Source organism: Cupriavidus sp. 96C5-1, from assembly GCF_057798855.1.
The window spans coordinates 56,690-170,850 of record NZ_JBYOJU010000002.1; the positions used below are offsets into that span (position 1 = coordinate 56,690).

Genomic DNA, 114,161 nt, shown 5'->3' on the forward strand with positions numbered 1-114,161 from the left:
CCGTGGCCGCTGCTGGCAATACTGCGCCGGGCGCGCCGGCCCCGGTGGCCCGGAGCGCCGCAGCCGCCCGTGCGCAATAAGGCCGCGGAACGACGGCCGCCACCGTTCCGGCTCACGCCTTCGGGCGCACCGGTGCCAGCGCAACGGATCCCCACGCGCGGCGCAGCCTGGAGGCTGCGCGGGCACGGCGGCGCGTCAGCAGCAGCAGGCCCGCAGCCACGCTCTCGATCGAGAGGCAGATCACAAAATAGAGCAGCGCGACCGCGAGGAAAACCTCCGCCGCGTAGCCCACGCTGCGCCCGTTGACCTGTGTGGCCACGGTAGAGAGTTCCACCACGCCGACGATATAGGCCAGCGACGTATCCTTGGCCAGCGACACCCAGATATTGCCCAGCGAGGGCAGCATCGCGCGCAGGCTTTGCGGCAGCACCACCTGCCACAAAGCCTGCATGGGCGTCATGCCTAGCGCCAGCGCCGCGTTGCGCTGCCCGCGCCCGATCGCGTCGAAGCCGGCCTCCATCACCTGGGCGATGTAGGCCGCGCCGATCAGCGCCAGCGCCAGCATCACGGTCCGCACCTCGCCCACGTGGACGCCGGCCAGCATCGGCAGGAGGAAGTAGGTCCAGAAGACCAGCATCAGCACGGGAACGGCGCGCAGGCAGGCCAGCAGCGCGCGCGCCGCACGCGCCAGCGGCACGGGCGCCTGGTCAAGCAGTACGGCCAGGCCGATGCCGAGCACGGTGGCGCCGGCACAGGACAGCACCGCCATCCACAAGGTCAGCGCCGCGCCCGCCAGCGGGCCATCCGGAAAGGTGCCGGCCAGCAGGTAGGGCAACTGCCGGAGCACCATGGCCCATCCGGCGCTGTCGGGATCAGGCACGCGCGGCCTCCAGCCAGCCCAGCCGGCGCAGCAGCGCCGGCGCTGAACCCTGCAGGAGCAGGATCAGCGCCACATAAAGCAGGGTGGCAAGGCCGAAGGCCTGGAAGGTCATCAGGCTATCGGTCTCCACCTGGCGCGCGGCGTAGGACATCTCGGCAAAGCCGATCGCCATCGCCAGGGAAGTGTTCTTGATGGTCTGGCAGAACTGGCCCACCATGGGGCGCGCGGCAACGCGCAGCGCCTGCGGCAGCACCACGCGCCAGAATGCAGCCGCCGGCGTAAAGCCCAGCGCCAGCGCCGCCGCGTTTTGTCCCGCCGGCACATTGGCCAGCCCCGCCTCCAGTTCGCGTGCATAGAACGTGCTGGCATAAAGACCGATGCCGGCCAGGCTGGCAAGCGCTTCCAGCGACGGCGCGGGCAGGTGCAGCGGTCCGATCTGCAGGCCCTGCCAGCCGTAGAGCGCGCCGATCGCGCTCTCGCCCAGCAGTTGCGCCGCGCCGAAATACCAGAAGAACAATTGCACCAGCAACGGCGTGCGGCGCAGGAAGCCTGCCGCCGCGCCCGCGGCCACGCGCAGCGGCCAGAGCGGGCTGCGCATGAGCGCCAGCCAGAACGCGGCCAGCACGCAGCCGAGCGCGAACACCGCGATCGACAAGGCTATCGTCAGGCCGAAGCCCGTGACGATCCAGCCGGCATATTTCAGCGGTAGCGGCTGCAGCAGGATGGCTTGCATTGCGACGGCGGCGGCGGCCTTACTTCACCGCGCTGCCGATGGTGAAATCGCGCGCCAGCGGCGCGGCGCTCGTCGGCCCGAACCACTTGTCATAGATACGCGCGGCGGTACCGTTCTTTTCCAGGTCCGCCAGGATGCGGTCGACCTCGGCGGTCAGGCGGTCCTCGCCTTTCGGAATCCCGACGCCCATGTACTCGCGCGTCAGCGTGAACGATGAAATCTCGAACTGGTCCTTGTTCGGCAGCGTCGCCAGCAGCGCGCCCAGCTTGGCACCGTCCTGCGCGAACGCCTGGATGGCGCCGCTGCGCAGCGCGGTCAGCGCCAGCGGGGAATCGTCATAGGCAATCACGCGCGCCTCCGGGTACTTCTGCCGCAGCGTAGTCTCCTGCGTCGTGCCCTTGTCCACACCCAGACGCCATGTCTTCAGGTCGTCCGGCTGCTTGAGCGCGCCCTTCTTCGCGATGAACTGCAGGCCGCTGGCGAAATACGGCGTGGAGAACGCGACCTGCTGGCGGCGCTCGTCGGTGATGGTGAAGTTGGCGGCAACGATGTCCACCTTCTGCGACGCCAGCAGCGGCACGCGATTGGCCGGATTGGTGGCGCGGAACTCAGGCTTGACGCCCAGCCGCCTGGCAATCTCCGCCGCGTAGTCCACGTCCAGCCCCACAGGCGTGGTAGTGCCGGCCTGAACGAAGCCGAACGGAGGATTCGCATCGAACACGCCCACGCGCAGCACGCCGGCCTTCCTGATGTCATCCAGGCGATCCGCCATGGCGGGAGCAGAAGCCAGCACCGTCAGGCCGGCGAGCAGGGTCAGGGCGGCCTTGAACAATGGAGAAGGGATACGCATCGGAAGTCTCGCAAAGGTTGGATGGCGAGACGATAGCGGTGGAAGAACAGGCGGGGAACGAATGGTTTCGCAGATGGATATGCCGCCGCCGTGGACCTTTTGAGCCGCATCCAAAGCCAACCCTCGTTGCCTGCCTTCCCGGCGGGACGCTAAAGCGTACCGGCTCCGCAAAAGGGAGCTGAAACGCCTTTGACGTTGACCTTAGGGTGCCGATGTTGAATTTAAGCGACAGAAAACAATGAAAACCAGGAAGTTAGGAAAAGAAGTTCAAAAATCCCGCTCCCTGCCCCGTCGATTTCCGTGCAAAAATACCCGCTATAACGCACCGCAGCAAAAACCAGAAACACTGCCGCGGCGGCGAGCCCCCTGCAATCGCCCACCAGCGACCCAACCAGGAGAACCGAATTCATGTATCGCGGAGAACGCTTCAACGGCTACAGCCACCTTGCAGGCGCCATTCTCGCCGCCGCCGGCACGGCCGTCCTCGTCACCTCGTCGGCCCTCTACCACGACGCCTGGAAGATAGTCAGCTCCGTGGTCTACGGCACCACGCTGGTCTTCCTCTACACCATCTCCACGCTCTATCACAGCCTGCGCGGCCGGCCCAAGGACATCCTGCGGCGCCTCGATTACTGCGCCATCTACCTGCTGATCGCGGGCAGCTATACGCCCTTCGCGCTGGTGACGCTGCGCGGGCCGTGGGGCTGGACGCTGTTCGGGGTGAACTGGGGGCTGGCGGTCATCGGCATTGCGCAGGAACTGGTGATCGGCAAGCGCACGCGCATATTCTCGCTGCTGATCTATGTGCTGATGGGCTGGCTGGTGCTGTTCGCCTTCGGCCCGCTGGTGGCGGCGCTGCCGGCCGCCGGCCTGTACTGGCTGGTCGCCGGGGGCGCGCTCTATACGGCCGGCATCGGTTTCTTCCTGTTCGACGAGAAGGTGCGGCACTTCCACGGCATCTGGCACCTGTTCGTGCTCGCTGGCAGCGCCTGCCAGTTCGTCAGTATTCTCTGGTACGTGGGCTAGGGAGCGCCGCCGGCGGCGCCTCCCCCCGCGGCCGGGCCCCGCCCGTGTCCATGGGGCCGTCGCATACGGGCATCAAGAAGCTCAAGGCATGGTTGAAGAACCTGCGGTACCGGCCGGCGGTGCCCGAGTTCGACGGCATTTCCTTCTGATTGCAGCCGTCGCGCCCGTTCGGGCCCGGCTCGCTGCCGGTGCGTTGAACCTGGCGCTTACTGACTACGCGCCGGTGGAGAGCTGCCGGGGGATAGCATCTCGTGCAGCCCGGAGATTTCCGCGCCGTAGGCGCCGTCATCGTCCACTTCGACCAGTTGCCAGTGCGTGCGCCGGCCCTCCGGCAGCGGCAGGCATGAGATCTCCGGCCCTTGGTCCAGCAGTGCTGCCACATTGGCGACCACCTGCGCCTGGATGGCGCGTATCAGCGGCGTCAGGCGGCCGATGTCCACTTTGCACTGCTGCAGATATTCCACCGCCTGCGCCGCCTGGGCAAGCAGCGTTTCGTCCTCGACATTGATGTCGCCGGACAAGATGCGCCGCGCCCAGGCATGATCGTCCGGCATGCCCACCTCGCTGCGCAGGGCATAGGCAAACAAATTGGAAGCGAGCACGGATTCGCCATCCAGGTCGGCCTTTGCAGTCCCGTAGCCATCGCCCGCGCCGATGGCGGCATAGTATTCGGCAAGCGGCACGATTTCAGGATATCGCTCCCGCAGGAAGTCGGCATAAGTCTTTTTCGTCATTTCGCCCCTGGATTCCGCGCCATCCCGATCCGTGCAAACCGCCAGTTGTGGAGATCCGGCCGATCAACCGCGCCGGCGTACCCGCACCACCGGCAAACGTTCTCGATGCGCTTGCTGTTTCATGCACTGATTGCCGCTGCCGTGAGTGCCCTGCCCGTGCCAGGCTTGAGCACAAGCCCTGGGAAAAGCTATGCGCCAGCGTCATCGCCGACGATCAGCCGCATCGGCACGTAGGCGATGCCCTTCGTCTCGGCCCGCGGGCCCACGGCCTCGAAGCCGAAGCGCTCATACACCGCGGTGGCGAACGGACTGGAATTGACGGTGAATTCGCGCACCTTGCCCGCACCCTGCGCGGCGGCACGGGCCGCCTGCCAGAGCTGCTTGGCCACCCCGGCCCGATGATACCGCGGCGCCACGAACAGATGAAAGACATGGGCGTGGTCGCGCACGGCGACCACGCCCGCCAGCTGTTCGCCACGATAAGCGGCCAGGTACTGGTAGCGCGGGCTCGATACATAGCCGGCAATGGAATCCGGCGACAGACTGGCGAGGAACGACTCCGCACCTTCGCCATCGGGCGAGATCGTGAAGTAATGTGCCACGCTGGTGGCGAGCGCGCTGATGCCGGCGGCATCTTCGATGCCCGCGCGGCGAATGACCAAGGTTTCCATGACGGCTCAATCTCAGGATGGACGAAATCGACCCGCACCGGGGTCGATGGCTCTCTCTTATTGCGGCACCAGCTCCACCCGCTCACGGCTTTCCTTCTCCACCGCCTTGCGTGTGTAAAGCAGCGGGAAATACTCCCCCTTCGCCCACAGCGGTGCCAGATCGCGATAGTGCGGGCTGGCCGGGTTGCCCGACTGCCCCGGCGCATTCACCACACGCGAGGCATCCCAGTTGCCTACGTCCAGCACCATGCGCAACGATGCGCCCGCGGTGAGCTGGAAGTCGTTGTTGCGATAGCTGGTGTTCATCGGCGTGAAGGACGAGCCGCCGATCGGCCCGGCGTTCACGTCGTAGCGCTGCCGCCCCGCACCGTCCAGGATCGGATCGAGCGGATGAGCGAACACCGCGGTGTGCAGCCGGCCCCATTGCCAAGTCTTCGGGTCGGGCCCGAGCTTACGCTCCACTTCGGCCATGGCGCTCTTGAGCGAGGCGACCACGATCTCGTTGCGGCGCTCCACCGGCATCCACGGGTCCGGCCGCTCCAGCACCGCCAGCACGCGGCTGGCGTCGCCATATCCCGCCAGGCGGCCGCCTTCGGGCGACAGCGCCGCGCGCACCACGGCCGGGCGCAGGTATTTGCTGAACCACACCTCGAACAGCGCTGCCTGCGCGCTGTCGGCGCGCTCGTTGCCGTCCCAGCCGCGCAGCAGTTCCAGTCCGCGCCGCGCCTGCGGGTCGTCGCTGCGCACATTGGCCAGCAGCGCCACCACGCGCAGCGCGGGCAGCGAGGTCGTGTCGTTTTGCCAGGCCATGCTGTCGGCCAGCGTCGAATGCGGGTTGGCCGCCACCAGGCTCTTGAGGCGGCGCGCACGCGCCGTGTCGCTCCACTCATAGCCCACGCCCATCCTGGCGGCAGGATGATTGGGCGGGATGGTGTTCTCGTTGGCGGTCACCACGTAGCCGGCGGCCGGATTGAAGGCCCACGGCAGTTCGTCCATATTGCGGTAGCCGGCCCACTCGTAGCGGCCATCGCCCGGCACCGGCGTGAGGCCGTCCCAGTTCGGGCGGATCGGGGTGAGCCCGCCGGGAATCCAGCCGATATTGCCGTCGCGGTCGGCATAGACCTGATTCTCGCCGGGCGCGCCCCAGCGGTTCATGGCGGCGCGGAACTGGTCCCAGTTCTGGGCCCGCATATAGTCCATCGAGCCGAAATACGGCGCCATGCCCAGGTCCAGCCAGGCGGCGCGCAGCGCAAAGGCGCGATTGGCCTTGGCATCGGCATAGAGCACCGGGCCATGCCGCGTGAATTCGATGGTGGTCTTGCGCGGCGCGGCTTCGCCCTTGACAGCGATGTCCTCGGTCACGGTTTCCATCGGTTCCCAGCGCCCGCGGTATTTGTACTCGTGCGGCTGCGCCGGATTGGTCTCGTAGACGTACAGGTCCTCCTGGTCGACGTAGAAACGGGTCAGGCCAAAGCCCACGGTTTCGTTGTGGCCGATGGAGATGCCGGGCAGGAAGGGCTCGCCGGCACCGATCACCGACAGGCCCGGTGCATTCAGGTGGCTGATATAACGCAGCCCGGGCGCGCCGTGCGCGCGGTGCGGGTCGTTGGCCAGGATCGGGCGGCCGGTGGCGGTACGGGAGCCGGAGATCACCCAGTTGTTGGAGCCGAGGCTGCGCGCGGTGTCGCTGTTGGTGTCGAGTACCGCATAGAGCGCTTCATGCGGAACCCCATCCGCCTGCGCCGAGGTCCACCATTCCTTGGGAAAGCGCGGCGCTGCCGTAGCCAGCTCGTAGGCACGGCGCAGTTCGGCGGTGGGAATCGAGCACGGGTCCAGCCCCTCCGGCAACCTGGGCTGGACGGGAGGGTCCAGTTCGCGCTGCACCCAGTCCGCGCGTACCGCGTCGGGCTTGACATGGCAGTAGACCTGCGCGCGATTGATCTCGCCGCTGACGTTGAGCGTGAGCCCGTGGTGGCGGATGCGCACGATGTCTTCCGCCCGCCAGCGCGCCGGCTTGTAGTTCAGCAGGCGAAACTCGGGCGGCAACAGCTCGGGCTTGATTTCCGTCTGCGCCACGTAGGCGTTCACCCCTGCCACGAAGGCCTCGGCCACGCGCTTGGCGTCCGAGCCATAGGCCAGCCATTCCCGATACATATCGCCGCGGAACAGCACGGCGCGCGCCATGCGGTCGCCTTCCACATAGGCTGGCCCGAAGTCCCTTGCCATCTCGCCCAGGCCGCGCTTGCGCCACAGGTCGATCTGCCACAGACGGTCGCGCGCGGCCATGAAGCCCTGCACATAGAAGGCGTCGTACAGCGTATTGGCGTAGATATGCGGCACGCCCCAGCGGTCGATCAGGATGCTGGCGGGCTTTTCCAGGCCGGCCACCTGGAAGCGCTCGGTGGAGGCCACCGGTGGCACGGCCTGGCCGGCGGGCGTGACGGCATGCGCGGCGGTAACAGCGCTCAGGACGCTCACGACGAGAGCGGCCGCAAGGCGGCGGGCTCGGCAAACCATGGGGACTCCTTTGGACACGGGGATCGCATTTGTTCAGGCCGCGCGCAGGCTGGCACGGCGGATCGCCGCCAAGGATAGCGGAAGTCGCTGCGGCCGGCGTGGTCGGCAGGCCGGTTTGCGCCATATTTCGGGATAGTCCGGGCTCCGCCAGAGGGGGGCAGGCGCCCGCCTGGCGTGCCCGGCCTGGAATTTCATCAGGCAAAACTTTGATGCACCGCAGAATGACGAGCCTTACTCATAGGTCTATAACCTCGACAACGGTTTCACTCTCCGAAACCTGCCCACCCCGGAGTGCGCGCGAGTGACGGTCCCGACTACCTCCCTCCAGAAGGCCTGCAGGCTGCTGCGCGCGCTCTCGGACGCGCGCAATACGCGCCTGACCGACCTGGCCGGCGCGGCCGGCGTGGACAAGGCGTCGGCGCTGCGCCTGCTGGACACGCTGGCAACGGAGGGCTTTATCGAGCGCGATCCCGATACCAAGGCCTTCACGCTGGGCCCCGAATGGCTGGCGCTGCGCGCGGCCAGCGTGCGCCGCATCGACCCGCGCGCCATCGTGCGTCCCGCGCTGATCCGGCTTGCCCATGCCTTCGAGGACACCGCCATCCTGTCGGTGCCGAGCGGCTGGGAATCGGTCTGCCTGGAACTGCGCCCCGGCACGTTCCCGATCCGCGCCAATTATCTCGACGTCGGCAGCCGGCGGCCGCTGGGCGTGGGCGCGGGCAGCCTGGCGCTGCTGGCGGCGCTGCCCGATGCCGAGGTGGAAGCCACATTGCGCTGCATCGCGCCCGCGCTCAAGCGCTATCCGCGCATCGACCACGCCCTGCTGCTGCGCGAAGTGGAGGCCACCCGCGCGCGCGGCTATGCGGTGCTGCTCGATGTGGTGGTGGAGCGCATGGGCGGCATCGCCGTGGCGCTGCCGGACCCGGACGGTTATCCGCTCGGCGCCATCAGCATCGCCGCGCTCAACGAACGGATCACCGAACGCGAGCCCGCCCTGGCGCGCGCGCTGCGGCGCGAAGCCGAGACCATCTGTGCGGCATGGACACCGCCGGCGGCGCATGCCGCTGCGGCCCGGCGCCGCCATGGCGCGCAGCCCTCGATGCCGGCAACGGCGCCGACGACGGCAGCAACGCGGAAGACCTCCGCCGCCACCCCCAACCCATCACCGGAGGCATAGAACATGCGCTGGAAGCAACGACCGCAGGGTTCCAACTGGGGCGATTTCGGCCCCGACGACCAGCTTGGCCGCGTCAACCTGATCGGCGCGGAGCAAGTCCTCAGGGGCGCGCGCGAGATCCAGGCCGGGCTGTCGTTCTGCCTGTCGCTGCCGCTCGACTACCCCGGCGGCAACAAGCTGAACCCGCGCCGGCATCCGCCGGTGCTGCGGCCCACCTTCCGCGACGACATCCCCTATGTGAACTTCCCGCTGGCCAAGGTCGATCCTGCCGCCACCGACGTGATCAGCGACGACCAGGTGCTGCTCTCGCTGCAATACTCCACGCAATGGGACTCGCTGGCCCACGTCGGCGCGCTGTTCGACGCCGACGGCGATGGCCGCCCCGAGCGCGTCTACTACAACGGCTATCGCGCCAACGAGCATATCGTCGGCCCGGTGGACTATGCGGAAGACGACCACTTCGCTGCCCATGCCTGCGGCCACGACCACAGCGAGGCGCGCGCGCTCGGCATCGAGAATTTTGCGGTGAAGGGCATGCAGGGGCGCGGCGTGCTGGTCGACCTGGCGCATGCCTTCGGCCAGGACTTCCGCAATGTGGGTTATGACGACCTGATGCGCGTGCTGGAAGCCGACCGCATCGAGGTGGAGCCCGGCGACATGCTGTTGCTGCGTACCGGTTTTGCCGAAGTGGTGCTGTCGATGCAGCGCGAGCCGGACGAGACGGTGCTGCATCACACCTGCTGCGCGCTGGACGGCCGCGACGACAAGCTCCTGAACTGGATCACCGATGCCGGCATCGCCGCGCTGATCGCCGACAATTACGCGGTGGAGCGCTATCCCGCGCGGCCAGCGCCCGCCGGCCACAACCATCCGCTGCTGCCGCTGCATCACCACTGCCTGTTCAAGCTCGGCCTGCCGCTGGGCGAGCTGTGGTACCTGAAGGAACTGGCGCAGTGGCTGCGTGCCAACCAGCGCTCGCGCTTCATGCTGACGGCGCCGCCGCTGCGGCTGCCGGGCGCGGTGGGATCGCCCACCACGCCGATCGCCACCGTTTAGCGAAGCGGCACCGCGCCGTTCCCGCTGTTTCGCCCCGCTGTTCCGCCCAAGTACCACAAAGAGAGCAGGCCCGAGAGGCCACGCTGGAGGAGACCACGATGAACCGAACCCATTCGCTGCTGCGCCGCCCGCTGGGTGCGCTGGCCCTGGCTGCCGCGCTGCTGTGCGGTGCCGGCCTGGCCAACGCCCAGGCGGCCAAGCCAGGCGGCATTTCCGACGACGAGGTCAAGATCGGCCTGATCCTCGACATGAGCGGCCTGTACGCCGACGTGACCGGGCGCGGCAGCGCCACCGCCGCGCAGATGGCCATCGACGACTTCGGCGGCAAGGTGCTGGGCAAGAAGATCGAGCTGGTGGTGGCCGATCACCAGAACAAGGCCGACATCGCCGCCAGCAAGGCACGCGAATGGTTCGATACCGGCCATGTGGACGCCATCCTCGACGTGGCCGCGTCGGCGCCCGCGCTGGCGGTGCTGGAAGTCGCCAAGCAGAAGAACCGCATCGTGGTGTTCTCCGGCCCCGGCACGGAGCGCATCACCAACGACCTGTGCACGCCGGTTTCCGTCCACTATGCGTACGACACCTACGCGCTGGCCAACTCCACCGCGCGCGCGGTGGTGCAGCGCGGCGGCAAGACCTGGTTCTTCCTGACCGCGGACTACGCCTTCGGCCACACGCTGCAGGAATCGGCCACCACGGTGATCAACGAGACCGGCGGCAAGGTGCTGGGCGCGGCGCGCCACCCCATCGGCGCCAGCGATTTCGCCTCCTACCTGCTGCAGGCGCAGGCCAGCAAGGCACAGGTGGTGGGCCTGGCCAACGCCGGCGGCGATGCCGTCAACGCCATCAAGGCGGCCAGCGAATTCGGCCTGACCAGGAACGGCAGCCAGCGCATGGCGGGCTTGCTGCTGTATATCAACGACATCCACGCCATCGGCCTGAAGACCGCGTCCGGGCTGCTGCTGACCGAGGGCTTCTACTGGGACATGAACGACGCCACCCGCGCCTGGTCGCGCCGCTACTTCGAGAAGCTCAAGAAGATGCCCAACATGAGCCAGGCCGGCACCTACTCCTCGGTGATGCATTACCTGAAGGCGATCCAGGCGGCGGGCACCGACGAGACCGGGGCCGTCATGAAGCAGATGAAGGCAATGCCGATCAACGACTTCTTCGCGAAAAACGGCCGCATCCGCGAAGACGGCCGCATGATCCACGACATGTACCTGTTCGAGGTCAAGACGCCGGCCGAATCGAAGTATCCGTGGGACTACTACAAGCTGCTGGCCACCATCCCCGGCGACCAGGCCTTCATGCCGGTGTCGAAGTCGCAGTGCCCGCTGCTGAAACGCTGACAAGCCGGCGTGCTGATAGGGGCCATATGCAGAACGCAGCTTACCTGCGCGGCGCGGGCAATACGCGCTTCGGCCGCATCGAGGGCAGCACGCCGCTGACCCTGATGGCGGCCGCCACCGACGCGGCGCTGGCCGACGCGGGCCTGGCCCGCGCCGACATCGACGGCGTGCTGTGCGGCTACGCCACCACGCTGCCCCACCTGATGCTGGCCACGCGCTTCTGCGAGTACGCCTCGCTCGATCCCGCCTATGCGCACGGCGTGGCGTCGGGCGGCGCCACCGGCGGCGTGATGGCCATGCTGGCGCGCGAACTGGTGCGCGCAGGCCGTTGCCGCAACGTGCTGGTGGTGGCTGGCGAAAACCGCCTCTCCGGGCAGAGCCGCGACCAGTCCATCCAGACGCTGGCCCAGGTCGGCGAGCCGGACATGGAAGTGCCCAACGGTGCGTCGGTGCCGGCGTATTACGCGCTGCTGGCATCGCGCTACCTGGCCGAGACCGGCATGCACGCCGACGCGCTCAGCGGCTTCGCGGTGCTGATGCGCGAGCACGCGGCAGGGCACCCCGATGCGCATCTGCGCGAGCCCATGACGCTGGACGCGGCACGCGCCGCCAAGCCCATCGCCACGCCACTAAGGCTATCGGATTGCTGCCCGATCTCCGATGGCGCGGTGGCGGTGGTGATTTCCGCCGAGCCCGGCAGCGGCACGCCGGTGCGCATCACGGGCGCGGGCCAGGCGCATCGCCACCAGCACCTGTGCACGCTGGACAGCGTGCTGGCCACGGGCGCCGCCGATGCTGCGAGGCGCGCGCTGGCGGAGGCCGGCAACACGGTGGCGCAGATCGACTACCTTGCCATCTACGACTCCTTCACCATCACGCTGGCGATGCTGCTCGAGGAGCTTGGCCTGGCCGGGCGCGGCGCTTCGCCGGCGCGGCTCGCGGCCGGGGACTTCGGGCGCGATGGCGCGCTGCCGCTCAATACGCATGGCGGCCTGCTCGCTTTCGGCCACTCGGGGGTGGCGGGCGGGCTGATGCATCTGGCGGAGGCCGCCCGGCAGCTCGCAGGGAGAGCGGGCACGCGCCAGCTGCCTGCGCGCAGGCGTGCGCTATTTCATGCGGATGGGGGGGTGCTCTCCTCACACGTAAGCCTGGTGCTGGAGGCGGCATGAGACGATCCACACCGGCCACCGCCTTGCTCCCCTGCCCAGGAACCTCTTCCAAGTCGTTGGATTCATCAGTTTCAAGGCATTGCTGTAGCAATAGTGACCCGAGGGCGCCTCGGTTCCTGGCGTGCAAGCCGGCGCGTCCTGCGCGCCGGGGACTCCCGCAAGCGGAAGAGGGGAGCACGCCAGCGCTACGCATTGCGCCTTCGCCGAGGACACTGCCATGAGTACCGCACATCCCTACCAGGCAGGCCTCGACGCCGGCGTGGTGCGTTACCAGTCTTGCGAGGATTGCCATGCCTGGCAGCCGCTGCAGCGCCATGCGTGCCGCGCGTGCGGCAGTACGCGGCTGGCCTGGCGCGACGCCGGCGGCCGCGCCATCATCCATGCCGTCACCGAAGTCGCGCGCGCGCCAACCGAGGCGTTCCGCGCGCTGGCGCCGTACACGCTGGTGCTCGCCACGCTGGATGAAGGCCCGCGCGTGATGGCGCATGCCGAGCCCGGCGTGACGATCGGCGAACGTGTGCGCGCGGGCTTCCTGCGCCACGGCGAGCGCACGCTGCTGCGTTTCCAGCGCGAGTAGCCGGATCGCTCCACTCGCGTCAGACAACGGGGCAACCCGTGCCCCCGACCCTGCTTCCGGATCGCACTCATCATGAACCAGACCCTGCAAGCCTTGCTGGCGCCGCGCTCGATCGCGGTGATCGGCGCCTCCGACCATATCCACAAGATCGGCGGCCGGCCCATCCACTACATGCGCGAGCACGGCTACGCCGGCAAGCTCTATCCGGTGAACCCTCAGCGCAGCACCATCCAGGGCCTGCCCGCCTACGCCTCGCTCGACGCGCTGCCCGAGGTGCCGGAGCTTGCCATCGTCGTGGTGAGCGGCGAGGCGGCGGTGTCGGCGGTGCGCGACTGCGCGCGCCTTGGCGTGGCCGCCGCCATCGTGATCGCCTCGGGCTTCGGCGAAGCGGGCGAAGAGGGGCGCCGCCAGCAGGACGAGATGGTGCGCGCCGCGGCCGGCGCCGGGCTACGCCTGGTCGGGCCCAACAGCCAGGGCCTGGCCAACTTCGGCACCGGCACCATTGCCAGCTTCTCCACCATGTTTATCGAAGTGCCGCCGCAGGATGGCCCGGTGGCCGTGGTGAGCCAGAGCGGCGGCGTCAGCGCCATGGTCTACGGCCTGCTGCGCGGACAGGGCATCGGCGTGCGGCACATGCATGCGACCGGTAACGAGGCCGACATCACGGTCAGCGAACTGGCGCTGGCCGTGGCGCATGATCCCGACGTGCAGCTGATCCTGCTCTATCTCGAAAGCCTGACCGACCCCGCGGTGCTGGCCGAAGCCGCCGCGGTGGCACGCCGGCGCGGCGTGCCGATGGTGGCGGTAAAGGCGGGCCGCTCCAGCGCCGGGCAACGCGCGGCGGCCTCGCATACCGGCGCCATCGCCAACGAAGACCGCGCGGTGGGCGCCTTCCTGGCGCGCCATGGCATCTGGCGCGTGGACGATGCCCATGCGCTGGCGCGTTGCGCGCCGCTCTACCTGCGTGGCTGGCAGGCCAGCGGGCAGCGGCTGGTGGTGGTCAGCAATTCCGGCGCCAGCTGCGTCATGGCCGCTGACGCCGCCGAACCGCTCGGCCTGGCGCTGGCGCCGCTGGCGCAGGCCACGCAGGCAGCGCTGGCCGAACGCCTGCCCGGCTTTGCCGCCACCGCGAATCCGGTCGACGTCACCGCCGCGCTGCTGACCAACAGCGGCCTGTTCGGCGAGGTGCTGCCCGTGGTGGCGGCGGACCCCGCCGCCGACCTGCTGCTGCTGGATATCCCGGTGGCCGGCATGGGCTACGACCTGCCGCGTTTCGCCCGCGACGCCGCCGGCTTTGCCGACAGCGCCGGCAAACCGATCGCGGTAGCGGCCTGGCAGCCTCCGGTGGCGGCGGCTTTCCGCGCCGCCGGGGTGCCCACCTACGCGAGCGCGGCCGATGCGCTGGCCGCCTTCGCCCAACTGGCCGCGCACCAGCAACTGCTGCGCGACGTGGCAGCCGAAGACACGCTGGTGGCGGCACACCGGCCACCGGCGCGCAACGCCGCGCACGCGGCAGCGAACACGGCCGGCCACACGCTGAGCGAGGCCGCGAGCCTGGCACGCCTGGCCTCGGCCGGCATGCCGGTGGTGCCGCACAAGCTGTGCCATACCGTGGACGAGGCGGTAGCGGCATGGCGCGAGTTGAAGGGACCGGTCGCGGTCAAGGCCAGCTCGCCGCAGGTGCCCCACAAGAGCGAGCATGGCCTGGTGGCGCTGAACTGCAACGACGAGCATGCGGTGGCACAAGCCTTCCTGCAGCAGACCGGTATCCTGGAAAAGCTCGGCGCCACCTGCGAAGGCGTAGTGGTGGCGCGCATGGAGCGCGGCCAGCGCGAATGCATGGTGGGCGCGCACTGGGACCCGGTGTTCGGGCCGGTGGTGCTGGTGGGCGACGGCGGCAAGTACGTGGAAGTGCTGCGCGACACGGCCATGCTGCTGGCGCCGTGCAGCGAGGCCGCGGTGGCGCGCGCCATTGCGGGCCTGCGCATTGCGCCGCTGCTGGCAGGCGTGCGCGGCGAGCCGGCCGTGGATGTGGCGGCGCTGTGCCGGATCGCGGTGCGCGTGGGCGCGCTGATGCACGAGGCCGGCGGCGCACTGCGCTCGATCGACCTCAACCCGGTGATGGTGAGCGCGGGCGGCGCGATGGTGGTGGATGCGCTGATGGAGATGGCGGCAGCCGCGCCACCGGCCTGAAGCGGGCGTTGGCCATGCATGGGGCAGCGCGGCACCGCTGCCTCATGCATCATGCATCAATAGACATCGCGCCGGTACCTGCCCTGCTCGCCCAGCCGCAGCAGCGCCTCTTCGCCCAGCACCTCGGACAGCGCCGCGTTGACGCCGGCAGCCATGCCCTGCAGGCTGCCGCAGACATAGATGGCCGCGCCGGCCGCGACCCACTCGCGCAAGGCACCGGCCGACGCATGCACGGCGTCCTGCACATAGCGCAGCGCGCCGCCATCGCGCGAGAAGACCAGATCCAGCCTCTGCAGCACGCCCTGCGCCTGCCACGCCGCGAGCTCGTCGCCGTGGAAGGCATCGTGCTGCGCGGTGCGCTCGCCGAACAGCAGCCAGTTGCGATAGCGGCCGGCCGCCGCGCGCGCCTTGAGATGCGCGCGCAGCCCAGCCAGCCCGGTGCCGTTGCCGATCAGGATCAGCGGGCGATCGTCGGCAGGCGGATGGAAGGCGCGATTGGCGCGGATGCGCAGGGCGATGGCCGCGCCCGGCTCCGCGTGCGCGGTCAGCCAGCCGGATGCCAGGCCGAGGCGGCCGTCGCCGTGGCGCGCCTGGCGCACCAGCAATTCCAGCCGCCCGTCTTCCGGCAACGAGGCGATCGAATACTCGCGATGCGGCAGCGGCGGCAAGGTGTCCGCCAGGCGCTGCGGCGCCACGCCGGCCAGCGCGGCGAGATGCGCGTCGGGCAGGACGATGCGGGTGGCGAGCGCTTGCGCCAGCGTGGTGGCCACCCCATCGCAGCGCACCGGCGTGCCGCCATCGAGCGAAAGCATGGCCAGCATGCGCTCCACCTCGGCCGGTGCGTGGCGCGGGCCGATCTCGGCAATGTCTCCGGCCTGCCATGCCGGCACGCTCCCGGCGGCCGGCACCAGCGCCAGGTGGAAAGCCGGCGAGCCCGGGCTGCCGGGGTTGAGCAGGCGGCGCTCGTGCAGCAGCCAGTCGGCATAGCGCGGCTTTTCCCAGTCGGCGATCTCGGCGCCGCCGCTGAGCGCGCTGAGGTGGTTCTGCCAGTGGCGCAGCGCGCCGGCGTCGCCGTTGTCGACCTCCACCATATCGAAGAGCGGCTGCGCGTGCTGGCGCTGCAGCCATGCCGACAGCGTGTGGCCGAAGGCGCAGAAGTTGGCGTAGCTGCGGTCGCCGACCGCAAGCATGCCGTAGCGCAGCGCGCGCAGGCCCCCCGGGCCCGCCGCTGCCGTCAACCGGCGCGCAAAGCCCGATGCGCTATCGGGCGCGTCGCCCTCGCCGGTGGTGCTGACGACGAACAGCGCCTGGCGGCAGTGGCCAAGACAGCCGGCTTCCAGATCGGCGAAGGACAACAACTGCGTGGGCTCGCCGGCATCCCGCAGCGCCTGCGCGGTCTGCAGTGCGAGCTGCTCGGCAAACCCGCTCTGGCTGGCATAGGCCACCAGCGTAGCGCCCGCCGTGGCCTGCGCCAGCGAGCCTGCGCGGGCATGGCGCCGGCGATGCCGGCCGATCACCGCCGTGCAGAACCCGGCGTAGGCGATCGCCACGCCGGCGGCCATGCCGCCGCGACTCGGGGCCAGGAAAGCCAGCGCCACCCCGGCCAGGCCCGCCAGCGCGCCGAGCGCGATCACCGCGTCGATCACGCGGATGCGCTTGCCGGCGTGGCTTGCGTGAGGCTGCGCACGCGCGCCGGCCGTGCCGCTGCCGGCGTCGGGCGCGTCCAGCGAAAGGGAGGAGGCCGTATCTGGCGGGTTCATGAGAGCATGGCCTCGAAGGCGGGTGACAGGCGTTCCTCGAAGCCGTTGCTATGGCGGATCAGGAAACGCGCCGCCAGCGCGTGCCGGCGGGCGAACACCATGCCGGCTTCCGGCCCCAGCACGGTCAGCGCGGTGGAATACGCATCGGCCAGCATGCATTGCGGGTGCAGCACCGTGACCGAGGCCAGCGCGTGGCTGGCAGGATAACCGGTGCGCGGGTCCAGGGTATGGGCATAGCGGCGGCCGCCGCTATCGAAATAGCGCCGGTAGTCGCCGGAGGTGGCCACCGACAGGCCGTGCAGTGCGACCAGCGTGTCCTGCATGGCCGGGCTCGTGCCGGGCGGGCTTTCCAGCGCCACCCACCAGGGCAGGCCATCGGGCTTCACACCGTGGCCGCGCAGCTCGCCGCCGACCTCGACAAGGTGGCTGGCGATGCCCTGCCCGCTCAGGTAGCGCGACACCGCGTCCACCCCGAAGCCCTTGGCGATGGCGCAGAAATCCAGCCGGACGCCGCCGGGCTGCCGCGCGCGGCCCGCGGCTTCGTCGAGCACGATGCGCTGCCACCCGCACAGGGCGCGGGCATGTTCGATCTCGGCCAGCGCCGGCGCCGCATCGCGGCGCGGCGCCGGGCCAAAGCCCCATAGGTCGACCAGCGGCCCGGCGCTGGGATCGTAGGCCCCGCCGCTGTCGCGCGCCACTTGCAATGCGGCCTGCAACACCGCGAAGCAGTCCGGCGGCAACACCTGCCAGCTGTCCGGCGCGGCGCGGTTGAAGCGGCTGAGGTCGGAGCTTTCGTCCCAGTTGCTCATCTGCGCGATCACGCCGGCCAGCACGGCGCGGATGCCGGCATCGAGCGCGTCTTCGCCGGTCCCTCCTGGCGGCATGACCCAGGCCGCCGACCACGTCGTGCCCATGGTCTCGCCATGCCGCCGGCACAGCTGCGCCCCCGCGGCAGGCACGGGCGGGGCAGAGCCAAGCGAGAGAGGAATGAGGACACGCTGCATGCGGGTGAACCTGGTAAAGCGACTAAAACGATAGCGGCGAAAACACAAAAAGCCCGCTTGGGGCCTTGATGCCTGCACCGGCCGCCGGACTTGCGCCCGGCGGCCGGCCTGCGATGAAGCGTGCTTACTGCGGCAGCACTTCCACCGTGGCGGCGTAGCTCGCGCGGCGCGTCTTGGCTTCCTTGATCGCGACCTTGTCGTCGCGCACCTCGGCTTCCATCCAGTACATGCCCGGGGCCGGCCACTTGACGCTGAACTTGCCATCAGCGTCGGTGGTGAACGACAGCTCCTGCAACTGGTCGCGGTAGCGGATGCCGCCCGGCACCACGGCAACCTTGACGTTGCCGGCGGGCTTGCCGTCGAGCAGCAGGCGGAAGCTGGCGGCGTCGCCGGCAACCAGGTCGTTCGGGTGCGTGACCGGCGCCAGCTCCAGCCCGCGGCCGGTGGTCTGCAGCACCTTGGCGGTCGGCTTGCCGGCCGTGACGAAGGCTTCCAGGCGGCTGTCGGCCTGCGTCACCTGCAGGTCCTGCGCGCCGGCCGGCACTTCCTTGGCGAAGGCTTCGGGAGAACCGCGCCAGCGCTTGGCCTGGCCGTTTTCCTTGTAGCTGGCGAACAATCCATGATTGACCACGGCCACCTTATAGGTGCCGGGCTGGGTCAGGTGCACGTCGAAGGTGCTGCGATAGCGGCCGGTGCTCGCGTTCTCTACCTTGGCCGCGGCGCCGTCCGGCGCGGTCACGGCGAGGTTGTCCAGCCGCAACGGCACGTGCTCGAAGTAGAACAGGTCGTTCGACACGGCGGCGTCGACGGTCACCCACGGGTCGCTGCCCGACAGCACGGTGGCCGACGGCAGCAGCCACTGGCGGTGCGCGTGGGCAGCCAGCGGCACCAGCGCGGCCAGGGCCAGCGCGGCGGCCTGGATGGAGAGTTTGGTGGCGAAAGTCTTCATCGTCATGCTCCTAAGGAATGCGGGGCCGGACCGGGGACGGCGCGGGGCCGTCCAGGAGTTCGATCCGTCAAAGGCTCTGGGTTCTCTCTGGGTTCTGGCTATTGGGGCTTGGCTGTCGGGCCGGGCTCAGGGCTTCAGGTCGACCGTCACGCCGCCCAGCTCGTGCTCGCCTCTTGCCTTGGCCGAAGCCGCTGCCTTCGGCGGCCACGCGAAGGGCACGCGCAGCAGTTCGCGCCCGCCAACCTCGCGGGCGGCTTCCACCACCAGCTGGTAGTCGCCCGCGGGCAGCTTGCCCAGCTGCGTCCTGGCATCGGTGAAAGTGAGCGTGTGCTCTCCGGGTGCGCGCGTGGCGCCGGAAACGCCGTCGGCGGGCATCTGCATATCGCGCCCGGCCTTGCGCCACCACTGGCGCATGTCCTTGAGCCACTTGGTGCCTTCGCCGTCCTTGTGCTTGACGTCATACCAGACCGCCAGCGTGCCGGCCGGACTCTGGTCCGCGCGCTCGACCCACATCGAGACATAGGGGCGGTGGTATTCGGCGACGCTCAGCCGGGGAATCTCGACCTTGACGTTCATTTCGGCCGCCACCGCCGGGCTGGCGAAGGGAACGGCAGCCATGCCGGTAAGAGTGACGGTAAGCAATCGGCGCATAGCAAGACCTCGTTTGTAAGCTGCTAACTGTGGACTGGAAACCGGGTGTGACCGGCAAATGTGTTCGCGGGCGCTGCAAGGCACGCCCAAGGCGGCCGGCACCGGTGGCGCTTCAATGAATGAACAGCAGCGCCAGCAGCAGGGGCGCCACCAGTCCCAGCCCGACCAGCGGCCAGGTCGCCATGCGGCCACCGGCGTGCAGCTTGAGCAGGAACAGCCCGGTGATGCTGAAGATCAGGCAGGCGACCGCGAACACATCGAGAAACAGGCTCCAGGCGCGGCCGGTATTGCGGCCCTTGTGCAGGTCGTTCAGGTACGAGACCCAGCCGCGCGTGGTCTTCTCGTACTGCACTTCGCCGCTGTCCAGCGCCAGGCTGACCCAGGCGTCGCCACCCGGGCGCGGCAGCGAGACATAGATCTCGTCGCCCGACCACTCGGCTTCGCGGCCGGCGGCATCGATATCGAGTTCCCGCGCGAGCCAGTCGGCCAGGGCAACCGGCACCGGGCCTTTCTCCCCGTGCGCGGCCTGCCGCAACGCGGCCGTCAGGCTGGCCGGCGCGGTGGCGGTGCGCGTGGCCACTTGCGGGCGAGCCTCGATCTGGCCGGCGTGGTTAAGCGTGAATCCGGTGACGGCAAACAGCAGCATGCCAATCAGGCAAAGCGCCGAACTGATCCAGTGCCATTGGTGCAGGTGCTTGAGCCAGAAGGCCCGGCGTTGTTGGCCGGCCCCCAGCGATATTTCGGTCATGGTGGTTATTCCGGCGCCCGCTCGCCTGGCCTGGCGGGGCCTGTGGCTCCCGGCAGCCCGCTATCCGGTCGCCTCACTCGTCGGCTTGCCTGGTCTGCGCTGTCGCTGCGCCACCTGTACCAGGCGAGCGGTTCGGCAAATAAAGCGAAAGGATAATGGTTCTCATTTGAAATCGCAATGCCGGCTGCCACGGTGGCTGTTACTTCGCATTACAAACGGACACCGCGAGCAGCACCCGTCAGATCGGCAAATGTATTGTGCGGTACCGCGCACGCACGGGCCCGTTGCCCTGCAACCCTTGCCGAACCTGAGGAAATCCCCTAGCGCCGCACCGTCAAGTTTGTCTTATCCGCCGCCGTTATCGCATCAGAAGCGCCTTGAATCGATACCTAGAAAACCGGGGGAGAAAGAATGCTGGAGCGTCTGAGCCTGAGGAAGAAATTGTTGTTGCCACTGCTCCTGAGCTGGGTCTGCCTGCTCGGACTGACGATGTGGGATGCCTGGCAGATGCGCGAGCTGAGGCTGGAGGAGCGCAAGCTGGACCTCGCCCACGTCACCGAGACCGCGCTGTCGGTCGCGAAGGATTACGAGGCGCTGGGCCGCAGCGGCAAGCTGCCGATGGACGAAGCCAGGCAGCAGGCGCTGGAGCGCGTGCGCGCCATGCGCTTCGGCGACGACGGTTATTTCACGCTGATGCGTTCGGATGCCGTGGTAGTGATGCACCCCTTCAAGCCGGAGATGAACGGCAAGAACATGGAAACCATGAAGGACCCCAACGGCACCTTTCTGTTCCGCGATATCGCCGCCATCGGCAAGGGCGTGGGACAAGGCTATGTGCATTACATGTGGGCCAAGCCCGGTTCCGAGGTGCCGCAGCCCAAGCTGAGCTACGTGGCGAACTTCAAGCCCTGGGACTGGAATTTCATCGCAGGCGTCTACCTGGACGATATCGACGCAGCCTTCCGCCAGGCGCTGTTCAAGTCCCTGGCCCTGCTGCTGGGCATCGGCACAGTGATGACCGTGGTGGTACTGCGCATTGCCAACGGGCTGCACAAACAGCTTGGCGGTGAGCCGGCGCTGACTTCGCGGATCGCCGCGCGCATTGCCGAAGGCGACCTCGCCAGCCAGGTGGACACCGCCCCCGGAGACCGCCACAGCGTGCTGTTCGCCATGCAACAGATGCAGAACCGGCTGACCGGCGCGATTGGCAGCATTCGCGGCTCGGCCGATTCGATCGCCAACGCGGCAAGGGAGATTGCCGCCGGGAATTCCGACCTGTCGCGCCGCAGCGAGGAGCAGGCCGCGTCGCTGGAGCAGACCGCGGCCAGCATGGAGCAGCTCACCGGCACCGTGCGCCAGAGTGCCGATAACGCCCGCCAGGCCAGCCGCCTGGCCGAAGGCGCCTCGGAAATCGCGGTGCGAGGCGGCGCCATTGTCGGCAAAGTGGTCAACACCATGGGCGAGATCAAAGCGGCCTCGAGCAAGGTGGTGGACATCATCGGCGTGATCGAAGGCATCGCCTTCCAGACCAATATCCTGGCGCTCAACGCCGCGGTGGAAGCAGCGCGCGCCGGCGACCAGGGCCGCGGCTTCGCCGTGGTGGCCGGCGAGGTGCGCAGCCTGGCCCAGCGCAGCGCCACCGCCGCCAAGGAGATCAAGGAGCTGATCGGCAATTCCGCGCAGCGCGTGGACGACGGCGCGGCACTGGTGGAAACCGCGGGCCAGGCCATGGATGAGATCGTGGAAGCCGTCAAACGCGTCACCGACCTGATGGGCGAGATGCGGGCCGCCACCGAGGAACAGACCGGCGGCATCGAGCAGGTCAACCAGGCCGTCACGCAGATGGACCAGATGGCGCAGCAGAACGCCGCGCTGGTGGAACAGGCAGCAGCGGCCGCGGCTTCGCTCGAGGACCAGGCAGACGCGCTGCACCGCGCGGTCGGCACGTTCCGGCTGGCAGGCGCCTGAGGCCGGCACGGTGCAGTGAAGAGCCGTAGTTGGCGCAGGCCTGGGCTCTTCGCGCTAACATTGGCCACCTCCCCAGCACCGGCCAGGATGAACCATGCCTTCCAATCATCGAATTGCGTCCGGCCGCGCCACGCTGGCCGCGGAAGTCGTCGGCAGTGGCGATCCTGTCGTCTTTCTGCACGCCAGCGTCTGCGATAGCCGCATGTGGCGCGCGCAACTGGATGGCGTCGGCGCTAACCATAAGGCCATCGCCTACGATCGGCGGGGCTTTGGCAAGACCCGCGCGGAAAAGGAGGACTTTTCTGCCGTCGCCGACCTGATGGCGGTGATTGACGCCACGGCGAACGGCACGCCTGCGATCCTTGTTGGATGCTCGCAGGGTGGGCGAATCGCGCTCGACGCGGCGCTTTGGCATCCATCCTGTGTCCGTGCCCTGGTTCTCATTGCGCCCACCGTGAGCGGCGCGCCCGAGGCGATCTATCCGCCTGAAATCAAGGGCCTGCTGGCCCGGCTGAAGGAAGCCGAAGCGGCCGGCGATCTGGATCAGGTGAACGCGATTAAAGCTCGCCTTTGGCTAGACGGTCCACTGGAGCCGGAGGGTCGTGTCGTGGGTCAGGCTCGCCGGCTGTTCCTCGACATGAACGCCATTGCGCTCCGCTCGCCGCCGACCGGGTCGGACCTTGATGTCGCGCCCGCCTTCCATCGTTTGGGCGAGATATCGGTGCCATCGCTTGTGATTTGGGGTGACCTCGACTTTCCCCACATTCAAGAACGATCTCGTCATATTGCAACTGTGATGTCGAACGGGTCGGGCCATGCGTTGACCGGCGCCGCCCATCTGCCGAGCCTGGAGCAACCGGCGGACATCACGGGCCTGCTCGCGGGATTCATCGATCGCTGCCCTGGCCGCCAGGGATAGGCCGGTCGGGACTGGGGCGCTGACCTTCACGCCTCGCCAGGGTGACCGTCCGCGATGGGTCGCCCAGAAACTCTCGCACTCTCCCAAAACAAGATGCAAATTCTTCTTGTAATGAGATTAATTCCCATTTACCATAGCTTCACTGTCTGACGCGCGGCAAGCAGAACAAGCACGGCGCCAGACACCGGAACACGGCAATACCAGCAAGGCCAGCGGCAGGTCCGCGGCAACCAGGAATTTGCGGTGTCGCAATGCGGCATCCATCACCGTCTTTTGTGGGGACCGCTCCGTACCGCGGAGCGTTTGGCAGTAGCCAGTCACCGGAGGATCGGGAAAGCAACCAGACCCCGCTTTCCCGATCGCCTCTTCGGCCGACAAGCCAAGCCATTTTTTTATTCCGCGAGTCGTGCCAGCACGGCTTGCATCAGCGGGCGGCCTTCCGGCCTGGAAGCCGCCCGCTGCATTCCTGCGGCCCGGAAAGCAGACGTCCGCGCGAAGCGTGTGGGCGGCGCGGCCGGCCGGAGCACCGTCATTTCCGATCGATGCGCCCTGCCCGGGCGCCAAGCCGTAGCATGCTGATGCCTTCCGACAGTACCGATCCCATTGACCTCAAGCGCGCCGGACTCAAGGCAACCTCGCCACGCGTGCGCGTGCTGGAAGTCTTCCGTGCCAGCCAGCGGCGGCACCTGAGCGCCGAAGATGTCTACCGTGCCCTGCTGACGCAGGAAGTGGATGCCGGCCTGTCCACCATCTACCGCGTGCTCAACCAACTGGTGCAAGCCAACATCCTGCTGCGGCACAGCTTCGAATCGGACCATGCCGTGTTCGAGCTGAACGAGGGCGGCCACCACGACCACCTGATCTGCGTGTCCTGCGGTCGCGTGGAAGAATTCCGCGACGAAGCCATCGAGGCGCGCCAGCGCGAAGTGGCCACCGCCAACGCCTTCGTGCTGCGCGAACACATGCTTGTCCTGTACGGCCTTTGCCCGGCATGCCGGGCCGACAAGGCAATCAACTAAACCGGCCATCGGTTCCCCTGCCTGCTCTCCCGGAACCTCGGCCTTGCCCGGCCCCGCTCGCCGCGGATGCCGGTGCGCAACCGGAGTCCGTCATGCCGCGACAGATCAAACCCCTGCCTGAACTCAAGCGCCTGCTGAGCACCTGGCTGCGCGAGCAGCCCGGATGCCAGGATTGCCAGTTGCGGGCCGTGTGCGTGCACCGGCCCGACCATACCGGCTGCAACTGGAGCGCCGAGGTGGATTTTCCTGAGCGCAGCGAGGAGGAGGCGGTCGGGAGTTTGCCGCTGGCCCGCCGGGTGGTTGTGATGGTCAGGGAGCAGTTTAATGTGGAGGGGCTGGTTGCGGCGGGGCCGCTGGGGTGACAGTGACCGTGGGGGAGAAAACACACCCCCGGCGCGGGCAGTGCCACACCGGCCACATCCGGCTAAAATCCGCCCTTGCCCGCGCGCAGCGCGGCCCACAGACCGCCTCCGCGCCTACCTCATGCCCATCCCCTCCGTTCCACGCCGCGCGCTCCTGGCCGTCGCCCTCTGCCTCGGCGCCACAGCCGCATGGGCCGAGACCGATGTCCAGGCCACGGCCCCCGCCAGCAACTGGAAAATCTCCGCAGGCCCCGGCGTCTACGTCGCGCCGAACTTCCCCGGCTCCCGGAAGTCGCTGGTCTACCCGATCCCCTACCAGGACATCGACTACGGCGGCCGTTTCTTCTCGCGTGGCTTCGATTTCCTTGGGGTCTACGCCGTCAACAACGATATCTGGCAGGTCGGCGCGGATTTCCAGCTCGACCCGACCTGGCGCAGGAGCAAGGACGACCACCGGCTGACAGGCCTGGGCGATGTCAATATGACGGTGCGGGCGCGGGCGTTCGCGCAGGCGCAGGTGTCGTTCGTGACCTTCTCGGCGGATGTGGCGCAGGATATCGGCGGCCAGGGGCAGGGCCTGATCGCCAACGGCGATGTGCTGTTCAGCCTGCCCGCGGGCAAGTGGCTGTTCACATTGGGGCCGGGGATGACGTGGACCAACGGCAAGTACATGCAGACCTTCTTTGGCGTCACGGCGGACCAGAGCGCCCGCTCGGGCCTGCCGACGCATGCCGTGCAGGCTGGTCTGCGCGAATGGCACGCGAACGGCATCGTCACCTACGAGATCTCGCGCAACTGGTCGGCGCTGGCCTCGGTGACCTTTGCCCGCCTGCGGGGCGACGCTGCCAGCAGCCCGATCACCGAGCGGCGCCAGCAGTGGACCACCATGGGGGCGTTGACCTACCGCTTCCGCTAGGAGCGCGCCTGGCGCAAGCACAAGGCACCAGGCGCCGTACCCGTCCTCAGGGCCGGCCCGGCCTGGGCGCTGGCGCGGTCCCGGTTGGGGTCGGCGCGGCGGGCCGCAGCACCAGCCAGACCGCCATGCCGATCAGCGCCCCGCCGGCGGCATGCGCCCACGAAAGCTGCTCGCCGAGGAAGAGCGCGCCCCATACGATGCCGAACGGCGGAATCAGGAACGTCACGGTCAGCGAGCGCACCGGGCCCAGGTCCGCGATCAGCCGGTAGTACAGGATGTAAGCGATGGCCGTGCAAAGCATGCCCACCGCCAGCATCGCCATCCAGACACCGGGTCCGGCAGCCGGCAGCGTGTTCTCGCGCGCCAGTGCGACCGCGCAGAACGGCAGCAGGAACAGCGTGGCGCCAAACATGCTGCCGGCCGCCACCAGGCGGCTGTCCAGCCCGCCCTGCGCGGTAATCCAGCGCCGCGCCAGAAAGCCAGCGAGGCCATAGCAGGCCGTGGCCACCAGGCAGGCCCCGGCGCCGAGCAGCACCTGCGGCGAAAACGCCACCGGCCCGGTGCGGGTCAGCACCGCCACACCCGCGACGCCAAGCACCACGCCGCCAGCCTTGGCCAGCGTCAGCCGCTCGCCGAAGCACAGCGCGCCGATCAGCACGCCCATCAGTGGCGTCATCGCATTGAACACCGCGGAGTAGCCGGCCGGCAGCCACAACGCCGCAAACGAGTACATGGCAAAGGGGATGCCCGAGTTGATCACGCCCAGTGCCATGACCTGCCGCCATTTACCCCGCATATCCCAGCGCACGCGCATCAGCGCCAGGCAGCCGGCCAGCGTCGCGGCGCCGATCAGCACGCGCAGAAATGCCGTGGCAAACGGCCCAAGTACCGGCGCGCCGATCCGCAGGAACAGGAAGCTGGCGCCCCAGATGGCGGCAAGACTAAGCAAGCGGATCAGATCGGTGGGTCTCATGGCGGCGGGGGCGGAAAGGCACAAGATGCGGCAAGGGAGAGTGCCCGGATTAGACCCCGGCTCGGGAAGGGCCGCAAGCTGGTTTCGGACATATCCCTGGCCTGTGGCTATGCCTCAACGTACCCACCGGTCACTTGGCGTTGCGTGATGGCAATGTGCTCGCCCCACTTAAGGAGGGGGTGGTACATGAGGCGCGTGACAATCCGTATTGAATTATTTTAAAATCTGATCTGCGCCAGAGTTAATTGACCCCTCCGACGCATTCCCGACAAGCCGCCACTCACGTGGTGGCTTCTTTTTTTGCGGCGCGCAAAGCACAACTATAAAACAACGTCAACCGCAATGGGAGATGCCGCGTTTGCAGCGACATGAAACGACAGTTCCTTGGCTTGCTCGCCCGTATCTACGTCCTTCAATTCGCCGTCGAGGTGCCGGCCACGGTGGCCATGCTCGCCGAGATGTTGATGGAATACGGCTTCCAGGTGGATATTGGGTCCGTCCGCCCCTTGCTGCGCGCCTTGCAGATGGAAGGCTACATTGAAAGCGTGCTGCGCGACGGCATCGGCCGTGTCTACCTGATCACGGAACGCGGACGGGAAGAACTGCGCAACAGCCGCAGCCACGTCGACGACTTGTATCGCCGGCTGCACTCGCGCAACGATTCTTCCGAAACCTCCCACGGCTGATCGCCCGCGGCGCGGCCGACACGCCGGCCGCCATCGCTCATGCCCCGGTGCACGCCCGCGCAGCCCGGCCGTGCACGCTGCCCCGCCAGCGCCATTCCCGCCACGCCATCCCCATGCAATGTGCCCCCCGGCACGGGCAGCCGAGCCGCAACACTTCATGCGGCGAATAGCGTACCCGTTTCTGCGTGGACCAACATGCTTCGCATCAATGGCAGGGCCCGGAGAGGCAGTGCGCTGTGACGCCACCTGCCCGAGCCTGCCGGCTGACGCGGGGCCAGCCTTGCTGGCTTACTTCTTCTCAGCCTTGCCTTCGTACCGCTTGCTCCACTCGGCCAGGATGCGGTCGCGATTGGTGCTGGCCCAGTTGAAATCGTTCTTGATCAGGCGCTTCTCGTAATCGGCCGGCAGCAGGGCATCCGGCTTGGCGATGCCCGGGATGGCCAGCACCGCGAAGTTCTTCTCGTACAGCGCCATGGCTTCGTGGGAGGCGGAGAAATCCGCCAGCCTGCGTGCCGCTTCCAGATTCCTGGTGCCCTTGACGATGGCAGTCGCCTCGATGTCCCAGCCCAGCCCTTCGGACGGCAGCACGATGTCGATCGGCGCGCCTTCCTTCTTGGACTTCATGGCACGGTACTCGAACGCGATGCCGATCGGGAATTCGCCCTGCGCCGCCATCTTGCAAGGCTTGGAGCCCGAGTGCGTATACAGGCCGATATTCTTGTGCAGGGCATCCATATAGGACCAGCCCTTCTGCTCGCCCATCATCTGCAGCCAGGCGCTTACGTCCAGGTAGCCGGTGCCGGACGAAGCCGGATGCGGCATGACGATCTTGCCGGCGTAGACCGGCTTGGTCAGGTCGGCCCAGGAGGCCGGCTTGGGCAAACCCTGCTTCTGTGCCTCGATGGTGTTGAAGCAGATCGCCGCGCCCCACACATCCATGCCGACCCAGGCCGGCGGGTTGGCGGCGCTGCGGTATTGCGCATCCACCGCGGCCAGGTTCTTCGGCGCGTACGGCTGCAGCATGCCTTCCTTGTCGAGAATCGCGAGGCTCGAGCCGGCCAGGCCCCACACCACGTCGGCGCGCGGCGCGGCCTTCTCCGCCAGCAGCTTGGCGGTCACGATGCCGGTGGAGTCGCGCACCCACTTGATCTCGATATCCGGGTTGGCCTTTTCGAAGGCGGCTTTGTAGGCGGCGATCTGGTCGGCTTCGAGCGCGGTGTAGACCGTCAGCACGGTGTTGGCATGGGCTGCGCCGGCCAGCAGCGCGAAGGCGGCCACGGCAGTGGCGGTACGGAACAGGTAAGGCATGGTTTCTCCTTGGGAAGCGTGTCTTGATGTCGGGCGAATATCGGGGCAGGTGTCAGCCTTGCGGGGCGCGCCAGGCTTGCGTGCGGCCCAGCCAGCCGCGCGCGGCGCCCAGCAGCAGCAGGCAGGCCAGCGCCGAGGTCAGCAGGATCAGCGTGGACATGGCCGCGGCAGGCGCGGTATCGCCGGCGTCGTCCATGTTCAGCACGGAGATCGCGGCCAGCACGGTGTCGGGGCTGTAGAGGAAAACCACCGCGGACACCGTGGTCATGGCCGAGACGAACAGGTAGCGGAAGATATCGATCAGTGCCGGCAGGCAGATGGGCACCGTCACGCGCCAGCAGGTGACCAGCGGCGCCACGCCCAGCGACAGCGCGGCGGCTTCGAATTCGGCATCGAGCTGGCGCAGCGCGGCGGCGGCGGTGAGATGGCCGGTGGTGTAGAAGTGCGCCACATTGCAGAGCACCAGCAAGGTCATGGTGCCGTACAAGGTGTGCAGCGGATTGGACGGCGCGTTGAAGAAGAATACGTAGCCCAGCCCGAGCACCAGCCCTGGTACCGCCATTGGCAGCACAAAACCTGCCCGCAGCACGCCGTGCAGCCAGGCCGGCCCGCGCGTGCGCTCGGTCAGCCAGGCGCCGAAAAAGATCGCCAGCGTGCCGGCCAGCGCGGTGAAGGCTGCCATGCGCAGGCTGTTGCGGTAGGCCAGCCAGCCGCCGCCGTCCATATTGTCGAAGTCGTAATGGGCCAGCGTGAGTTCCAGGTTGTACGGCCAGAGCCTGACCAGGGAAGCGCCCACCGCCGCGGCCAGCACGGTCAGCAAGGCGGCGCCGATCGCCAGCACCACCAGCGTGCAGAACGCATCGCGCAGCGGATCGCGGCCCGGCACGTACACCTGCGAGCGGCTCGACATCTGTGCGCGCTGGCGCCGCTGCATGGCGATATCCACGCCGAAGGTCAGCAAGGCCGGCAACAGCAGCAGCATGCCGATCAGGGCGCCGCGCGCGAACTGCTGCTGTCCGACCACCGCCTTGTAGGCCTCCAGTGCCAGCACCGGATAGCCGCCCCCCACCACCTTGGGCACACCGAAATCCGTCACCACCAGCGTGAGCACCAGGCAGGCCGCGCCGAACAGGCCGTGGCGGGCACCCGGCAGCGTCACCGTCAGGAAGGTGCGCCACGGCGAGGCACCCATCGCGCGCGCCGCCTCGTACAGGCGCGCGTCGGCCAGCGACAGCGCGGCCATCAGCACCATCAGCGCGTGCGGAAAGGTGTAGAAGGTCTCGCCCAGCACAATGCCCCAGAAGCCATAGATGCCGCCCGCGCCAAAAGCGCCCTTGAATATGCCCTGGTTGCCGAACAGGTAGACCAGCGCGATACCGGGCAGCAGCGAAGGCGCGAACAGCGGCAGCAGGGCAATGCCCCGCCATAGCGGCTTGAGCGCGATACGGGAGCGCTGCAGCGCATAGGCAAAGCCGAATGCCAGCGGCACGACCAGTGCGGCCACGGTCAGCGAGACCGCCAGGCTGCGCCCCAGCAAGGGTACGAAGTTGGGATTGGCGGCCAGCTCGGCCACGCGCGCAGGCAAGGCCCAGTGTCCGGCATCGTCGAACCAGGCTTGTCCGAACAATGCCAGCAGCGGCAGCACCAGCGCCACCGCCAGCCCGGCCAGCCAGAGCCATTTCATCGCGGCCGGCGTGCCATGGGCGATCCGCTCCGGCAGGCTGGCGCCGCCGCGCGCGAAGCGTCCCCCATCGGCGGCGCGGCCGGCCTGCGCCACTGCCGCCACCGCAGGCTGCAGGCGCCTCATGCGAACACCTGCAGGGCCTGGCTGGGCAGCGACACCCAGAACTTGTGGCTGCCCGGCGCCGGCAGCAGGTGGCGCTCCTCGCGCAGCACGTCGGCGAACAGCGTCTGCCCCGGCAGGCGGTCGGCCTCCAGCAAAAGCCGGTAGCGGCTGCCCAGGTAGGTCTGATCGACAATGCGCGCCAGCAGGCGGTTGGGCTCGCCTTCGGCCGGATGCAGCCTGACCGCCTCGGGACGGCAGCACAGCCTTGCCGCACCCCCGGCATTGCCGGCGGCCGTGCCGGCACGAGCGGGCGATACCGCCAGTTCCAGCTCGCCCACGGTAAAGGTCTCGCGTCCGCTCAGGCGGCCCGCCAGCCAGTTGGCCTGCCCGATGAATTCGGCGACGAAGGCCGAGGCCGGGCGTTCGTAGATCTCGCCGGGCGTGCCGGTCTGGGCAATGCGTCCGCCCTCCATCACCGCGATGCGGTCGGCCATCGCCATGGCTTCTTCCTGGTCGTGCGTGACCATCACCGTGGTGACATTCAGGCGACGCTGCAGCTGGCGCAGTTCCAGCCGCAGGTGCTCGCGCACCCGCGCATCGAGCGCCGACATGGGCTCGTCCAGCAGCAGCAGCGAAGGGGCCGGCGCCAGCGCGCGCGCCAGCGCCACGCGCTGCTGCTGCCCGCCGGAGAGCTGCCCGGGATACTTGCGCTCGCTGCCGGTGAGCCCGACCAGCGCCAGCATTTCGCCGATGCGCGCCTCGCGATGGGCGCGTCCCATGCCGCGGCCCTGCAGGCCGTAGGCCACGTTCTGTGCCACCGACAGGTTCGGGAACAGCGCGTACGACTGGAACAGGATGCCGTAGTCGCGCGATTGCGGCGGCAGGCCGGTCAGCTCGCGCCCACCGGCATGGATGCGCCCGCCATCCTCGCGCTCGAGCCCGGCGATAATGCGCAGCAAAGTGGTCTTGCCGCAACCCGAAGGGCCCAGCAGGCACAGCAGTTCGCCCTGCGCCACCGACAGCGACACGCCGTCCAGCGCCTGGAAGCCGCCGGCTCCCCCAAACCGCTTGCTGACCTGCTCCACCGCCAGGAACGGACGACCCGACGCGGCCTCGACTGCTTGCATGAACAACCCTTTATGCCACCATGACAGCCGGCAGCATAGAGACCGCGCATGCCAGCAGTGTGGCAGTTGGGCAAAGATTCCCGATGCAGGTATAGGCGGTTTTGGGAATAGCCGGGCGGGGCTTGGCCCGCGCTGCCCCGGCGGCTGGCGGCTAGCGGCCGGCTGCCAGCACCGGGGCCGCGGCGTGCATGATCGCCTCCCCGCCTGCCGCGCAGATCTCCATCAGCCCGCTCAGGGGCACCGCCTGGCAAAACAGGTAGCCCTGCACCGCGTCGCAGCCATGCTCGCGCAGGAAGGCGAACTGCCCCGGCGATTCCACGCCCTCGGCGACCACCTGCAGGTGCAACTGGTGCCCAAGGGTAATGATGGCGGCCGCCACCGCCTGGTCATGCTCATCGTGCGCCACATCATCGACAAAGGATTTGTCTATCTTCAGCTTGTCGATCGGCAGCCGCGTCAGGTAGCTCAGCCCGGAGTAGCCGGTGCCGAAATCGTCGATCGACAGGCCCACGCCCAGCGCGCGCACGCGCTCGAAGGTGTCGATGGTCTTGCTGCCGCCCTCGATCAGGATGCCTTCCGTGACCTCGATGGTCAGGCTCCCCGCCGGCAGGCCGGCCGCCGTCAGGCACTGCTTGACCATGGCGGGGAAGCCCGCCTGCCGCAACTGCAGCGGCGAGATATTGACCGCCACCTCCAGTTCGAGCCCAAGCTCGGCGCGCAATTGCTGGATCTCGCGGCAGGCCGTGGCCAGGATCCATTCGCCCAGCGGCATGATCAGCCCGCTCTGTTCGGCAATCGGGATGAACTCGGCCGGCGGGATCACGCCGCGCTCGGGCGTGTTCCAGTGAATCAACGCTTCCACGCCGACGATGCGCAAGCTGGCGGCATCGACGATCGGCTGGTAGCGCAGCTTGAATGCCTGTGCGGCAAGCGCGCGGCGCAACAGGCCCTCGATGGTGAAACGCGCCATCGACGCCTCGGCCATCTCGCTGGAAAAGCGGCTGAGCTGCGCGCCGCCGCGGCGCTTGGCCGCGTACATGGCCGCATCGGCGTTCTTGAGCAGGTCGGCAAGGTTGTCGCCGTCGTCGGGGCAGATCGCCATGCCGATCGACGGCGTCACGCGCAGTCGCTGGCTGCCCAGTTGCAGGTCTTCGGACAAGCGCTCCAGGATCTTGGCGGCGACCAGTTCGGCCTCGCTGTCCTGGCTCACCGCGTCGAGCACCACCACGAACTCGTCGCCGCCCATGCGGGCCACCATGTCGGCATGGCGCACGGCCGCCTTGAGGCGGTCCGCCACGATGCGCAGCACCTCATCGCCCATATGGTGGCCGAGCGATTCGTTGATGCGCTTGAACTGGTCGAGATCGAGCAGCAGCAGCGCGATGCGCTCACCCTTGCGCAGCGCACGCTGCAACACCAGCTCCGTGCGTGCGTGGAGCTGGGCGCGGTTGGGCAGGCCGGTGAGCGCATCGTGATGGGCCAGGTGCCGGATGTACTCGTCGGCGCGCTTGCGCTCGGTCAGGTCATGCGCGATGGCGAGATAGCCCCCCGCGTCGGAGGCCGGCATGCCATCGGCAACGGCAGCCCCCATGCCCGGCGCCGCTGCATCGGCGCCGGCTGCGGCACGCGCAGCGGGCAGCGCGGTCAGGGTCAGCTGCACCGGCAGGCCCGAGCCGCCCTTGCGGACGTAGGTCCACTCCTGCTCGTCAGCCAGCCCCAGGCGTGCCTTGCCGATCACTGCCTGCAGCCCCGGCGCGACCGGCTCGCCCAGCTCGCTGGTCAGCGCCACGGCGCGGGCCGCGACTTCCCTGGGGTCGAGGAAATCGAGATAGCGCATGCGCCCGGCCACCTCGCTGGCCTGGTACCAGAGCATGCGCTGGCCAGCGCGGTTGATATCGGTCACGATCCCGTCGCGGTCGAAAGTGATGACGCACAGCGCGGTATGGTCGAGCACGCGCGCGCTGCGCCCGGCCGCCTCTGTCGCGGCAAGCTCGGCGCGGCGGACGGCACTCAGGTCGGTCACCACCCACAGCACCCGGCCGGGGCCGGCGGCAGGCACTGGCGTCGCCACCACGCGCACGGGGAATACCGTGCCGTCGGCCTTGCAGGCACGGGTTTCGGCCCGCCGTTCCGGCCCCGTCGCGACCAGGGTGGCAGCGTCGGGCAGCAAGGTGGCGATGGCCGTGCCGGCGAACTGGTCGGGCGCCCTGCCGAACAGTGCCGAGGCGGCGGCACCGGCGATCTGGATCCCGCCATCGGCGCCGCATACCAGGAAGGCATCGCTGGCGCTGGCCAGGCCCGCGCGCTGCAAGGCACCATCGGTCTGCCGGGCATGCCGGACCCGTGCCGCGAGCCGCCAGGCCTGGCGCCGCTGGCGGGCCAGCACCAGCGCCAGCCACGCCAGCAGCCCCGTGCCCACCGCGCCGGCCAGCAGCGCCAGCGCGGCACGCCGCGGGCGATGGGCCGCTTCGAAGGACAGCGTGCTGGCGGCATGCAGCGTCCAGACACGGCCGCCGAACCACAGTTCTCTCTCCGCCCTCAGCAACGGCGCGCGCGCCGGGCCGGGCGCCGCATCCGCCGGCTCGGCATCACCGGCCAGCAAAGCACCGGGCCGCGCGTCGCGTCCGTCGTAGAGCGTCAGCGACGCGGCGCCAGCCGCCGGCAGGCTCACGCTGCGCAGCACGTCTTCCAGCCGCAGGGAGGTATAGACATAGCCGGTCACGGCCTGTTGGCGCTGGACCAGGGTATTCAGCGGCAAGCCGTTGGCGTAGACCGGCAGGTACAGCACGACGCCCTGCTGGGACGCCTGCGCTTCGCTCTCGCTGGTCAGCTGGAGGGCGCTGGTGACCCGCGCCTCGCCAGTGTCGCGGGCAGCCTCGGCCGCGGCCCGCCGGGCGGGGTCCGTGAGGATATCGAAGCCAGGCACGCGCGCGATGCGGCCGGCGAACGGCTCCACGTACACGATGGGGGCGTACAGCTCGCGCTGGCCGCGCGGGTAGACCTCGAAGGCCGGCAGGCCCTCGCGGTGCATCGATTCGACCAGCCGGTCGACGTCCCCGCGCGGAGTCAGGCGCACATAGCCGATGGCATTGGTGCCGGGCGGCAGGTCGTCCAGTTGCGTGGTGTACAGGTAGTTGCGCCACTGCGCGCGGGTAGCCCCGGGGTCGGCTGCGAACAGGCCGGAGGTCCCGCGCAGCAATTGTTCGTTGTCCTGCAGGCGGGATTGCAGCGCGGTAAAGACCGGCGAAAACAAGGCCTCGAACTCGTCGTGCGCCGCCTGCCGCTCCAGCCCGCGCAGGCTATGCCAGGCGCCGCCCGTGGCGAGAACGCCGGCGGCGGCGACCAGCAACGACAGCAAACCGGGCGAAAGTGAGGGCAGTTTCATGAATAAGGGGTGCGGATAGGAGCCCTCGATGGCCGCGCCCCGCCTCCGCAGGGCCAGAAGGCACTATACCGCGCCAGCAATGGCTCGCCCAGTCCCGATGCCGGTGCGTAACGTACGGCGCCACACGAAACCGCGCGCCGCCGCCGGACTCGCGCGGGGCACGCGGTTGTGGTAGGGTTGGCGCACCCGCAAGCCAGCCGGAGCCCGATTCCGGCTGCGACGCGGGTCGGCCGCCCAGATGGCGCGCGCCATCCCCGACACCGCCGGCCGCATGCCCCACGTTTCGCTTTCCCTGAAGGCGCGTCTTGCGCTGATTAGCACCCTGCTCGCCGCCGCCCTTGGTACCGGCATCGTGCTGGCGTCCCTGTATTGCGCTCACGACGACCTGCTCGCCGCGCTGCAGGACCAGCAGGATTCCATCGTCAAGCTCGCCGCCAGCCAGCTCGACACGGCGATGAACGACCGCATCACCCTGCTGTCCCATATCGCTCCGCAACTGGAGGGACAACTGGGGCGCCCCGCCGCCGATCTGCGCCGCCTGCTCGAGAGCCGGATCCCTGTACCCGGCAGCTTCAATGCGTTCATGCTGGCCGACGCCCATGGCCGGATGCTGGCGCCGGACGGCACGCCGGTGAATATCGCCGACCGCGACTATTTCCGCGAAGCCGCTCGCACCCTGGGGCCGGTGATCACGCCGCCCATCCGCGCCCGCACCAATGGCGCCATCGGCGTACTGGTCGTGGTGCCGATCGTCTCCGCACAGCGCGAATTCCTTGGCCTGCTGGGCGGCTGGCTCAACCTGACGAGCGCCAACTTCCTGGTGGAAATCACCCATAACCGGCTCGGCACCACGGGCTTCTACTGCCTGGTATCGGCGGGGCGCGCGCCGGTCTATGTGCGGCACCCCGATCCGGCCCGGGTAGACCAGCCAGCGCGCGCGCAGGGCGATACCTGCGGCGTCGAGGGTCATGGGGGGCTGTTCGAGTTCCTGGCGCCGGCCCGGCCGCTGATCTCGCGCTACCTGATGGAGAGCACCGGCTGGGAACTGGTGGCCGTGCTGCCAGCGCAGGAGGCTTTCGCGCCGTTGCGCGCCATGCAGCAGCGCTTCGTGCTGCTTGCGCTGCTGTCGCTGGCGGCAGTGGCCTTGCTGATCTGGCTGACCGTGCGAAGCCTGCTGGCGCCGCTGACGCGGCTGCACCAGGTGGTACGCGAAAGCGCGTGCGACCTTGCCGCCTATGAACGGCTGCCAGCGCAGCAGGACGACGAGATCGGCGACCTCGCGCGCGCCTTCGGGCAGTTGATGCGGGATGTGAACGAGCGGCGCGAACAGCTCGATCTCAGCGAGCGCCAGCTACGCGCGGTCACCGATACGCTGCCGGCGCTGCTCGCCTTTATCGGCCCCGACGAGCGCTACGCCTTCAACAACCTGGCCTACGAGCGCACCTTCGGCATTCCCGTCCGGGAGCTGCACGGCAAGACCGTGCGCGAGGTGATCGGCGAAACGCGCTACGCGCGCGTCCGGCCGTTCCTGCAGAAGGCCCTGGCGGGTACCGCCGTGACGTTCGAACTCGAGGAGAGCGATCCCGAATACCGCTGCATGGAGACCAATCTCCGCCCCGAATGGAGTGCCGACGGCAGCCACGTGGAGGGCGTGCACGTGCACGTGCAGGACGTGACCCAGCGCAAGCTGGAAACCCTGCGGCTGTCGCGCATCTCGCGGCTGGACCACCTGACCCAGCTGCTTAACCGCAGCGCCTTCGAATCGCTGCTGCAGACAGCCATGAAGCGCAGCCGCGACGACGATCGCCTGATGGCGCTGCTTTACCTGGACATGGACCGGTTCAAGGCCGTCAACGACTACCACGGCCACATCACGGGCGACCTGCTGCTGCAGGCCTTCGGACGACGGCTGCAACGCTGCGTGCGCGAACGCGACGCGGTAGCGCGGCTGGGCGGAGACGAATTCGCAGTGGTGCTGGAAGAGATCGGCAGCGCGGCCAATGCGCAGCGCATCGCGCAAGCCATCCTGGAATCGGTAAGCCGGCGCTTTTTCATCGACGGCGTGTTTGCCGATGTCGATGTGAGCATCGGCGTGGCGCTCTACCGGGGGGCGCCGATGCCGGACCAGGAGTTGATGCGGCAGGCCGATACCTTGCTGTATCGCGCCAAGGCGGCAGGGCGGGGGCGTTTTGAGATGGGGCCGCCGGAGTTGATGGAGGGGGTGGGGTGAGAGGGGGTGGGGTGAGAGGAGGTACCGCGGCTAGAGGTGGTGTGTTGTCGGGCTCATGGGCGCATGGAGGTATTTGGTTTTCAGTAGGACCTCATGCCGTTGTAGGGACCTGATTCAGGTCTGCAGGGCCTAAAGGCGGAGTGGTGTCAGGCCCTCGGGCACATGGAGGTGTCACTTTTCTTTACTCGTAAAGAAAAGTAACCAAAAGAAAGCGACCCCTTGCAGGGGGGCTGGCGTGTCGGGCTTGGGGACGTTGCGGATTCGTGGTGGGCGCGTCAGTCCTGCCTGACTGCTGGCGCTACCGGCGCGAACGGCATTGCCAATGCGGATGGCACTGGTTTCAGTATAGCGCCCCTGATGGCAATGGCCCGTGGTGGCTCACGCATCTGCCGTTACCGGCACGAATGGCCACTACCTCCCGATCCTTGCTGGTTTCGTCATGGGCGCGGTGGCCCCAGATTTTGGGTATTCGCCTCAAGCCGGGGCCACCGCGCCCACGACGAAACCAGTGCCGTTCGTGTTCGAGTGGCCATATAAAACTGGTAACGGCAGATGCCTGAATGGGCAAGCGAGATCGTCATTCAGGGGTCATACAATGAAACCACCGTCATTCGCAGCGGCAATGCCGTTCGTGCGGGTAGCGCCAGCAGTTCATTAGAACCGCCGCGCCCACCACGAATCCGCAACGTCCCCGATCCTGATAAGCCAGCCCCCCTGCAAGGGGTCGCTTTCTTTTGGTTACTTTTCTTTACGAGTAAAGAAAAGTGACACCTCCATGTGCCCAAGAGCCTGACACCACTCCGCCTTTAGGCCCTGCAGACCTGAATCAGGTCCCTACAAACGCAAAAGGACCCTCCAGGCGCCAAGAAAGCATCCATCAGGTCCCCCAAAAAAAACCACATCCACCAAATACTCAACCGCTAGCCAGACTAACACCCTGCGGCCCCGTCCTGGTCAGCCCATCCCGCCCATACAACGGCCCGCTGTCACCGCGCTGGCGCAGCACCTGAATCGCTTCCTTGGTGAATTCGAGATGCGCGTCCACCACCGCCGTATTGACGGCATTGGCGTCGCTGGCCAAGCGCACCGCGGATAGCAGCTTGCGCCAGGCCGACTCGAGCACGGGATCGATCTCGCGGCCGAAGAGTTGCCCGCCGGCACCCAGGCGAATGCCCAGCGCGCCCATCTGCGCCTCGCGCGTGCGGGTCAGGGCGCCCAGCAAGCCGGCCAGTTCAACCTTGCGTTCGAGCAGGCTGGCCAGGGCCTCGTAGTTGCCCGCCTTGATCATGGCTCTTTCCTCGCCGAGTACTGCGGCGAATTCTTTCGCCAGTTCGGTTTCGCGGTTCAGGTTCTGGATCAGGGGCTGGCTCATGGCGTGCCTATCGTGGGTGGAGGTTGGCTATGCGCTGGCGTTCTCAGGCGCTGCCGTTGAGCTCGCGCAGCGAGGCGAGCAGCCCGTCGGCGATCTTGCTCGGGTCGATCTTGATGCGGCCTTCGGAAATGGCCTGGCGGATTTCATCGACCTTGGCGGTATCGATGTCGTCGTCGCTGTCTTCAACCAGGCGCGAGCCGATCTCGCGCACCTGGGCTGCCAGGGGGCTTACTCGCACGCCGGTCGTATCCGGCGTCGGGGCCGGGGTCTGTGCGGGGGCGCTGGCCACGCTGCGCACGGCGCCGTCGCTGGCGTCGCCCGGCCTCGACGAGGTGGTCTGATTGATCTTCACGATGATTCCTTGCTGGGTTCCTCAGGCTTATCGGATGGTTCAGGCAAAACTTTAGGGCGAATTATGCCGCCGGGACGCTGTTTGGGGCGTCCTCCGAGGGGGGCTGCCCATTCGCCCAGGATGCGGCATTGTCTCATGAGACCGCCACGCAACCCGAGGGCGAGGGCGCGCCCGCGCGCCATCCTCCCCGCTTATTGCTGCAGCACCACCGTGTCGCCGCTGCGCACCAGCGCATTGACCACCTGACCGCTCTTGAGGCGTACCTGCACGTTGTTGCCCACCGCGGCCTCGGCCATGACCTTGCCTTCGCTGCTGATCTGGAACGAGTCGCCTTCCACCATCACGGTCACGTTTTGCCCTTGCCGAACGGCAATGGCCTTCTTCAGCAGATCCATCCGTATCGGCGAGCCGGCGGAGATGCGGTTGGACGCCACCGCGCCGCTGATCTGCGCCGGGTCCGTCACCACGGCACGGGGCAGCATGGCCAGGTCGCCCTGGCGTACTTCCATGTCGGCCGCTTCGATGGGCTCGCCGGGCATGAGGTTGCGGCCCGCCACATAGTAGTCGGCCACCACCGAGACGCGCGCCTGGACATAGCGCGTCCAGGGACGCTCGCCAGCGCAGCGCACGCCAACGGAAACGCGGCCCCAGGGCGATGCGCCCGGAGGCAGGAAGGGCTCGGGCAAGGGGCAATCCGGAGCCCGGCCGCCAGACGGCGGCACCACCTGGATGCTGGCCTTGCCGGGAAGGCCGGCGGTCTGGCGCTCGAGAAACTGCTCGACCGCGGTACGCACCGGGTCTTCGGGGAAGGGCGAGGGCGGTGCCGCCCCGGCGCTGCCGGCGAGCGTGCCGCCGGCGGCCAGCGCGCAAAGCAGGGCGCGCGTCGCGGCGGCGCGGAAACGAGGATTCATGTGGGCATCCAGCAAGGAGACGTCCTGGCGCGCGTCGTGAGGGCACGCTCCAGGTGCGTAGGAACGGGTCCCATTGTAGGCAGCCCCGCTGTCTTGCTCGGGCCGAAATACGCAGGTTTTTTCGTCCTATTCATGCGATTGGCATGACAGGGCTACCCCTAAGATGGCACACCTGAAGAAGGTCGACCTTCGTTGCTCTCCCCTTCAAGCGAGACACAGACATGATTGACAGACTCGATGCGGCATTACGCTTCCAGCAGGAAGCACTGAGCTTGCGGACCCAGCGGCAAGCGGTCATTGCCTCCAATATCGCGCATGCCGACACACCCGGCTACAAAGCGCGCGATTTCGATTTCTCCAGCACGCTGGCGCAGACCGTGGAGCGCGGCAAGCAGGCCGAAGGCGTCACGCTGACGACCACTTCGGCCCGGCACCTGCCGGGCCAGGCGCCGACCGCCGACGACAGGGACCTGGCCTATCGCATCCCGCTGCAATCGAGCATCGATGGCAATACGGTGGAAATGGACACCGAGCGCATCGCCTTTGCCGACAATGCGGTGCACTTCGAATCCGGCCTCACCGTCATGAGCGCCAAGATCAAGACCATGCTGTCGGCCATCCAGCAATGAGCACGAAATGCCAGCATTGAATATCTTCGAAGTTGCCGGTTCGGCCATGGCTGCGCAGTCGCAGCGCATGAACGTGACCGCGTCCAACCTGGCGAACGCGGACAGTGCCGTGACACCGAATGGCCAGCCATACCGCGCCAAGCAAGTGGTGTTCGGACTGGCGCCCACGCCGGGCCAGAGCGATGTCGGCGGGGTGCAGGTGGAAGGCGTGGTGGAGGACTCGTCCCCGCCGCGCATGGTCTACAACCCCACGCACCCGCTTGCCAACGCCAATGGCTACGTCACGATGCCCAACGTCAACCCGGTGGAGGAGATGGTCAACATGATCTCGGCCTCGCGCTCCTACCAGGCCAACGTGGAAGTGCTCAACACCGCCAAGAACATGATGCTCAAGACATTGACCATCGGTCAGTAAACCGGGATACGAAATGACCTCGACTTCCAACGTAAACGGCAGCAAATCCGCCGCCGACATCGCCAGTACCCTGCAAGGCAGCAGCGCCAGCGCGTCCGACCTGCAGAACAACTTCCTGACGATGCTGGTGACGCAGATGAACAACCAGGATCCGCTCAACCCGATGGACAACTCCCAACTGACCTCGCAGCTCGCGCAGATCAGCCAGGTGAGTGCCATGCAGACCATGAACACGACGCTGAGCTCGCTGCTGAGCCAGGTCAGCGCCGGGCGTGCAATGGGTTCGGCATCGCTGATCGGTCGCACCGTAATGGTGCCGGGCAGCAGCGTGTCGGTCGCCAGCGGCACCGCTACCAAGATCGGTGTCGACCTGCCGTCCGCCGCGGACTCCGTGACGGTAAGCGTGCTCGACAGCTCCGGAAAAACCGTGCGCACGATCAACCTGAACGGCAAGAGCGCCGGCGTTCAGGACGTCGTCTGGGACGGCAAGAACGATGCCGGTTCCACGGTGGCCGATGGTACCTACAGCTTCAAGGTTGCCGCCACCGCCAATGGCACCGACGTCAAGCCGGTGGCCCTGGTCTACGGCGCGGTACAGAGCATCAGCGGCGACTCGACGGGTGTGCTGGTGGGTCTCGCCAACGGCACCACCGCGAACGTCAACGACGTTCGCCGCATCCTTTAATCACCCGCCTGACGCTGCTGCGCGGGCTTTCCACGAATCACAGGTAACAAGGGGAAAATCATGGGTTTCGGTCAAGGGGTAAGCGGCATCAACGCCGCCGCCGCCAATCTGGATGTGATTGGCAACAATATCGCCAACGCCAACACGGTTGGCTACAAGCAGTCGACCGCGCAGTTTGCCGACGTCTATGCCGGGACCAAGATCGGCCTGGGCACGAGCGTGAACGCGGTGGTGCAGTCGTTCAGCGGGGGCAATATCGAGTCGAGCGGCAACTCCCTGGATGTGGCCATTACCAATGGCAACGGTTTCTACCGGCTGGTTGATTCCAGCGGCGCGATCTTCTACTCGCGCAACGGCCAGTTCCAGAAGCAGAACGACGGCACCATCACCAACGCGGCGGGACTGAAGCTGACCGGCTACCCGGCAGGCGTCGTCGCGGGCGGTGGCGTGCAGCCGCAGCCGCTGGTGATCTCCAATGCGCAGATGCAGCCCAAGGCGACCACCTCGGTCAGCGCCCAGTTCAACCTGAATTCGGGCAGCACCGTACCGGCCACCGCGTTCACGAGCGCGCCGGGCGCGTTGCCCACGTCGGGCATGTTCAACTACAGCACCGGCATCACGACGTATGATTCCCTGGGCAATGCGCAGCAGCTGACGGCGTACTTCAGCAAGCAGGCAGCCGGCCCCGGTACCACCGCCGGTGGTTCGGACTGGCAGATGAACCTGACGGATTCGGCTGGCAATCTGGTTGGCGGCGGCCCGTTCGCCATGCAATTCAGCAGCAGCGGCGTGCTGACCTCGCCGACCACCGCCACCGCGCCGACGTTCACGCTGCCCGCGGCCAATGGCGCGGCGGCGATGGCCGTCAAGCTCGACCTGACCGGCACCACGCAGTTCGGCGCGGGCAACGATACCAAGTCACTGACGCAGAACGGCTATACCTCGGGCAGCCTGCTTGGCTTCGCGGTTCAGCCCAACGGTTCTGTCCTCGGCAGCTATTCGAACCAGCAGACGCAAAGCCTGGGCCAGGTCGTGCTGGCCAACTTCGGCAACGTGCAAGGCCTGCAGTCGCAGGGCGGCAACGTATGGTCGGCAACCGGTTCGTCCGGCCAGGAACTGCTCTCGTCGCCTGGCGGCAGCGCCGGTACGCTCAAGTCCAATGCGACCGAAGCCTCCAATGTGGATCTGTCCGGCCAGCTGGTGAACCTGATCGTGGCGCAGCGCAACTACCAGGCCAACGCGCAGACCATCAAGGCGCAGGACCAGGTCATGCAGACCCTGGTCAACCTGTGATCCGCGCTCCCGGCACGATGAGCAGCAACTGAGGGCCCGCCATGGACCGCATGATCTACACCGCCCTGTCGGGCGCCAAGCAGACGCTCGACCAGCAGGCGGCGGTGTCAAACAACCTGGCCAATGCTTCGACACCGGCCTTCCGCGCGCAGATCAACCTGTTCCGCGCGGTGCCGGTGGTGGGGCCGGAGGCGCAAACGCGCGCGTTTGCACTGGCTTCCACGCCGGGCGCGGATTTCAAGGCGGGCCCGCTGAGCTACACCGGGCGGCCGCTCGACGTTGCCCTGCAGGGCAACGGCTGGCTGGCGGTGCAGGCACCGGACGGCAGCGAAGCCTACACCCGCGCCGGTGCGCTGCAGGTGGCGGCCGACGGCCAGCTGCAGACCGCAACCGGCTTGCCGGTGATGGGCGATGGCGGTCCGATCAGCGTGCCGCCGGGGTCCAGCGTGACCATCGGTACCGACGGCGCGATCACGGCGCGCGGGCCGGGCGAGGCGGCTGCCGGCCTGGCCCAGGTCGGCAAGCTGAAGCTGGTGAACCCGACGCCTGAATCCATCGCGCGCGGCGACGATGGCCTGTTCCATCTGCGAGCAGGTGCCCAGCCCCTGCAGGCCGACACCACCCTGCGCGTGGCTCCCGGTGCGCTCGAAGGCAGCAACGTCAACCCGGTGGAGGCGATGGTGGACATGATCGCCAATGCCCGCCGCTTCGAGATGCAGATGAAGATGATCCAGGGCGCCGACACCAATGACCAGCGCGCCAATGCGTTGCTGTCGACCAACTGAAACTGAATTGATGTGCCGCCGGCTTTACCGGCGGCCTTGTGAGGACAACCATGATCCGCTCACTCTGGATTGCCAAGACCGGCCTCGATGCGCAGCAGACGCAGATGGACGTGATCTCGAACAACCTGGCCAACGTTTCCACCAATGGCTTCAAGCGCAGCCGCGCCGTGTTCGAGGAGCTGATGTACCAGACCGTACGCCAGCCGGGCGCGCTGTCGTCGGACCAGACCACCCTGCCGTCGGGCATGCAACTCGGTACCGGCGTGCGCCCGGTGGCCACCGAGCGTATCCATCTCCAGGGCAACCTGCAGCAAACCGGCAACCCCAAGGATGTCGCCATCAACGGCCAGGGCTTCTTCCAGGTGACGATGCCTGACGGCACCACCGCCTACACGCGCGACGGCTCGTTCCAGACGGACCAGAACGGTCAGCTGGTGACCTCTAGCGGCTTTGTGATCCAGCCCGCCATCACCATTCCGGCCAACTCGACCTCGCTGACGGTGGGGCGCGACGGCACCGTGTCGGTGACCCAGCCGGGCGCCAGCAACAACGTCCAGGTCGGCCAGCTGCAACTGGCGACCTTCATGAATCCGGCCGGCCTGGAAAGCATGGGCGAGAACCTGTACGCCCAGACCGATGCATCGGGTGCGCCCAATACCACGGTGCCGGGATTGAACGGCTCCGGCACGCTGCAGCAGAACTACGTGGAGACGTCCAACGTGAACGTGGTGGAAGAGCTGGTCAGCATGATCCAGACGCAACGTGCCTACGAAATCAACAGCAAGGCGGTGCAGACGTCCGACCAGATGCTGCAACGCCTGACCCAGCTCGGCGGATGATCATGGTTGCCTCGCTGACTCGCCTGGGTGCGCTTGCCCTGTGCTGCCTCGCGACCGGTTGCGCGCTGGCGCCGCGCGAACCGCTGGTGCAATTGCCGACCACCGCGCGCGCGGAGCCGCGCGCCATGGGGCGGGCCAGCGGATCCATCTACCAGTCCTCGTACGCAGGCAATCCGCTGTTCGAGGATCGCCGCCCGCGCAACGTCGGCGATATCCTTACCATTGTGATCAGCGAGAACGTCAACGCCACCAAGGCCTCCGGCACCAACGCCACGCGCACGTCCAATAGCGCGCTGACGTTCGACGCCGTGCCCAGGGCACTGGGCGGCCTGTTCAGCAGCAGCCAGAATGCCTCCATGAGCGGCGCCAACGGCCTGAAGGCCAGTGGCGGCGCCACCGCGGCCAACACCTTCAACGGCACCATCACCGTGACCGTGCTGGAAGTGCTGCCCAACGGCAACCTGGTGGTGTCCGGCGAGAAGCAGCTGGCGATCAACCAGGGGGCTGAATATATCCGCTTCTCCGGCGTGGTCAACCCGCGCACGATCACCGGCGACAACGGCGTGTCGTCCACCCAGGTGGCCGATGCCCGTATCGAATACACCGCCAAGGGCTATATCGACGAGACGCAGAACATGGGTTGGCTGCAGCGTTTCTTCCTCAATGTCTCACCGTACTGATCGCGTCATGTTCCAGCTTTCGCTTACCGTCCCGCGCTGCCGCTTCGTCCGCGCCTTTCTGATTGCGCTGACGCTGGGCGTGCTGGCGGGGGCGGCGCATGCGGAGCGGCTGAAGAACCTCATCATCTTCCAGGGCGTGCGTGACAACCCCCTGGTGGGTTATGGCCTGGTGGTCGGGCTGGACAATACCGGCGACCAGACCATGCAGACGCCGTTCACCACGCAGAGCCTGACCAATATGCTGTCGCAGCTGGGCGTTACGCTGCCGGCCGGCAAGAACATGCAGCTCAAGAACGTGGCGGCGGTGATGGTCACCGCCACCTTGCCGCCGTTCGCCCAGCCCGGCAGCCCGCTCGATGTGGTGGTGTCGTCGATGGGCAATGCCAAGAGCCTGCGCGGCGGCACCTTGCTGATGACGCCGCTCAAGGGCGCCGACGGCCAGGTCTATGCGCTGGCGCAGGGCAATATGCTGGTGGGCGGCGCAGGTGCGTCGGCCAACGGCAGCAAGGTGCAGGTCAATCAACTGGCGGTGGGCCGCATTGCCAACGGCGCCATCGTCGAACGCGCGGTGCCGTCGTTCCAGCCTGAAGGCGGCCTGCTCAATATCGAACTGCGCGATACCGACTATGGCACGGCGGAGCGCGTGGTCGAGGCCATCAACCGCACCATGGGCGGCGGCGTGGCTACCGCGCTTGACGGCCGCGTGGTCCAGGTGCGCGCGCCTTCGGCACCGAGCGCGCGGGTGGGTTTCATGGCACGCCTCGAGAATATCGATGTGACACGCGCCAAGGCGGCCGCCAAGGTCATCCTCAATGCGCGCACCGGCTCCATCGTGATGAACCAGGCCGTCACCGTTGACGATTGCGCCATCGCACACGGCAATCTCTCCGTGGTGATCAACACCCAGCCGGTGATCAGCCAGCCGGCCCCGTTCAGCGGTGGCCAGACGGTGGTGGCGCCGGTGTCGCAGATCAACATGAAGCAGGAAGGCGGCGCGCTGCAGATGGTCAAGGCGGGCGCTTCCCTGGCTGCGGTGGTCAAGGGCCTGAACGCCCTGGGCGCCACCCCGGCCGACCTGCAGACCATCCTGGAAGCGATGCGGGCGGCCGGCGCCCTGCGCGCGGAACTCGAGATCATCTGATCATGTCCTCCAGCCAGATGGCCGCCCAGGCCGACCTGTCGCAACGCTTCGCACTCGATACCCAGGGCTTCGAGATGCTCAAGCAGAATGCGCGCACCGGTGCCAGCGACAATACGCTGCGTACCGCGGCACGTCAGTTCGAGGCCGTATTCACGCAAATGATGCTCAAGAGCATGCGCGACGCGACGCCGCAGGACGGCATGTTCGACAACGAGCAGACCAAGCTGTATATGTCGATGATGGACCAGCAGCTGGCACAGCAGATGTCCACGCGCGGGATCGGCCTGGCCGATGTGATGATGCGCCAGCTTGCACGCGCCAACGGCAGCGGGCTTCCGCCCGAGCTGGCCGCGGGCGCAGGTTCGGCCGCGGCCAAGGCCGCTTCCGGCCTGCAGGCGGGCATGGACGAGGCTGCTCCGGGTCTGGCGCGCGTGCTCGATATGCGCAACGGCGATGCGGATACGCCGCGGGTGGGCAGCGTGGTTGCCGGCCCCAGCTGGAATCCCACCGCCGGACTGCGCCAGTACCAGGCGCAGGATGCGGACGCGTGGCAGGGCGGCAGCGGCGTCTTGCCGGAAGATACGCCCGCTCATATCAGCGCCTTCGTCTCCCGCATGGCGGGCCCGGCGCAGTATGCGGCGCGCGCCACCGGCGTGCCGGCGAGACTGATCCTGGGGCAGGCGGCGCTGGAAAGCGGCTGGGGCCGGCGCGAGATCGCCAACCCGGACGGCAGCACCACGTTCAATGTCTTCGGCATCAAGGCCGGTTCCGGCTGGAAGGGCCCGGTCGCCGAGATCACCACCACCGAATACGTCGACGGACAGCCGCAGAAGGTGCGTGCGCGCTTCCGTGCCTACGGCTCGTACGAGGAAGCCTTCGCCGACTACGGCAAGCTGCTGAGCAACAATCCGCGTTATGCGCAGGTCCTTGCGGCGGCCACGCCCGACGAGGCCGCGCGTGGCTTGCAGCGCGCGGGCTATGCCACCGATCCTGCCTACGGCGAGAAGCTGGTGCGCATCATGCGGAAAGTGCCGGTCTGAGCGGATTGCCGTAGCGCGCCCGCGGGCGAGAGCGCGGGAGCATGGCACTCGCATGCCCGGGTCGCATGGCCACGGCGGCGCGCGACGCGGTCGCACAACAGACGGCGTGGGCAGGCAAACAGTAAGCGGGCGCGGCGCGGCATGCGCGCAGCGCCGTGGCAATACCGGCACGGCCAGCCGGGAAGACGTCGGCCAGTACGAAAATTGTCGGCAGCGCACTAAAGTCTCTTGGCGAATCTGCCGTTACCTACCTCATTCACCGCCGTCGAGCCCGGCCGCGGCGACCCGGTATCGGCGGCCCCGCGGCTTGCCGGATGTCCGGATCGCCAGGCCTGGCCTGCGGCAGCTAACAGTTGCGGGGTTCGAGCATGTCTCTCTTCTCTATCGGTCTTTCCGGTCTGAACACGGCGCAGAACGCGCTGACGACGGTTGGCCACAATATCAGCAACGCTGCCACCACAGGCTATTCCCGGCAGAACACCCTGATCGCCTCGGCGGGCGCCCAGCCCGGCGCTGGCGGCTACTACGGCCAGGGCTCGAACACCACTTCCGTAGTCCGCGTCTATAGCGATTTCCTGAATAGCCAGTTGCGCAATGCGCAGGGCGCCAGCGCCCAGCTGTCGACGTACTCCAACCAGATCAGTCAGATCGATAATCTGCTGGGCGACCAGAGCGGCGGCCTGGCCCCGGTGATGCAGAGCTTCTTCTCCGCGGTCCAGGGCGTATCGAACACCCCGGCAGACCCGTCCGCGCGTCAGGCCCTCCTCAATGCCGGGCAGTCCCTGGCCGGCCAGATGCGCTCGGTCAACAACTACTTCCAGCAACTGCAGCAAGGCGTCAACAGCCAGCTGCAAAGCTCGGTGACCCAGGTCAACGCCTACGCCCAGCAGCTCGCGCAGCTCAACACCCAGATCACCCAGGCAACCGCCGCAGCGGGCGGGCAGCCCCCCAATGACCTGCTCGACCAGCGCGACCAGGTGGCGTCCCAGCTGACCCAACTGATCGGCGCCAAGGTGGTGGTGCAGGACGGTGGCGTGTACAACATGACCTTCGGCAGCGGGCAGGCACTGGTGATGGGCAGCAACGCGTTCAGCCTGAAGGCGGTGGCATCGGCGGCGGACCCGTCCAGCACGACGATCGCCTACACCTTGCCCAACGGCAACTCGGTCGAGATGGACACCAGCACGATCACCGGTGGCTCCATCGGCGGCATGCTGCAGTACCGCTCGCAGACCCTCAACAGCGCCCAGAACGCGATCGGGCGCCTGTCGGTGACGCTGGGGCAGGCATACAATGCCCAGCAGGCCCTTGGGGTGGACCTGACGGGGCAGACCGGCGGGAACCTCTTCAAGATCGGCTCTCCCGTCGCGATCGGCAACACCAATAACACCGGCTCTGCCCAGGTGACGGCGACCATCAGCAACACGGCGAACCTGACCACCAGCGACTACACGCTGAGCTACGATGGCACCAACTACAACCTGGTGCGCGCGTCGGACAACAAGACCGTGGCGACCGCAGCGGGCGCCGGCGCCACCTTCCCGATGACGCTGTCCGCGGACGGCCTGAATATCCAGGTCAGCTCGGCGATGTCGGCCAATGACTCGTTCCAGATCCAGCCGACCCGCAATGTGGCAGGCCTGATGGACATGGCGATCACCGATCCGGCCAAGATCGCCGCTGCCGGTCCGCTGCGCACCACCGCGGCCGCTACCAACACCGGCAGCGGCACCGCTACTGTCACCAAAGTGACGAGCGGCTTCAGCATGCCCGCGTCGGCGATCACCGCGACCTACAACGGTGCCAGCTACGTCTTCACCGATGCCTCCGGCGCCACGGTGACGCCAACCTCCTCCGCCCCGAATGCCAGCGGTAACGGCACCGACTACACCTTCAACGGCATCACCGTTACGCTTGGCGGTACGCCCAAGGCCAAGGACTCCTTCACGCTGACGCCGAATCTGGCTGGCGTGTCGGACAACACCAATGCGCTGGCCATGGCGAAGCTGCAGACCGCCAAGACCATCGGCGGCATCTCCAACTTCAACGACGCCTTCGCGCAGCTGGTCAACGACATCGGCAGCAAGGCGAAGTCGATCAGTATCGCCTCGACATCTCAGGACAGCATCACCACCCAGGCGCAGAACGCGCAGCAAGCCGTATCCGGCGTGAACATGGACGAAGAAACCGTTTCGATGATGCGCTTCCAGCAGCTCTACCAGGCCAATGCCCGGGTGCTCCAGACGGCTTCCACGCTGTTCGACTCCATCCTCGGCATCAACTGAACGACCTGAAGAAACGGACCTCAAAGGAACAGATATGCGCGTTTCAAGCTCGATGCTGTATCAGCAAGGCCTGGCCTCGATGACCAACCAGCAAGGCTCGCTGCTGCACGTGCAGCAGCAGCTCGGTACCGGCCGGCGCATCCTGACCCCGTCCGACGACCCGGTCGCCGCCAGCCGCGCGCTGGAGGTGACGCAGGCCAGCGCGGTCAACGACCAATATGCCACCTCGCGCAAGCAGGCCAACATCAATCTGTCGATGGAGTCCAACACGCTGACGAGCGTGGTCACCACCATCCAGAACATCCAGACGCTGGTCGTGCAGGCAGGCAGCGGATCGCTGAGCGATGCCGACCGCGCTTCGGTCGCGACGGAGTTGCAGGACAACTACAACCAGCTGCTGGGCCTTGCCAACAGCAACGACGGCAACGGCGTATACATGTTCGCCGGCTACCAGTCCGCCACGCCGCCGTTCGCCACGAACGCCAGCGGCGCAGTCCAGTACAACGGCGATACGGGCCAGCAACTGCTGCAGGTCGACGTGGCGCGGCAGATGCCCGCCGGCGACGACGGCCGCTCGGTGTTCATGAGCGTGCAGGGTACGGCGACCTACGTGGCCTCGGCGCCCGCCGCGAATACGGGAACGGCGACATACAGCGCGGTCACGGTCACGGACCCGACCAATCCGCTATACGGGCACAGCCTCTCGCTCAATTTCGCCACCAGCGCCACCACTGGCAAGATGCAGTACCAGGTGATGGACCAGAGCGCCGTACCGCCCGCAGCCGTTGGCGCACCGGTAGACTATGTGAGCGGCACCGGCATCCAGGTCGCCGGGCTTTCGATTACCGTCAGCGGCACGCCGGCGAACGGCGACAGCGTCAGCCTTCAGCCCGCGCAACAGGCGGGCACGGATATCTTTGCCAACGTGCAGAACGTGATCAACGCGTTGAAGAAGCCCGTGGCGACCGACGCCGACCGGGCCGCATTGGCCAACGCCCTGGCTACCGCGAACCGCAAGATGAGCAACTCGCTGGACAATGTCAGCACGGTGCAATCCTCGGTCGGCTCGCGCATGCAGGAACTGGATGCGCTCAACACCATTGGCTCGAACCGCACCCTGAACTACACGCAGACGCTTTCGGGCTTGCAGGATCTGGACTATTACTCGGCTATCACCCAGTACTACCAGAAGCAGACCGCGCTGCAGGCTGCGCAGCAGTCATTCATGCAGATTCAGGGGATGAACCTGTTCAAGTATCTGCAGGGGTGAGTTGGGGCGTTGGGGGCACGCTTGGCAACGAAAAAAACATAACGGCGGAAGGCGCAAACAGATAAGCGCTTTGCACTGCTGAATCTGGCCGCAACCCTTGCTGGGCAAGGGTTGCGGCTATGTATTTGTCATTCGCTTTGTCGTGGTGAGCCCGCCCTAACCCCCTTCGGACTGGCAAATAGGATGGTCAGTATGCGCTCACATTTAGAGGCTCTCATCGCATCATTTGCCCCCCTCCGAGCTCACAATAAACCACTATCGGCTATCAAAATCGTAGTCTTTTCGTTTAGAAATTCATTTTATATACTGCCGGCTTACTAGGTTCGCAGAGCGACGCGTCTAAATCGATTTAGGCGGACCTCGCATATCGCTTCACAGCGGTCGGTCACTGGTCCACCTGGGTAACCTCATTGGTAAAACTGGTTCGCTATGCTATGCATGCAACCATTGTCCAATTACCTTGATGCCTCCGACCTCGCTGTCCTGCTGAAGGTCACCCCTGCCACGCCGGGCCAGGACCGAGCCCCAATCCCTGCCGCTCCTGGCCGCAGTTGGTCCCAATTTTGCGGCAGACCGGACGTCGTGCACTGGTCTCAGGAAGGCGGGATGGGCTGCTACTAGGGCGGGGAGGGTATCCTGGCCGGCCGGGTCGCTGAGTCGCTTGCGGCGAAAATGGGCATTGACCCGTCCACCGCATCGACCGTGGCTGCCGCCGCTACTCCGTATCTCGTGGCGTTCCTGAAGGAAAAGCTTGCCTGAGACCCCAGCAGCCCGCATGGTTGGGGGCTGGCCGGCCTCCCAACCTAACTTGGCGGGCCTCGGCGCCCCTGACGGAGGCAAGTGCAACGTGACAGGCCCAAGTCTCATTTGAGCGGGGCGACGACTACGCCTCGTACCCCGGCCCGTTCGACTGCGGCTTTGACCAGACCCTCGGACTTCGCGTCCTCGATGAACTTGCGTGCGTAGGCTAGGCCGGCGTCCCGCCCCTTCGGCATGGCCATCGCATGCGGGTCAATGCCAGGCCGACCGTCGAGAACTCGCGAGCCAGGCAATTGTTTGGACATCTCGAACAGGATTGGCTTGATGCTGCCCACGACGTCGGCTCTACCGGACTTCAGTGCTTCCAACGCGCCGAGATTGCTTGATGCACGGACCGGCACGGCGTCCTTCAGCGTGCGGGAGAAGAAGGCGTCTGGGCCGGACTTCTCCTGCAGGGCAATTCGAACCCCGGGCCGCTCCACATCGGCCATCTTTGAAATGGCAGAACCTGCCGGGACGAGATAGCCGAATTCGACCTCCAGATGTAGCCCGGTGAAATCCCACTCCTGCGCGCGTGCGGGACTGAACCCGACAAACGCGACGTCCCAAGCGCCAGACTTGCCGCTGTTGAGCAGGGCTCCAACCGATGGGTACAGAACGGGCTCGAACGGAACACCAAGGCGCCGGGCCAATTCGTTTCCGAGGTCGAGTCCCACCCCCGTCGTCTCTCCTGCCATGTCCTGCACGACGTTCAATGGATTAGCGCGTTGGAGCGCCACGCGCAGCTTGCCGGTTGGAGCCAGCGCCTGTCGCGCTTCCGGCGTCGGCGCGGTACCCGTCCCCGCACAGCCCATCACCAGTAGTCCAAGCATTGCAGCCATCAGCCAGTGAGCGGTTCGCATGGCTTCCTCCCTCCTTTCCTATAGCCCGCCACTGTCCATCAGGCGGAACCAACGAATGGGCGATACATCGAAGCCATCCTCTATCGCCGCGTTACCCGCTGGGGGTTGGTTAGAGAACACCTCGATGGTGCATTTGAATGAAAAAATTGCCGTCTTCTGGCCACCGGAGGCCCAAATTTTCAGCTGTTCCTACCGGGAGCCAGAAGACATTGTCCCCAGGGTTAAGGCAAGCGGAACCACCATCCTGTAGACATCGGCGAGCGCTCCGAATCGCGCAGGGGGTCACGCAGTTCTATGAAGCTTTTGTGACGGAATCTAAAGGTTGCGCAAGTACTGGCGTTAAAACCTAGATTGCCATCATTAGGTGTCCTGGCGGTCGTCACGGCGTTACGTCGATGCTATATGTCACGTCCTCCGAAACGCCTACGTTGAGCCCGCGTACATCTTGTCCCTGAATGTGGATTGTATGACGGCCCGGAGACATAGACTTGAGCATAAGCCAGTATCCGGCGCTGACCGCCATACCAGAGCCTGAGGGCGAGTTTAGGATATTTTGTCCAGGCACCAGGAAGCTGAAGAGTGGCGATATGGAACGATAGGCTTCTATTCCATCCTTTATCTGCATGTCGTCAATCGAGATGGTTAAGGAACTGAGGTTAATCCCATCAACGATAGTTGTGGCGCAACTTCGGCAGGATGTCGCATTCGTGCAATGAAAAGGGGAAGCATCTAGGGTTGAGCATTTGACCATAGCCAATGGAACGAAAACTGGCATTGCTGATGGAATCAGGCAGTTTCGCGTGACAGGCTGACCATTGGCCACCGTCCCCGTCAGAAACCACACGGGTCCAGACTGATTGGCGCCGCAGTACATACCCGTTGAATCATGCAGGGGGTTTTGGTCCGTGCCAGGCCCAGTCGGTATTGCCAACAGCCATTGCCACCACACTGCAGACCATATGCCGTACCACCACGCTGCAATCCCCGTTCCATACACGAGGTCGGAAATTGTGCTGCCCGGCGGAAGGACTCCTGAGTTCGCGCCTTGAGCGAACACCCTAGGAGCAGCGGCAACACTGAGAACGACACACGTAGCAGCGAGGACTCGAGCTGCCTTGGACAAGCCACGGCGAGGCGACAAGAGAGAGCGTGCAATCATTTCGGACCTCCCTATCCATTGGATATCGGACGTCATCACATAGCTGCGACCGGCCCAATAGCGCGCACAAATCGTCAGCACAGATGTCATCCAGGGAAGCCGGGTGACGATGTGGACTAGCGAGAGTCGTGCCACAGGCATATAGCCCTAACTACATAATGGAAGTGTGAGCGGTATGGAATCGAATGAGCTACTGAAACCCGAAAAGATTTCACCCACGATACGACGAAGACTGCATCAAAGGGAATGGAGCTGGGCCCGTAGAAGCCCTTTCGGCCTTTTGACCTCGCTGTCAACAAGCAAGGCCTGGCACGGAGCCAGGCCAATCCTGTCCATACCCAATGTAAGTTTTAGTCTTTGTCTTCGTAGTTCAGCGTCGCGGCGTCACTCTTTCTAAAGATTAAGAACCACGGTTTCTGAAGTGCGCCACCGGAGGAGTTGCCCGGGACGATGACGTCGCAATGCTTTGTTGTGGGGTTGCAACGCCGCACCTGACCTGCTGTCGTGGCATCGCCGCCAGTGATAGGGATATACAGATTGCCGCCCGGGCCGAAAATGATTGCCTGTGCATAAGCCCTGGGAGCCGGTGGCGTCCATAACATGAGCTTGTCGAGAAGGGCGCCAGTCCTGCCATCAAGTTTGAGAATTTTGTCGATATCGCTGGTATTTGCGCGGAAGCTCGTGACCCAGAGGTTGCCTGCGCTGTCGAAGACCAAGCCCTCTGGGCGGTGTAAATCCGGGACGGTACTGTTGGATGCAAACACGTCAACAAATGCCTTGGTACTAGCATTGAAGCGCAGGATGTATCCCGTAATGGGACTGAAGTGCGGGTCCGTCGGGTCGAGGCAACCTATGGCTGAGACATACAAGAGACCGTCCGGCCCGAAAACCATGCCTCGTGGATGGAACTCGGCAGTAAACCTGTGCTGGTCCAGATTGCCCAGAAAGGCGCCTGCCGCGTCATATTCCTTTATGTTGCCTTGATTGGCACACTGGCCATTCTTGATACCGACATCGGCCAAGTAGAAGCCTTGGTCGGGCCCTCCACGCACGATACCCTGCGGAAAAAAGGGCGCGTTTCTGTCGCTCGAAGCGACGAGTTTGCCAACAAAAGTGCCGGTCGTGCTGTCGAACTGCAGAATCTCGCCGGAAAGATTGGTGTCTATATTTTGGTTCACGACCACAAGTTTCCCACCCGTAAAAATCATCCCTATGGGCCCCTTCAGTCCGGCAGTCCCAGAAGGGACGAAGGCGCCAAGATACGTGCCGCCGGCGACATCGAAACCCTTGATAGAGTTATCCCCGAGGTCGCCAATGAACAATTCCTGCGCTGTCGAGGGTTGGCTAACCGACAACGCACTTAACCCCAACGCTGCGGACAGCAGGATGTGGCGCAATACATTACGATAATGGCTCGTCAGTTTCTCTTGGTTGGGATGGCGACGCGGCATGCATAGGGCCGCCAAAAGCACTAGGGAACAGTTTTTCTTCTTCACGGTAAAACTCCTTCAGAGAAGTCGGGACATGTCGAAATGGCACTGCGGCGCCCCATGGTGGATAGTTTCGGCGTTGTAGCAACGGGCTTCGCACGGCGTGCCGTGTAACGTCCATCTCCAGATGGACCAAAGGACGAGCAAACGCACAGGCGTGGTGCCTCTGGACTTAGGAAGCGGTAGAGGCAAGCACGTGCGTACGCCGGAGATGGTGCGCTGTAGGACGCTACTGACGGGGTATCGAGAGTGTGTGCTGGAAGCAAGTGTCCATAGGCGCCGCTTGTTCTTAGTTAACTACCTGCCGCCCCGGACACCAAGCAGGCCCACGACGAGGTGGGCAGTACTTCTATTTAATTCTTGCTACAAAATAGGCCAGCATTTGACGGATTGCAACCTTCTACTGCTGTGTCGTTCAAGTTACGAGGTCGTTACCTTGACCGGCACCAGTAGTGTGAATTGCGCCCGCGAAACGTCAGACGGAAGCGGGCATTTTTGGAGCGCGTCGAAGGCCGCATCGCGCCGACGCTCCGTTTCTTCGCTCGCCACACAATCGACGCGGTCCGTGCCAGGCTGCCGTAACCGGAAGGTCAGGAACAGCTCGAACTGCGGACCATTTGTCCGCCTGCCGAGGGATGTCTCATTCGGAACGCAGGTTCTGGAACTGCCCCAAGCCGGGGCACTCGGTATTTCCTATGGCCGAAGGGAACAATGGTCAAGCCCTGTCTCAAGTTTGAATCAGCTTTGGCGTCTTTTCCTGGCTGTCACAGGGCATCGCTCTACCTATGCCAAAGAATTCATACACTTGTCGCTCCTGGCATAGACAATGCTCTGGGCTATATCTGGTGTCCAAGCCTCATAAATATGCCGGCTGAGCAGCGGTGGGTACCTACAGGGTGCCGTCAAAGGCCTGTAGCCGACAAGCCAGGCTTCAGTCGTTTCAGCTTTGCGTCATCACAGCCGGGGACCAGCGAAAGAGAGGGCTATTATGAAGCAGCTGATTCGTGCTTACGCGGGCACCGTTTTTGTCGTGATGGTCGTTGCCGGCGCCATGCAGCTAAGCGTTCCAAAAGGCTGGGCGCAGGCACAGCAAAAGACTGCAATTTCATTTCAAGTTTCTGCCGAGAATACGAAGTACACGCAACAGCATGCCCTTGACGTAGGGGACATGCCTGGTCACCAGATTCGCATTTTCGAAATCCATCGCATCTATCCCAAAGACCCACCCCTGTTCGCCGGAGTACCCACCAAAGAATCTTGGGTTCGTGCGGTGACTGACAACCTGGGCGACGATGGCCACGTCGTCGGCTATGTGGTGTACGCCATGCAGAATGGGGACAAAATCTATGGGAGATATGAGGGGACTGCGCAAGGAACCGGTGAGCAGCCGTCTGGTCGGCGACACGTCTCGGGAAATACGATATTCACAGGAGGGACAGGAAAGTTTCGGGCTATTCGTGGTGTGTTGCACAACACAAATCTAGCCGAGCCAGCAACAGGCTTCAATGAGTCCAGGACCGAAGGTGTGTACTGGATGGAGAAGGAGTGAAAGGTTGCGGTCGTCCAGGTGATGCCATCTATCTAGCCCCGAATCTGGGGCGCAGGTCAGGCAAAGCTTGCCACCGGTAGAGCATTTAATTTCAGCAGCGCCATGCCCGGGAACAAGTTTCAAATGGGGTCATTTCTTGCAAGGGGCTGCGATGCTCAGGACCTTGTTGGCGCTGGTGTTCGCTCTGTTCTCTGCTGGTTCCGGGGGCGGCGGCAACGGTAGCAGCAGTGCGACCACGCAAACTCTGTCTGTGTCTCTTCTCACGGCCGTCGGGAATCTGGTCAATAACGGTATGACGGTCAACGTCGCAATCTCGGGTTGGACCGGCGATGCGAGCACTGCCGTAACAGGCTCTGGTACGTTTGCGGACGCCAAGGCTGTTTCCGCAACGTTGAACGGCATTGCTGTCCTCAAGACGACGGAAATCGTGACTGGGACGGTCACGGTGAACGGTAGTTCTTCCCCTCTTTCTCAGACAACAACCACCTACGAAAATCCAACTACCTACGCAGAAGTTGTCGACGACCAAGGCTACCCCTACATCGTCTTCGCTGATTTCACTCACCCAACGACTGTCCAGGCCGGGGATGCCGCCGCACTTGCAACTGCCACGATGTTTTCCGGCCGCCTGCAAGCGACGAAGACCGGTACTCTCTCGTTATCTTTTACTGTCACCGTTGATACGGCTACCGCTTTATTTTGGCCGCATGCTTGCCTGCCGCTCTCGATGTTCTTTTTCCCACATCCGAACGTTGGAACACATCTACGGCGAATTTTCAGACGGGCTCTTAAATGTCCGGCTCCAGCTAAGGAACAGTCGAAACCTTCCTAGGACAATGTGGAACGGATCAGGTGTAAGACGGTGATGCATCAACGGTCATCAAGCCTCTGGCAACTCTCCCAAGAGCCACTGTTTGAACAGTTCAAATGAATCGTGCTGCCGGATTCGCCTTGGGTAGACGAGGTGGTGCCCAACATATTGCACATCCTGCGTCTTACCGCGTAGCGGGCACACCAGCGTGCCTTTCGCCAGCTCGCGATCGGCAAGCAGCGTCGATTCCAGCACGACGCCAAGTCCATCCACTGCTGCTGAAATGGCCATCGAACTCCGATCGAAGCGCAAGCCATAGTGATGCGGCGGCACCAGCCGGTTAGCTTCGAACCATCCCTTCCACTGGAACATCTGCACGTCGCACTGGATCAGTGTTTGTCGGTACAGGTCCTCAGCAGTCTGAATCTGTTGCGCGATCTCCGGATTGCACAGCGGGGTCAGCTTCTCCATCGCCAATGGAATCTTCTCATAGGGCGATGGCCGCGGTTCGCCGTAGACGATATCGAAATCAAAGTCGTCATTCTCGAAGCGAGCGTACTCGGTGCTTGCCGAGATCCGCAAATCGATTTGCGGATGGTCTCTGACAAATCGCGCGAGCCGCGGCAGGAGCCACTGCGTGGCGAAGCTGGGAGCGGTATGCAAGCGCAGCGGTGCAGGCTCGTCTGATGTCACCAAAGCGAAGCCGCGCCGCATCTCCTCCAATCCTCGTTGCACATGTTCGAGCAGCAACTCGCCTTCACGGGTCAACTTGACCTCTCGCGTGGTGCGTTCGAACAGCCGCAAGGCAGTCGTCTCTTCCAGTTTGCGAATGGAGTGGCTGACAGCGCTGGGCGAAAGGCCAAGTTCATCCGCGGCTACGGCGAATGAGCACGTGCGTCCGGCTGCCTCAAACACCCGCATGAGGGGCAAGGGCACCTTGCGTAAGGACTGGATTCGTGAGTGAGATTCATCCATTGCTGCAAACGTTTCTTTTGTGCGGCCGAAAACTCGATGATAGCCTTCACGCAACCTTTTCTGTAGCCCACCATTAGTGAATTAGGTTCACGTTAACCCTAGGCGCGGACCGGTGGGAAGAAAGGTGTACCAACATAGGAACGGAGACAATGACAGCAATTCAGTCACCTCAGGCAACCGTCGCGTCGCATGACGCCGTAGCACGGCATGCATGGCGTATCCGCCGCTTCGCGCTGCGTATGGGCGAGGTACAGGGGCAAGGTTATGTCGGCCAGGCACTGGGCTATGCAGATGTCCTCGCAACGGCGTACTGCCATGCGATGCAACTGCGTCCCGCGGAACCTGAATGGGAGGGCCGCGATCGCTTCCTGTTGTCGCATGGCCACTATGCTATCGCCCTCTACGCGGCGCTCATCGAGGCCGGCATTATCGACGAGGCCGAACTGGATACCTACGGCTCCGACGACAGCCGCCTGCCGATGTCGGGAATGGCCACGTACACGCCCGGTATGGAAATCTCGGGTGGATCCCTTGGCCAGGGACTGGCCATCGGCGTAGGCATGGCGCTGGGATTGCGCATGAAGGGTAGTTCGGCCTTCGTCTACAACTCGATGTCCGACGGCGAACTGGATGAAGGGGCGACGTGGGAGGCCGCACTGTCCGCCGCGCACCACAAGCTGGGCAACCTTATTGCGCTGGTTGACATCAATCGACAGCAGGCGGACGGCGTGTCCCATGAGGTGCTGGGCTTCGAGCCGGCCCACGACAAGTGGCGCGCCTTTGGCTGGCATGTCCAGCGCGTCGACGGCAATGACCTGCCGGCCGTGATCGACGCGTTTGACCGGGCGCGTGCCGTGAAGGACCCGGTTCCACGCGTCATCCTCTTTGACACGCTGATGGGCAAGGGCGTGTCTTTCCTGGAAACGCGTGAGAAGAACCATTTCATTCGCGTAGAAGCCGACGAATGGCAAAAGGCCATCGCCGATCTGGATGCCAACTACGCTAAGGAAACCCAGCAATGAGCGCTGCCACCAATACCGCAAAGCCGCGCCTGACGACGTCGGCCATGATTGCTTCGATTGCTGCCGAAGGGCAGCGCACGCGCACGGCGCCGTTCGGCCACGCATTGGTGGCGGAAGCTGAGAAGCGCCCGGAAATTGTCGGCATGACGGCCGACCTCTCGAAGTACACCGACTTGCACATCTTCAGTCAGGCGTTCCCTGAGCGCCACCTCCAGATGGGAATGGCGGAACAGTTGTTGATGGCTGCAGCAGGCGGCATGGCGAAGGAAGGGTTCATGCCGTTCGCCACTACGTACGCGGTGTTCGCTACACGGCGTGCCTATGACTTCATCCACCAGGTCATCGCAGAGGAGAACCTCAACGTCAAGATTTGCGCGGCGCTGCCCGGCCTGACCACAGGCTACGGGCCGAGCCATCAGGCTACCGAAGATATCGCGCTGATGCGAGGCATCCCGGGCCTGACCATCGTCGACCCCTGCGACGCATTGGATACGGAGCAGGCAGTATCAGCCATCGCCGAGCACAAGGGCCCGGTCTACATGCGCTTGCTGCGCGGCAAGGTACCCCTGGTCCTCGATGAATACGACTACAAGTTCGAACTCGGGAAGGCCAAGCTGCTGCGCGACGGCAAAGATGTGCTGATCGTCTCCACCGGATTGATGACCATGCGTGCACTCGAGGTAGCCCAGGCCATGTCGGGCGGCGCCGCTGACGTGGGTGTGCTGCACGTGCCGACGATCAAACCGCTTGACGAAGAGACCATTATCGAGCAGTGCCGCCGTAGCGGGCGGCTGGTCATCGTCGCGGAGAACCACAGCCGCGTGGGCGGCCTGTCCGAGGCCGTCGCCATGACGCTGATGCAAGCGCGCCTGCAACCGGAATTCAAGGTCGTTGCTCTGCCGGACCAGTTCCTGGACGCCGGCGCCTTGCCGACACTACATGACCGCTATGGCATCTCGACCGCAATGATGGTTGAGAACATCAAGCAATGGCTGAAATAAAGGATGCATCCATGAAGGTCAATTTCATCGGACTAGGCGCGATCGGCCTGCCTATGGCCTTGCAAATCCATCGCGCCGGCCACACCGTCGCGGGCATGGACGTCATGACAGCCGCCTGCGAAAAGGCCGAAGCGCAAGGCATCAATGCCGTCAATCGCGTGACGGATCTCCCTGCGGGCGATGTTGTGGTTGTTATGGTCGCCACGCCGGACCAACTCGCGAAGCTCGTCGACGAGGCTATCGAGAAGGCACCAAGTGAATTAGCCAGCCAGCACTGGATCATTATGTCGACCGTCGGACCTGCCAGCGTTCGCGAACAAGGCGGAAAACTGCGCAATGCGGGAGCACGCGTCGTGGATGCGCCCGTTACCGGCGGGGTGGCGCGCGCACGCACCGGCGAGCTCATGATTTTCGCCGCTGGGGAAACCAACGACATCGAAGCGGTGCGGCCGGTGCTGGACGCTATGGGCGTTGTGCGCAACACAGGCACGACGCTTGGCGACGGCCAGGCTATCAAAGTCGTCAACCAACATTTGTGCTCGGTACACATCGTGGCGGCCGCAGAGGCGCTTAGTCTGGCGCGCTCGCTTGGCCTGGATCCCGCACAAGTACTGCCACTGATCGAGAAAGGCGCAGCCGGTTCATGGATGCTATCGGACCGTGGTCCGCGCATGTTGGCCGGCACGGACGTGGAGGTGACCAGCGCTATCAACATCTTCGTCAAGGATAGCGGCCTCGTCGCGGATGCTGCTCGCGGCTGCGACGCACAAGTGCCGCTCCTGGACATCGCTCATGCACGCTATTGCCAAGCGGCAGACGCGGGTCTAGGGGCTCGTGACGACAGCCGGGTAATTGAAACCTGGCAATAGCCGCGCAACGACCACGCAGCAACGTTTCGCGGCAGGAGCAGCGAAGTCTTCGCCGCTAACAATAAAGACATTGGAGACAACCCCATGACACAAGTGACATCCACAGGCGCGCCGAAGAGGGACGGTGCTGTCAAGGTATCCATCGCATCCATGATTGGCTCGGCGGTGGAAAGCTACGATTTCTTCATCTATGGCACGGCCGCGGCCGGCTGGTTCGGCAAGGTCTTTTTCCACACCACGGAGCCGATTGTCGGCATCCTGGCCGCCTTCGCCACACTGGCGGTCGGTTTTTTTATGCGCCCGCTCGGAGGTTACCTCGCAGGTCACTATGGCGACCGCATCGGGCGCAAGTCCGTGCTCTTTTGGTCGTTGTTGGCCATGGGTGGTGCTACCGTATTGATCGGAGTTTTGCCTACCTATGAACAGGCCGGCGTCATCGCGCCCGTCCTTCTGATCCTGCTGCGAATGATTCAAGGCATTGGTTTTGGTGCGGAATGGGGCGGCGCCGTTCTGATGGCGTGTGAACATGCGCCGCCGCGTCGCCGCGGCTTCTTCGGAGCCGTGCCGCAGATCGGCATTCCAATGGGGCTGCTGATGGCCAATGGCGCCTTCCTGCTATCCGTCGCCCTCTTTGAGGGCGATTGGGTATGGCGCATGCCTTTTCTGGTTTCGATTGTCATGGTGGTAATTGGCATCTTCATTCGTCTGAGCGTGAAGGAATCACCGGACTTTGAAGCGATGAAGGCACAGAACACGATCGTCAAGCAGCCGGCCATGGACGTCTTGCGCAATGACTGGCGCAAGGTGCTGCGCATCGTTGGCGTTCGACTGGCCGAGACTGGCGGCTACTACATTACGACGAGCTTCATGCTGTCGTATGTGGTGCTGGCCCAGGTCTCGACCAAGGAAAACGTGCTCTGGGGCACGATGATCGGTTCAGCAATCGGTCTCGTCAGCCATTTGATCTACGGCGCGTGGAGCGACCGCATTGGCCGCCGCCCGGTCTTCTTCATCGGAGCGCTGTTTACGATCGCCTTCGGCATCCCGATGTTCATGCTGATCAACACGGGCGCGGGCGTCATGGTGGTGACCGCGATTTCGCTGTCCTTGCTGCTGAGTCATGACCCGATATTTGCCGTGGAACCTAGCTGGTTTGCTGAACAGTTCCCGCCCAATGTGCGTTCGTCTGGTATCTCGCTCGGATACAACGGTGCTTCACTGGTGGCCGGCACGCTGCCGTTCCTCGCGACTGGCTTGTATGGCATTGTCGGCTGGATCGGTCCGGCGTTACTGTTCTCGCTGCTCGGGGTAACCTCGACGCTCTGCGCATTGACAATGCGCGAGACCGCGCCTGCGGTGGAGGAACGCGAACTGTCGCTTCGGCAAGCTCGGCGTCCGGTGGTGAACGGATAGCGCAGAACGATTGAATAGGGAATGGCCCGTCGCTTTGTGCGACGGGCCATATCAATTTGCACGTCCGGCCGTCGATAGGTTGCTGGCCATCTTCTGGCTGGTACAAGTCGAGCTCTGCGAAAAAGGGTGCGGATGGCCTTGACGAGCGCTCGCGGGCCAGCGCGTTACGACCGGCGGCGGCATGAGTGGCAAGTTGAGGACGCCTGGTGCAACCAGCTGTCAATTTCAAGCGTGAGCGAGGGAGCGAGCGTCCTCTGCAGCCTTCGCCGCGCTCCGAACGTGGTCAAAGCACAGTCGACGAGCGGTCTCCGCATCCCGCTTCTCAATTGCCGAGACAACTGCATCGAGCTCCTTGATGGATTCGGCAAGCCGTCCGGTGCGGCCGAGCGACAGACGGCGCAAGAGGGTAATGCGGTTGTTGAGCTGGGTCAGCATCTGCCCGGCAATCTCGTTCCCGCATCCCTCCATCAAGATTGCATAGAAGGTGTTCTTGCCCAGGAGCAAGGCATCTGTGTCTGCGGAAGCTTCGGGCGTGGCCAGGTACTGCAGTGCTTCCCTCAGGCGGGAAATCTGCACGTCCGTTGCGTTGCGCGCGAATCCTTCACCGATACACGCCTCGAGATAGGCGCGCACGGCATAGATTTGGCGCGACTCTTCTTCGGAAATGGTGGCTACCACCGGGCCCTTGTGAGGAATCAGGTGAATCAACCCCTCTGCCTGCAACTGCTGCAGCGCCTCGCGTAGAAGCGGTCGGCTCACCCCCAGGTTTTCGCAGAGCTCCCGTTCGACGAGTCGCGCACCCGGGACGAAACGGCCGGAAAGGATGGCTTGCCGCAACCTATCCGTCACTTGTTGACGAAGGGTTGTCATGTCTCGCTTGATGTAAAGGTCAGTTTCCATAGGTCGCCACGCTGGTTGCCAGGAATTATCCCAGATTTCCAACCAAACAGATTGTAAGACAATCTTATTGACTTACGAAAAGGTGCGCTCTACGATGGGACCCGTTAGCCAAAGGAGAGACACATGAATCAAGACCTGTTCGATAAAGGCCTCAAGACCCGTCGTGAAGTGCTGGGCAGCGAGTACGTCGATGCATCGCTGAAGAATGCCGACGACTTCAATCGCGATATGCAGGAACTGGTGACCCAGTACTGCTGGGGGGATGTTTGGAATCGCCCAGGCCTGGAGCGTCGCACGCGCAGTTTCCTGAACCTGGCGATGATTGCCGCGCTCAACCGGCCGCACGAGCTGAAGCTGCACGTGCGTGGCGCCATCAACAACGGGCTGACCAAGGATGAAATCAAAGAGGTCTTCCTGCAGGTGGCCATCTACTGCGGCGTGCCGGCGGCGATTGACTCGTTCCGCATCGCCCGGGAAGTGTTCAAGGAAATGGACATCTAAGGAGTCGGCCATGAAGCAGATTGGATTCGTCGGCCTTGGCATGATGGGTTTCCCCATGGCCGGCCGCCTGGTCGCAGCGGGGGTGAACGTTCTGGCCTATGACGTGGCCGCGCAGACGCGGGAGCGTTTCGCTGCCGAGCACAAGGCAGGCCGTGTAGCGGCGGACCTGCAAGAGTTCGGCGACTGCGATGTAGTCGTGACAATGCTGCCCAACTCTGAAATCGTCGACGAAGCCGTCCTCACGTTGACCAAGGTTCTGCAGCGAGGAGCCCTCGTGGTCGACATGAGTTCCGCCGACCCGGTGCGCACGCGAACGCTTTTGGAAGCGGTCAAGGCGGCAGGCTTGACGATGATTGATGCTCCCGTCTCTGGCGGGGTAAGCCGGGCGCGCGCAGGGACTCTGGCGATTATGGCCGGTGGGAATGCCGCCGATGTCGACAGGGTGCGGCCGCTCCTTGGACACTTGGGTTCCACGCTCACCCATGTGGGCGGCATTGGCGCAGGCCATGCAATGAAGGCGCTGAACAACTACGTGTCGGCCGCTGGTTTGATCGCGACCGCGGAAGCGTTGATTGCCGGCCAGCGCTTTGGCATCGACCCCGACGTCATGGTCGACGTCCTGAACAGCTCCACCGGGAAGAACAACACGACGGAAAACAAGGCAAAGCAGTTCATGCTTTCCGGTGCGTTCAATTCCGGGTTCTCGCTCGCCCTGATGGCAAAGGATGTCGGCATCGCGGCCGTTCTTGCCGAGGCAGTAGACGCCGCCATGCCGCTAGGCGTGCATGTCAACGCTCTATGCACGCAAGCATCCAAAGAGCTAGGGAAGGGCGCGGACCACACGGAAATGTACCGCTTCGTCGAGCACCCATAGTCGCGGGCCAACAAGCCGCTTCGACAAGGCTTCCGACCGGAAGCGGATAGGCTGGGAGGCTCCCGGATTCTTCGATGTATGGATTTGCCGCGCCGAAAGGCGCGGTGGGTCACGCTCGTCCCTACGACGGCCACAAGCCAAAAAAACAAGGCGAATCGACAGAAGTCGCCGTTCAGACTGGAGACATCATGAAACGAATTTTCGCAGCAGCCACAGGTATTGCCATAGCGCTGACTTCAGCAATCGCGACTGCTCAGTCGTATCCAACGAAGCCGATTCAGGTCATCATCCCGTATGCACCGGGAGGGTCTACTGACGTGATTGGGCGGGCATTGGGTGAAGCCATGGCTCGCAACCTCAAGGAACCGGTCGTCATTGAGAATTCCGGGGGCGCGGGTGGGACAATTGGGACGGCGCGGGTTGTGAACGCACAGGCGAACGGCTACACGCTGCTCTTCCACAACATGGGCATTGCCACCGCGCCGGCGTTGTACAAGAAGCTGAGCTTCGACTCGACCAAGGACCTGGAGCCGATTGGCCAAGCGGCTGACGTGCCGATGATTTTCGTAGGAACAAAGGGCTTCGCGCCTTCGAACCTGAAGGATGTCATTGCCTTCATCAAGCAGAAACAGGGCTCGGTGCGTTTCGGCCATGCGGGTAACGGCTCGACATCGCATCTCTGCGCGATGCTGCTGGCCAAGACGCTCGGCACGGAGGTGACCATGGTGCCGTATCGCGGTACCGGACCGGCGCTACAGGACCTGCTTGCTGGACAAGTCGACCTGCTATGTGACCAACCAGTGGCGACCGGCCCCTACATCAAGAGCGGAATGTTGAAGCCCTATGCCCTGGCGGCAGCCTCGCGTCTACCGAGCCTGCCAGATGTCCCCACGTTCGCCGAGGCGGGTTTGTCAAACTTCGAGCTCGAGGTTTGGCACGGTCTCTACGCGCCGAAGGGTACGCCGCCGGCAGTCATCGAAAGATTGAACCAAGCCTTGCGATTCGCGCTTGCTGACCAGGCCGTATTGCAGCGGTTTGCCCAGATGGGGGTCACCGTTCCGACCGCAGCGCGGCAAGATGCGCCGACGCTCGGGATACGCACCAAGGCAGAAATCGCACGTTGGACCCCGGTCATTAAGGCGGCAGGCGTCTACGCGGAGTAGCGCAGCTTGGACAGGACCGGAGGTTCCGGCCTATTCAGAGAGTGGGGCGTCCACAAGAACACCGGTCCTCAGTCGACGGATGCGCGGGTCGACAAAGTACCCTCCACCCTCTACGTAGCGCAAATACGCGCGTTGGCATACGTTGCACTCCGAGACGGTGCAGCGGTTGTACGGATAGTAGAGGGCGGCAATCGGTGCTGCGGCCGACCAGAGGGTTGTGTCCTGAGGGTGATACTCCTCAAAGGTCGCCTCGGTGTAGATATCGCGAACCAAGGTGCCAATGGCGCCAAGCTGTTGCTCTGGGAAGGAGACCGGCAAAGAAGTCCAACCATCAAGTTCAGGGGCGCTACACGCACAGTCGACAGTTACGGCATCAGTACGGCGGGCGAGAGCTTGCAGGGTGTCAAACTGCAGGTAGGTTTCGTTTTCCACGGGGGCGTTGCGTGATAGAGCAGGCTTCTCAAAGCCAACCGTCGCATCATACAGCAGCAGTGGGCAACCAGGGCTCTCTGCCCTGGTTGCCCACCGCGAAGCAGTTCAGGGGCGAAAAAATACGGTTGGATGAAGGCGTAGTGGCCATGTACGCGTGGGTTATTCCGGGGACAGCGTCCCAAGCCATTCTCGTTGTCGAGTCTTCTCTAGTCCACCTTTGCCCCGGAGATGCGAACTTGTTCTGCAGCGATGGGCATCTGCTTCTTGACGAAGGTCCAGTAATCATCCACACCCATCGGCTTGACAGGCAATGAGCCTTGCTCCGAGAACTGTCTATGAAGCTCAGGGTCTCGCAATGCTTGGTTCAGCGCGGCGTTCAGCTTCTCCAGCGCTGGCCTTGGCGTGTTCGCTGGCGCCACCAACCCATACCAAGAATCGGTATAGAACCCCTTCACGCCGGCTTCGTCGAAAGTTGGCACGTCGGGAAGCGCTGGCAGTCGCTGATGCGCGGCAACAGCAAGCGGACGAACCTTGCCAGAACGGATGAAGGGGAGCGCTCCCGTCGTGATGACGAAGTCGACTCGGCCGGCCATCAGGTCGGTCATTGCAGGGGCGGTGCCTTTGAACGGGATGTGTGCTATGTCCACGTTGGCCAGCTTCCTGAACACCGCGCCCGCGAGATGCTGGCTTGAGCCGACACCGCCTGAGCCGAAGTTCAGCTGACCAGGCTGAGCGCGCGCCTTTTTAATCAGGTCCTGGACAGAGCGATATGGAGAGTCTTTGGGAACGAGCATCACGCCTGGTGAGGTCGTAATCAGGCCAATTGGCGCAAAGTCCTTGATCGGGTCGTGGTTCAGCCGGCTGTAAAGCGCGGAATTCAGGCCGTGCGAGGCCACCGTGGCAAGCATGATGGTGCTGCCATCCGGTTTCGCGCGAGAGGCGACATCCGTGCCGATGTTGCCGCCTGCCCCTGCGCGGTTGTCGATGACGATGGATTGCCCCAGCGCCTTGGACATTTGCGCAGACACCAGACGGGCAACGGCGTCCGAGGGGCCGCCCGCAGGCCATCCGACGACCATGGTAATCGGACCGGGCAGCAACGCCGGCTGCGCCAACAGGAGCGTGGACCAGGCGAGTGTCGCGGAGCCAGCCGCAGTCCGGAGAAGCCGGCTTACTTTTCCTGCCATGGCATCTCCTTCCACAGTTGACGGAAGCCCGCCTCACCTCGCTCGAGTTCAGCGGCATATGCGGCAGGATCAAGGTAGCGCAGCGGCGCAAACATGGCATCGGCTTGCTGCTTGAATTGCGGGTCCGCGACAACCTTCGCCAGGGCGGCGACCAGCTTCTTCCTTACCGGTTCCGGCAGGCCCTTGGGCGCGGCGAGCCCGCGCAAGGATGCCAGCTCGATGTTGTAGCCCTGCTCGCGGAAGGTCGACACATTGGGCGCAAGTACCGCGCGTGCAGCTCCCATCTGTCCCAGGAACTTGAGTGGCGTGCCACCCTTCTGGTACGCCAATGCCTCGCCCACATTGATGGCGCCAATCGTAATCTGTTGACCGGTCAGGGCGCCACGGACTTCGCCGGCGCCCTTGTAGCCCACGTGCGTCATCTTTACGCCGGAGGCCTTTTCAAACAAGAGCATGGCGAGATGGTCGTCTGAGCCCACGCCCGTGGTGCCTACAGTGACCGCGCCCGGGTTCGCCTTGGCGTACTTCACGAGCGTGGCCAAGGAATCGATGTTGCTGGACTGGCTAACGGTGAATGCGCCCGGGTCGTCCACCAGGTTGCCGATGAGATCGTAGCTCTTCCAGGTGAACGTCGTCTTGCGCTCAATCGGAATAGTCAGCAGGTTCGGCGTGTTGATGAAGCCGACGGTGTAGCCGTCCGGTGCGGCGCGTGCCAGCTCGGCAAAGCCAATGGCGCCACCCGCGCCTGGCTTGTTCTGGACCACAATGGTTGCGCCTAGCTCCTTCTCGAGATGTCGTGCGAGCAAGCGGGCAACCAGGTCAGTGCCGCCGCCAGGAGCGTACGCGACAATCATCTCGATTGGGCGATTCGGCCATGGTGCGGCTTCGGCCCTGGCTGCGACTGGCGCCAAAGCGCCAACCATGCCGGCGAGCGAGCACGCAGCCAGGAGAACGGATAGACGCCGACGACGGAAGTCGGGAGTGGAATGCATGGTTTTGTCTCCTCGCCGGCCCTCATGAAGCCGGCGTATTGTTGTGGCTATTGCTTGGTCAGTCGGCGGCAGCGAGCAAGGCGGCGTCTATCCGTTGCCTCGCCCTGGGCCAGACTTCGGGATTCACAAGGCGCTCGGGCTTCTCGCCTGTTGCGAGCAGCTCCACAATTTGCGTGGCGGCCAACGTCGCGTTCCTGCGACGAGCGTCATGCGTTACTCCGGCCGTGTGGAAGGTGGCTACGACGTTCTCAAGGGTCAGGAGCGGATGGCTTGGCGGTGGCGGTTCCTGGTCCCAGACGTCCAGACCGGCTCCGGCAAGGTGGCCGGACGACAACGCGGCATATAGGGCCTCTTCGTCGTGGATGCCTCCACGCGCCGTACTGACGAATATGCTTCCGCGGCGCATTGTCGCGAAGGTGTCTGCATTCATCATCCCCAGGGTGCTGGCGTTTCGGGGGCAATGCAGCGAAACGACGTCAGCGGTGCGCAGCAACTCGCCGAAGGAGACAAACTCGGCGCCTCGCTTGGCCATCTCCGCACTATTGAGAAGGGGGTCATAGCCAATCACGCGCATGCCGAAAGCACGGCCAAGTGCTGCAGCACGACTTCCGGCATGTCCGACCCCGACCAGACCCAGCGTGCGCCCGCGTAGTTCGTGGCCCATCAGGTCTTCGCGGCTTCCGGTGCCATGCGCTTTCATGCGACGGTCGGATTCGGGGATGCGTCGCATGACGGACAACATCAATCCCACTGCCATTTCAGCTACGGAATCGGCGTTGCCGCCGGCCTGGTTCATCACGGCAACGCCCGCTGCCGTGCAGGCATCGATGTCAATCGTGTCGCAGCCAGACCCGCTTGATGACACCGCGATGAGATTCGGGCAACGCGCAAGCAGTTCCGCGGTAACGAACCAGCGCCGGGGCAGTTCGTCCTTGGCGGCCGTAATCTGGTACACGTGTGCCTGAGACAGGCGCGCCCAAGCCTCGTCGTCAGCGCCTTCGCGTTGGCATGTGTGCAGACTGATGCCGGGGCGCTCGCCCACAATCCGGTTAAAGGCGGGGTCGAGCCAGTAGTCAAAGCGCACTACCTGACGCTGCCCTTGAATGGTTGTGATGGACTGGCTCACAGTACCCCCTTGTCAGCCAGCGAGCGGTCCACCCAGGCGCGGTCCGCGCGACCCTGTGCGATCGATTCCAGAATGCCGGCTTCGGTCCGCTGTACGTCTTCCACGTGGACCGCTATCGCTTCGGCTTCTTCGGCGGGAACCACCAGCAGTCCATCACCATCGCCAATAATCAGGTCGCCAGGTCGGACCACCATGCCGTCGATGGAGACCGGTACGTGGAGTTCACCCGGACCATCCTTATAGGGGCCACGGTGCGAGACACCGCGCGCGTAGACAGGCAGTGGCTCCTTGCCAATCGCGTCACTGTCGCGAATCAAGCCATCGATGACAAAGCCGGCTGCTCCGCGCGAGATGGCGAGCGCAAGCATGATCTCGCCGATGATTGCATTGGGTCCCACGCCACCCGCATCTACTACGATAACGTCACCAGGGCCAGAGAGGTCAATTGCCTTGTGAACCATGAGGTTGTCGCCCGGACGCGTGCGAACGGTAAGCGCTCGTCCGACCAGGTTGCCATCGCGGCGGTGAAACGGGCGCAGCTGACTGGTTCCGGTCGTGCGGCTCATCGCGTCGCTGACGTTGGCGACGGGGAAATGCCGGTACCGTTCCATCAGCGAGGAACTGACAAGGTGTGCGGGGCGCGGATGGATGCGAAAACCATGCGGCGAAGTCATTGTTCTGTCTCCTGTGTCGGCCGTGAAGGACCTGTTGGATTGACTTGGAAGCTGCAACTCAGTTCGGAAGGGGGCGCTGGATGCAATGTGCATCAACATCTGTCACGCGCGTGATGCCCAGCATGGCCAGGTCGCGAGAAATCTCGGCTTGCATCAGGTCGATGCCATGTGCAACGCCATGGCGGGAACCGACCGTCGCGGCATAGGCGAACGGTCGTCCAATGAAAACGCATCGGGCGCCCAGGGCGAGTGCCTTGATGACATCGGTGCCGCGACGCACGCCACTGTCGAGCATCACAGGCAGTTGCGGGACGGCCTCGACGATTTCAGGCAGGGCTCGCATTGAAGCGATGGCGCCATCAAGCTGCCTGCCACCGTGGTTGGACACGATGATGCCGTCGACGCCGTGCTGATGAGCGAGGCGCGCATCTTCTGCAGTCAGGATGCCTTTGACGACGAGCTGCCCCCGCCAGCGGCGACGGATGGTCGCCAGGTGGTCCCAAGTGAAATGGGCGCGGTCCGAGAAGTCCCGCTGCACGTCGCGCGAGACGATGGGTGCACCGCGGTGGGCGTAGGCGTTCTCGAAGTGCGGCACGCCGTGGCGCAGCAGGGTTCGGGCGAAGGTGCCGAGCAGCCAGCGCGGATGGGTGATGCCTTGCCAGGCGAGGGGCGCACTAGGCCGTAGCGGGGTGGAAAAGCCCGCACGCACGTTGTTTTCGCGGTTGCCCGCCACGGGCGTGTCCACTGTGATGACGAGGGTCTCGACCCGGGCCGCTTCAACCCGCGCAAGCAGGCCTTCGATGTGGCGCATGTCACCGGGCAGGTAGGCCTGGAACCAAGTCCCTGGAGCGGCTTCCATGACCTCTTCGAGCCGAATCAGGGACGAACCGCTCATGATGGCCGGTACGGACGCCTGGCAAGCTGCCTGTGCCATGATGACGTCCCCGCGGTACGCGAAAAGCGCGGAGATGCCCATGGGTGCAAGACCGAATGGCGCGGCATATCGTTGGCCGAACAGGGTTAAGCTCAGGTCTCGCGTAGAGACGCCCGCCAGCACGCGTGGTCGCAGTGCGATTTCCTCGAACGACCGTCGATTTTGACCCAGGGAGATGTTGTCCTCGACCGCGCCGCTTACGTAGGCGTACAGCGGCTTGGGCAGCCGCTTGCGAGCCAACGGCTCGAAGTCCTTCAGCGACAACACCTGCTGCTTCAGCCAGGCGATGTCGCGCCCGCTTGCTTCAACGGTATCCTTGCCACCGGGGTGAAGTGCAGAAGTCTGTGCGGCATCGTAGAGGGGAGCGGTCGACATGGGAGCGATTGCTATGGGTTGGAGCAAATCTAGCAACCCGCACGCAACGAAAAAAGTGAAAAATACCGAAGATATAATTTCGCTTTTTGGAAAAAGTCGACCATCGGTCGTTGGGACTCGCTATGACTCTTAAGCAACTCGAAGCTTTCTACTGGGCGGCAACCTGTGTCAACTTCACGGTGGCGGCGGAGCGCGTCCACCTGTCCGTCTCGTCCCTCTCAAAACGGATTGCCGAACTGGAGGCGTCATTGGGCGTGGAATTGTTCGACCGCAGCGGGCGAAGCGCCGAACTGACCGCGCAGGGCGAGCAGATGCTGCCGCAGATTCGCGCGATGCTGCACGCCGCCGCAGAGTTGCGGCAATCCGCGGGGCAGCGTCAGGGCTTGATTGGACGATGCCGTATCGGCTTGGGCGAGTTGAGCGGACTTACCTGGTTGCCCAGGCTCGTGCGTGAAGTGTCGTCACGCCACCCGGGCCTATTGCTGGAGCCCCATCTCGATATCGGGCAGGTCCTTGAGCAGCGTCTCCATGACGGGGAGCTGGATATCGGCGTTCTCGCTGGGCCGTCCACCCGCAGCAGCTTGGCAGCCGAGCGGATTGGCCAGGTGGACTTTGCGTGGGTCGCTAGCCAGTCGTTCCTCAAGACGGCCGGCACCGACGAGCCACGGATGCTCATGGGAGAGCAGACGTTGCTGACGCTCCCCGTTGGTGCCGGGGGGACCAGGGTGCTCGACCAGTGGCTGGCTCGCCGTGGGCTCATGGTCGGCCGGCGCCTGATGTGCAATAGCTGGGGCGCTGTCGTTGGAATGCTGGTTGAAGGGCTGGGTTTCGGATTCGTTCCGAGCTTGTGGGCTGACGCACTTGTCGAACGGGGAGCACTCCGATTCTTGCCGGATAGCGACGCTCTGGAGCCGCTTCACTATGCAGTGCAGTGGCGTCGCGATGACACCCGGCCGTTGATCCTGGCGATGCGCGAGATTGTCCGTGGCGTCATCGACTTCCAAGCTCCGCGTTGTTTCGTCTAGGCACAGCGTTTGCAACATCGGAGCACGGTAGTGGCGCTACGCAAAGGCCCAATGCTTCTTTGACTGCCCGGACGAGTGGCCTAAATGGACACCGCGTAATATTACGCTCTCGTTGCAGGAACCGGATGTGTCGCTCACCAAGGCAAGTTCCCAGTACCCGCCAATGTGTCAACTCAATTTTCTCGCAAGAACGATTGATCGAATTTGTCGCGCGGCCAAGGCGACCATGGGCAGGTGGCGAGCGCACCCCCTCAGTGCGCAAGCACAGTCCGCCATCGCACGCGTGCTTCGATCACGCGATGCGTTGCTCAGGCCGCCGGCCTTCGCTCAGTACAGCGGGAACGTGGCCTTGAGCCAGAGCGCGCCACCGTCCGCACGGTTGCGCACGCCGGTCTCGGCCTGATACTTCAGGCTGACGAACCAGCCCTTGCCGCTGTCGTACTTGATCGAGGGGCCGATGGCGAAGGCGCGGCCCCGGTTATTCGCCACGGTCGCGCCAGCCTGCCGGTCGTCGGTGGTCTGCAGGTAGTAGTAGCCGCCGACACCCACCACCCAGTTGCGGAGGATGCCGTAGCCGAGCGAATAGTCGGCGATCAACTCCTGGCCCGAACGATAATCCGTGGCGTCATTCCTGCCGTTGAAGGTGTACATAAGCTTCAGGTCGGCGTTCACGCCCTCGGGGTCCATGCGGGTCACGCCCACCAGCGGCTGCACTGCCCAGTAGTGACGGCCAATGTTCGCCAGGTCGGTCTGGCGATAGCCGCCGGTCGGCGCGAAGACATCGACGCCGGCCAGCAGGTGCAGGGTCGGGGACAAGTGCCAGCCCAGCGCAGTGCCGAAGGTCATGTCGCCGATGCCGGTGTTGCGCTGGCTTTCAGCGCCCGCGTTAACCTTGAGCGTCACCAGTGGCAGGATGCCGTGGAAGGCGAGCGAGCCGCCGAAGATCTGCGTTGGCGTCACCCAGATCAGCCGCGGCACGATGGCCGTGGCTTCCACCCGGAAATTCGGCACGGGAATGCGATCCCCGTGGTTGTCCCGCAGCGTCGAGGCGTTGTATTGCTGGCCGAAGACCTGGCCGTAGACGCCGGGCGGCGGCAGGGCGCAGCAGCCGTAGTTCTCGGCGCCGACGGGATAGATCGAGCCACCGCCCTCGGTGGCCTGCGACGCAGCCGGTGTCGCCAGCGCGGCACAGGCCGCCAGTTTCAGGATCCATCGATGGCGCGTTGCGTGGTCTGAGTGCATCTTCGTGTCTCCTCGGTCGTTATGTCCGTTATGTTTTGTGCGCAGCCAGGGGCGAACGATAGGGCGATTGGCCGGGGTATCACAATGCGGCGGGCCGCGACTGCCGTATTCGGGATTCGCGAATAACGCCGGGGGGCGTCGCAGATCGGGGTGCGCAGGGCGCGGCGGCGATCTTTGCTATGCTCTCGGTGAGCCAGCGGGGGGCGATCCCCCTCGCGGCAATGACGCAAGCCAGCAGGCAGGCAAATCGAACCTGCCGGATATTACGGAGACGCCATGGACCGCTTTCTCAGCCTTGAAGCTTTTGTCCGGGTAGCGGAGACCAGCAGTTTCGCCGAGGCGGCGCGCCAGCTCGGCGTGACCAACTCGGTGGTGACCAACCGCATCCAGCAGCTCGAGAAATTCATCGACGCGCCGCTTTTCCACCGCAGCACGCGCCACGTCAGGCTGTCGGAGGTGGGCGAGGCCTACTACAAGGAGTGCGCGGATGCGGTCGCGCGCCTGAACAGCCTGACCGACCAGATGTGCGACGTGCGCGCAACGCCGAGCGGCAAGCTGCGCATCCAGGTGCTGCCCGGCTTCGCGATCAGGCATCTGGCCCGCCTGCTGGCGGGCTTCACCGACCGTTACCCCAGCATCCAGCTCGACATCATCGTCAACGACCGCGTGGTCGATCCGATCGAGGAAGGCTTCGACGTGGCCTTCCAGATCTTTCCGCCGATTTCCGAGTCCTTGATCGAGAAGCGGCTCTTTCCCGTGCGCCGCCTCTTCTGCGCGGCACCGGCCTACCTGGAGCGCCACGGCACGCCACAGAAGCCCGTGGAACTGCTGAGCCACACCGTGGCGCTCTACTCGGGCTACCCGTCGCGCAACCGCTGGGCATTCCAGCGCGGCGACGAGCCGACCGTCGAGATCGAAATGCCGGGCCAGGTGCGTTCGAATTCGGTGCACATGCTGCGCGACTACGCGCTCGGCGGTAGCTGTGTGGTCTGCCTGCCGACGCTGGTAGCGAGCGAAGCACTGCTCGACGGCAGCCTGGCGCCGGTGCTGACCGACTACACGCTGGCCTCCTACACCTTCGCAGCGGTCTATCCGGCCACGCAGCGGCAGGCGGTGAAGGTGCGGGTGCTGGTGGAGTACCTGTCGGCGGCGCTGGCGGGCGAACCTGCCTGGGACGTGCCGCTGCTCGAACGCGGCTGGGTGCGCTGAGGCGTCCTCCGGGCCCCCACTATTCGCGATCCGCGAACACGGCAGTCGCCGGCAGGCCAATTGTTGTTGCGCTGCGATAGAACCTATCTTTGAAGCAACAAAGCAGCAACAAGACGATTGGCACCACTCAGGAGACAGACGTGACCAGTACCACCTTCAAGACCGAGTTCGGTTCGCTCGAACACTATCGCAAGGGCGGCATCGAGCTGACCCAGGGCAGCGCGCAACACTATGTGTTTTCCAATGTGTTCGAAGTCGCCTCGCAATCCGCGCCTTACGAGAAGGTCGTGGTCGGCAAGAATCTCGAGTACGTGATCGAGACCCTGCGCGCCGAGGGCGTGTCGCCGTGGTTCACCTGTGCGCACGATGAGTTCGCCATCCTGCTCGACGGCGAGGCGCGCATCGACTTCATCGCCCCGCCGCAGCCGGTGACCGCCGGCCAGGGCACCGTGCTTGCCGGCGACGCGCCGGCTGGCAAAGCCATGGGTCATGTGATTCTGCGCAAGGGTCATCAGGCGCTGCTGCCGGCCGGTGCCGCGTACCGCTTCACGGCAAGCCGGGCCGGCGTGCTGCTGGTGCAGACGCGCATCGGCGAGCTGTCGGTGGAGAAGTGGGCGGACATCTGCCTGCACTGAACAGACAAGATCCGAAAGGAGATTCCAGCCATGGCCATGCTCGACATTGCAGACAAGCCCACCACCTTCGCCGCCGACAAGGTGGTGTCCACAGGACCCGATGCCGTCACCGGCTACAAGACCTTCCGCCTCGGCCGGTTCGAGTTCACGCGCGACGAATATTTTGCCAAGATCCACTGGCCATCCGGCGGCCAGGCCCGCACCCACGCCATCCCGGCCGATGCCTTCCTGCGCGCACTGATGCGCGACGTGGCCTGGGGCTTCTTCTACGGCTGGGTCAACTTCGACCATGTTTTCGGCACGCGCAACCACTATGGCAAGGTGGACGTCTACGCCGGCTCGTTCAACGGCGTGATGAAGGACGCCGGAGTGGACTACACCGAGACCTTCGAGACGCCCGTGATCATGGCCACCTTCAAGGCCATGCTGCACGACTGGACCAACGAGGGCTTCGACCCGTTCGCCGCGCCCGCGGAAACCGGCACCGCGTTCGGCCGCAAGCACGGCGAGAACGGCGCCGCCATCGAGCGCTCGCGCATCGCTACGCGCCGCATGCCAGGCCTGAAGGATGACTCGCCGCTGCGCGACGACCTGCCGGTCAACCGTGCCTTTGCCGATGTGGCGCAGGACGAGCCGGAAGTCCATGTCGAACCTGGCTTCGAAGGCCAGTTGCACGCATTCAACCTGTTCAAGTACCTGTCGCGCTCGGACGTGACGTGGAACCCGTCGGTGACCTCGGTATGCGGCCAGAGCCTGTTCTGCCCGACCACGGAGGAGTTCATCCTGCCGGTCTTCCATGGCAATGACCGCGTCGAATGGTTCCTGCAGTTGTCCGACGAAATCGTCTGGGACATCGGCGACAAGAACACCGGCGCGCCGCGTGCACGCGTGACCATGCGCGCGGGCGACATCTGTGCCATGCCGGCCGACATCCGCCACCAGGGCTATTCCACCAAGCGCTCGATGCTGTTGGTGTGGGAGAACGCCACCCCCGGCCTGCCCCAGCGCTACGAGAGCGGCGAGCTGAAGCCCTATCCGGTCGATTTCTGAAGTCCGGCAGCCCCGGTACTTCCCGGCGCGGCCAGCCCGTGCTCCCCATCGAATCCCATCGACCCATCGCGCGGCACGGCACTTCCCGTGCCGCGAGGAGACGATTTTGCCTATCCTGACCAAACTCTTCATCGACGGACGCTTCGTCGACGCGCTCGCGGGCGGCACCATCGACGTGTACAACCCGCACGACGGCAGCGTCATCACGTCCATCGCCGCCGCCGAGCCGGCCGACGTCGACCTTGCCGTGGCCGCCGCCACGCGCGCCTTCCCGGCCTGGTCGCGCATGGCCGCCGCCGAGCGCGGCCGCCTGCTTTTGAAGCTCGCCGACAAGATCGAGCAGTACGGCGACGAGCTGGCGCACCTCGAATCGCTCGACACCGGCCACCCGATCCGCGATTCGCGTGGCCTCGACGTGCCGCGCACCGCGGCGTGCTTCCGTTATTTCGGCGGCATGGCCGACAAGTTGCAGGGCTCGGTCATCCCGGTGGAAACGGGTTTCCTCAACTACGTGCAGCGCGCCCCGATCGGCGTGGTCGGGCAGATCGTGCCGTGGAACTTCCCGCTGATGTTCACCAGCTGGAAGATGGGCCCCGCGCTGGCGGCCGGCAATACGGTGGTGCTCAAGCCGTCGGAGCTGACGCCGCTGTCAACGCTGCGCATCGCCGAGCTGATGGCCGAGGTCGGCTTCCCGCCCGGCGTGGTCAATATCGTGCCCGGCTACGGCCACACCGCCGGGCAGCGGCTGGCCGAGCATCCCGGCGTGGGCAAGATCGCCTTCACCGGCTCTACCGCGACCGGTCGCCGCATCGTCGAGGCGTCGCAGGGCAACCTGAAGCGCGTCCAGCTCGAACTGGGCGGCAAGGGCGCCAATATCGTGTTCGACGATGCCGACCTCGATGCCGCTGTCAACGGCGCGGCCTGGGCCATCTTCCACAACCAGGGGCAGGCCTGCATCGCTGGCTCGCGGCTGGTGCTGCATGAGCGCGTCGCCGACGCCTTCCTGGAGCGCTTCAGTGCGCTGGCAGCGTCGATCCGGCTGGGCGATCCGCTCGACCCCGAGACCGAGATGGGCCCACTGACGTCCGCCCAGCACCGCGACCGCGTGCTGTCCTATGTGGCGGTCGCCCAGGAGCAGGGCGCGCGCATATTGGCGGGCGGCAAGGCGCCGGATGCCGCCACGCTGGCACAGGGCTACTACGTGCAGCCGACCATCGTCGAAGCGAAGCCGGAGGACCGGGTTGCGCAGGAGGAGGTGTTCGGCCCGTTCGTGACGGTGTTGCGCTTTGGCACCGACGAGGAGGCGCTGGCCATCGCCAACGGCACCGCCTACGGGCTCGGCAGCGGCCTGTGGACGCGCGACCTGTCGCGCGCACACAAGCTGGCCAGCGGCATCCACGCTGGCATGTGCTGGATCAACTGCTACAAGCGCGTCAATCCCGGCAGCCCGTTCGGCGGCGTCGGCCAGTCCGGTTACGGCCGCGAGATGGGCTTCGAAGCCATGCACGACTACACCGAGGCCCGCTCCGTCTGGGTCAACGTGGATGCCAAGGTGCCGCCGCACTTCAAGCGCTGAGGAGGGATCATGCTGCGCTTTGCCTATCAGTCGCTGCCGTCGCGCGTGGTGTTCGAAGCCGGGGGCCTGGCACGGCTGCCGGAAGAGGTGGAGAAGCTCGGCGCCCGCCGCGCGCTGGTGCTGACGACGCCGGAGCAACGGCCACTGGGCGAGCGCGTCGCGCAGGCGCTCGGGGCGCGCGCGGCCGGCGTGCATGACAAGGCGCAGATGCATGTGCCGATGGAGACCGCCGAGGCGGCGCGCGCCGAGGCCGCGCGGCTTGGCGCCGACTGTTGCGTGGCGGTTGGCGGCGGCTCCACCATCGGGCTGGGCAAGGCCATCGCGCTGACCTCCGACCTGCCCATCGTAGCGGTGCCCACGACCTATGCCGGCTCGGAGATGACGCCGATCTACGGCCTGACCGATGGCGGCCTGAAGAAGACCGGGCGCGACCTGCGCGTGCTGCCGCGTACCGTCATCTATGACCCGGAGCTGACGCTCACGCTGCCGGCGCAACTGTCGGCCTGCTCGGGCATGAACGCGATGGCGCACGCGGTGGAAGCGCTGTACGCGCAGGATGCCAATCCGATCATCAGCCTGATGGCCGAGGCGTCGATCGGTGCGCTCGCCGTGGCCTTGCCGGCGGTGATGGACAACCCGGCCGACCTGGACGCCCGCTCCGGCGCGCTGTACGGCGCCTGGCTGGCCGGCGCCTGCCTGGGGTCGGTTGGCATGGCCCTGCACCACAAGCTGTGCCACACGCTCGGCGGCAGCTTCAACCTGCCGCACGCGCAGGCGCACACCATCGTGCTGCCCTACGCCGCGCACTACAACCACGCCGCGGCCCCGAGCGCGCTCGCCGCGGTGGCGCGCGCGCTCGGCGGCAGCGCGCCGGAAGAAGCCGGGCCGCTGCTGTACGCGCTGAACCGCAGGCTCGGCGTGCCGCTGGCGCTGCGCGATATCGGCATGCCGGAGGCGGGACTGGAGCGGGCCGCCCGCGTCGCCGCCGACAACCCGTACTACAACCCGAGGCCGGTGGCGTACGACGCCATCCTCGACTTGCTGACGCGCGCATGGCGCGGCGATCCGCCTGGCTGACCATCCCCCACCCGTGCGCACGACACGGCAGGACGACAACTACAACTACAACTACAACTACAACTATCAGGAGACAAGCATGGACGCACACGACAACTCGGCCGACGACGGCCTGATCCACCCGGGCCGGCGCGCCATCCTCCGCGGCGGCGCCGCGCTCGGCGCGGCCGCCCTGGCGGGCGCATGGTCGCCACTGTTGCGGGCCGACACCGCCGGCAAGCTCAAGATCGGCTTCGTCACGCCCCGCACCGGCCCGCTCGCGCCGTTCGCCGAGGCGGACGCCTTCGTGATCGGCCAGATGAAGGCCCGCTTCGCCAATGGCCTCGAGATCGGCGGCAAGACGTACGCAGTCGAGATCCTGGTCAAGGATTCCACCTCCAACCCCAGCCGCGCGGCGGATGTCGCGGCCGACCTGATCCTGCGCGACAAGGTCAACCTGATGCTGGTGTCGTCCACGCCCGAGACCACCAACCCGGTCTCGGACCAGTGCGAGTTGAACCGTACGCCGTGCATCTCCACCGTCGCGCCATGGCAGCCGTGGTTCTTCACGCGCGGCGGCAAGCCGGACAAGGGCTTCGACTGGACCTACCACTTCTTCTGGGGCCTGGAGGACGTGGTCGGCGTGTTCGCCAGCATGTGGAGCAGCATCGCCACCAACAAGCGAGTCGGCGGCATGTTCCCCAACGACGGCGACGGCAATGCATGGGGCGACAGGCAGCGCGGCTTCCCGCCGGCGCTGTCGAAGGACCACTTCGCGCTGACCGATCCCGGCCGCTACCAGAACCTGTCGAGCGATTTCTCGGCGCAGATCCAGCGCTTCAAGGCTGGCCAGGTGGAGATCGTCACCGGCGTGATGATCCCGCCGGACTTCGCCACCTTCTGGAACCAGTCGCAGCAGAAGGGCTTCCGCCCCAAGGTGGCTACCATCGGCAAGGCGCTGCTGTTCCCGTCGTCGCTGGAGGCGCTGGGCGACAAGGGCGACGGCCTGTCGTCGGAGGTGTGGTGGACGCCGAACCACCCGTTCAAGTCGTCGCTGACCGGGCAATCGTCGCGCGACCTGGCGCTCGCTTTCGAGGCGCAGACCGGCAAGCAGTGGACCCAGCCGATCGGCTTTGCGCATGCGCTGTTCGAGATCGCCGCGGACGTGCTGCGCCGCACCTCCGATCCCGGCAAGCCGGCGGCCATCCGCGACGCGCTGGCGGCCACCAATCTCAACACCATCGTGGGCCCGGTGAAGTTTGCCGGCGGTCCGGTGAAGAACGTCGCCAAGACCCCGCTGGTCGGCGGCCAGTGGCGACGCACCGGTGGCGGCAAGCACAAGTACGACCTCGTGATCGTCGACAACAGCCGCGCGCCAATGGTGCCGGTGCAGGACAAGCTGAAGCCGCTAGCGTGATCGCATCATGAATACCGCAGCTACCTCTCCCCTGCTGGAAGTCGTCGCCGTCAGCAAGCGCTACGGCTCGCTGACGGTGACCGACAACCTCAGCTTCTCCCTCGCCCCCGGCGAGGCCCTGGGGGTGCTCGGGCCGAACGGCGCGGGCAAGTCCACCCTGTTCAACCTGATCACCGGCGACGTGCGGCCCGACGCCGGCCAAGTGCGATGGCGCGGCACGGACATCACCGCGCTGACGCCGTCGGCACGCTGCCATCGCGGCATCGGCCGCTCCTACCAGGTGCCGCATCCCTTCACCGGCATGACGGTGTTCGAGAACGTGCTGGTCGGCGCGATGTTCGGCGGCGGCATGCGCGAGCACGAAGCCGACGCGCACGCCTGGCAGGTGCTGGAGCGCACCGGGCTCGCCGCCAAGGCAAACCGGCTGGCCGGCACGCTGACGCTGCTCGACCGCAAGCGGCTGGAACTGGCGCGCGCGCTCGGCACCCGGCCTGACCTGCTGCTGCTCGACGAGATCGCCGGCGGCCTGACCGACGACGAAGCGATGGCGCTGGTCGACACCATCCGCGCGATCCGTGCCGAGGGGGTATCGATCATCTGGATCGAGCACGTGGTGCATGCCCTCCTGAAGGTGGTGGACCGCCTGATGGTGATCCACTACGGCGCACTGCTGACCGAGGGCGACCCCGCCGCCGTGATGGCGAGCCGCGAGGTGCGCAAGGTCTACATGGGCATCGAGAGTGAACTGGAGGAGGCCACCGCATGACCTTGCTATCCACCCACGGCCTGACCGCCCGCTACGGCGACTTCCAGGCCCTGTTCGGCATCGACTTCACGCTGGCGGAGGGAGAAGTCGTCGCCATCATCGGCGCCAACGGCGCAGGCAAGTCGACTTTCCTGAAGACGCTGGTCGGCCTGTTGCCGGCATCGCCCGACGCGGTGCGCCTGGACGGCGAGCCGGTCGGCCACGTGCCGGCGCCGGAGCGCGTGAAGCGCGGCATCACGCTGGTCCCTGAGGGGCGGCGGCTGTTCCCCAGCCTGTCCGTGGAGGAGAATCTCATCATCGGCGGCCAGCCGGGCAGGGCGGGCCCCTGGCAGCTCGAGGCGGTCTACGAGGTGTTCCCGGTGCTGCGCGAGCGGCGCCAGCATCCCGGCACGGCGCTGTCCGGCGGGCAGCAGCAGATGGTCGCCATCGGCCGCGCGCTAATGAGCAACCCGCGCGTGCTGCTGTGCGACGAGCTCTCGCTCGGGCTGGCGCCGGCGGTGATCCGCGACATCTACGCGCAGCTGCCGCGCATCCGCGCGTCGGGCACCGCGCTGGTCATCGTCGAGCAGGACATCGGCCAGGCGCTGCGTGCGGCCGACCGCGTGTACTGCTTCCAGGAAGGCAAGGTCCCGCTGGAGGGCAAGGCGGGTGAGCTGACCCGCGAAGCCATCAGCGCCGCCTACTTTGGCACTCATCATGCGGAGGTCACGGCATGATCGCGCTCTTCGACACCCTCGTGCAGGGCCTGTTGCTTGGCGGCCTCTACACGCTGACGGCCTCGGGCCTGTCGCTGGCCTTCGGCGTGATGCGACTGGTCAACGTCGCGCACGGCGACTTCATGGTGCTGGCCGCCTACTTCGCGCTGGCGGTCATGCAGACGCTGGGTGCGTCGCCGCTGCCGGCGCTATGCATCGTGCTGCCGGTCATGGCGGTGGCGGGCTACGTCGGCCAGCGCTTCATCCTCAACCGCACCCTCGGCCGCGACATCCTGCCGCCGCTGCTGGTGACCTTCGGCTTCTCGCTGATCGTGCAGAACGCGCTGCTGGAGGTGTTCTCGGCCGATTCGCAGCGCCTGCAGGCGGGCAACGTGGTGTCGGCGGGCATCGCGCTGACCCCGGAGATCTCGGTCGGCGTGTTTCCGCTGATCACCTTCGCCTGCGCGCTGGGCGTGGTCGGCGGCCTGCAGTGGCTGTTCGCGCGCACAGCGCTGGGCCGTGCCTTCCGTGCCACCTCGGACGACGCCGAGATCGTGCAGTTGATGGGCGTGGAGCCGCGCCATGTATTCGCGCTGGCGATGGCGCTGGCCTCGGCGGCGGTCGGGCTGGCCGGCGTGCTGTTCGGCATGAGCACGACCTTCGACCCGGCGATCGGCCCGGCGCACCTGATCTATGCCTTCGAAGCGGTCATCATCGGCGGCATGGGTTCGTTCCGCGGCACGCTGGCCGGCGCGCTGCTGCTGGGCCTGGCGCAGGCGGTGGGCTTGCGCTTCGACCCCGGCTGGGGCGTGCTGTGCGGCCATGCGGCCTTCCTGCTGGTGCTGCTGTTCCGGCCAGCAGGGCTTTTCCCCAAGACCCGTGACCGTTAAGGAGCGCAACATGTCATCCCAACTCCAGGTCGTGCGCGCCACGCGCGCCAGCCGCTACGCCATGACGCTGCTGGTGGCGATCACGCTGCTGCTGGTGTCGCTGCCCTTCTGGGCCGATGGCGGCACGCTGCGTACGGCTACCGAAGTGCTGTATTTTCTCGCGCTGGCGCAACTGTGGAATGTGCTCGCCGGCTATGGCGGCCTCGGCTCCTTCGGCCAGCAGGCCTTCATCGGGCTCGGCGGCTACGCGCTGGTCGCCGGCTCGGTGATGCTGGGCATGCCGCCGTTCCTCGCCATCCTGCTCGGCGGCGTGCTGTGCGGGCTGATCGCCGTGCCGGTGTCGCGGCTTATGTTCCGGCTGCAGGGCGCGTACTTTGCGGTCGGCACCTGGGTGGTGGCCGAGGTGTTCCGCCTGCTGCTGGCCAACACCAGTTGGCTGGGCGGTGGCTCGGGCATGTCGTTGACCTCCGCCGTGCAGGAGATGGATGGCTGGTGGCGCGACGCGCTGACGCTGTGGCTGGCCGTGCTGCTCGGCATCGGCGCCATCGTCGGCGTATTCGCGCTGCTGCGCTCGCGCCTCGGGCTGGGCCTGACCGCGCTGCGCGACAGCGAGGCCGCCTCGGAGAGCCTTGGCGTCGGCGTGCCCCGGCTGAAGCTGTGGGTGTATGTGCTGGCCGCTGCCGGCTTTGGGCTGGTGGGCGGGCTGATTTTCCTGACCAAGCTGCGCATCTCGCCCGATGCGGCCTTTTCGATCAACTGGACCGTCACCATCGTCTTCATCGTCGTGATCGGCGGCCTGGGCACCATCGAGGGCCCGATCCTCGGCACCCTGATCTACTTCCTGCTCCGCGATACGCTGGCAGACTACGGCAGTCTCTACCTGATCCTGTTCGGTGCGCTCGCCATTGCCGTGATGCTGTTCATGCGCCAGGGCCTGTGGGGCGCACTCGCCGCACGCTTCGACCTTCAACTTTTCCCGGTGCAGCGGCGCGTGCGCAACGGCACGCCAGCGGCGTCCGCCACGGCCGCAGCCCGACTCGTACATGGAGCCAGCCATGAGTGAATCCCCCGTCGCCAGCCTTCCCCATGCCGAGGCAGACCGGCTGACCGCGCAGGTCGTCGACAGCTTCGGCCAGGCGCCCGATCCGCGTCTGCGCCAGATGATGCAGGCGCTGGTGCGCCACCTGCACGCCTTCGTGCGCGAGACCGAGCCGACCGAGGCCGAATGGATGCAGGCGATCCGTTTCCTGACCCGCACCGGACAGATGTGCGACGACGTGGTGCGGCAGGAGTTCATCCTGCTGTCCGACACGCTCGGCGTGTCGATGCTGGTGGATGCCATCAATCACCGCAAGCCGCAGGGTGCCACCGAGACCACCGTGTTGGGCCCGTTCTACATGGCCGGCATGCCGGAACGGGCGCCCGGCGAGGACATGGCGCATACGCCAGGCGAGTGCGCGCTGGTACATGGCCACGCGCGCACCTTGGACGGCCGGCCGGTGGCGGGCGCCGTGCTCGACATCTGGCAGACCGCCGCCAACGGCATGTACTCGGGCCAGGACCCGGCGCAGCCGCACGGCAACCTGCGCGGACGGTACCGCACGGACGCCGAGGGCTATTTCGCCATCCGCACTATCCTGCCGGTGTCGTATCCGATCCCCAGCGACGGCCCGGTCGGGCAGATGATGGCCGCCACGGGCCGCCACGTGTACCGTCCCGCCCACCTGCATTTCATGGTCGACGCGCCCGGCTTTCGCACAGTGGTCACGCACCTGTTCAATGCCGGGGACGCGTATCTCGCCTCGGATGCGGTCTTCGGCGTCAAGCCTTCGCTGGTGATCGACTACGTGCGCCGTGAGGGCGGCGACCCGCTCGGCCGGCGCTTCGGCATCGAAGGGCCGTACCACGAGGCGCGCTATGACTTCGTGCTGGCGGAGGGCGCATGACGGGGCGCTACTTTGCCGTGTTCGCCACCGACAAGCCTGACATGGCAGCCACGCGCGAGCGCGTGCGGCAGGCGCACCGTGCCTATCTCCGCGCGCCGGACAAGCCGGTGGTGGTGCGCCTTGGCGGCCCCACGCTGTCGCCGGACGGCATGCGGATGATCGGCACGCTGCTGGTGGTGGAGGCCGAATCGCAGGCCGAGGTGGAGCGCTTCCTCGACGGCGACCCCTACGTGCGCAACGGCGTGTTCGAGCAAGTGTTGATCCGGCCGTGGCAGTGGGGGCTGGGCAATCCGGACCAAAGGGTGTGACGATGGACGCGCACTGCCTGTGCCGCATCGAGGACGTGCCAGACGGCGGCGCCCTTGCCGTCGGACAGTCCGGCACGGAGGCCGGCGTGGTCGTGGTGCGGCGCGGTGAGCGCGTCTGGGCCTACCGCAACCGCTGCCCGCATTTCTCGGTGCCGCTCGATTTCGATCCCGGCCTGGTCATTACCTATGAGGCCCAGGTGATCATGTGCGCTCACCATTCGGCGCTGTTCCGCTTCGAGGACGGCCTGTGCATTGATGGGCCTTGCGCGGGCGCCTGCCTGGACGCGGTGGCGGTCAAACTGGTGGACGGCAAGGTCATGCGCAGCGATGTTGCATGAGTTGGCGGGCGGCGGCGCCATTCGATGGCCCAGCCTGTCAGGGCAAGGTCTTCACCCTTGCATTACCGCATCGAAGTGCGCGATCAGGGATCCCTTCCGCGGCCAATCCAGACGGCACACGCATTGTCACAAAGTTGAAGCGTCGGAATTCTTTGCTCGCCACGCTAACAGTAGTTCAGCAATCCGCTCGGCGGATGCGGGGTCCCCAGCGAGCCCCATCCTGGTTCGCTCAACTGACAGAAGGCATGCCGATATGGTGGGACCATCTGACCTCTTCGCCCGCGCCACCAAGGATTGGGTACGCATGGATGTAACAAGTCCGTCACATTTGGGTGTCACCATATAAGCCATCCAAGATGGTGCGCATACCTTGCCGACACGATTCGTCCCCCTGTCATGTACCCTGCAGCGCCGCTGCGGGCTTGACGACGTGCGCGGCAATGCGGGGCACGGGGATCGGACAGTGTGCGCCCGTACGCGACTGGATTGAGCTGCCGCGGCGCGGCGTTCTGGATGCTGTGCGGACTCGCTGCATCGGCGTCGGCATGGGGCACTGACAGTGCTCTTGCGCAGCGTTCGGCCGGCGCGCAGCCGGCTGTAGTGCATCCACCTGGCCAGTTCCTCGACTTCGACATTCCGGCACAGCCGTTGGCCGCGGCCCTCAACCGCTACGCGTCTCTCTCCGGCTGGCCGATCCTGTTTCGCGGCACGATGGTGGTCGGGCGCACCTCGTCGCCCGTGCAAGGCCGCTATCTGCCGGAGATCGCGCTGCGTCGCCTGCTCGACGGCACCGGTCTGATCCCGGAGCAGGTTGCCGCTGGTCCCGCCGATGCTTACATTCTGAAGGAGGTCGGTTCGCAGTCGGCCGGTTCGGGCTCGGGCGCCAAGGCGGTGGATTTCGACTATGGCGGCTGGGTCCAGGCCCGTATCTGGGAAGCCCTTTGCGCCGATTCGCACACCACACCGGGAACATGGCGTTCCCTGCTGAGGTTTCGGGTGGATGCCGGCGGACACATTCATGGCGCACGCATGCTCAGTTCGACCGGCGGTGCGCGTCGCGACGCCGCGGTGCTGGAGGCCTTGCAGCGTGTGCGTGTGGGCCGATCACCGCCGCCCGAGATGGCGCAGCCGCTGACCATGCTTGTTTTGCCGTTCGCTCAAAGTGGCGGCCGACGTTGCGATAACGCCAGCATCGATGCCGGTGCCAGGGGGGCGTCCTGACATGACCGAAGACGCGCGCGTTGCCCTGACAGACTATTTGACCAAGCACTACGCCAATCTCAGGCGGCGCCTGACGCGGCTGCTGGGCAATGGCGACCTGGCCGGCGATGCGCTCCAGGACACGTGGCTGCGTCTGCAAGGGCAGGAAGACAAAGATTCGATTCGAAGTCCAGCGGGCTATGTGGTGCGCATGGCCGTCAACATCGCGGTGGACATCCAACGCCGTCAAAGCCGGTCCGTGCCGTTCGACGAGGTCAGTGCCCTGATGGAGCAGGCCGATCCGGCTCCCAACCCGGCCCAGGCGGTCGAGATCCGCTCCGATCTGGAAACCCTGCTCAAGCTGATGGAACGGCTGCCCGAGCGCCGCCGCAAGATCCTCATGCTGGTTCGCCTGGAGCATCTGCAGCAGAAGGAAGTGGCCGAGCGCCTGGGGATCTCGAAGAGCATCGTTGAGCACGAGTTAAGACGCGCCCATGACTTTCTGGACGTGCACATGAACAATGACAAAAAATAGTTGGAGGTTTTGGGTGCCACCGTTCGTCCTTGCTTATGCGGACTTCAACTGCCCATCTCCCGTACCTGCACGCGCTTGCGAGAATGCCTGCGCTTGCGGACCGGCATGGGCGCTCGGCGTGACACGATGAAGACGCCCGTCGACGACCACGCCGGCTCGGCCGACGATCTGCGCAGCCAGGCACGGGTCTGGCTGCGCCTGCTCACGTCGACCGAAGTCAAGGCGTACGACACCGAGGGCTTCCAGCGTTGGCTGCGCAGCAGCCCGGCGCACCAGGCGGCCTTCAGCGAGGCCAAGCGGCGCTGGGACGCGCTGGAGCCGGCATCCAGGGTATTCTTGCTCAAGCACCCCAAAGCGGCTGAGGCACATGTCCTCGCCCTGCGCGGAACGCACCATGGCCGCCGGGCATTCCTCGGCGCTGCGGTCAGCGCGGCGGCCGTGGCTGGCGTAGCGATTGCCTATCCGCCTGCCAGGCTCTGGCCCGCCCCGGCCGAATGGGGGGCGGACGACCGCACCGCCACCGGCGAGCAGCGCACGCTTGCCCTGGCCGGCCGGGCGCATGTCACCCTGAACACCCAGACCAGCATCCGGCGCCGCGCTGCCGGGGCCGGGACCACGGGCATCGACCTGCTCGTGGGGGAAGCGGCCGTCGACCTCCCGGCCGGAGGCCCGCCTTTCGCCGTCGCGGCCGGTGCCGGCCGCAGCCTGGCGCAGTCGGGACGCTTCGAAGTCCGGTACCTGGACGGCAAGGTGTGCGTGAGTTGTCTCGACGGCGTCGTGCGGGTGGAGCATCCCGCCGGGGTCAGGGCATTGAATGCCTGCCAGCAGACAGTCTACGATGCCGACGCGCTCAGCAGCGTGGCCAGCATCGAGCCGGCGGCCGTGTCGGCCTGGCGCCGTGGGGAACTGGTATTCAACGAGTCCCGGCTGGTCGATGTACTTGCGGAGATCAATCGCTACCGGTCGGGCCGTGTTGTGTTGATGAATGCCGCCGTGCGCAACGGCCCGGTCAGCGGTCGTTTCCATATTGCATCCCTGGATTCGGTACTCGCGCAGTTGCAGCAGATGTTCGATCTGCACGCTCGCTTGCTGCCAGGCGGCTTGCTTATCCTGACCTGACTTCCCGGCCCGGACGCGACAAGGGGATGACGCGCCGTGCGCGTCGTCTGCTTCGTCGTGTTTGCTCGATTGCGGTGAGGTGGGCTGGGGACCCACACCAGCCTGGGTCAAAAAAATAGTTGGAGGTTGTCGAGGTTGCCGTTCGTTCTAGCGTATCGGGATATTTCGGGGCGCTGGCGATCATCGCGTTGTGCTTCTCGAAATTCCAAGGACATGGTTGTCCGTTACCAGGCGGGACAGCCCATCGACTTTGATTCCAACCATCGGGCGGCAATTTCACATGAGCACACGCGGACACACCGGCGCAGCAACGAGAGCAGGAAGCCGGGCGCAAGGGGGGCAGGCGTTGCGGCTGGTGCCGATGGCGCGTGCCATTGCCTTGACGCTGGCTGCCGGCGGCGCGATCGGCGACGCGCAGGCACAGCGGGCGTTCAGCCCGGACTGGTTCGCGGCCAAGGGGGCTGCGCAGAATGCGGCGGCAGCCACCGGCAAACTGCCCAACGGCATGCCGGTGTCGCAGTTGGCCAGTCCGCAGGAGCAGCAGCAAAGGGCCAATGCCCAATTGCAGCGCTCCATCGACAACCTGAACCTGGCTGCGCGCGGCATTGCCGCGCAGCAGGCGGCACAGGCTGCCGCGCGCGAGGCTGCCCTGAAGGATGGCGCGGCGATTCCCGAGGGGCTGGCCGAAGGCGGCCTGAAAGTCGACACCAATGCCTTGACCGCCGGCTGGCACAACGCCAATGCCCCGAAGCAGACGGTGGCCGATGGCAAGACTACGGTCGCCATCGATCAGAGCGCCGACCGCGCCATCCTGAATTGGGAAACTTTCAACGTCGGCAAGAACACCACGGTAGCCTTCCAGCAGCAGAAGGACTGGGCCGTGCTCAACCGCGTCAACGATCCCAACGCGCGTCCCTCGCAGATCCAGGGGCAGATCAAGGGCGACGGCACGGTGATGATCGTCAACCGCAACGGCATCGTGTTCAATGGCAGCAGCCAGATCGATACGCGCAACCTGGTGGCGGCCGCAGCCCGCATCGACGACGAGCAGTTCAGGAGCAATGGCATCTTCAGCCCAGGTACGGCCGCCAGCTTCACCAACGCGCAGGGCAAGGTCGAAGTCCAGGCCGGCGCGCGGATCGCCACGCCGGCGTCCGCCAAGTCCACCGAGGGCGGCGGCTATGTGCTGCTGCTGGGCAAGGAAGTCCACAACGCGGGCGACATTGCCACCCCGAAGGGCCAGGCCGCCCTGGCCGCGGGCGACAGCTTTGTCATCAAGAAGGGCGTCGGGACCGACGGCAACCAGGGCTCGACCACGCGCGGCAACGAGGTCACCCCGCAGTTCGATACCGGCAGCCTCGCCGGCAAGGTCACCAACACGGGATTGATCGTGGCCGGCGAAGGCGACATCACGCTCGCCGGGCGCGACGTGCGGCAGAGCGGCGTGGCGCTGGCCACCATCACCGTGAATACCCGCGGCACCGTGCACCTCAATGCCGTCGGCAGTACCGGCAGCGTCGTGCTCGGGCCAGGGGCCACCACCGCCGTAGTCATCGGAGATGACGGGAAGACCACGGCCCTGGACAGCCAGCGCGATGGCCTGCGCGGTCCGGCCGTGGCCAGTACCGAGAACATCGTGCTCGTCACCGACCGCCGCGACCAGTCGCGCATCGAGATCGCCAGCGGCGGCACAGCCGACTTCCAGCAGGACTCCCTGACGCTGGCCACCGGCGGCCAGATCGTGGTCAACGCCGCCCAGCGCAGCCTGGTGCGCGAGCGGGCCAGGATCGACGTCGCCGGCGCCGTGGGCGTGAACCTGGCCATGGAGAGCAACAACATCAAGGTCAACGTCCAGGGCAACGAGCAGCGCGATGCGCCCGGCAATCGGGACGGCAAGCTGCTCAACAGCAATGACGTGTGGATCGACCGCCGCAGCCTGGTCTTCGTGCCCAAGGGCACCAACGGCTACGACAGCGACCGCTGGTACACCGCCGGTGGCTTGCTGGAAGTCGGCGGCTACCTGGGCACGCAGGGCCACAAGGTGGGCGAGTGGATGGCCCAGGGCGGCACCGTCAGCTTTGGCGGCAACGACGTCGTCACCCAGGCGGGCTCCAACATCAACCTCTCCGGCGGCACGCTCAACGTCCAGACCGGCTTCATCCGTCAGACCTGGCTCAAGGGTGCCGATGGGGGGCTCCATGAAGTTTCCAGGGCACCGGGCGACCAGCTCTACACGGGACTCTACAAAGGCTTCGAGGATGAACACAAACGATGGGGAGAGAAGGCCACCGGGTATTTCTACAGCCCCCTGATCGGCGCGCAGCGGCGGCTGGAGAACGGCTACACGGTCGGCCGCGACGCCGGCAAGCTGGTCATCGCGACCAGCGCCGCGGTGCTCGAAGGCGACATCATCGGCGAAGCGTTCCAGGGCGCGCGCCAGACCCAGGCCCCGCAGGCGGCGCTGGACGGCTACAGCCAGTCGCACAACGCAGCGGCCGCAAGGGGCGAGCTCATCGTCGGGCAGTACCTGCCCATGTACGACAAGCGCACCGGTTTGCAGCACCACATCCTGGGCGCGGTCATGGGCCAGGTCGAGTTCAAGGACACACAGGATCGCGTTGCGGCAGGCCTGGGCCTGGGCACGGCATTGCCGGCGGATCGTCAGGGCAAGCTGATGCTGGACGCCAGCCAGCTCAATGGCTTCGAGCTGGGTGCGATCAAGATTGCGGCCAGGCACAAGATCCTGGTCGATGCGGACCTGAAGGTGGCCGCGGGCGGCAAGGTCACGCTTTACGGCAACGACGTGGCGGTAAACGCCGGCATCACCGCGCATGCCGGCACCATCCAGCTAGGCAACGTGCTGAGCCAGATGGCCAGCAATGGCAGCATGGAGGACACGTCCCTCCCGGCGTCCGCTGGCATCCCCGCTGGCGTCACGGTGCGCGAGGGCATGACGCTGGACGCCAGCGGCTTGTGGCGCAACCTGCTGCTGAATCCGGGTGATGGCAGCGGCTTGCCCTACCGCAACGGCGGCAGCGTGGTCGTGCGCAGCAGCGGTGGCGTGGTGCTTCCGACGGCAAGCGTGATCGACGTGAGTTCGGGGGCGGCCGTGCTGGCCAACGGCAAGACGCAGGGCGGCAAGGGCGGCGATGCGACACTGGAAGCCAATGCAAACAGCCCTGCCCACACGGGCGCGCTGACGCTCGATGGGGCGCTGCGCGGCCATGGCGTGGACGGCGGCGGCACGCTGCGCGTGCGTGCGGGGAAGGTCTGGATCGGCGACGCGCCGCACGACAAGGGAACCGAGCCCGGCATGCTGGTGCTCGGCGGCGGCTTCTTCGACAAAGGCTTTTCGGCTTACGACATCGCCGGCAAGGCCGGCTTGACCGTGGCCGATGGGGCCCGGGTCGATGTGACGATGCCGGTGTACCGCTTCGGCGCGGATGCGCAACGCAGCGACAGCAAGGCGGGCGGTGCGCTCGCGCTGTGGACGCCCGCGTTGTACCAGGAGGACCCATCCAGGGGCGTCATGGCGCAGCGCAAGGGCGCGAGCCTGAGCTTGCAGGCAGGTGCCGCGCGGTCCGCTGCCGCGGACATGGCAACCGTGCAGGCCGTCATTGGCCGTGGCGCGGTGATCAACGTGGATCCGGGCCAGGCGCTCAAGGTCGCCAGCATCGGACAGCTGACGGTCGATGGCACATTGAATGCCTGGGGCGGCAAGATCGCCCTGACCGGTGTGACCGTCCTTTCGCCTGAGGCCGAATCGGCGGAGGCAGCGGGCCACGGCCGCTCCATCCGGATCGGCGAGCATGCGGTGCTGGATGCGGCGGCCCGCGCGGTCAGCGCAACGGATGCGCGCGGGCAACGCTATGGGCTGGTGCGCGGCGGAGGCAGTATCGTGATCGGCGGCGAGATCGATCCCGCCACGGGCACCGCTTCGGCCGGCAATTTGTTCGTGGTCGTGCGCGAGGGGGCGTTGCTGGATGCCTCGGGTACGCAGGCGCGCCTCGATATCGCGGGGCAGGGCGCGGCAACCGTCGCCAGCCATGGCGGCAGCATCTCGCTGGCATCGAACAATGGCCTGTACCTGGATGGCACCCTGAAGGCCGCGGCAGGCGGTGCGGGTGCCGCGGGCGGCACGCTCGCGGTAGCGCTGGATGCGCCGCTGTATCGCACGGATGCTGCCGCGCGCGTGCGCCAGGCGCGTGAGTTCATTCTGACCCAGGACCAGCCCGCCGGGCAATTGCCCGGCGGCGCCGGCGATGCGGCCAGCGGCCTTGCCTACGGCCACGCACAGCTGGGCGCGGGACAGGTTACGGCCGGCGGCTTCGACAACCTCTCCATCCTCAGCAACGGCATCGTCAGCTTCGACGGCAAGGTGTCGTTGTCGCTCGGCCAGAGCCTGAATCTCTATACCGGCTCGCTGGCGCTGGCCGATGGCGCGGCGGATGCTTCGCGGATTCATCTGGCCGCTCCCTATATGCGGCTCGCCGGCGTGGGCGCCATCGCCGCCGCCGACGGCAAGATCCGTCCCACCGTGCGCGGCGGCATATCGGGCCAGGCGTCCGCAGGGCAACTGCGGATCGAAGCCGGCGGCGTGCTGGATCTGCGCGACAACCTGAGCGTCGGCGCGCGTGGCGGCGTGGCAGCGACCGAGGGGCTGCCCGCTGTCGTCGATCGCCGCGCCTTCGACCGGCTGGAGCTGGTCAGCCACGGCGATCTGCGCTTGCTGGGCGGCACGGTCACGGGGCAGAACACGACCTTGAGCACGCCGGCCGATCTCTATCTGGCCGCCGCACAGATCTATCCGGCGATGGGCGCCACCGCCACCGTGCGGGCGGGCTACCTGGGGACCAACTCCGACTTCGACCAGAACCGCAAGCTGGTGATCGGCCGTACGGCGGACGGCGTGCCGGCCGTGCCCTATTCCGCCTTCGGCACCCTCAACCTGGGCGCCGCCGTCATCGAGCAGGGTGGCGTGCTGCGCGCGCCGCTAGGCGGGATCACGATCGGCATGGAGACGAGTGCCAGCCGCGCCGCCACCCAATCGGTACATCTGTTGCCCGGCAGCCTGACGTCCGTGAGCGCCGATGGCCTGGTGCTGCCGTATGGTGGCACCGTGGATGGCGTGACCTGGCAATACGACGGCGAGCAGGTGGGCCTGCTAGGTGCTGGCGGTACGTCCTTTACCGGCGTGCCTCGCGTGAGCGTGACATTGCTGGGCCGCGCGATCGACGTGCAAAGGGACGCGGTGCTGGACCTGTCCGGCGGTGGCAGGCTGTTGGGCGCAGCCTTCGTCTCCGGGCGTGGCGGCTCCACAGATGCGCGCTACCATCCGCTGATGCAGACCAGCGCCGGTGGCAGCTTCACCTTGCCGGGGCTGGCGACCAATCCGGTCTATGCCATCGTGCCCGGCATGCAGCCCGCCGTGGCGCCTGCCGGCGGCGAGGGCGGCGCTGGCGTTCCCCCGCCAGGCCAGCAGGTCACGATTGCCGCGGGAGTGCCCGGCTTGCCGGCAGGTACCTACACGCTGCTGCCTTCCACCTATGCGCTGTTGCCGGGTGCTTTCCGCGTCGAGATCAACGGCCAGGCCGGTGCCGCGGCAAGCGCAGCCAGCGCCGTGGCCATGCGCAACGGCTCCTGGTCCACCCCGGGCCAGTTCTCGATTGCCGGCACGGGTATCCGGGACGCGCTGTCCCGCCGGCTTGTGGTGACGCCGGCCGACGTGCTGCGCACCTACTCGCAGTACAGCGAAACCAGCTTCGCCGACTTTGTCCGCGCCGATGCGGCGCGCGTGGGCGTCCCGAGGGCGGCACTCGAGGCGGATGCCAAGACGCTGAGGCTGCACTTGGTGGCGGGCAATGGCGCCGCGGACGATTTCAATTTCAATGGCCTGGCGCGGTTCCAGCCGGCCGCGAACGGATTCGGCGGCACCTTGGCTGTCACGAGTCCTTCTTCGGATATCGAGGTACTGGCCGCCGGCGTACAGCCTGGCGCCGGCAGCAACACGGTCTCTCTCCATGCCGCGGACCTCAATGCCGTTGGCGCGGCGCGCATGGTCATCGGCGGTCTGCCGTGGGTGAAGTACGGCCAGGGCGGAAACCTCGTGCAGTTCGATGCGGTGGGGTCGGCAAACGCAGTCAACCTGCGCCAGGGCGCCAGCTTGTCGGCGGCCGAGGTGTTCCTGATCTCCACAGTGCAAGCGACCTCGCAAGCGGGTGGCATCCGGGTCGAACAGGGCGCCTCCATCAACACCCTGGGGCGCGGCAAGGCGGCCTACGATTCGGGCGACGGCTTTGTCTACCAGCCTGGCAACCGCGGCGTGCTGGCGGTGTCGAACGGCCGTTTGCAGATGCTGGCACCGCAGAGCATGACGAGCGGTTCGCCGGGCAGCATCCTGGTCGGCGGCTGCGCGCGGCTGGTCTGCGCCGGCACGACTTCCTTGTATTCGGAAGGCACCATTGCCTTCGCCACCAGCAACGAGTTCGAGCTGGGCGATGCGGTGCGCTACGGCACCCGCCACCTGGCGCTAGCGGTTGGCGGCATCAACGTGGGCAGCGCCGCGGCGCTGGCCGCGGCGGCGGCGCGCCGGGCTCTGCCCTCGGGGCTGACCCTCAACCAGGACGTGATGGATCGCCTGTTGCGCGGCGATACCAGTACTGGCGCGCCGGCCTTGCAAACGCTGTCCCTGACGGCTGCCCAGTCGTTCAACTTCTACGGCGACACCACGCTGAGCACGCTGGACGCCAGCGGCAAATCGCTGCTCGACAATCTTGCGCTGACCACGCCGGCTATCTACGGCCATGGCGATGCCGGCGACGTCGCGCGCATCCGCACCGGCACGCTGGTCTGGAACGGCACCACGGCATTGCCGGGCGCGGTGGTGGCCGAGGGTGCCGGCACCGGCGCCGGCACCCTCGACATCCAGGCGCGGCGCATCGAATTCGGCTATGGCCCGGACACGCAGCCCGATACCGTGGCGGACGCCGCGCGCCTGGTGCTGGGGTTTGCCAACGTCAACCTCAACGCCAGCGAGCGCGTCACCGCGAATCACAAAGGCAGCCTGGCGGTGTACCAGGCACAGGGCGCATACGAAACAGGCAAGGGCTTTGCATACAGCGGCGGCAACCTCAATATCGCGACCCCGCTGATAACCGGCGAAGCCGGTTCGGTCAACCGCATCACCGCGGGCGGCGCCATCAACGTGTCGGCGCCGGCCGGCAGCGGGGCCGCATCGGCGATGCCGGCCATCGACGCCTTGGGCGCCGAACTGGCCCTCTCCGGCAAGCGCATCGTTCTGGACACCACCGTGGTGCTCCCGAGCGGCAAGCTGACGCTGAGCGCCGACAACGACCTGAGCCTCGCCAATGCCGCCCGCATCGACGTGGCCGGCCGCAAGGCGACCTTCATGGACGTCGACAAGTACAGTTGGGGCGGCGATGTCATCCTCGAAAGCCGCGCAGGCAATATTCGCCAGGCCGAAGGGTCGGTCATCGATCTGTCGGCACAGCATAACCAGGCGGGTACCCTGAAGGCGGTGGCCGTGGCGGCATCGGCCGGATTGGTGGATCTGCAAGGCAAGGTCCTGGGCGGCAGCAGCGGCCGTTACGACGCGGGCGGCACGGTCATGCCGTACAGGGCCGGCGGCGTCGATATTCGCGCCCAGGGCATCGGCGACTTCGCCGCCCTGAACCGGCGCTTGAATGACGGCGAGGTTTTCGGCGCGCGCAGCTTCCAGCTGAAGCGGGGCGATCTCACCATCGGCGACGAGATCAAGGCCGGCATGGTCAACGTCTCTGTCGATGACGGCAGCCTGACGGTGGCCGGCACCATCGATGCCAGCGGAGAGCGGGTCGGCAGCATCCGCCTGGCCGGCAAGAACGGCCTGACCATCGCCGGCACGGCCTTGCTGGATACGCATGGCAGCGCGCTGCGGGTGGACAGCTACGGCAAGATCATCGACGCGCCCAATCGTGCGTTGATTGAACTCAATTCGGGCAACGGCCCGCTGACCCTGGCCAGCGGAGCGCGCCTGGACCTGCGCCACGGCACCGATGTGGCGACCGGCACGGGCAAGGGCCAGAACGACGGGGTGGCGCGTGGCACGCTGGAGCTCAACGCGCCGCGGATCGGCAGCGGCGGCAAGGTCGACGACGCCAATGCCCCGACCTATGGCGACATCGCCATCGATGCCAGTGGCAGCCTGAGCATCCGGGGGGCGCGCGCCATCGTGGTGAACGCAACGGCCCGCTACACCGATGCGCCGCCTGGTACCTCGCCCGCCGCCAGCGGCCGCCCGTACCAGGTGATCGACCAGGCCTACCTCGATGGCAAGCACGCGGACAGCACGGCGTTCATCGATGCCGCGCTGGGCAACGGCGCGTTGCTGAACGGCAAGCTGGCCGGGCTGAATAACGCCAGCTATGCCGATGCCTTCCACCTGCGCCCGGGCGTGGAGATCGTCAGCAAGACGCCGGATGGCGACCTGATCGTCAGCGGCGACCTGGATCTCTCCGGCTACCGTTATGCAGGCGTCAATCCGCACAACCGGAAGACCGCCGTCTACGGCTCGGGCGAACCCGGCTCCCTGGTGATCCGCGCCGGCGGCAACCTGGAAATCTACGGCAGCATCAACGATGGCTTTGCACCCCCGCCCGCCACCCCGGACGACAACGGTTGGGTCCTGACGCCTGGCCGCCAGGCCTATGGCGGCGACGTCGTGGTGCCTGGCGCCGGCGTGGTGCTGGCCGAAGGCACCTTGTTCCCGGCAGGCAAGACGCTGAACTATGCGTTGCCGATCCAGGCCACCATGATGGCGTCGGGGACGATTCTGCCTGTCGAAGGCACGCTCGGTGCGCCGCTGGAGTTGCCTGCCAACACCGTGCTCAGGGCCGCCGTGCGCGATAGCGCGGGCAACGTCGTCTATGCCGCCGGCACGCTGGTGGCCGAGCCTGTCACGCTTGCCGCAGGCATGAAGCTGGACGCCGGCACGCTGCTGCCCAACGCCGCGTCGCTGGCGGCCATGACTTGGCCTGCGGGGGTGCCGCTACCCGGACGGGCGAGCTTCAACACCAACCCGGACGGCGTGCTGTTGGCGGGTGCGCTGCCGCTCAAGGTGGGCGCGTTGATTCCCTCGGACACCAACGTCAAGCTGCCGGGCGATGCCTTGTCGGTGCCATTGCGTACCGTCACCGGCGCCAGCCAGGGCAGCAACTGGGCGGTCGCCGCGATGCTGCCCGAGGGTTCGCTGTCCTGGTCCATGCGCCTGGTGTCCGGTGCCGATATCCAGGCAGCCGATACGCGTGCTATCAAGCCGGCCTTCGCCGGTGATCTGGTCCTGGCCGATACGCACTATGCGCTGTACGAAACCCACGACAAGATCGTGATCCCCGGCACGCCAGCGCGGCCGGGCGGCGCCTGGTACTGGAACGCGCTGGGTGCGGAACTGGGGTTCGAGCCGGGCACGCCGGTCCCCGCCAGTGAAGAGAGCTGGTGCGCCGTGGACGCGTGTATCCGGTACAACTACGTATGGAACGAACTGGGTGTGTTGATCGATCCCGCCTTTACCGCGGGCAAGCCGGTTGAAGCCATCTATGAGTCGTTTTGCAGCGAAGGCGTGTGCACGTCGCTGGGCGAGCCCATACCCGCCGTACCTGACCGGGTCATCGTCGGCCCGGTCAAGCAGGTCTCGCCGATCAGCCAGCATTTCAGCGTGCTGCGCACCGGCACCGGCAATCTGGACCTGATCGCGGCAGGCAACGTGGCCATGCGTTCGGCCTACGGCGTGTACACGGCTGGCGTGTCCACGGCATCGCTGGCGGATGCTGTCGCGTTCGACCAGGCACGCAGCCGGTCGCGCGATGGCACGACGGTGCTCGGCAGTGGCGGGTCGGCCTACGAGCCTCTGGTCAATGACAGTGCCGGCAGTCCGTATGCCGCGTGGTACCCCGACCATGGTGGCAATGTGCTGGTGCGCGCGGGCGGCAGCTTGACTGGCGATATCGTCAGCCAGTTCAGCCTGCCGCGCACGGAAGACGCACGTGCGCAAAGTGTCGCCGGTAACCTGGGCAACTGGCTCTGGCGCCAGGGCACGGGAGACACGGCTGGCGTCGATCCGATTGCCGCCAGCTGGTGGATCAATTTCGGCACCTACGTCAAGGAGGCCGGCGGCGCCAACACCGGCCATCCCGATCGCGACATCATCAACACGTTGCCGATGCTGGTGGGCTTCACCGGCGTCGGCACGCTGGGCGGCGGCAACCTGACGGTCGACGTGGGCGGCAATGCCGGCATGCTGGATCGGCGCGGCTCCAGTGACGGCGTTTCCTCGCCGCGCAGCGAAGGCCTGGTGCTCGCGGTGGCAAGCACCGGCCGCGCCGCGCCGGGTGGTCAGTTGCTGCTGACCGGGGGTGGCGACATGGATGTCCGTATCGGCGGTGACCTCAACCCCGGCTTGCGCGCGCGGGCGGCGATCAGCCCGGGCACGTCCACTACCGCTTCGACCGACTTCTTCAACCAGAACCTGAATCTGAACGGCGTGCTGACCAACCTGCGCGGCGGCCTGGATCTGCAGACCGGCAGCCTGGGCGGCATCGCCATGAACTATGGCGGCATCCCACAGACCAACGACCTCAAGGAGGGGCGCGCCTACAACCCCTTCAACGCTACCCTGGGTACAGCGACTGGCGGTGTGGTGCTGATGCTGGGCGACGCTGCGGCGAACCTTTCCACGCGGGGCGACCTGGTGCTGTCGGGTACCGGCGATCCCGGGCGGATCTCGACCCGGAGTTCGTCGAGCTTTACGTTCGACGGCAAGCCCTACGCCGATGGCGGCTACGGCTGGTTTTCGCTGTGGACGGACCGCACGGCGATCCATCTCTTCTCCGCCGGCGGAAACCTGACGCCGAGCGTGCAGTTGGGAACCGTTAGGTCGCAGGTGTCGGGCAACGCCAGCGCCACCGATGGACGCTTCCTCTTTCCCTCGCAGTTGAGCAGCGTGGCCGCCAATGGCAGCATCTTCCTCGGCAAATCGGCGCTGGGCGGGCAGGACAGCTACGACACCGCGTACTCGCTGTCGCTCGCCCCCGCGGCTACTGGCAGCCTGCAGTTGCTGGCGGGCGATTCCATCTATGCCAGCGGATACGCCGTCACCCAGTCCGGAGCCAGTCTCTCCGCACTCCCGACGCCGTTCAAACCGGCGTTCATCGGCTTCGACTACTACTCGCAAGCGACGGGTGCGATCCCCCATGTCACCAGCAACGTGGCCAGCGACGCGATCAGGCCGACCCTCATACAGTTCCCGCTGTTCGCCTTCGGCGCCAACACGGCAGCGGCGCGAGCCGCCGGCGATCGCGATCCGGCGCGCTTCTACGCCGCGCAAGGCGACATCGTTGGCCTGCGCACCGGAGAGATTCTCGCCTTCAAAAGTGGCCAGCGCACGGGACAGACCTGGTATGAGTCTGCCGGCCCGGTCTGGATGATGGCCGGACGCGACATCGTCAACGCCGGCACGCCATTGGGGCAGCCGGTATTGATGCCGCAAGAGATCGCCAATACGCTGGCCCAGTCTCAGGGCGGTGGCACCAGCGCTGGCAACCTGTTCGTGCACAACAGCCCGAACGACGTCTCGGTGGTCTCGGCCGGCCGGGATATCCTGCGCAGCGCGTTCAGCGTAGCCGGCCCCGGCACCCTGGAAATCAGCGCCGGGCGCAACATCCTGATGGAAGACAAGGCCGCGGTCACCAGCCTCGGCGCGGTGTTGCCGGGCGATGCGCGGCCAGGTGCCGGCATCGTGATGCAGGCCGGCCTGGGCGCCCGCGGCGCTGACTACGCCGGCTTCGTGAAGCGCTACCTCGACCCGGCCAACCAGGCCGAAGCCGGCAAGCCCCTGGCCGCCCAGCCCGGCAAGGTTGCCCATGGCTACAACCGCAGGCTCGCGCTGGCCGACTGGCTGCGCGCCGAACACGGCTACCAGGGCGAAGACAAGGATGCGCAAGCCTTCCTCGCCGCGCTCCAGGCCAAGCGCGATGCCGATCCCGCGCAACCTAGGCGCCTGCTGGTCAACGACTACCAGCAGGCCGCTCAGTTGCATCTGGTGAACTGGCTGGAAACCCGCTACGGGTTCGACGGTTCGGAAGACGCCCTCGCGTTCTTCAACCGCTTGCCGCCCGAGCAGCAGCGCATCTATATCCGCGGCGTGTACGCCGCCGAGTTGCGGGCCGGCGGCCGCGAGCATAACGACGCCGGCGGCGCGCGCTACGGCAGCTACCTGCGCGGGCGCAATGCCATCGCGGCGCTGTTCCCGGGCACCGACGCGCAGGGCAAGCCCATCGCGTACCAGGGCGACATCACGATGTACGGCGCTGCCGGGGTCAACACCCTGTTCGGCGGAGATATCACGATGCTGACCCCGGGCGGCCACCAGGTGTTCGGCATCGAGGGCGCGGCCCCGCAACCGGTGGCGGGTGTCATCCCGGGCGTCATCACCCAGGGCGCGGGCAACATCCACCTGTACGCGCAGGACCACATCCTGCTGGGCCAGAGCCGGATCATGACGACCTTTGGCGGCCACATCATGGGCTGGTCGGCCGAGGGCGACATCAACGCAGGCCGCGGCGCCAAGACCACCGTGGTCTACACGCCGCCCAAGCGCGTCTACGATCAGTGGGGCAACGTGACGCTGTCGTCGGGTGTGCCGAGCACCGGTGCAGGCATTGCCACGCTCAACCCGATTCCGGAGGTCCCGGCCGGCGACGTCGACCTGATCGCCCCGCTGGGCACGATCGACGCCGGGGAAGCGGGAATCCGGGTCTCCGGCAACGTCAGCCTGGCGGCCTTGCAGGTGGTGAACGCAGCCAATATCGCGGTCCAGGGCCAGGCCACCGGCATCCCCGTCGTGGCGGCGGTAAACGTGTCGGCGTTGGCCAATGCCAGCGCGGCCGCGTCGCAAGCCAGCGCGGCCGCGCAGGACGCGCTCCAGCGCGAGCGCGCAACGGCTCGCCAGGCATTGCCTTCGATCTTCACGGTGCGGGTGATCGGGTTCGGCAATGAGCCGGCGCAGGACGATGGCGCGATGCCGTCAGCGCCTGCGGCCGGTGGCCGGTCCGGGGCCACCCGATATGACATGGCGAACCCGGTGCAGCTCGTCGGCAATGGCCAGCACTTCGATGCCGGGGGCTGGGCGCGGTTGACGGACGACGAGCGCCGGCAGTTGCGGCAGGACCGCTAAGCCGATTCAACGCGATATTCCTGACCTGATTCCGCGCATGGCGGGAGCCCCTTTGCCCGGCAGCCGGGCATGGCGCTGTTCAGCCTTGCGTCTGCCCAAGCCCGCGCGCCCCTGTCGCCTGCGCTGTGGCGAGCGCGTTCGGGCTTGGCCAAACGGCAGAGGGGCTTTCGCCAACGAATACAGAGGTAGATCCGTCATGGCCATGAATATCCTGTATGACCTGGAAGCGCCTGTGGACGACGACGCGGCGAACGAGCCGCTGGACGAGGCGCAGCGCCGCATCGGACTGCAGGGCTTCCTCACCGCGAACTACGCGCACTTGCGGCGCAGGCTGGTGCGCCATCTGGGTTGTCCCGACATGGCCACCGAATGCCTGCACGACGCTTGGCTACGCCTGGGCGATATGGAGGTGCGATCGGCTGTGCCGAACCCCGAGGCTTACGTCTACCGCGCAGCCTGCAATGTCGCCATTGACCGCATGCGCGGCAATCGGTCCTGGCAGTACGCGGGAGATGCTGACATTGAGCTGGAACACTTGGTGGACCCATCGCCCGGTCCGGACCTGGTCGCCGAAACCCGCTCCGAGCTGGCGGCGTTGGAGCGGGCCCTTCAGCGCCTGCCGCGCCGCCATCGCGCAGTCCTGATCGCCCTGCGCATCGACGAGATGACTCGCCAGGAGGCCGCCAGCCGCTTCGCCTTGTCGCTGCGCGGCGTGGACACCGCGCTGCGGCAGGCATTGGATTACTGCGCCGAGAACACCGGCCAGCAGGCGCTGGTCGGCGTGAGCACGCCTCGGCGTGCCCTGCGGCTGCTACCGGTGCAGGTATGAATGAACCTACAACGAGGTTCATCGACCGGCTCGGCTGGCTTGCCATCGCCGGATGGGCCCGGCAACCGGGCCGCCAGCGCGGCAGTCTGACACAGCGGCAACATGCCTTCAGTGCGTGCAGTGCAGCACAAATCTACCAAGTGCCTTGCATTGGCTTCCCGTCGGCTGCGTCGGCTGGTTGATCGGAATGCGCGGCAAACCTCGCCCTTCAGGCGGCGGAGGATGTCAAGGGTCCGGAGATGATCCCGAGGTCCGCGCTCCCATCCAGCACGCCAGAAGATCAACGGTGATAGCGCTGCGCGCAGCCGGACAGCGGGCCGGGGCCTGCGGCATGAATTCTGTGAGCCAGGAAGCCTTGTGAGCTTCCCGGCTCGCCATTCGCGCAGTGCGCGTCCCTTGGCGCGCAGCCGGGGACCGTCCGTTCTCAGGTGACTTCGGCGCCCCCGGCTTGCCGCTCGCCACCGCAATTCGGGGCACAGTCGTTCGGCCGGGATGTTGCCAGCACCTCGGGAGCGACATCGCGCTTGTACGTGACGTTCGCGCCATCGGTGTAAATGTCAAACCTTGCGGCTTTCCCGCCATCGGTATAAGGGTCGCGTGGTCCCAAAGTCCCGGCGCCATCCGTGTAGACATCCCGCGTGCCGTTGCCGGCGTAGGACGCCCCAGCCCCAAGTGCGGCAACTGCCATCGCAAGTAGCAAGACCTTTTTCCTTATCATGTTCCACCTCCTGTTTGTGGTGGATTCTCCTTCTCCATCCCAAGAAGTTCCCTCGAATATAGGTCAGTGCGTGACAGTGAATTGACCATAAGGGCTACAGTTTTTTCATATGGCTTATGACCTTCGGTCATCGGCTCGAGCGCAATGTCATATCTGACCGATGTCCAGGTCCGTTGTACACTCAAGCTCTGGTTGACGGGCGTAGACACAGGAAGGCCATGACCACGCAGAAGTTCTCGATAGAGCCACTGGAGCGAAGACTCGCAGCGGGTCAGGATTCCGCCATGCTCAGAGTCACGCTTGCATTGGCGTACCAGCAACAGGGAGACCTGGCCGCTGCCGTTCCCCATCTGGTCAAGGCTACCGAGCTCGACCCGCACTATTCGGGCGCTTGGCGCGCGCTCGGTGTTCTCTATGTGGAACTCGGCGAGAATGTGAAGGCCCGTCTCGCATTTCAGAATGGCATCGAGGTCGCAAGGGACCGGGGTGACAAACAAGCTGAGAAGGAAATGACCGTGCGTCTTCGACGTTTGGTCCGGCAAGCTGGCGGTGAGTCCGGGGAGGGCGGCACTTAGTGGTGTTCGGGCCGGATACGGGGCCGTACGTCGTCTTGCGTTGGCCTGGGGCTTATGCCCGGCGGCTTCAGTCCGCGGTACGGCGGGGAAGCGCGAATCTCTCGATGATGCGCTGCGCGACTTCGGCTGGCGTCATTTCTTCCGTATTCGACAGCAGCCAGTCATTCGGGTATGGAAACCCGCCGTTCGAGTTGTAGGCATAGGGCTGGTGCAGCAAGGCCGCCAGGGCTCCCCTGGCCGCGATCACGTCCGCCAGCCATGGTTTCATCCACACGCGCGGCTCGCTGCCCTCTCTTGCACTCCGGACGCGGAACGACGCCGCCAGTTCGACGAAAGCCAGCCGGCTGCGGGAAGCGTCGCAGAGCGCTCGCAATCCCCCGACAAACGCAAGGTCCGCCGCCGAGCCGAACCGCCATCTGAAGGTGGTTATCACGCCCGGGAGGCCCGCGCTGACTGCAGCGCGAAGTATCTCCGTGCGCACGCGGGCCACCGTTGCTTCAAATCTGGCGCCGTCCGAGCCGTGAACCTTGGCGACCGGGATTGCGGTTTCGTGGTGCTGCAGCAGCGGATAACCGGTCAGGCGGGCAAGCTCGAGACCGACGGTGGATTTGCCAACCGCAGAGGGACCACAGATCAGAACAAGGTTTGTCATGGTGCTGCCCTTTGCGTGTCGCGGTACCGTGGCTTGGGCGATTCCGGAACATGGTTTTCGTCAGATTATCCATTTGACAAGTTATCCGGCAACAGGAGCCATATGTGCGCTGAAAGCGGCAATGCCGAAACGGCTGCCGGGTTCCCGTCGCGCAACGCGGGGTAACGTCAACCCGATATCCGGATCTCCGTTATAGGAAAGTTGGCGGGCGGCACCCTGGCCAGCAAACAATCAAAAAAGGACGGGTATCCATGCTGCGCATCAAGGATCTGGCGGTTCCGCCAGAGGGGTTTCTACAGGACGAGCCGGAGGGAGGGGATTTTTACCAGGCGCTCCAGGCGTCTGGCATCGATGGTTTCCGGTTCGGCTATTTTGCCGTTTACCGGGCAGACCGGCTCGTTACGGTGGCGCCTTACTTTGTAATGGATTTCAGGCTCAATACCCTGCTGCCCAATGGCTGGCTGAAGCGGAGCCTGAGCTGGATCCGCTTCAAGCTGGCCTGCATCGGGAATCCGACCGCGGATTTTGGCCGCATCCAAGGGGAAGTTTCCGCCGAGATCCTCGCGGCCATCAACGTGGAACTGACGAAGAAGGGTAGCCTGCTCGCCTACAAGGGATTCGGCAAAGACTTGCCGCTGCCGGGTTTCGCGCCGGCGATGGGCCTGCCCGTACCTGTGCTGGCGCTCGGTCCGGACTACTACCAGGCGATGAAGAGCGACCGCAGGAACCTGCTGAAGCGCAAGCTGAAGAAGGCAGCCGCACTGCGCTACGAGGAGTGCGCCGGCCTGCCGGAGCACCTGGTCGCCAGGGTGCATGAACTGTACCTGAACACCTATCACAAGGCCGAGCTGAAGTTCGAGAAGCTGACGCGGGAGTATTTTGTCAATACCAGCGCGCTTAGCCACTACCTGCTGTTCTTCCTGGAAGACGAGTTGATCGGGTTCACCCAATTGATCGGGAAGGGACCCCAGTTGGTCAACCGCTATGTCGGCCTGGATTATGCAAAGAGCAACGACTACGGCCTGTACTTCGCCATGTTTATCCGCGCGGTGGATTTCGGCATCCGCGAGGGCTTTGCGGAAATCGAACTGGGCGCCACGGCCTACGAGTTCAAGCGCATCCTGGGCGCTCGCCAGGACCCCACGTGGAACTACTACCAGCATACCAACCCGTTGTTCAACTGGATTCTCGGGAAATTGCGCAGCGTGCTGGAACCGTCGGAGTCCGAGTTGCGCTAAGGCGGCGGGGAGGCCCGGGTCAGCAGCCGTGATGTACCGTTCCTGGCCATGGGCCGTCGACGAATTCCCGTCCTTGCCTCCGGCTCGCCGTCCTAGTAAAAACCCGGCTTATGCGCGCTATTCGCGCAAAATGCGCGAATAGCGCGCAAATTGACTGAAATGCGCTTGTTAGGAGCCCAGGCAATAGCATATTTTTCAGGCACTGAATCCTGGAGACAATATGGCTACCATCAATGACCGTGATGCACACGGCAACCGCCAGACCAAGAAGGCGACCGCAAGCGGGTGGATCGGATCTGCGCTCGAGTACTACGACTTCTTCATCTACGCGACTGCGGCGTCGCTGATCTTCCCGCAGATTTTCTTCCCCTCGACGGACCCCAAGGTGGCCATCGTCGCCTCGCTTGCGACCTATGGCGTCGGTTACGTGGCCCGGCCTATCGGCGCCTTCTTCCTGGGCCACTGGGGCGACACCCATGGGCGCAAGACAGTGCTGGTCCTGTGCATGTTCCTGATGGGTTTCTCGACCATGGCGGTCGGTCTCCTGCCGACCTACCATCAGGTCGGCGTGCTCGCCCCCGTGCTGCTGGTCGTGCTTCGCCTCATCCAGGGCTTCGCGGTGGCCGGCGAGATCTCCGGCGCCAGTTCGATGATTCTCGAGCATGCGCCATTCGGCCGGCGCGGCTACTACGCCAGCTTTACGCTCCAGGGCGTGCAGGCAGGGCAGATCCTGGCCGCAGCGGTGTTCCTGCCGCTCGCCTATTACATGCCGTCGGACGCATTCAATGCCTGGGGCTGGCGTATTCCCTTCCTGCTGAGCGCCATCGTGCTGGTCGCCGGCTTTGTCATCCGCCGCGAAGTGTCGGAGCCGCCCGTGTTCGCCAAGGAGGCAAAGGCAGGCGACGTGCCGCGCTCGCCGATCGTCGAGGCCTTCAAATACAGCTGGAAAGACATGATCCGCGTCGTCTGCGTCGCCCTGATGAATGTCATCCCGGTGGTCGCCACGATCTTTGGCGCAGCATATGCGGTGCAGCCGGCCTACGGCATCGGCTTCGACAAGAGCATCTATCTGTGGATTCCGGTCGCGGGCAACATCATCGCGGTGCTGGTCATTCCGATCGTCGGCAACCTGTCGGACAAGATCGGCCGCAAGCCGCCGATCATTGTCGGCGCGCTCGGCTCGGGCCTGCTTTCGTTTGCCTACCTCTACGCCATCAGCATCCACAACGTGCCGCTCGCGATCGTGTCGTCGCTGCTGATGTGGGGCATCGTCTACCAGGGTTATAACGCGGTGTTCCCGAGCTTCTACCCCGAGATGTTTCCGACGCGCTCCCGCGTCTCGGCAATGGCGATTGCGCAGAATGTCGGCACGGCCTTCACCGCCCTGTTGCCGGCGCTGTTCGCCACGGTGGCGCCGCCGGGGTCCGCCAATATTCCGCTCACGATCGGGGCCATCACGTTCGGGGTGACGATCATTGCGGCGGTGGCGGCCTGGAGTGCCCGGGAGACCCATCGTATCCGCCTGAGCGAACTCGGCGAGCCCGGCGCCGTTCCCATGGATAAGGGAGACTACGACCGCTTGCGGGCCGAGGCCATGGGCGGCACGCGCGTGGCAGAGGCATCGGCCTGAGGCAGCCACCCCGAGCGGCACCAGGGCGCGGGCCGCCGGTATCCCCGGCGGCCCGCGCCCGCGCGTTGGGCGGCTCGGTTCCAAGCGGGGCTCGCGGGCGCGGTGCCCGCGGTATCCCTAACCAATCGCTTCTTTCAGCAGCTTCATCATGCTCGCCATTCTGGCCATCGTCGCCCCGATCTACATTGTCATCCTGATCGGGTTTGCGATGACCCGCTCCGGGCTGTTCGCCAAGGCGGACATGCGCGTTTTCGGCAAGTTTGTCATCAACCTGGCGTTGCCGGTCCTGCTGTTCAGGGCGCTGTCCCAACGCCAGCTTGGCGATGTTCTCAATGTCGGCTACCTGCTGGCCTACTTTGCCGGGTCATGCGCCGTGATCGGCCTGGGCTATTTCTGGTGCCGGCGCATTTCTGGCCTGAATCCGACCATCAGCGCCTTCCACACCATGGGCATGGCGTGTTCGAACAGCGGATTCGTCGGCTATCCCATCCTGCTGCTCACCGCCGCGCCAGTGGCGGGCGTGTCGCTCGCGCTCAACATGACGGTGGAGAACCTGTTCGTCATTCCCTTCCTGCTGTTCCTGGCCGAGCACAGGCACGGCGGAACCGGTCGATGGGGCGTGCTGGGCCGATCGCTGGCGCGGTTGCTCTGCAACCCCATGATCATTGGCCTGCTCTGCGGGGTAGCGGTGTCCGGCACAGGCCTGACATTGCCTGCGCCGGTCACGCGCACGGTCGATATGCTGGCGGCATCCTCCAGCGCGCTCTCTCTTTTCGTGATCGGCGGGACGCTGGTCGGGCTTCCCATGCGCGCACACGGTTCGCGCATGGCGCCGATCCTTGCCGGCAAGCTGGTGCTGCATCCCCTGATGGTCTTCCTGGCGATGGCCGCGTTGCCGGTGCTTGGCCTTGGCGAGGTCGAGCCATCGCTGCGCACGGCAGCCGTGCTGATGGCGGCAATGCCCATGATGAGTATCTATGCAACGCTGGGGCAGGTGTACGGACAGGAGGATTTCGGCGCGGTCACCCTGCTGGCGACCACCGTCGCCTCGTTTTTCACGCTGAGCGCGCTGCTGCTGGTGTTGGGCGGACCGGGGGGCTTCGCGTGAGGTAGGCCGACACCACGCTTGATCCGGGCCTTCCCCGGGGCGCTGCCTGCCGATGGGCGAGGGCCGGGGAGCGAGCGGGATTGATGCGCCTCACGCTCGTCCCGCAGGGCGCACTCTTGCGCCGGAATCAAAACTCTTCTGCTCGCGGCACGGTTTTTTTCCGGGCCCGGGGCGCCGATACTCCGTCCAGGTTGCCGGCCCATTGCGCGCCGGCCAAGATTGACGCGAGGCGTTTCCCATGCAAATCTTCATCACCGGCTCGACCGGTTTTATCGGCGGCTCTGTCGCCGCGCACCTGATTGCTGCCGGCCATACGGTCCGGGGCCTGGTCCGCACCGAGGCGCAGGCCGGGCAACTGGCCCTGCGGGGCATCGAGCCGGTATTGGGCACGCTGGACGACCACGTGCTGCTGACGCGTGAAGCCGCGCAGGCCGGCGGCGTGGTCAATGCCGCCAGCAGTGACCATCGCGCCGCGGTGGAAGCCCTGTTGGCCGGCCTGCGCGGCTCGGGCAAGCCATTTCTCCATACCAGCGGTTCCAGCGTGATCGGCGACGATGTCGGTGGCAATGCGCTGTCGTCACGCATCTTCGATGAAGAGACGCCCTTCGTGGTGGAAGCCGGCAAGCAGGCCCGCCACGCCATCGACCAACTGGTGCTGGCCGCCGCCGCCGATGGCGTGCGCGGCGTCGTGCTTTGCAACAGCATGATCTACGGCGTGGGCGCCGGCCTGCACGCCGACAGCGTGCAGATTCCGCCGCTGGTGGCGCAGGCCCGGCAAAGCGGTGTGGTGCGCATTGTCGGCAGCGGGGTCAACCGCTGGTCGAATGTCCATATCGCCGACGTGGCGGACCTCTATGCGCGTGCGCTCGAAAGCGCGCCCGCTGGCGCCTTCTACTTCGTGGAGAACGGCGAGGCTTCGTATGCCGAGATCGGCGCCGCCATCGCGCGGCGGCTTGGCCTGGGTCCCGTGCAGTCCTGGTCCGTCGAGGAGGCCACGCCGTTCTGGGGCGAAGGCCACGCGCGCTATTCCTTCGGCTCCAACAGCCGGGTGCGCGCCCGGCGAGCCCGGGCCGAGCTCGGCTGGCGTCCCCGGCATGCGTCGGCGACAGAGTGGATCGAGAGCGGGATGCCTGTCGCCTGACTGCGCACCGGGCATCTTCCTTCGAGCGCGTTCAGTGCCGCGAGGACTCCTGCCTTGGCGCATCGGTGAAGGCGTCGAGAATGGCGGGCAGGCGGAGTAGCGGACCAGCGGCACAGGTCAGCGCAGTGCCGTGGACATCACGGCGCCGCCTGCAGCGGCGCCTCCGGGCGGGTCATGCCGATTTTGCATAAGCTCCCGCCGGCACTTGTGAAAGAATGCGGCAATCGATGGATTTCCGCTTTCTCGCCCCTTCCCGCAACCCGGCCCTGGCCCCTGCCGCACCCTTACCCACCATGAACGACGAAATCGTCTACCTGAACGGCGAGCTCACGCCCCTGTCCGAAGCCCGCATTCCCGTGCTCGATCGCGGTTTCATCTTTGGCGATGGCGTGTATGAAGTCGTCCCCATCTATGGCGGCAAGCCTTTCCGCCTGCAGCAGCACCTGGCGCGGCTGGCCCGCAGCCAGGAAACCATCGGCATTCCCAACCCCCATACCGATGCGGAATGGATGGCGCTGATCGGCCGGGTGGTGAAGGCGAACGGCCTGAGCGACCAGATGGTGTATATCCAGGTCACGCGTGGCGTGGCGCGGCGCACGCATGCCTTCCCAAAGGCGGTGACGCCCACCGTGCTGATCATGACCAATCCGATGGTGCCGCCGTCGGCGGAGACGCGCGAGAAAGGCGTGGCCTGTGTCACGGCGGAAGACAAGCGCTGGCTGCACTGCCAGGTCAAGTCGACCTCGCTGCTGGGCAATGTGCTGGCGGCGCAGAACGCGGTGGAGCACGGCGCCACCGAGACCATCCAGTTCCGCGACGGCTTCCTGACCGAAGCCTCCGCGTCCAACGTATGGATTGTCAGCAAGGGCCGTGTCTCGGCGCCGCCGAAGGACAACCTGATCCTGGAAGGTATCCGCTACGGCTGGATGGAGGAACTGTGCGCCGCGCTGGATATCTCGCTGGAAGCGCGCCGTATCGCGAAGGATGAAGTGCTGGACGCCGACGAGGTATTGCTGACGTCGGCCAGCAAGGAGATCCTGCCGGTGGTGAGCATCGACGGCAGGACCGTCGGCGCGGGTGTGCCGGGTCCGGTGTTCAAGAAGCTGTTCGCGGCGTACGAGGCGGCCAAGGCAGCGTTGTAAGGCGCCGAGCGCTCGCAGGCCGCGCGTGCGGCCTGCCACGCGGCGCAGGCGACGGCGGGGATCCCCCACGTCGCCGGGGCCGCCCATTCTCATCGGGACGACGCCACCGCGCCCGACCCGCACCACCTCGCGTGGCCGCATGCGCAGCAACCGTTTGCGCCCCTTTCCCCTGATTGCAGCCATGAACCGGCGGCACCCATGCCGTCCGTCCTCAGCCGGCACCGAAAGCCGGCATTCTTCAGCCGCTTGCCGTGCGCCTTGGGCGCCCGCGATGCCGAAGCGCAATTCGCATGCCCATATGCGCACCGCCTATCTATGCATAGACGAAATCCGTCCTTCGGCGGCTCAATCCGCTGCGCTATCGTGAGAGTCTTGTAAGCGGCTACCTAAAAACGGCCGCCGCTGTTTTCCAGATGCCCAGCCAGGTGCCCAACCTTACGGCGATTCTCATGCATGCCCCTATTTCCCGCGAGCCGCCGGTATTGACGGCGGTGTTTCCACCGGACGATGGACCGGCCGGCGTCCCGGCGCGGGCCGCCGCAACGTCATCGGCGCTGTTGCGTGCGCAACAGCAGATCAGCAACTGGTTTTCCAGGGCCGCGCCGAAGCCAGGCAAAGCATGGTGCGGCGGCGCAATACACGGCGATTCGCGCAGGCTTGCTTCTTGCCTGAGGCAGTGCCTCACACGCAATGCGTGAATTCACGATCCATCGATATCGACAGGAGGTTCTCCCCATGGCTACACCGCTGAAAGTGGTCGCCGTCAACGGCAGCGCGCAGCTGCCCTCGCGCACGCTCGCGCTGGTGCAGGCGCTGCTCACGGAACTCGAAGACAGGCTGCTGCTGCAGAGCCATATCGTCAACCTGGGCGACATCGCGCGCCCGCTCGGCGCCGCGCTGTCGCGCGCGGAACTGCCGGCGGAGATCGAGAGCGAGCTGCTGGCCATCGAGTCCGCCGATCTGCTGGTGGTGGCCGCGCCGGTGTATCGCGGTTCCTATCCCGGCCATTTCAAGCACCTGTTCGACCTGGTGGGCCAGGAGGCGCTGGTCGACAAGCCGGTGCTGCTGGCGGCCACGGGCGGCAGCGACCGCCATGCGCTGGTGCTGGAGCATCAACTGCGGCCATTGTTCGGCTTCCTGCAGGCGCTGACGTTGCCCATCGGTGTGTATGGCAGCCCGGGAGACTTCCAGAACTACCAGGTCAGCAGCGCCGCGCTGGCCGAACGCATTCGCCTCGCCGCCGACCGCGCGGCGCCGCTGTTCGACGGCAGCCGCAGGCTGCCGCTGCAGCGCGCAGCCTGAGGGGAGCGCTGCGGCAATGAACGTATTCTGGTTTCTTCCCACCCATGGCGATGGCCACTATCTCGGCACCACGGAAGGGGCGCGTCCCGTCTCGCTGGGCTACCTGAAGCAGATCGCGCAGGCGGCCGACAACCTGGGCTACTACGGGGTGCTGATCCCCACCGGGCGCTCCTGCGAGGATTCCTGGGTGATCGCCTCCGCGGTGGCGCCCTGGACGGAACGCCTGCGCTACCTGGTGGCGATCCGCCCGGGCATCATTTCGCCCACGGTGTCGGCCCGCATGGCCGCCACGCTGGACCGCATCTCCAATGGCCGGCTGCTGATCAATGTGGTCACCGGCGGCGACCCGGACGAGAACCGCGGCGACGGCCTGTACCTGGACCACAGTCAGCGCTACGCCGCATCGGCCGAGTTCCTGCGCGTCTGGCGCCGCGTGCTGGAGGGCGAGGCGGTGCACTTCGAGGGCGAGCACATCAAGGTGGAGAACGCCAAGGCGCTCTATCCGCCGGTGCAGCGGCCCTATCCGCCGCTCTATTTCGGTGGCTCCTCGGAGGCGGCGCACGACCTGGCGGCAGAACAGGTCGACGTGTACCTGACGTGGGGCGAGCCGCCCGAGGCGGTCGCCAGGAAGATCGCCGACGTGCGTGCGCGCGCCGCGCGTCTCGGGCGAACGGTGCGCTTTGGCGTGCGTCTGCATGTGATCGTGCGCCGCACCAGCGAGGAGGCATGGCGGGCTGCGGATGCACTGATCGCGCCGATCTCGGACGAGACCATCGCTGCCGCGCAGAAGTCTTTTTCCCGCTTCGACTCCGTGGGCCAGCGCCGCATGGCCGCCCTGCACGGTGGGCGGCGCGACCAGTTGGAGATCTACCCCAACCTCTGGGCCGGCGTCGGCCTGGTGCGCGGCGGCGCCGGCACGGCGCTGGTGGGCAACCCGCAGGAAGTCGCCGCGCGGATCAAGGAATACGCGGATCTCGGCATCGAGAGCTTTATCTTCTCGGGCTACCCGCACCTGGAGGAGGCGTACCGCTTCGCCGAACTGGTATTCCCACTGCTGCCCGAGCCCTATGCAAGCCTGGGACGCGGCGGCGCCACCAACCTGACCGGGCCGTTCGGCGAAATGATTGCCAACGACGTGCTGCCCGGCAGCAAGGCAGCGGCATGAGCCTGAGCGCCAGGGTAGTGCCGCTGGACCCGCTGCGCACCGCGCAGGCGCTTGCGCGCGGCTTTGCGCAGACCGCGGTCGCGCGCGATGCCGAGGGCGGCACGCCCAAGGCCGAGCGCGACGCGCTGCGGCAAAGCCGGCTGCTGGCCCTCGCCATTCCCGTTGAACTCGGCGGACTGGGCGGCAGCTGGTCGGACATGCTTGCGGTGGTGCGCATCCTGGCCCGCGCGGACGCGTCGATCGCGCACGTCTATGGCTTTCACCACCTGACGCTGGCCACGCTGCGGCTGTTCGGCGAGGCCAGCCAGTGGCAGCCATGGTGGGAGCAGACTGCCAGCCGCAACTGGTTCTGGGGCAATGCGCTCAATCCGCTGGATACGCGCACCGTCGCCACCCGCGGCGGCGGCTGCCACGTGTTCTCGGGCAAGAAGAGCTTCTGCTCCGGGGCCATCGATTCCGAGATGCTGGTTGCCTCGGCGCTGGACGAAGCCAGTGGCCGGTTGCTGATCGGCGCGCTGCCGACCAGCCGCAGCGGCATCACGCTGCACAACGACTGGGACAGCATCGGCCAGCGCCAGACTGACAGCGGCAGCGTGTCCTTCGAGCGGGTCCGGGTGGAGACGCATGAACTGCTGCTCAACCCCGGCCCGCTGAGCACGCCCTTTGCCTGCCTGCGTCCGCTGCTGGCGCAGCTGATCTTCTGCCATACCTTCCTCGGCATCGCCGAGGGCGCGTTCGACGAAGCCCGCGGCTATACGCTCAGCGAGGCGCGGCCCTGGTTCAAGTCGGGGGCCGCGCGCGTGACCGAAGACCCCTACGTGCTTGCCCGCTATGGCGAGTTCTGGGTCGGGCTGGAAGGCGTGCGGCTGCTGGTGGAGCGCGCGGCATCCAGGTT

Annotated in this window: 96 protein-coding genes (2 of these 96 running past the window's edge); 64 read left to right on the forward strand and 32 right to left on the reverse strand. The window is 66.0% G+C overall.

Going from position 1 to position 114,161, the window contains the following annotated elements:
- Positions 1 to 80, forward strand: the 3' portion of a protein-coding gene (locus AC3FOF_RS02840) for an efflux transporter outer membrane subunit (protein WP_488725712.1). The gene continues 1,432 nt to the left of window position 1, outside the view; only the last 80 of its 1,512 coding nucleotides appear in the window; its start codon lies off the left edge, out of view; its stop codon occupies positions 78 to 80.
- A 32-nt stretch (positions 81 to 112) separates the two neighbouring features.
- Here the strand turns inward: AC3FOF_RS02840 and AC3FOF_RS02845 are convergent, their stop codons facing one another.
- The 3 genes from AC3FOF_RS02845 to AC3FOF_RS02855 are packed head-to-tail and all read right to left on the reverse strand — an operon-like array spanning position 113 to position 2,463.
- Positions 113 to 850, reverse strand: coding sequence for an amino acid ABC transporter permease (locus tag AC3FOF_RS02845; RefSeq protein WP_488725906.1), 738 nt, complete (start codon positions 848 to 850; stop codon positions 113 to 115).
- A gap of 22 nt (positions 851 to 872) precedes the next feature.
- Entirely contained in the window at positions 873 to 1,613 is a 741-nt protein-coding gene (locus AC3FOF_RS02850) for an amino acid ABC transporter permease (protein ID WP_488725713.1), read from the reverse strand.
- A gap of 19 nt (positions 1,614 to 1,632) precedes the next feature.
- Positions 1,633 to 2,463 carry an ABC transporter substrate-binding protein gene (locus AC3FOF_RS02855; RefSeq protein ID WP_488725714.1) on the reverse strand — a complete coding sequence of 277 codons (831 nt, stop codon included), beginning with the start codon at positions 2,461 to 2,463 and terminating at the stop codon, positions 1,633 to 1,635.
- A 408-nt stretch (positions 2,464 to 2,871) separates the two neighbouring features.
- Here AC3FOF_RS02855 and trhA point away from each other — a divergent pair, with 408 nt between their 5' ends.
- Complete coding sequence (gene trhA, locus AC3FOF_RS02860) at positions 2,872 to 3,489, forward strand: PAQR family membrane homeostasis protein TrhA (protein WP_017224389.1); 618 nt, start codon at positions 2,872 to 2,874, stop codon at positions 3,487 to 3,489.
- Between the two features lie 206 nt (positions 3,490 to 3,695).
- Here the strand turns inward: trhA and AC3FOF_RS02865 are convergent, their stop codons facing one another.
- From AC3FOF_RS02865 to AC3FOF_RS02875, 3 genes are all read right to left on the reverse strand, one after another.
- A complete protein-coding gene (locus AC3FOF_RS02865) occupies positions 3,696 to 4,223 on the reverse strand; it encodes a hypothetical protein (protein WP_488725715.1) in 528 nt (175 codons plus the stop codon).
- 188 nt (positions 4,224 to 4,411) lie between these two features.
- Positions 4,412 to 4,894, reverse strand: a complete 483-nt coding sequence (locus AC3FOF_RS02870) for a GNAT family N-acetyltransferase (protein WP_017224392.1) — start codon at positions 4,892 to 4,894, stop codon at positions 4,412 to 4,414.
- 57 nt (positions 4,895 to 4,951) lie between these two features.
- Positions 4,952 to 7,411: a penicillin acylase family protein gene (locus AC3FOF_RS02875; protein WP_488725716.1), complete on the reverse strand. Its 2,460-nt coding sequence runs from the start codon at positions 7,409 to 7,411 to the stop codon at positions 4,952 to 4,954.
- Positions 7,412 to 7,712: 301 nt separating this feature from the next.
- On the opposite strand from AC3FOF_RS02875, the gene AC3FOF_RS02880 reads away from it, so the two are divergent.
- From AC3FOF_RS02880 to AC3FOF_RS02905, 6 genes are all read left to right on the forward strand, one after another.
- Entirely contained in the window at positions 7,713 to 8,588 is an 876-nt protein-coding gene (locus tag AC3FOF_RS02880) for an IclR family transcriptional regulator (protein ID WP_276265275.1), read from the forward strand.
- Positions 8,589 to 8,591: 3 nt separating this feature from the next.
- Positions 8,592 to 9,644, forward strand: coding sequence for a cyclase family protein (locus tag AC3FOF_RS02885; RefSeq protein ID WP_017225704.1), 1,053 nt, complete (start codon positions 8,592 to 8,594; stop codon positions 9,642 to 9,644).
- A 98-nt stretch (positions 9,645 to 9,742) separates the two neighbouring features.
- Entirely contained in the window at positions 9,743 to 10,996 is a 1,254-nt protein-coding gene (locus tag AC3FOF_RS02890) for an ABC transporter substrate-binding protein (protein WP_017225703.1), read from the forward strand.
- 26 nt (positions 10,997 to 11,022) lie between these two features.
- Positions 11,023 to 12,165, forward strand: coding sequence for a thiolase family protein (locus AC3FOF_RS02895; RefSeq protein WP_488725717.1), 1,143 nt, complete (start codon positions 11,023 to 11,025; stop codon positions 12,163 to 12,165).
- Positions 12,166 to 12,382: 217 nt separating this feature from the next.
- Entirely contained in the window at positions 12,383 to 12,742 is a 360-nt protein-coding gene (locus AC3FOF_RS02900; RefSeq protein WP_276265273.1) for a Zn-ribbon domain-containing OB-fold protein, read from the forward strand.
- Positions 12,743 to 12,814: 72 nt separating this feature from the next.
- On the forward strand, positions 12,815 to 14,935 hold the full coding sequence (locus AC3FOF_RS02905; protein WP_488725718.1) for an acetate--CoA ligase family protein: 2,121 nt from the start codon (positions 12,815 to 12,817) through the stop codon (positions 14,933 to 14,935).
- Positions 14,936 to 14,991: 56 nt separating this feature from the next.
- On the opposite strand, the gene AC3FOF_RS02910 is transcribed toward AC3FOF_RS02905, so the two are convergent.
- The 5 genes from AC3FOF_RS02910 to AC3FOF_RS02930 form a co-directional block, all read right to left on the reverse strand.
- Positions 14,992 to 16,695, reverse strand: coding sequence for a sulfite reductase subunit alpha (locus AC3FOF_RS02910; RefSeq protein WP_488725719.1), 1,704 nt, complete (start codon positions 16,693 to 16,695; stop codon positions 14,992 to 14,994).
- Entirely contained in the window at positions 16,692 to 17,699 is a 1,008-nt protein-coding gene (locus tag AC3FOF_RS02915; RefSeq protein WP_488725720.1) for an FAD:protein FMN transferase, read from the reverse strand. The genes AC3FOF_RS02910 and AC3FOF_RS02915 overlap by 4 nt, the downstream gene beginning before the upstream one ends.
- Positions 17,700 to 17,823: 124 nt before the next feature.
- Positions 17,824 to 18,648: a DUF4198 domain-containing protein gene (locus tag AC3FOF_RS02920; protein WP_488725721.1), complete on the reverse strand. Its 825-nt coding sequence runs from the start codon at positions 18,646 to 18,648 to the stop codon at positions 17,824 to 17,826.
- A 126-nt stretch (positions 18,649 to 18,774) separates the two neighbouring features.
- Complete coding sequence (locus AC3FOF_RS02925; RefSeq protein ID WP_488725722.1) at positions 18,775 to 19,299, reverse strand: DUF2271 domain-containing protein; 525 nt, start codon at positions 19,297 to 19,299, stop codon at positions 18,775 to 18,777.
- 112 nt (positions 19,300 to 19,411) lie between these two features.
- The gene (locus AC3FOF_RS02930; protein WP_488725723.1) at positions 19,412 to 20,047 is read right to left on the reverse strand and encodes a PepSY-associated TM helix domain-containing protein; all 636 of its coding nucleotides are present in this window, start codon (positions 20,045 to 20,047) and stop codon (positions 19,412 to 19,414) included.
- Positions 20,048 to 20,458: 411 nt separating this feature from the next.
- On the opposite strand from AC3FOF_RS02930, the gene AC3FOF_RS02935 reads away from it, so the two are divergent.
- The 5 genes from AC3FOF_RS02935 to AC3FOF_RS02955 all read left to right on the forward strand — a co-directional run bounded on the left by AC3FOF_RS02935 (position 20,459) and on the right by AC3FOF_RS02955 (position 25,231).
- Positions 20,459 to 22,015: a methyl-accepting chemotaxis protein gene (locus AC3FOF_RS02935; RefSeq protein WP_488725724.1), complete on the forward strand. Its 1,557-nt coding sequence runs from the start codon at positions 20,459 to 20,461 to the stop codon at positions 22,013 to 22,015.
- Positions 22,016 to 22,109: 94 nt separating this feature from the next.
- On the forward strand, positions 22,110 to 22,934 hold the full coding sequence (locus tag AC3FOF_RS02940) for an alpha/beta fold hydrolase (protein WP_017224888.1): 825 nt from the start codon (positions 22,110 to 22,112) through the stop codon (positions 22,932 to 22,934).
- Between the two features lie 572 nt (positions 22,935 to 23,506).
- Positions 23,507 to 23,953, forward strand: coding sequence for a ferric iron uptake transcriptional regulator (fur, locus tag AC3FOF_RS02945; protein WP_017224887.1), 447 nt, complete (start codon positions 23,507 to 23,509; stop codon positions 23,951 to 23,953).
- A 92-nt stretch (positions 23,954 to 24,045) separates the two neighbouring features.
- Positions 24,046 to 24,315 (forward strand): hypothetical protein, encoded by a 270-nt coding sequence (locus tag AC3FOF_RS02950; RefSeq protein WP_017224886.1) that lies wholly within the window; start codon positions 24,046 to 24,048, stop codon positions 24,313 to 24,315.
- Positions 24,316 to 24,436: 121 nt separating this feature from the next.
- The gene (locus AC3FOF_RS02955) at positions 24,437 to 25,231 is read left to right on the forward strand and encodes a MipA/OmpV family protein (protein WP_488725725.1); all 795 of its coding nucleotides are present in this window, start codon (positions 24,437 to 24,439) and stop codon (positions 25,229 to 25,231) included.
- 46 nt (positions 25,232 to 25,277) lie between these two features.
- Here the strand turns inward: AC3FOF_RS02955 and AC3FOF_RS02960 are convergent, their stop codons facing one another.
- Positions 25,278 to 26,204 (reverse strand): DMT family transporter, encoded by a 927-nt coding sequence (locus AC3FOF_RS02960; RefSeq protein WP_276264729.1) that lies wholly within the window; start codon positions 26,202 to 26,204, stop codon positions 25,278 to 25,280.
- 368 nt (positions 26,205 to 26,572) lie between these two features.
- On the opposite strand from AC3FOF_RS02960, the gene AC3FOF_RS02965 reads away from it, so the two are divergent.
- Entirely contained in the window at positions 26,573 to 26,890 is a 318-nt protein-coding gene (locus tag AC3FOF_RS02965; protein WP_017231257.1) for a PadR family transcriptional regulator, read from the forward strand.
- 288 nt (positions 26,891 to 27,178) lie between these two features.
- Here AC3FOF_RS02965 and AC3FOF_RS02970 read toward each other — a convergent pair whose 3' ends face one another.
- The 4 genes from AC3FOF_RS02970 to AC3FOF_RS02985 all read right to left on the reverse strand — a co-directional run bounded on the left by AC3FOF_RS02970 (position 27,179) and on the right by AC3FOF_RS02985 (position 34,496).
- Positions 27,179 to 28,198, reverse strand: coding sequence for a putative 2-aminoethylphosphonate ABC transporter substrate-binding protein (locus AC3FOF_RS02970; protein WP_017231256.1), 1,020 nt, complete (start codon positions 28,196 to 28,198; stop codon positions 27,179 to 27,181).
- Positions 28,199 to 28,250: 52 nt separating this feature from the next.
- Positions 28,251 to 30,005: a putative 2-aminoethylphosphonate ABC transporter permease subunit gene (locus AC3FOF_RS02975; RefSeq protein ID WP_488725726.1), complete on the reverse strand. Its 1,755-nt coding sequence runs from the start codon at positions 30,003 to 30,005 to the stop codon at positions 28,251 to 28,253.
- A complete protein-coding gene (locus tag AC3FOF_RS02980; protein ID WP_276264727.1) occupies positions 30,002 to 31,111 on the reverse strand; it encodes a putative 2-aminoethylphosphonate ABC transporter ATP-binding protein in 1,110 nt (369 codons plus the stop codon). Before AC3FOF_RS02980 ends, AC3FOF_RS02975 begins: the two co-directional genes overlap by 4 nt.
- A 151-nt stretch (positions 31,112 to 31,262) precedes the next feature.
- Entirely contained in the window at positions 31,263 to 34,496 is a 3,234-nt protein-coding gene (locus AC3FOF_RS02985) for a bifunctional diguanylate cyclase/phosphodiesterase (protein ID WP_488725727.1), read from the reverse strand.
- A 271-nt stretch (positions 34,497 to 34,767) separates the two neighbouring features.
- Between AC3FOF_RS02985 and AC3FOF_RS02990 the strand changes: the two genes are divergently transcribed.
- The gene (locus AC3FOF_RS02990; protein ID WP_488725907.1) at positions 34,768 to 36,726 is read left to right on the forward strand and encodes a sensor domain-containing diguanylate cyclase; all 1,959 of its coding nucleotides are present in this window, start codon (positions 34,768 to 34,770) and stop codon (positions 36,724 to 36,726) included.
- A gap of 552 nt (positions 36,727 to 37,278) precedes the next feature.
- A complete protein-coding gene (locus tag AC3FOF_RS02995; protein WP_488725728.1) occupies positions 37,279 to 37,494 on the forward strand; it encodes a hypothetical protein in 216 nt (71 codons plus the stop codon).
- Between the two features lie 145 nt (positions 37,495 to 37,639).
- Here AC3FOF_RS02995 and AC3FOF_RS03000 read toward each other — a convergent pair whose 3' ends face one another.
- The 3 genes from AC3FOF_RS03000 to flgA form a co-directional block, all read right to left on the reverse strand.
- Positions 37,640 to 38,098: a flagella synthesis protein FlgN gene (locus AC3FOF_RS03000; protein ID WP_017225145.1), complete on the reverse strand. Its 459-nt coding sequence runs from the start codon at positions 38,096 to 38,098 to the stop codon at positions 37,640 to 37,642.
- 43 nt (positions 38,099 to 38,141) lie between these two features.
- Positions 38,142 to 38,450 (reverse strand): flagellar biosynthesis anti-sigma factor FlgM, encoded by a 309-nt coding sequence (flgM, locus tag AC3FOF_RS03005; protein WP_017225144.1) that lies wholly within the window; start codon positions 38,448 to 38,450, stop codon positions 38,142 to 38,144.
- A gap of 191 nt (positions 38,451 to 38,641) precedes the next feature.
- Positions 38,642 to 39,361: a flagellar basal body P-ring formation chaperone FlgA gene (flgA, locus tag AC3FOF_RS03010; RefSeq protein WP_488725729.1), complete on the reverse strand. Its 720-nt coding sequence runs from the start codon at positions 39,359 to 39,361 to the stop codon at positions 38,642 to 38,644.
- A gap of 221 nt (positions 39,362 to 39,582) precedes the next feature.
- On the opposite strand from flgA, the gene flgB reads away from it, so the two are divergent.
- From flgB to flgL, 11 genes are all read left to right on the forward strand, one after another.
- A complete protein-coding gene (flgB, locus tag AC3FOF_RS03015) occupies positions 39,583 to 39,990 on the forward strand; it encodes a flagellar basal body rod protein FlgB (protein WP_017230797.1) in 408 nt (135 codons plus the stop codon).
- Positions 39,991 to 39,997: 7 nt separating this feature from the next.
- Positions 39,998 to 40,405, forward strand: a complete 408-nt coding sequence (gene flgC / locus AC3FOF_RS03020; RefSeq protein ID WP_017230798.1) for a flagellar basal body rod protein FlgC — start codon at positions 39,998 to 40,000, stop codon at positions 40,403 to 40,405.
- Positions 40,406 to 40,418: 13 nt separating this feature from the next.
- On the forward strand, positions 40,419 to 41,090 hold the full coding sequence (locus AC3FOF_RS03025) for a flagellar hook assembly protein FlgD (protein WP_488725730.1): 672 nt from the start codon (positions 40,419 to 40,421) through the stop codon (positions 41,088 to 41,090).
- Between the two features lie 60 nt (positions 41,091 to 41,150).
- Positions 41,151 to 42,383, forward strand: a complete 1,233-nt coding sequence (gene flgE / locus AC3FOF_RS03030; protein ID WP_017230800.1) for a flagellar hook protein FlgE — start codon at positions 41,151 to 41,153, stop codon at positions 42,381 to 42,383.
- A 41-nt stretch (positions 42,384 to 42,424) separates the two neighbouring features.
- Positions 42,425 to 43,168 (forward strand): flagellar basal-body rod protein FlgF, encoded by a 744-nt coding sequence (gene flgF, locus AC3FOF_RS03035; protein WP_017230801.1) that lies wholly within the window; start codon positions 42,425 to 42,427, stop codon positions 43,166 to 43,168.
- Positions 43,169 to 43,218: 50 nt separating this feature from the next.
- Entirely contained in the window at positions 43,219 to 44,007 is a 789-nt protein-coding gene (gene flgG / locus AC3FOF_RS03040) for a flagellar basal-body rod protein FlgG (protein ID WP_017230802.1), read from the forward strand.
- Positions 44,004 to 44,687 (forward strand): flagellar basal body L-ring protein FlgH, encoded by a 684-nt coding sequence (flgH, locus tag AC3FOF_RS03045; RefSeq protein ID WP_017230803.1) that lies wholly within the window; start codon positions 44,004 to 44,006, stop codon positions 44,685 to 44,687. Before flgG ends, flgH begins: the two co-directional genes overlap by 4 nt.
- Before the next feature lie 7 nt (positions 44,688 to 44,694).
- Positions 44,695 to 45,828, forward strand: coding sequence for a flagellar basal body P-ring protein FlgI (locus AC3FOF_RS03050; RefSeq protein WP_017230804.1), 1,134 nt, complete (start codon positions 44,695 to 44,697; stop codon positions 45,826 to 45,828).
- Between the two features lie 2 nt (positions 45,829 to 45,830).
- Complete coding sequence (gene flgJ / locus AC3FOF_RS03055; protein ID WP_488725731.1) at positions 45,831 to 46,868, forward strand: flagellar assembly peptidoglycan hydrolase FlgJ; 1,038 nt, start codon at positions 45,831 to 45,833, stop codon at positions 46,866 to 46,868.
- A gap of 368 nt (positions 46,869 to 47,236) precedes the next feature.
- Entirely contained in the window at positions 47,237 to 49,153 is a 1,917-nt protein-coding gene (flgK, locus tag AC3FOF_RS03060) for a flagellar hook-associated protein FlgK (RefSeq protein WP_017230805.1), read from the forward strand.
- Positions 49,154 to 49,187: 34 nt separating this feature from the next.
- A complete protein-coding gene (gene flgL / locus AC3FOF_RS03065) occupies positions 49,188 to 50,423 on the forward strand; it encodes a flagellar hook-associated protein FlgL (RefSeq protein ID WP_017230806.1) in 1,236 nt (411 codons plus the stop codon).
- 863 nt (positions 50,424 to 51,286) lie between these two features.
- Here the strand turns inward: flgL and AC3FOF_RS03070 are convergent.
- Together AC3FOF_RS03070 and AC3FOF_RS03075 are read right to left on the reverse strand one after the other, a co-directional pair.
- Positions 51,287 to 52,084, reverse strand: a complete 798-nt coding sequence (locus AC3FOF_RS03070; protein WP_488725732.1) for a transporter substrate-binding domain-containing protein — start codon at positions 52,082 to 52,084, stop codon at positions 51,287 to 51,289.
- A 1,509-nt stretch (positions 52,085 to 53,593) separates the two neighbouring features.
- Positions 53,594 to 54,739, reverse strand: coding sequence for a Vgb family protein (locus AC3FOF_RS03075; protein WP_488725733.1), 1,146 nt, complete (start codon positions 54,737 to 54,739; stop codon positions 53,594 to 53,596).
- Positions 54,740 to 55,721: 982 nt separating this feature from the next.
- Here AC3FOF_RS03075 and AC3FOF_RS03080 point away from each other — a divergent pair.
- The gene (locus tag AC3FOF_RS03080; RefSeq protein WP_488725734.1) at positions 55,722 to 56,282 is read left to right on the forward strand and encodes a hypothetical protein; all 561 of its coding nucleotides are present in this window, start codon (positions 55,722 to 55,724) and stop codon (positions 56,280 to 56,282) included.
- A gap of 151 nt (positions 56,283 to 56,433) precedes the next feature.
- Positions 56,434 to 57,114 (forward strand): hypothetical protein, encoded by a 681-nt coding sequence (locus AC3FOF_RS03085; protein ID WP_488725735.1) that lies wholly within the window; start codon positions 56,434 to 56,436, stop codon positions 57,112 to 57,114.
- Between the two features lie 48 nt (positions 57,115 to 57,162).
- Here the strand turns inward: AC3FOF_RS03085 and AC3FOF_RS03090 are convergent, their stop codons facing one another.
- Entirely contained in the window at positions 57,163 to 58,068 is a 906-nt protein-coding gene (locus AC3FOF_RS03090; RefSeq protein WP_488725736.1) for a LysR substrate-binding domain-containing protein, read from the reverse strand.
- Between the two features lie 149 nt (positions 58,069 to 58,217).
- On the opposite strand from AC3FOF_RS03090, the gene AC3FOF_RS03095 reads away from it, so the two are divergent.
- From AC3FOF_RS03095 to AC3FOF_RS03110, 4 genes are all read left to right on the forward strand, one after another.
- Positions 58,218 to 59,090, forward strand: a complete 873-nt coding sequence (locus AC3FOF_RS03095) for a transketolase (protein ID WP_051078632.1) — start codon at positions 58,218 to 58,220, stop codon at positions 59,088 to 59,090.
- Complete coding sequence (locus AC3FOF_RS03100; protein ID WP_488725737.1) at positions 59,087 to 60,091, forward strand: transketolase family protein; 1,005 nt, start codon at positions 59,087 to 59,089, stop codon at positions 60,089 to 60,091. Before AC3FOF_RS03095 ends, AC3FOF_RS03100 begins: the two co-directional genes overlap by 4 nt.
- A gap of 11 nt (positions 60,092 to 60,102) precedes the next feature.
- Positions 60,103 to 60,960 carry an NAD(P)-dependent oxidoreductase gene (locus tag AC3FOF_RS03105; protein ID WP_017230813.1) on the forward strand — a complete coding sequence of 286 codons (858 nt, stop codon included), beginning with the start codon at positions 60,103 to 60,105 and terminating at the stop codon, positions 60,958 to 60,960.
- A gap of 84 nt (positions 60,961 to 61,044) precedes the next feature.
- A complete protein-coding gene (locus AC3FOF_RS03110) occupies positions 61,045 to 62,373 on the forward strand; it encodes an MFS transporter (protein WP_017230814.1) in 1,329 nt (442 codons plus the stop codon).
- Positions 62,374 to 62,598: 225 nt separating this feature from the next.
- Here AC3FOF_RS03110 and AC3FOF_RS03115 read toward each other — a convergent pair whose 3' ends face one another.
- Complete coding sequence (locus AC3FOF_RS03115; RefSeq protein ID WP_488725738.1) at positions 62,599 to 63,273, reverse strand: GntR family transcriptional regulator; 675 nt, start codon at positions 63,271 to 63,273, stop codon at positions 62,599 to 62,601.
- A 123-nt stretch (positions 63,274 to 63,396) separates the two neighbouring features.
- On the opposite strand from AC3FOF_RS03115, the gene pcaC reads away from it, so the two are divergent.
- The 3 genes from pcaC to AC3FOF_RS03130 all read left to right on the forward strand — a co-directional run bounded on the left by pcaC (position 63,397) and on the right by AC3FOF_RS03130 (position 65,811).
- On the forward strand, positions 63,397 to 63,774 hold the full coding sequence (pcaC, locus tag AC3FOF_RS03120; RefSeq protein ID WP_017230816.1) for a 4-carboxymuconolactone decarboxylase: 378 nt from the start codon (positions 63,397 to 63,399) through the stop codon (positions 63,772 to 63,774).
- Positions 63,775 to 63,784: 10 nt separating this feature from the next.
- Positions 63,785 to 64,648, forward strand: coding sequence for an NAD(P)-dependent oxidoreductase (locus AC3FOF_RS03125; protein ID WP_488725739.1), 864 nt, complete (start codon positions 63,785 to 63,787; stop codon positions 64,646 to 64,648).
- A gap of 188 nt (positions 64,649 to 64,836) precedes the next feature.
- Positions 64,837 to 65,811, forward strand: a complete 975-nt coding sequence (locus AC3FOF_RS03130) for a tripartite tricarboxylate transporter substrate-binding protein (protein WP_488725908.1) — start codon at positions 64,837 to 64,839, stop codon at positions 65,809 to 65,811.
- Between the two features lie 30 nt (positions 65,812 to 65,841).
- Here AC3FOF_RS03130 and AC3FOF_RS03135 read toward each other — a convergent pair whose 3' ends face one another.
- From AC3FOF_RS03135 to AC3FOF_RS03160, 6 genes are all read right to left on the reverse strand, one after another.
- Positions 65,842 to 66,243, reverse strand: coding sequence for a hypothetical protein (locus AC3FOF_RS03135; protein WP_488725740.1), 402 nt, complete (start codon positions 66,241 to 66,243; stop codon positions 65,842 to 65,844).
- Positions 66,244 to 66,449: 206 nt separating this feature from the next.
- Positions 66,450 to 67,430: a Bug family tripartite tricarboxylate transporter substrate binding protein gene (locus tag AC3FOF_RS03140; protein WP_488725741.1), complete on the reverse strand. Its 981-nt coding sequence runs from the start codon at positions 67,428 to 67,430 to the stop codon at positions 66,450 to 66,452.
- Complete coding sequence (locus AC3FOF_RS03145; protein ID WP_035817964.1) at positions 67,415 to 68,422, reverse strand: tripartite tricarboxylate transporter substrate binding protein; 1,008 nt, start codon at positions 68,420 to 68,422, stop codon at positions 67,415 to 67,417. The genes AC3FOF_RS03140 and AC3FOF_RS03145 overlap by 16 nt, the downstream gene beginning before the upstream one ends.
- Before the next feature lie 58 nt (positions 68,423 to 68,480).
- The gene (locus tag AC3FOF_RS03150; RefSeq protein WP_488725742.1) at positions 68,481 to 69,548 is read right to left on the reverse strand and encodes a hydroxyacid dehydrogenase; all 1,068 of its coding nucleotides are present in this window, start codon (positions 69,546 to 69,548) and stop codon (positions 68,481 to 68,483) included.
- A complete protein-coding gene (locus AC3FOF_RS03155; protein WP_276265477.1) occupies positions 69,545 to 70,222 on the reverse strand; it encodes an RraA family protein in 678 nt (225 codons plus the stop codon). The genes AC3FOF_RS03150 and AC3FOF_RS03155 overlap by 4 nt, the downstream gene beginning before the upstream one ends.
- A 58-nt stretch (positions 70,223 to 70,280) precedes the next feature.
- Positions 70,281 to 71,531, reverse strand: a complete 1,251-nt coding sequence (locus AC3FOF_RS03160; protein WP_488725743.1) for an alpha-hydroxy acid oxidase — start codon at positions 71,529 to 71,531, stop codon at positions 70,281 to 70,283.
- A gap of 122 nt (positions 71,532 to 71,653) precedes the next feature.
- Between AC3FOF_RS03160 and AC3FOF_RS03165 the strand changes: the two genes are divergently transcribed.
- Positions 71,654 to 72,556: a LysR family transcriptional regulator gene (locus AC3FOF_RS03165; protein ID WP_488725744.1), complete on the forward strand. Its 903-nt coding sequence runs from the start codon at positions 71,654 to 71,656 to the stop codon at positions 72,554 to 72,556.
- A 327-nt stretch (positions 72,557 to 72,883) separates the two neighbouring features.
- Here AC3FOF_RS03165 and AC3FOF_RS03170 read toward each other — a convergent pair whose 3' ends face one another.
- Positions 72,884 to 73,798, reverse strand: a complete 915-nt coding sequence (locus AC3FOF_RS03170; protein ID WP_017230826.1) for a transporter — start codon at positions 73,796 to 73,798, stop codon at positions 72,884 to 72,886.
- A 276-nt stretch (positions 73,799 to 74,074) separates the two neighbouring features.
- Here AC3FOF_RS03170 and AC3FOF_RS03175 point away from each other — a divergent pair, with 276 nt between their 5' ends.
- From AC3FOF_RS03175 to AC3FOF_RS03260, 18 genes are all read left to right on the forward strand, one after another.
- Positions 74,075 to 75,007 (forward strand): LysR family transcriptional regulator, encoded by a 933-nt coding sequence (locus AC3FOF_RS03175; RefSeq protein ID WP_017230827.1) that lies wholly within the window; start codon positions 74,075 to 74,077, stop codon positions 75,005 to 75,007.
- Between the two features lie 140 nt (positions 75,008 to 75,147).
- Positions 75,148 to 75,642, forward strand: coding sequence for a hypothetical protein (locus AC3FOF_RS03180; protein ID WP_017230828.1), 495 nt, complete (start codon positions 75,148 to 75,150; stop codon positions 75,640 to 75,642).
- Between the two features lie 30 nt (positions 75,643 to 75,672).
- Positions 75,673 to 76,692, forward strand: a complete 1,020-nt coding sequence (locus tag AC3FOF_RS03185) for a hydroxyquinol 1,2-dioxygenase (RefSeq protein ID WP_488725745.1) — start codon at positions 75,673 to 75,675, stop codon at positions 76,690 to 76,692.
- Positions 76,693 to 76,804: 112 nt separating this feature from the next.
- A complete protein-coding gene (locus AC3FOF_RS03190) occupies positions 76,805 to 78,268 on the forward strand; it encodes an aldehyde dehydrogenase family protein (protein WP_488725909.1) in 1,464 nt (487 codons plus the stop codon).
- A 9-nt stretch (positions 78,269 to 78,277) separates the two neighbouring features.
- On the forward strand, positions 78,278 to 79,345 hold the full coding sequence (locus AC3FOF_RS03195) for a maleylacetate reductase (RefSeq protein WP_488725746.1): 1,068 nt from the start codon (positions 78,278 to 78,280) through the stop codon (positions 79,343 to 79,345).
- A 13-nt stretch (positions 79,346 to 79,358) separates the two neighbouring features.
- On the forward strand, positions 79,359 to 80,741 hold the full coding sequence (locus AC3FOF_RS03200; RefSeq protein WP_488725747.1) for an ABC transporter substrate-binding protein: 1,383 nt from the start codon (positions 79,359 to 79,361) through the stop codon (positions 80,739 to 80,741).
- Positions 80,742 to 80,748: 7 nt separating this feature from the next.
- Positions 80,749 to 81,507 carry an ABC transporter ATP-binding protein gene (locus AC3FOF_RS03205; protein ID WP_488725748.1) on the forward strand — a complete coding sequence of 253 codons (759 nt, stop codon included), beginning with the start codon at positions 80,749 to 80,751 and terminating at the stop codon, positions 81,505 to 81,507.
- Positions 81,504 to 82,223 carry an ABC transporter ATP-binding protein gene (locus AC3FOF_RS03210; RefSeq protein WP_276265556.1) on the forward strand — a complete coding sequence of 240 codons (720 nt, stop codon included), beginning with the start codon at positions 81,504 to 81,506 and terminating at the stop codon, positions 82,221 to 82,223. Before AC3FOF_RS03205 ends, AC3FOF_RS03210 begins: the two co-directional genes overlap by 4 nt.
- On the forward strand, positions 82,220 to 83,092 hold the full coding sequence (locus AC3FOF_RS03215; RefSeq protein ID WP_488725749.1) for a branched-chain amino acid ABC transporter permease: 873 nt from the start codon (positions 82,220 to 82,222) through the stop codon (positions 83,090 to 83,092). The genes AC3FOF_RS03210 and AC3FOF_RS03215 overlap by 4 nt, the downstream gene beginning before the upstream one ends.
- Positions 83,093 to 83,102: 10 nt before the next feature.
- Positions 83,103 to 84,155, forward strand: a complete 1,053-nt coding sequence (locus tag AC3FOF_RS03220; protein WP_276265558.1) for a branched-chain amino acid ABC transporter permease — start codon at positions 83,103 to 83,105, stop codon at positions 84,153 to 84,155.
- A complete protein-coding gene (locus AC3FOF_RS03225; RefSeq protein ID WP_017230528.1) occupies positions 84,148 to 85,038 on the forward strand; it encodes an intradiol ring-cleavage dioxygenase in 891 nt (296 codons plus the stop codon). Before AC3FOF_RS03220 ends, AC3FOF_RS03225 begins: the two co-directional genes overlap by 8 nt.
- Entirely contained in the window at positions 85,035 to 85,346 is a 312-nt protein-coding gene (locus AC3FOF_RS03230) for a YciI family protein (RefSeq protein WP_017230529.1), read from the forward strand. Before AC3FOF_RS03225 ends, AC3FOF_RS03230 begins: the two co-directional genes overlap by 4 nt.
- Before the next feature lie 2 nt (positions 85,347 to 85,348).
- Entirely contained in the window at positions 85,349 to 85,684 is a 336-nt protein-coding gene (locus AC3FOF_RS03235; protein WP_276265559.1) for a Rieske (2Fe-2S) protein, read from the forward strand.
- A gap of 513 nt (positions 85,685 to 86,197) precedes the next feature.
- Complete coding sequence (locus AC3FOF_RS03240) at positions 86,198 to 86,905, forward strand: hypothetical protein (protein WP_488725750.1); 708 nt, start codon at positions 86,198 to 86,200, stop codon at positions 86,903 to 86,905.
- 1 nt (position 86,906) lies between these two features.
- Positions 86,907 to 87,419 carry an RNA polymerase sigma factor gene (locus tag AC3FOF_RS03245; RefSeq protein WP_276265561.1) on the forward strand — a complete coding sequence of 171 codons (513 nt, stop codon included), beginning with the start codon at positions 86,907 to 86,909 and terminating at the stop codon, positions 87,417 to 87,419.
- A 126-nt stretch (positions 87,420 to 87,545) separates the two neighbouring features.
- The gene (locus AC3FOF_RS03250; RefSeq protein ID WP_488725751.1) at positions 87,546 to 88,538 is read left to right on the forward strand and encodes a FecR family protein; all 993 of its coding nucleotides are present in this window, start codon (positions 87,546 to 87,548) and stop codon (positions 88,536 to 88,538) included.
- A gap of 280 nt (positions 88,539 to 88,818) precedes the next feature.
- Entirely contained in the window at positions 88,819 to 101,766 is a 12,948-nt protein-coding gene (locus AC3FOF_RS03255; RefSeq protein ID WP_488725752.1) for a filamentous hemagglutinin family protein, read from the forward strand.
- Between the two features lie 196 nt (positions 101,767 to 101,962).
- Positions 101,963 to 102,595 carry an RNA polymerase sigma factor gene (locus AC3FOF_RS03260; protein ID WP_488725753.1) on the forward strand — a complete coding sequence of 211 codons (633 nt, stop codon included), beginning with the start codon at positions 101,963 to 101,965 and terminating at the stop codon, positions 102,593 to 102,595.
- Positions 102,596 to 103,019: 424 nt separating this feature from the next.
- Here AC3FOF_RS03260 and AC3FOF_RS03265 read toward each other — a convergent pair whose 3' ends face one another.
- Positions 103,020 to 103,313: a hypothetical protein gene (locus AC3FOF_RS03265; RefSeq protein WP_017230531.1), complete on the reverse strand. Its 294-nt coding sequence runs from the start codon at positions 103,311 to 103,313 to the stop codon at positions 103,020 to 103,022.
- Between the two features lie 218 nt (positions 103,314 to 103,531).
- On the opposite strand from AC3FOF_RS03265, the gene AC3FOF_RS03270 reads away from it, so the two are divergent.
- Positions 103,532 to 103,888, forward strand: a complete 357-nt coding sequence (locus AC3FOF_RS03270) for a tetratricopeptide repeat protein (RefSeq protein WP_488725754.1) — start codon at positions 103,532 to 103,534, stop codon at positions 103,886 to 103,888.
- 67 nt (positions 103,889 to 103,955) lie between these two features.
- On the opposite strand, the gene AC3FOF_RS03275 is transcribed toward AC3FOF_RS03270, so the two are convergent.
- Positions 103,956 to 104,540: a P-loop nucleotide/nucleoside kinase family protein gene (locus AC3FOF_RS03275; RefSeq protein ID WP_017230533.1), complete on the reverse strand. Its 585-nt coding sequence runs from the start codon at positions 104,538 to 104,540 to the stop codon at positions 103,956 to 103,958.
- Between the two features lie 251 nt (positions 104,541 to 104,791).
- On the opposite strand from AC3FOF_RS03275, the gene AC3FOF_RS03280 reads away from it, so the two are divergent.
- The 8 genes from AC3FOF_RS03280 to AC3FOF_RS03315 all read left to right on the forward strand — a co-directional run.
- Positions 104,792 to 105,778, forward strand: a complete 987-nt coding sequence (locus AC3FOF_RS03280; RefSeq protein WP_488725755.1) for a GNAT family protein — start codon at positions 104,792 to 104,794, stop codon at positions 105,776 to 105,778.
- 220 nt (positions 105,779 to 105,998) lie between these two features.
- A complete protein-coding gene (locus AC3FOF_RS03285; RefSeq protein WP_017230535.1) occupies positions 105,999 to 107,408 on the forward strand; it encodes an MFS transporter in 1,410 nt (469 codons plus the stop codon).
- A 148-nt stretch (positions 107,409 to 107,556) separates the two neighbouring features.
- Positions 107,557 to 108,516, forward strand: coding sequence for an AEC family transporter (locus AC3FOF_RS03290; RefSeq protein ID WP_488725756.1), 960 nt, complete (start codon positions 107,557 to 107,559; stop codon positions 108,514 to 108,516).
- 238 nt (positions 108,517 to 108,754) lie between these two features.
- A complete protein-coding gene (locus AC3FOF_RS03295; RefSeq protein ID WP_488725757.1) occupies positions 108,755 to 109,657 on the forward strand; it encodes an NAD-dependent epimerase/dehydratase family protein in 903 nt (300 codons plus the stop codon).
- 293 nt (positions 109,658 to 109,950) lie between these two features.
- Entirely contained in the window at positions 109,951 to 110,799 is an 849-nt protein-coding gene (locus tag AC3FOF_RS03300; protein WP_488725910.1) for a D-amino acid aminotransferase, read from the forward strand.
- A 735-nt stretch (positions 110,800 to 111,534) separates the two neighbouring features.
- Positions 111,535 to 112,101: an FMN reductase gene (msuE, locus tag AC3FOF_RS03305; protein WP_017230538.1), complete on the forward strand. Its 567-nt coding sequence runs from the start codon at positions 111,535 to 111,537 to the stop codon at positions 112,099 to 112,101.
- A 16-nt stretch (positions 112,102 to 112,117) separates the two neighbouring features.
- The gene (gene ssuD / locus AC3FOF_RS03310; RefSeq protein WP_488725758.1) at positions 112,118 to 113,266 is read left to right on the forward strand and encodes an FMNH2-dependent alkanesulfonate monooxygenase; all 1,149 of its coding nucleotides are present in this window, start codon (positions 112,118 to 112,120) and stop codon (positions 113,264 to 113,266) included.
- On the forward strand, positions 113,263 to 114,161 hold the 5' portion of the coding sequence (locus tag AC3FOF_RS03315) for an acyl-CoA dehydrogenase family protein (RefSeq protein ID WP_488725759.1). The gene runs 286 nt beyond the window's last position; 899 of the gene's 1,185 nt are visible here — the first part of the coding sequence; the start codon lies at positions 113,263 to 113,265; its stop codon lies off the right edge, out of view. The genes ssuD and AC3FOF_RS03315 overlap by 4 nt, the downstream gene beginning before the upstream one ends.

Excerpts from the sequence above, each read along its gene's own strand:
- AC3FOF_RS03220 (WP_276265558.1), top strand. The coding sequence starts at position 83,103 with ATGTCATCCCAACTCCAGGTCGTGCGCGCCACGCGCGCCAGCCGCTAC.
- AC3FOF_RS03265 (WP_017230531.1), bottom strand. The coding sequence starts at position 103,313 with ATGATAAGGAAAAAGGTCTTGCTACTTGCGATGGCAGTTGCCGCACTT.
- AC3FOF_RS03185 (WP_488725745.1), top strand. The coding sequence starts at position 75,673 with ATGGCCATGCTCGACATTGCAGACAAGCCCACCACCTTCGCCGCCGAC.
- AC3FOF_RS02930 (WP_488725723.1), bottom strand. The coding sequence starts at position 20,047 with ATGACCGAAATATCGCTGGGGGCCGGCCAACAACGCCGGGCCTTCTGG.
- AC3FOF_RS02905 (WP_488725718.1), top strand. The coding sequence starts at position 12,815 with ATGAACCAGACCCTGCAAGCCTTGCTGGCGCCGCGCTCGATCGCGGTG.
- AC3FOF_RS02865 (WP_488725715.1), bottom strand. The coding sequence starts at position 4,223 with ATGACGAAAAAGACTTATGCCGACTTCCTGCGGGAGCGATATCCTGAA.
- AC3FOF_RS02980 (WP_276264727.1), bottom strand. The coding sequence starts at position 31,111 with ATGCAAGCAGTCGAGGCCGCGTCGGGTCGTCCGTTCCTGGCGGTGGAG.
- AC3FOF_RS03245 (WP_276265561.1), top strand. The coding sequence starts at position 86,907 with ATGACCGAAGACGCGCGCGTTGCCCTGACAGACTATTTGACCAAGCAC.
- AC3FOF_RS03125 (WP_488725739.1), top strand. The coding sequence starts at position 63,785 with ATGAAGCAGATTGGATTCGTCGGCCTTGGCATGATGGGTTTCCCCATG.
- AC3FOF_RS03270 (WP_488725754.1), top strand. The coding sequence starts at position 103,532 with ATGACCACGCAGAAGTTCTCGATAGAGCCACTGGAGCGAAGACTCGCA.
- AC3FOF_RS02915 (WP_488725720.1), bottom strand. The coding sequence starts at position 17,699 with ATGCAGCGTGTCCTCATTCCTCTCTCGCTTGGCTCTGCCCCGCCCGTG.
- AC3FOF_RS02845 (WP_488725906.1), bottom strand. The coding sequence starts at position 850 with ATGGTGCTCCGGCAGTTGCCCTACCTGCTGGCCGGCACCTTTCCGGAT.
- AC3FOF_RS03145 (WP_035817964.1), bottom strand. The coding sequence starts at position 68,422 with ATGCATTCCACTCCCGACTTCCGTCGTCGGCGTCTATCCGTTCTCCTG.
- AC3FOF_RS03215 (WP_488725749.1), top strand. The coding sequence starts at position 82,220 with ATGATCGCGCTCTTCGACACCCTCGTGCAGGGCCTGTTGCTTGGCGGC.
- AC3FOF_RS03235 (WP_276265559.1), top strand. The coding sequence starts at position 85,349 with ATGGACGCGCACTGCCTGTGCCGCATCGAGGACGTGCCAGACGGCGGC.
- AC3FOF_RS03140 (WP_488725741.1), bottom strand. The coding sequence starts at position 67,430 with ATGGCAGGAAAAGTAAGCCGGCTTCTCCGGACTGCGGCTGGCTCCGCG.
- AC3FOF_RS02870 (WP_017224392.1), bottom strand. The coding sequence starts at position 4,894 with ATGGAAACCTTGGTCATTCGCCGCGCGGGCATCGAAGATGCCGCCGGC.
- AC3FOF_RS03250 (WP_488725751.1), top strand. The coding sequence starts at position 87,546 with ATGAAGACGCCCGTCGACGACCACGCCGGCTCGGCCGACGATCTGCGC.
- AC3FOF_RS03280 (WP_488725755.1), top strand. The coding sequence starts at position 104,792 with ATGCTGCGCATCAAGGATCTGGCGGTTCCGCCAGAGGGGTTTCTACAG.
- AC3FOF_RS03130 (WP_488725908.1), top strand. The coding sequence starts at position 64,837 with ATGAAACGAATTTTCGCAGCAGCCACAGGTATTGCCATAGCGCTGACT.
- fur (WP_017224887.1), top strand. The coding sequence starts at position 23,507 with ATGCTGATGCCTTCCGACAGTACCGATCCCATTGACCTCAAGCGCGCC.
- AC3FOF_RS02950 (WP_017224886.1), top strand. The coding sequence starts at position 24,046 with ATGCCGCGACAGATCAAACCCCTGCCTGAACTCAAGCGCCTGCTGAGC.
- AC3FOF_RS02850 (WP_488725713.1), bottom strand. The coding sequence starts at position 1,613 with ATGCAAGCCATCCTGCTGCAGCCGCTACCGCTGAAATATGCCGGCTGG.
- AC3FOF_RS03170 (WP_017230826.1), bottom strand. The coding sequence starts at position 73,798 with ATGCACTCAGACCACGCAACGCGCCATCGATGGATCCTGAAACTGGCG.
- flgE (WP_017230800.1), top strand. The coding sequence starts at position 41,151 with ATGGGTTTCGGTCAAGGGGTAAGCGGCATCAACGCCGCCGCCGCCAAT.
- AC3FOF_RS03155 (WP_276265477.1), bottom strand. The coding sequence starts at position 70,222 with ATGACTTCGCCGCATGGTTTTCGCATCCATCCGCGCCCCGCACACCTT.
- AC3FOF_RS02890 (WP_017225703.1), top strand. The coding sequence starts at position 9,743 with ATGAACCGAACCCATTCGCTGCTGCGCCGCCCGCTGGGTGCGCTGGCC.
- AC3FOF_RS02940 (WP_017224888.1), top strand. The coding sequence starts at position 22,110 with ATGCCTTCCAATCATCGAATTGCGTCCGGCCGCGCCACGCTGGCCGCG.
- AC3FOF_RS03285 (WP_017230535.1), top strand. The coding sequence starts at position 105,999 with ATGGCTACCATCAATGACCGTGATGCACACGGCAACCGCCAGACCAAG.
- AC3FOF_RS03240 (WP_488725750.1), top strand. The coding sequence starts at position 86,198 with ATGCTGTGCGGACTCGCTGCATCGGCGTCGGCATGGGGCACTGACAGT.
- AC3FOF_RS03275 (WP_017230533.1), bottom strand. The coding sequence starts at position 104,540 with ATGACAAACCTTGTTCTGATCTGTGGTCCCTCTGCGGTTGGCAAATCC.
- flgB (WP_017230797.1), top strand. The coding sequence starts at position 39,583 with ATGATTGACAGACTCGATGCGGCATTACGCTTCCAGCAGGAAGCACTG.
- AC3FOF_RS03300 (WP_488725910.1), top strand. The coding sequence starts at position 109,951 with ATGAACGACGAAATCGTCTACCTGAACGGCGAGCTCACGCCCCTGTCC.
- flgF (WP_017230801.1), top strand. The coding sequence starts at position 42,425 with ATGGACCGCATGATCTACACCGCCCTGTCGGGCGCCAAGCAGACGCTC.
- AC3FOF_RS02895 (WP_488725717.1), top strand. The coding sequence starts at position 11,023 with ATGCAGAACGCAGCTTACCTGCGCGGCGCGGGCAATACGCGCTTCGGC.
- AC3FOF_RS02900 (WP_276265273.1), top strand. The coding sequence starts at position 12,383 with ATGAGTACCGCACATCCCTACCAGGCAGGCCTCGACGCCGGCGTGGTG.
- AC3FOF_RS03025 (WP_488725730.1), top strand. The coding sequence starts at position 40,419 with ATGACCTCGACTTCCAACGTAAACGGCAGCAAATCCGCCGCCGACATC.
- AC3FOF_RS02910 (WP_488725719.1), bottom strand. The coding sequence starts at position 16,695 with ATGAACCCGCCAGATACGGCCTCCTCCCTTTCGCTGGACGCGCCCGAC.
- AC3FOF_RS03050 (WP_017230804.1), top strand. The coding sequence starts at position 44,695 with ATGTTCCAGCTTTCGCTTACCGTCCCGCGCTGCCGCTTCGTCCGCGCC.
- ssuD (WP_488725758.1), top strand. The coding sequence starts at position 112,118 with ATGAACGTATTCTGGTTTCTTCCCACCCATGGCGATGGCCACTATCTC.
- trhA (WP_017224389.1), top strand. The coding sequence starts at position 2,872 with ATGTATCGCGGAGAACGCTTCAACGGCTACAGCCACCTTGCAGGCGCC.
- AC3FOF_RS03090 (WP_488725736.1), bottom strand. The coding sequence starts at position 58,068 with ATGGATGAATCTCACTCACGAATCCAGTCCTTACGCAAGGTGCCCTTG.
- AC3FOF_RS03070 (WP_488725732.1), bottom strand. The coding sequence starts at position 52,084 with ATGCGAACCGCTCACTGGCTGATGGCTGCAATGCTTGGACTACTGGTG.
- AC3FOF_RS03205 (WP_488725748.1), top strand. The coding sequence starts at position 80,749 with ATGAATACCGCAGCTACCTCTCCCCTGCTGGAAGTCGTCGCCGTCAGC.
- AC3FOF_RS03000 (WP_017225145.1), bottom strand. The coding sequence starts at position 38,098 with ATGAGCCAGCCCCTGATCCAGAACCTGAACCGCGAAACCGAACTGGCG.
- AC3FOF_RS03195 (WP_488725746.1), top strand. The coding sequence starts at position 78,278 with ATGCTGCGCTTTGCCTATCAGTCGCTGCCGTCGCGCGTGGTGTTCGAA.
- pcaC (WP_017230816.1), top strand. The coding sequence starts at position 63,397 with ATGAATCAAGACCTGTTCGATAAAGGCCTCAAGACCCGTCGTGAAGTG.
- AC3FOF_RS02955 (WP_488725725.1), top strand. The coding sequence starts at position 24,437 with ATGCCCATCCCCTCCGTTCCACGCCGCGCGCTCCTGGCCGTCGCCCTC.
- AC3FOF_RS03080 (WP_488725734.1), top strand. The coding sequence starts at position 55,722 with ATGAAGCAGCTGATTCGTGCTTACGCGGGCACCGTTTTTGTCGTGATG.
- AC3FOF_RS02925 (WP_488725722.1), bottom strand. The coding sequence starts at position 19,299 with ATGCGCCGATTGCTTACCGTCACTCTTACCGGCATGGCTGCCGTTCCC.
- AC3FOF_RS03115 (WP_488725738.1), bottom strand. The coding sequence starts at position 63,273 with ATGGAAACTGACCTTTACATCAAGCGAGACATGACAACCCTTCGTCAA.
- flgK (WP_017230805.1), top strand. The coding sequence starts at position 47,237 with ATGTCTCTCTTCTCTATCGGTCTTTCCGGTCTGAACACGGCGCAGAAC.
- flgJ (WP_488725731.1), top strand. The coding sequence starts at position 45,831 with ATGTCCTCCAGCCAGATGGCCGCCCAGGCCGACCTGTCGCAACGCTTC.
- AC3FOF_RS02875 (WP_488725716.1), bottom strand. The coding sequence starts at position 7,411 with ATGGTTTGCCGAGCCCGCCGCCTTGCGGCCGCTCTCGTCGTGAGCGTC.
- AC3FOF_RS03110 (WP_017230814.1), top strand. The coding sequence starts at position 61,045 with ATGACACAAGTGACATCCACAGGCGCGCCGAAGAGGGACGGTGCTGTC.
- msuE (WP_017230538.1), top strand. The coding sequence starts at position 111,535 with ATGGCTACACCGCTGAAAGTGGTCGCCGTCAACGGCAGCGCGCAGCTG.
- AC3FOF_RS03210 (WP_276265556.1), top strand. The coding sequence starts at position 81,504 with ATGACCTTGCTATCCACCCACGGCCTGACCGCCCGCTACGGCGACTTC.
- flgG (WP_017230802.1), top strand. The coding sequence starts at position 43,219 with ATGATCCGCTCACTCTGGATTGCCAAGACCGGCCTCGATGCGCAGCAG.
- AC3FOF_RS02855 (WP_488725714.1), bottom strand. The coding sequence starts at position 2,463 with ATGCGTATCCCTTCTCCATTGTTCAAGGCCGCCCTGACCCTGCTCGCC.
- flgC (WP_017230798.1), top strand. The coding sequence starts at position 39,998 with ATGCCAGCATTGAATATCTTCGAAGTTGCCGGTTCGGCCATGGCTGCG.
- AC3FOF_RS02920 (WP_488725721.1), bottom strand. The coding sequence starts at position 18,648 with ATGAAGACTTTCGCCACCAAACTCTCCATCCAGGCCGCCGCGCTGGCC.
- AC3FOF_RS03295 (WP_488725757.1), top strand. The coding sequence starts at position 108,755 with ATGCAAATCTTCATCACCGGCTCGACCGGTTTTATCGGCGGCTCTGTC.
- AC3FOF_RS03290 (WP_488725756.1), top strand. The coding sequence starts at position 107,557 with ATGCTCGCCATTCTGGCCATCGTCGCCCCGATCTACATTGTCATCCTG.
- AC3FOF_RS02995 (WP_488725728.1), top strand. The coding sequence starts at position 37,279 with ATGCCTGAATGGGCAAGCGAGATCGTCATTCAGGGGTCATACAATGAA.
- AC3FOF_RS03105 (WP_017230813.1), top strand. The coding sequence starts at position 60,103 with ATGAAGGTCAATTTCATCGGACTAGGCGCGATCGGCCTGCCTATGGCC.
- AC3FOF_RS03225 (WP_017230528.1), top strand. The coding sequence starts at position 84,148 with ATGAGTGAATCCCCCGTCGCCAGCCTTCCCCATGCCGAGGCAGACCGG.
- flgL (WP_017230806.1), top strand. The coding sequence starts at position 49,188 with ATGCGCGTTTCAAGCTCGATGCTGTATCAGCAAGGCCTGGCCTCGATG.
- AC3FOF_RS03255 (WP_488725752.1), top strand. The coding sequence starts at position 88,819 with ATGAGCACACGCGGACACACCGGCGCAGCAACGAGAGCAGGAAGCCGG.
- AC3FOF_RS02885 (WP_017225704.1), top strand. The coding sequence starts at position 8,592 with ATGCGCTGGAAGCAACGACCGCAGGGTTCCAACTGGGGCGATTTCGGC.
- AC3FOF_RS02990 (WP_488725907.1), top strand. The coding sequence starts at position 34,768 with ATGCCCCACGTTTCGCTTTCCCTGAAGGCGCGTCTTGCGCTGATTAGC.
- AC3FOF_RS02960 (WP_276264729.1), bottom strand. The coding sequence starts at position 26,204 with ATGAGACCCACCGATCTGATCCGCTTGCTTAGTCTTGCCGCCATCTGG.
- flgA (WP_488725729.1), bottom strand. The coding sequence starts at position 39,361 with ATGAATCCTCGTTTCCGCGCCGCCGCGACGCGCGCCCTGCTTTGCGCG.
- AC3FOF_RS02985 (WP_488725727.1), bottom strand. The coding sequence starts at position 34,496 with ATGAAACTGCCCTCACTTTCGCCCGGTTTGCTGTCGTTGCTGGTCGCC.
- AC3FOF_RS03085 (WP_488725735.1), top strand. The coding sequence starts at position 56,434 with ATGCTCAGGACCTTGTTGGCGCTGGTGTTCGCTCTGTTCTCTGCTGGT.
- AC3FOF_RS02935 (WP_488725724.1), top strand. The coding sequence starts at position 20,459 with ATGCTGGAGCGTCTGAGCCTGAGGAAGAAATTGTTGTTGCCACTGCTC.
- AC3FOF_RS03175 (WP_017230827.1), top strand. The coding sequence starts at position 74,075 with ATGGACCGCTTTCTCAGCCTTGAAGCTTTTGTCCGGGTAGCGGAGACC.
- AC3FOF_RS03095 (WP_051078632.1), top strand. The coding sequence starts at position 58,218 with ATGACAGCAATTCAGTCACCTCAGGCAACCGTCGCGTCGCATGACGCC.
- AC3FOF_RS03165 (WP_488725744.1), top strand. The coding sequence starts at position 71,654 with ATGACTCTTAAGCAACTCGAAGCTTTCTACTGGGCGGCAACCTGTGTC.
- AC3FOF_RS03260 (WP_488725753.1), top strand. The coding sequence starts at position 101,963 with ATGGCCATGAATATCCTGTATGACCTGGAAGCGCCTGTGGACGACGAC.
- AC3FOF_RS03100 (WP_488725737.1), top strand. The coding sequence starts at position 59,087 with ATGAGCGCTGCCACCAATACCGCAAAGCCGCGCCTGACGACGTCGGCC.
- AC3FOF_RS02970 (WP_017231256.1), bottom strand. The coding sequence starts at position 28,198 with ATGCCTTACCTGTTCCGTACCGCCACTGCCGTGGCCGCCTTCGCGCTG.
- flgH (WP_017230803.1), top strand. The coding sequence starts at position 44,004 with ATGATCATGGTTGCCTCGCTGACTCGCCTGGGTGCGCTTGCCCTGTGC.
- AC3FOF_RS03230 (WP_017230529.1), top strand. The coding sequence starts at position 85,035 with ATGACGGGGCGCTACTTTGCCGTGTTCGCCACCGACAAGCCTGACATG.
- AC3FOF_RS02965 (WP_017231257.1), top strand. The coding sequence starts at position 26,573 with ATGAAACGACAGTTCCTTGGCTTGCTCGCCCGTATCTACGTCCTTCAA.
- AC3FOF_RS02975 (WP_488725726.1), bottom strand. The coding sequence starts at position 30,005 with ATGAGGCGCCTGCAGCCTGCGGTGGCGGCAGTGGCGCAGGCCGGCCGC.
- AC3FOF_RS03160 (WP_488725743.1), bottom strand. The coding sequence starts at position 71,531 with ATGTCGACCGCTCCCCTCTACGATGCCGCACAGACTTCTGCACTTCAC.